The sequence below is a fragment of the Terrabacter sp. NPDC000476 genome, from assembly GCF_040300125.1.
GTDB lineage: Bacteria > Actinomycetota > Actinomycetes > Actinomycetales > Dermatophilaceae > Terrabacter.
The window spans coordinates 354505-467078 of sequence record NZ_JBEPDF010000001.1; the positions used below are offsets into that span (position 1 = coordinate 354505).

General features: G+C 73.1%; 107 protein-coding genes, 2 tRNA genes, 1 pseudogene and 1 riboswitch (1 of these 111 running past the window's edge). Of the genes and pseudogenes, 34 read left to right on the forward strand and 76 right to left on the reverse strand.

The window, feature by feature from the left end:
* Window positions 1–158: 158 nt before the first annotated feature.
* On the reverse strand, window positions 159–1100 hold the full coding sequence (locus tag ABT295_RS01625; protein WP_352392678.1) for a 5'-3' exonuclease: 942 nt from the start codon (window positions 1098–1100) through the stop codon (window positions 159–161).
* Window positions 1101–1203: 103 nt separating this feature from the next.
* On the opposite strand from ABT295_RS01625, the gene ABT295_RS01630 reads away from it, so the two are divergent.
* Window positions 1204–1662: an Lrp/AsnC family transcriptional regulator gene (locus tag ABT295_RS01630; protein WP_352392679.1), complete on the forward strand. Its 459-nt coding sequence runs from the start codon at window positions 1204–1206 to the stop codon at window positions 1660–1662.
* 83 nt (window positions 1663–1745) lie between these two features.
* A complete protein-coding gene (locus ABT295_RS01635) occupies window positions 1746–2597 on the forward strand; it encodes an aminoglycoside phosphotransferase family protein (protein ID WP_352392680.1) in 852 nt (283 codons plus the stop codon).
* Window positions 2598–2638: 41 nt separating this feature from the next.
* On the opposite strand, the gene ABT295_RS01640 is transcribed toward ABT295_RS01635, so the two are convergent.
* Together ABT295_RS01640 and ybaK are read right to left on the reverse strand one after the other, a co-directional pair.
* Complete coding sequence (locus ABT295_RS01640) at window positions 2639–3967, reverse strand: multidrug effflux MFS transporter (RefSeq protein ID WP_352392681.1); 1329 nt, start codon at window positions 3965–3967, stop codon at window positions 2639–2641.
* Complete coding sequence (gene ybaK, locus ABT295_RS01645) at window positions 3964–4485, reverse strand: Cys-tRNA(Pro) deacylase (protein ID WP_352392682.1); 522 nt, start codon at window positions 4483–4485, stop codon at window positions 3964–3966. The genes ABT295_RS01640 and ybaK overlap by 4 nt, the downstream gene beginning before the upstream one ends.
* Window positions 4486–4607: 122 nt before the next feature.
* Between ybaK and ABT295_RS01650 the strand changes: the two genes are divergently transcribed.
* A complete protein-coding gene (locus ABT295_RS01650; protein ID WP_352392683.1) occupies window positions 4608–4829 on the forward strand; it encodes a hypothetical protein in 222 nt (73 codons plus the stop codon).
* A gap of 151 nt (window positions 4830–4980) precedes the next feature.
* Here the strand turns inward: ABT295_RS01650 and ABT295_RS01655 are convergent, their stop codons facing one another.
* Window positions 4981–5703 carry a VOC family protein gene (locus tag ABT295_RS01655; RefSeq protein WP_352392684.1) on the reverse strand — a complete coding sequence of 241 codons (723 nt, stop codon included), beginning with the start codon at window positions 5701–5703 and terminating at the stop codon, window positions 4981–4983.
* A gap of 9 nt (window positions 5704–5712) precedes the next feature.
* Entirely contained in the window at window positions 5713–7158 is a 1446-nt protein-coding gene (locus ABT295_RS01660) for a KamA family radical SAM protein (protein WP_352392685.1), read from the reverse strand.
* Between the two features lie 136 nt (window positions 7159–7294).
* On the opposite strand from ABT295_RS01660, the gene kdd reads away from it, so the two are divergent.
* From kdd to ABT295_RS01695, 7 genes are read left to right on the forward strand one after another with little or no spacing between them, the layout of a single operon-like run.
* Window positions 7295–8434 carry an L-erythro-3,5-diaminohexanoate dehydrogenase gene (gene kdd / locus ABT295_RS01665; RefSeq protein WP_352392686.1) on the forward strand — a complete coding sequence of 380 codons (1140 nt, stop codon included), beginning with the start codon at window positions 7295–7297 and terminating at the stop codon, window positions 8432–8434.
* On the forward strand, window positions 8431–10044 hold the full coding sequence (gene kamD, locus ABT295_RS01670; protein ID WP_352392687.1) for a lysine 5,6-aminomutase subunit alpha: 1614 nt from the start codon (window positions 8431–8433) through the stop codon (window positions 10042–10044). The genes kdd and kamD overlap by 4 nt, the downstream gene beginning before the upstream one ends.
* Window positions 10041–10829 carry a lysine 5,6-aminomutase subunit beta gene (gene kamE / locus ABT295_RS01675; RefSeq protein ID WP_352392688.1) on the forward strand — a complete coding sequence of 263 codons (789 nt, stop codon included), beginning with the start codon at window positions 10041–10043 and terminating at the stop codon, window positions 10827–10829. The genes kamD and kamE overlap by 4 nt, the downstream gene beginning before the upstream one ends.
* Window positions 10826–11308, forward strand: coding sequence for a 3-aminobutyryl-CoA ammonia lyase (kal, locus tag ABT295_RS01680; protein ID WP_352392689.1), 483 nt, complete (start codon window positions 10826–10828; stop codon window positions 11306–11308). Before kamE ends, kal begins: the two co-directional genes overlap by 4 nt.
* A 38-nt stretch (window positions 11309–11346) precedes the next feature.
* On the forward strand, window positions 11347–12915 hold the full coding sequence (gene lnt / locus ABT295_RS01685; protein WP_352392690.1) for an apolipoprotein N-acyltransferase: 1569 nt from the start codon (window positions 11347–11349) through the stop codon (window positions 12913–12915).
* Window positions 12896–13687 (forward strand): polyprenol monophosphomannose synthase, encoded by a 792-nt coding sequence (locus tag ABT295_RS01690; RefSeq protein ID WP_352392691.1) that lies wholly within the window; start codon window positions 12896–12898, stop codon window positions 13685–13687. The genes lnt and ABT295_RS01690 overlap by 20 nt, the downstream gene beginning before the upstream one ends.
* Window positions 13684–14208 (forward strand): FxsA family protein, encoded by a 525-nt coding sequence (locus ABT295_RS01695; protein WP_352392692.1) that lies wholly within the window; start codon window positions 13684–13686, stop codon window positions 14206–14208. Before ABT295_RS01690 ends, ABT295_RS01695 begins: the two co-directional genes overlap by 4 nt.
* Window positions 14209–14310: 102 nt before the next feature.
* Here ABT295_RS01695 and ABT295_RS01700 read toward each other — a convergent pair whose 3' ends face one another.
* The 3 genes from ABT295_RS01700 to ABT295_RS01710 form a co-directional block, all read right to left on the reverse strand.
* Window positions 14311–14673, reverse strand: coding sequence for an RNA polymerase-binding protein RbpA (locus ABT295_RS01700; protein WP_345508829.1), 363 nt, complete (start codon window positions 14671–14673; stop codon window positions 14311–14313).
* A gap of 122 nt (window positions 14674–14795) precedes the next feature.
* Window positions 14796–16172, reverse strand: coding sequence for an MFS transporter (locus ABT295_RS01705; RefSeq protein ID WP_352392693.1), 1377 nt, complete (start codon window positions 16170–16172; stop codon window positions 14796–14798).
* Window positions 16173–16270: 98 nt separating this feature from the next.
* Window positions 16271–17800, reverse strand: coding sequence for an MFS transporter (locus ABT295_RS01710; protein ID WP_352392694.1), 1530 nt, complete (start codon window positions 17798–17800; stop codon window positions 16271–16273).
* Between the two features lie 93 nt (window positions 17801–17893).
* On the opposite strand from ABT295_RS01710, the gene ABT295_RS01715 reads away from it, so the two are divergent.
* The 4 genes from ABT295_RS01715 to ABT295_RS01730 all read left to right on the forward strand — a co-directional run bounded on the left by ABT295_RS01715 (window position 17894) and on the right by ABT295_RS01730 (window position 23377).
* Complete coding sequence (locus ABT295_RS01715; RefSeq protein WP_352392695.1) at window positions 17894–18454, forward strand: MarR family winged helix-turn-helix transcriptional regulator; 561 nt, start codon at window positions 17894–17896, stop codon at window positions 18452–18454.
* 9 nt (window positions 18455–18463) lie between these two features.
* On the forward strand, window positions 18464–20818 hold the full coding sequence (locus tag ABT295_RS01720; protein WP_352392696.1) for an ATP-binding cassette domain-containing protein: 2355 nt from the start codon (window positions 18464–18466) through the stop codon (window positions 20816–20818).
* Window positions 20819–21020: 202 nt separating this feature from the next.
* Window positions 21021–22172, forward strand: coding sequence for a methyltransferase domain-containing protein (locus ABT295_RS01725; protein WP_352392697.1), 1152 nt, complete (start codon window positions 21021–21023; stop codon window positions 22170–22172).
* Window positions 22169–23377 (forward strand): DUF2332 domain-containing protein, encoded by a 1209-nt coding sequence (locus ABT295_RS01730; protein WP_352392698.1) that lies wholly within the window; start codon window positions 22169–22171, stop codon window positions 23375–23377. Before ABT295_RS01725 ends, ABT295_RS01730 begins: the two co-directional genes overlap by 4 nt.
* A 58-nt stretch (window positions 23378–23435) precedes the next feature.
* Here ABT295_RS01730 and ABT295_RS01735 read toward each other — a convergent pair whose 3' ends face one another.
* Genes ABT295_RS01735 through ABT295_RS01745 form a run of 3 tightly spaced genes read right to left on the reverse strand, consistent with a single transcriptional unit; the run spans window position 23436 to window position 27317 of the window.
* A complete protein-coding gene (locus ABT295_RS01735) occupies window positions 23436–24623 on the reverse strand; it encodes a Fic family protein (protein ID WP_352392699.1) in 1188 nt (395 codons plus the stop codon).
* A gap of 59 nt (window positions 24624–24682) precedes the next feature.
* The gene (locus tag ABT295_RS01740; protein WP_352392700.1) at window positions 24683–26641 is read right to left on the reverse strand and encodes an alpha-amylase family protein; all 1959 of its coding nucleotides are present in this window, start codon (window positions 26639–26641) and stop codon (window positions 24683–24685) included.
* A 55-nt stretch (window positions 26642–26696) separates the two neighbouring features.
* Window positions 26697–27317 carry an L-threonylcarbamoyladenylate synthase gene (locus ABT295_RS01745; protein WP_352392701.1) on the reverse strand — a complete coding sequence of 207 codons (621 nt, stop codon included), beginning with the start codon at window positions 27315–27317 and terminating at the stop codon, window positions 26697–26699.
* 186 nt (window positions 27318–27503) lie between these two features.
* Between ABT295_RS01745 and ABT295_RS01750 the strand changes: the two genes are divergently transcribed.
* Window positions 27504–27884, forward strand: a complete 381-nt coding sequence (locus ABT295_RS01750; RefSeq protein WP_352392702.1) for a GNAT family N-acetyltransferase — start codon at window positions 27504–27506, stop codon at window positions 27882–27884.
* A gap of 42 nt (window positions 27885–27926) precedes the next feature.
* Here the strand turns inward: ABT295_RS01750 and ABT295_RS01755 are convergent, their stop codons facing one another.
* The 3 genes from ABT295_RS01755 to ABT295_RS01765 form a co-directional block, all read right to left on the reverse strand.
* Window positions 27927–29114 carry a Tle-like phospholipase domain-containing protein gene (locus tag ABT295_RS01755; RefSeq protein WP_352392703.1) on the reverse strand — a complete coding sequence of 396 codons (1188 nt, stop codon included), beginning with the start codon at window positions 29112–29114 and terminating at the stop codon, window positions 27927–27929.
* A gap of 149 nt (window positions 29115–29263) precedes the next feature.
* On the reverse strand, window positions 29264–29920 hold the full coding sequence (locus tag ABT295_RS01760; RefSeq protein ID WP_352392704.1) for a CE1759 family FMN reductase: 657 nt from the start codon (window positions 29918–29920) through the stop codon (window positions 29264–29266).
* On the reverse strand, window positions 29917–31011 hold the full coding sequence (locus ABT295_RS01765; protein WP_352392705.1) for an LLM class flavin-dependent oxidoreductase: 1095 nt from the start codon (window positions 31009–31011) through the stop codon (window positions 29917–29919). The genes ABT295_RS01760 and ABT295_RS01765 overlap by 4 nt, the downstream gene beginning before the upstream one ends.
* Before the next feature lie 100 nt (window positions 31012–31111).
* Here ABT295_RS01765 and ABT295_RS01770 point away from each other — a divergent pair, with 100 nt between their 5' ends.
* Entirely contained in the window at window positions 31112–31885 is a 774-nt protein-coding gene (locus ABT295_RS01770; protein ID WP_352392706.1) for a TrmH family RNA methyltransferase, read from the forward strand.
* Between the two features lie 166 nt (window positions 31886–32051).
* Here the strand turns inward: ABT295_RS01770 and ABT295_RS01775 are convergent, their stop codons facing one another.
* Window positions 32052–32588, reverse strand: coding sequence for a DUF1697 domain-containing protein (locus ABT295_RS01775; RefSeq protein WP_352392707.1), 537 nt, complete (start codon window positions 32586–32588; stop codon window positions 32052–32054).
* A gap of 2 nt (window positions 32589–32590) precedes the next feature.
* A complete protein-coding gene (locus ABT295_RS01780; RefSeq protein ID WP_352392708.1) occupies window positions 32591–33457 on the reverse strand; it encodes a PhzF family phenazine biosynthesis protein in 867 nt (288 codons plus the stop codon).
* A 72-nt stretch (window positions 33458–33529) separates the two neighbouring features.
* On the opposite strand from ABT295_RS01780, the gene ABT295_RS01785 reads away from it, so the two are divergent.
* Window positions 33530–34159: a histidine phosphatase family protein gene (locus ABT295_RS01785; protein WP_352392709.1), complete on the forward strand. Its 630-nt coding sequence runs from the start codon at window positions 33530–33532 to the stop codon at window positions 34157–34159.
* Window positions 34160–34198: 39 nt separating this feature from the next.
* Here the strand turns inward: ABT295_RS01785 and ABT295_RS01790 are convergent, their stop codons facing one another.
* The 11 genes from ABT295_RS01790 to clsA all read right to left on the reverse strand — a co-directional run bounded on the left by ABT295_RS01790 (window position 34199) and on the right by clsA (window position 45082).
* Complete coding sequence (locus ABT295_RS01790; protein ID WP_352392710.1) at window positions 34199–35686, reverse strand: glutamate-cysteine ligase family protein; 1488 nt, start codon at window positions 35684–35686, stop codon at window positions 34199–34201.
* Window positions 35687–35803: 117 nt separating this feature from the next.
* Window positions 35804–38782, reverse strand: coding sequence for an aminomethyl-transferring glycine dehydrogenase (gene gcvP / locus ABT295_RS01795; protein WP_352392711.1), 2979 nt, complete (start codon window positions 38780–38782; stop codon window positions 35804–35806).
* A gap of 78 nt (window positions 38783–38860) precedes the next feature.
* Window positions 38861–38960, reverse strand: a riboswitch (glycine riboswitch).
* A gap of 77 nt (window positions 38961–39037) precedes the next feature.
* Entirely contained in the window at window positions 39038–39622 is a 585-nt protein-coding gene (locus ABT295_RS01800; protein WP_352392712.1) for a MerR family transcriptional regulator, read from the reverse strand.
* Between the two features lie 168 nt (window positions 39623–39790).
* On the reverse strand, window positions 39791–40333 hold the full coding sequence (locus tag ABT295_RS01805; protein ID WP_352392713.1) for a bifunctional nuclease family protein: 543 nt from the start codon (window positions 40331–40333) through the stop codon (window positions 39791–39793).
* Window positions 40334–40382: 49 nt separating this feature from the next.
* The gene (gene ftsR / locus ABT295_RS01810) at window positions 40383–41120 is read right to left on the reverse strand and encodes a transcriptional regulator FtsR (protein WP_352392714.1); all 738 of its coding nucleotides are present in this window, start codon (window positions 41118–41120) and stop codon (window positions 40383–40385) included.
* On the reverse strand, window positions 41117–41581 hold the full coding sequence (locus tag ABT295_RS01815) for an FHA domain-containing protein (RefSeq protein ID WP_352392715.1): 465 nt from the start codon (window positions 41579–41581) through the stop codon (window positions 41117–41119). Before ABT295_RS01815 ends, ftsR begins: the two co-directional genes overlap by 4 nt.
* A 120-nt stretch (window positions 41582–41701) precedes the next feature.
* Window positions 41702–42091, reverse strand: a complete 390-nt coding sequence (gene gcvH / locus ABT295_RS01820; RefSeq protein WP_352392716.1) for a glycine cleavage system protein GcvH — start codon at window positions 42089–42091, stop codon at window positions 41702–41704.
* 177 nt (window positions 42092–42268) lie between these two features.
* A complete protein-coding gene (locus tag ABT295_RS01825) occupies window positions 42269–43117 on the reverse strand; it encodes a DUF881 domain-containing protein (protein ID WP_352392717.1) in 849 nt (282 codons plus the stop codon).
* A 2-nt stretch (window positions 43118–43119) separates the two neighbouring features.
* Window positions 43120–43452: a small basic family protein gene (locus tag ABT295_RS01830; RefSeq protein WP_345508643.1), complete on the reverse strand. Its 333-nt coding sequence runs from the start codon at window positions 43450–43452 to the stop codon at window positions 43120–43122.
* Window positions 43449–44474, reverse strand: coding sequence for a DUF881 domain-containing protein (locus ABT295_RS01835; RefSeq protein WP_352392718.1), 1026 nt, complete (start codon window positions 44472–44474; stop codon window positions 43449–43451). Before ABT295_RS01835 ends, ABT295_RS01830 begins: the two co-directional genes overlap by 4 nt.
* Complete coding sequence (gene clsA, locus ABT295_RS01840) at window positions 44471–45082, reverse strand: cardiolipin synthase ClsA (RefSeq protein ID WP_352392719.1); 612 nt, start codon at window positions 45080–45082, stop codon at window positions 44471–44473. Before clsA ends, ABT295_RS01835 begins: the two co-directional genes overlap by 4 nt.
* 108 nt (window positions 45083–45190) lie before the next feature.
* On the opposite strand from clsA, the gene ABT295_RS01845 reads away from it, so the two are divergent.
* Window positions 45191–46510 carry a YibE/F family protein gene (locus ABT295_RS01845; protein WP_352392720.1) on the forward strand — a complete coding sequence of 440 codons (1320 nt, stop codon included), beginning with the start codon at window positions 45191–45193 and terminating at the stop codon, window positions 46508–46510.
* Between the two features lie 41 nt (window positions 46511–46551).
* Window positions 46552–47337: an acyltransferase gene (locus ABT295_RS01850; protein WP_352392721.1), complete on the forward strand. Its 786-nt coding sequence runs from the start codon at window positions 46552–46554 to the stop codon at window positions 47335–47337.
* Between the two features lie 72 nt (window positions 47338–47409).
* On the opposite strand, the gene ABT295_RS01855 is transcribed toward ABT295_RS01850, so the two are convergent.
* Both ABT295_RS01855 and argE read right to left on the reverse strand, forming a co-directional pair.
* Window positions 47410–48693, reverse strand: coding sequence for an MFS transporter (locus ABT295_RS01855; protein WP_352392722.1), 1284 nt, complete (start codon window positions 48691–48693; stop codon window positions 47410–47412).
* Window positions 48694–48747: 54 nt separating this feature from the next.
* A complete protein-coding gene (gene argE / locus ABT295_RS01860; RefSeq protein WP_352392723.1) occupies window positions 48748–49968 on the reverse strand; it encodes an acetylornithine deacetylase in 1221 nt (406 codons plus the stop codon).
* A gap of 72 nt (window positions 49969–50040) precedes the next feature.
* Between argE and ABT295_RS01865 the strand changes: the two genes are divergently transcribed.
* The 5 genes from ABT295_RS01865 (at window position 50041) to ABT295_RS01885 (ending at window position 56486) form a co-directional block, all read left to right on the forward strand.
* Window positions 50041–51165, forward strand: a complete 1125-nt coding sequence (locus ABT295_RS01865; RefSeq protein WP_352392724.1) for an Lrp/AsnC family transcriptional regulator — start codon at window positions 50041–50043, stop codon at window positions 51163–51165.
* A gap of 132 nt (window positions 51166–51297) precedes the next feature.
* Complete coding sequence (locus ABT295_RS01870) at window positions 51298–51702, forward strand: hypothetical protein (protein WP_352392725.1); 405 nt, start codon at window positions 51298–51300, stop codon at window positions 51700–51702.
* Between the two features lie 151 nt (window positions 51703–51853).
* Window positions 51854–52876, forward strand: a complete 1023-nt coding sequence (locus tag ABT295_RS01875; RefSeq protein ID WP_352392726.1) for a 3-oxoacyl-ACP synthase III — start codon at window positions 51854–51856, stop codon at window positions 52874–52876.
* A complete protein-coding gene (locus ABT295_RS01880) occupies window positions 52873–55485 on the forward strand; it encodes an alpha/beta fold hydrolase (protein ID WP_352392727.1) in 2613 nt (870 codons plus the stop codon). Before ABT295_RS01875 ends, ABT295_RS01880 begins: the two co-directional genes overlap by 4 nt.
* Window positions 55482–56486, forward strand: coding sequence for an NAD-dependent epimerase/dehydratase family protein (locus tag ABT295_RS01885; protein ID WP_352392728.1), 1005 nt, complete (start codon window positions 55482–55484; stop codon window positions 56484–56486). Before ABT295_RS01880 ends, ABT295_RS01885 begins: the two co-directional genes overlap by 4 nt.
* 302 nt (window positions 56487–56788) lie before the next feature.
* Here ABT295_RS01885 and ABT295_RS01890 read toward each other — a convergent pair whose 3' ends face one another.
* A complete protein-coding gene (locus tag ABT295_RS01890) occupies window positions 56789–57298 on the reverse strand; it encodes a hypothetical protein (RefSeq protein WP_352392729.1) in 510 nt (169 codons plus the stop codon).
* 110 nt (window positions 57299–57408) lie between these two features.
* On the reverse strand, window positions 57409–58026 hold the full coding sequence (locus ABT295_RS01895; protein ID WP_352392730.1) for a DUF6584 family protein: 618 nt from the start codon (window positions 58024–58026) through the stop codon (window positions 57409–57411).
* Window positions 58027–58094: 68 nt separating this feature from the next.
* On the opposite strand from ABT295_RS01895, the gene ABT295_RS01900 reads away from it, so the two are divergent.
* Window positions 58095–59150: a GNAT family N-acetyltransferase gene (locus tag ABT295_RS01900; protein ID WP_352392731.1), complete on the forward strand. Its 1056-nt coding sequence runs from the start codon at window positions 58095–58097 to the stop codon at window positions 59148–59150.
* Between the two features lie 28 nt (window positions 59151–59178).
* On the opposite strand, the gene ABT295_RS01905 is transcribed toward ABT295_RS01900, so the two are convergent.
* The 12 genes from ABT295_RS01905 to ald form a co-directional block, all read right to left on the reverse strand.
* Window positions 59179–59559, reverse strand: a complete 381-nt coding sequence (locus tag ABT295_RS01905) for a hypothetical protein (protein WP_352392732.1) — start codon at window positions 59557–59559, stop codon at window positions 59179–59181.
* 273 nt (window positions 59560–59832) lie between these two features.
* Window positions 59833–59906, reverse strand: a tRNA-Pro gene (locus ABT295_RS01910).
* A 121-nt stretch (window positions 59907–60027) separates the two neighbouring features.
* The gene (der, locus tag ABT295_RS01915; protein WP_502991064.1) at window positions 60028–61542 is read right to left on the reverse strand and encodes a ribosome biogenesis GTPase Der; all 1515 of its coding nucleotides are present in this window, start codon (window positions 61540–61542) and stop codon (window positions 60028–60030) included.
* 12 nt (window positions 61543–61554) lie between these two features.
* The gene (locus tag ABT295_RS01920) at window positions 61555–62229 is read right to left on the reverse strand and encodes a lysophospholipid acyltransferase family protein (protein WP_352392733.1); all 675 of its coding nucleotides are present in this window, start codon (window positions 62227–62229) and stop codon (window positions 61555–61557) included.
* Window positions 62226–62933, reverse strand: a complete 708-nt coding sequence (gene cmk, locus ABT295_RS01925; protein ID WP_352392734.1) for a (d)CMP kinase — start codon at window positions 62931–62933, stop codon at window positions 62226–62228. Before cmk ends, ABT295_RS01920 begins: the two co-directional genes overlap by 4 nt.
* Window positions 62934–62996: 63 nt before the next feature.
* Window positions 62997–64079 carry a prephenate dehydrogenase gene (locus tag ABT295_RS01930; RefSeq protein WP_352392735.1) on the reverse strand — a complete coding sequence of 361 codons (1083 nt, stop codon included), beginning with the start codon at window positions 64077–64079 and terminating at the stop codon, window positions 62997–62999.
* 46 nt (window positions 64080–64125) lie between these two features.
* On the reverse strand, window positions 64126–65103 hold the full coding sequence (locus tag ABT295_RS01935) for a pseudouridine synthase (protein WP_345508788.1): 978 nt from the start codon (window positions 65101–65103) through the stop codon (window positions 64126–64128).
* Window positions 65100–65837 (reverse strand): SMC-Scp complex subunit ScpB, encoded by a 738-nt coding sequence (scpB, locus tag ABT295_RS01940; RefSeq protein WP_352392736.1) that lies wholly within the window; start codon window positions 65835–65837, stop codon window positions 65100–65102. Before scpB ends, ABT295_RS01935 begins: the two co-directional genes overlap by 4 nt.
* Complete coding sequence (locus ABT295_RS01945; RefSeq protein WP_352392737.1) at window positions 65830–66999, reverse strand: segregation and condensation protein A; 1170 nt, start codon at window positions 66997–66999, stop codon at window positions 65830–65832. Before ABT295_RS01945 ends, scpB begins: the two co-directional genes overlap by 8 nt.
* Window positions 67000–67013: 14 nt before the next feature.
* Complete coding sequence (locus ABT295_RS01950) at window positions 67014–67850, reverse strand: ParA family protein (RefSeq protein WP_352394674.1); 837 nt, start codon at window positions 67848–67850, stop codon at window positions 67014–67016.
* A gap of 193 nt (window positions 67851–68043) precedes the next feature.
* Entirely contained in the window at window positions 68044–69057 is a 1014-nt protein-coding gene (locus tag ABT295_RS01955; RefSeq protein ID WP_352394675.1) for a site-specific tyrosine recombinase XerD, read from the reverse strand.
* Window positions 69054–70169, reverse strand: a complete 1116-nt coding sequence (gene ald / locus ABT295_RS01960; protein WP_352392738.1) for an alanine dehydrogenase — start codon at window positions 70167–70169, stop codon at window positions 69054–69056. The genes ABT295_RS01955 and ald overlap by 4 nt, the downstream gene beginning before the upstream one ends.
* 166 nt (window positions 70170–70335) lie before the next feature.
* Here ald and ABT295_RS01965 point away from each other — a divergent pair, with 166 nt between their 5' ends.
* A complete protein-coding gene (locus tag ABT295_RS01965; RefSeq protein ID WP_352392739.1) occupies window positions 70336–70947 on the forward strand; it encodes a hypothetical protein in 612 nt (203 codons plus the stop codon).
* A gap of 92 nt (window positions 70948–71039) precedes the next feature.
* Here ABT295_RS01965 and hisS read toward each other — a convergent pair whose 3' ends face one another.
* Window positions 71040–72365: a histidine--tRNA ligase gene (hisS, locus tag ABT295_RS01970; RefSeq protein WP_352394676.1), complete on the reverse strand. Its 1326-nt coding sequence runs from the start codon at window positions 72363–72365 to the stop codon at window positions 71040–71042.
* A 29-nt stretch (window positions 72366–72394) separates the two neighbouring features.
* Entirely contained in the window at window positions 72395–73096 is a 702-nt protein-coding gene (locus tag ABT295_RS01975; protein ID WP_352392740.1) for an MBL fold metallo-hydrolase, read from the reverse strand.
* Between the two features lie 183 nt (window positions 73097–73279).
* On the opposite strand from ABT295_RS01975, the gene ABT295_RS01980 reads away from it, so the two are divergent.
* Both ABT295_RS01980 and ABT295_RS01985 read left to right on the forward strand, forming a co-directional pair.
* On the forward strand, window positions 73280–74125 hold the full coding sequence (locus ABT295_RS01980) for a peptidylprolyl isomerase (RefSeq protein WP_352392741.1): 846 nt from the start codon (window positions 73280–73282) through the stop codon (window positions 74123–74125).
* On the forward strand, window positions 74122–75870 hold the full coding sequence (locus tag ABT295_RS01985; protein WP_352392742.1) for a DUF349 domain-containing protein: 1749 nt from the start codon (window positions 74122–74124) through the stop codon (window positions 75868–75870). The genes ABT295_RS01980 and ABT295_RS01985 overlap by 4 nt, the downstream gene beginning before the upstream one ends.
* Before the next feature lie 127 nt (window positions 75871–75997).
* Here ABT295_RS01985 and ABT295_RS01990 read toward each other — a convergent pair whose 3' ends face one another.
* The 10 genes from ABT295_RS01990 to pdxT form a co-directional block, all read right to left on the reverse strand.
* Entirely contained in the window at window positions 75998–78283 is a 2286-nt protein-coding gene (locus ABT295_RS01990; RefSeq protein WP_352392743.1) for a RelA/SpoT family protein, read from the reverse strand.
* 28 nt (window positions 78284–78311) lie between these two features.
* Complete coding sequence (locus ABT295_RS01995) at window positions 78312–78836, reverse strand: adenine phosphoribosyltransferase (protein WP_352392744.1); 525 nt, start codon at window positions 78834–78836, stop codon at window positions 78312–78314.
* A gap of 31 nt (window positions 78837–78867) precedes the next feature.
* Window positions 78868–80025: a protein translocase subunit SecF gene (gene secF, locus ABT295_RS02000; protein ID WP_352392745.1), complete on the reverse strand. Its 1158-nt coding sequence runs from the start codon at window positions 80023–80025 to the stop codon at window positions 78868–78870.
* Complete coding sequence (secD, locus tag ABT295_RS02005) at window positions 80022–81965, reverse strand: protein translocase subunit SecD (protein WP_352392746.1); 1944 nt, start codon at window positions 81963–81965, stop codon at window positions 80022–80024. Before secD ends, secF begins: the two co-directional genes overlap by 4 nt.
* Before the next feature lie 7 nt (window positions 81966–81972).
* The gene (yajC, locus tag ABT295_RS02010; protein WP_352392747.1) at window positions 81973–82359 is read right to left on the reverse strand and encodes a preprotein translocase subunit YajC; all 387 of its coding nucleotides are present in this window, start codon (window positions 82357–82359) and stop codon (window positions 81973–81975) included.
* Between the two features lie 233 nt (window positions 82360–82592).
* On the reverse strand, window positions 82593–83723 hold the full coding sequence (ruvB, locus tag ABT295_RS02015; RefSeq protein WP_352392748.1) for a Holliday junction branch migration DNA helicase RuvB: 1131 nt from the start codon (window positions 83721–83723) through the stop codon (window positions 82593–82595).
* A complete protein-coding gene (gene ruvA / locus ABT295_RS02020; RefSeq protein WP_352392749.1) occupies window positions 83720–84322 on the reverse strand; it encodes a Holliday junction branch migration protein RuvA in 603 nt (200 codons plus the stop codon). The genes ruvB and ruvA overlap by 4 nt, the downstream gene beginning before the upstream one ends.
* Complete coding sequence (ruvC, locus tag ABT295_RS02025; RefSeq protein WP_352392750.1) at window positions 84319–85005, reverse strand: crossover junction endodeoxyribonuclease RuvC; 687 nt, start codon at window positions 85003–85005, stop codon at window positions 84319–84321. Before ruvC ends, ruvA begins: the two co-directional genes overlap by 4 nt.
* Window positions 85006–85195: 190 nt before the next feature.
* Entirely contained in the window at window positions 85196–85954 is a 759-nt protein-coding gene (locus ABT295_RS02030; protein ID WP_352392751.1) for a YebC/PmpR family DNA-binding transcriptional regulator, read from the reverse strand.
* Window positions 85951–86613: a pyridoxal 5'-phosphate synthase glutaminase subunit PdxT gene (gene pdxT / locus ABT295_RS02035; RefSeq protein WP_502991119.1), complete on the reverse strand. Its 663-nt coding sequence runs from the start codon at window positions 86611–86613 to the stop codon at window positions 85951–85953. Before pdxT ends, ABT295_RS02030 begins: the two co-directional genes overlap by 4 nt.
* 148 nt (window positions 86614–86761) lie before the next feature.
* Between pdxT and kynU the strand changes: the two genes are divergently transcribed.
* Entirely contained in the window at window positions 86762–88015 is a 1254-nt protein-coding gene (gene kynU, locus ABT295_RS02040; RefSeq protein WP_352392753.1) for a kynureninase, read from the forward strand.
* A 78-nt stretch (window positions 88016–88093) separates the two neighbouring features.
* Here the strand turns inward: kynU and ABT295_RS02045 are convergent, their stop codons facing one another.
* From ABT295_RS02045 to thrS, 8 genes are all read right to left on the reverse strand, one after another.
* Window positions 88094–89128, reverse strand: coding sequence for a DUF4037 domain-containing protein (locus ABT295_RS02045; RefSeq protein WP_352392754.1), 1035 nt, complete (start codon window positions 89126–89128; stop codon window positions 88094–88096).
* A 101-nt stretch (window positions 89129–89229) separates the two neighbouring features.
* Window positions 89230–90177: a pyridoxal 5'-phosphate synthase lyase subunit PdxS gene (gene pdxS, locus ABT295_RS02050; protein ID WP_352392755.1), complete on the reverse strand. Its 948-nt coding sequence runs from the start codon at window positions 90175–90177 to the stop codon at window positions 89230–89232.
* A 98-nt stretch (window positions 90178–90275) separates the two neighbouring features.
* Entirely contained in the window at window positions 90276–90827 is a 552-nt protein-coding gene (locus ABT295_RS02055) for a hypothetical protein (protein WP_352392756.1), read from the reverse strand.
* Complete coding sequence (locus ABT295_RS02060) at window positions 90824–91996, reverse strand: glycosyltransferase family 4 protein (RefSeq protein WP_352392757.1); 1173 nt, start codon at window positions 91994–91996, stop codon at window positions 90824–90826. Before ABT295_RS02060 ends, ABT295_RS02055 begins: the two co-directional genes overlap by 4 nt.
* A complete protein-coding gene (locus ABT295_RS02065) occupies window positions 91993–92970 on the reverse strand; it encodes a phosphatidylinositol mannoside acyltransferase (RefSeq protein ID WP_352392758.1) in 978 nt (325 codons plus the stop codon). Before ABT295_RS02065 ends, ABT295_RS02060 begins: the two co-directional genes overlap by 4 nt.
* Window positions 92967–93590: a phosphatidylinositol phosphate synthase gene (pgsA, locus tag ABT295_RS02070; protein ID WP_352392759.1), complete on the reverse strand. Its 624-nt coding sequence runs from the start codon at window positions 93588–93590 to the stop codon at window positions 92967–92969. The genes ABT295_RS02065 and pgsA overlap by 4 nt, the downstream gene beginning before the upstream one ends.
* Before the next feature lie 94 nt (window positions 93591–93684).
* A complete protein-coding gene (locus ABT295_RS02075; RefSeq protein WP_352392760.1) occupies window positions 93685–94248 on the reverse strand; it encodes an HIT family protein in 564 nt (187 codons plus the stop codon).
* Window positions 94249–94874: 626 nt separating this feature from the next.
* A complete protein-coding gene (gene thrS / locus ABT295_RS02080) occupies window positions 94875–96860 on the reverse strand; it encodes a threonine--tRNA ligase (protein ID WP_352392761.1) in 1986 nt (661 codons plus the stop codon).
* Window positions 96861–97050: 190 nt separating this feature from the next.
* On the opposite strand from thrS, the gene ABT295_RS02085 reads away from it, so the two are divergent.
* Window positions 97051–98052: a GNAT family N-acetyltransferase gene (locus ABT295_RS02085; RefSeq protein ID WP_352392762.1), complete on the forward strand. Its 1002-nt coding sequence runs from the start codon at window positions 97051–97053 to the stop codon at window positions 98050–98052.
* 24 nt (window positions 98053–98076) lie between these two features.
* Here ABT295_RS02085 and ABT295_RS02090 read toward each other — a convergent pair whose 3' ends face one another.
* The 3 genes and pseudogenes from ABT295_RS02090 to ABT295_RS02100 form a co-directional block, all read right to left on the reverse strand.
* Window positions 98077–98934 (reverse strand): MaoC family dehydratase, encoded by an 858-nt coding sequence (locus tag ABT295_RS02090; protein WP_352392763.1) that lies wholly within the window; start codon window positions 98932–98934, stop codon window positions 98077–98079.
* A gap of 7 nt (window positions 98935–98941) precedes the next feature.
* Window positions 98942–100287, reverse strand: a pseudogene (locus tag ABT295_RS02095) (3-oxoacyl-ACP reductase).
* 2 nt (window positions 100288–100289) lie between these two features.
* On the reverse strand, window positions 100290–101585 hold the full coding sequence (locus ABT295_RS02100) for an acetyl-CoA C-acetyltransferase (protein WP_352392765.1): 1296 nt from the start codon (window positions 101583–101585) through the stop codon (window positions 100290–100292).
* A 108-nt stretch (window positions 101586–101693) separates the two neighbouring features.
* Here ABT295_RS02100 and ABT295_RS02105 point away from each other — a divergent pair, with 108 nt between their 5' ends.
* Both ABT295_RS02105 and ABT295_RS02110 read left to right on the forward strand, forming a co-directional pair.
* A complete protein-coding gene (locus tag ABT295_RS02105) occupies window positions 101694–102416 on the forward strand; it encodes a TetR/AcrR family transcriptional regulator (RefSeq protein ID WP_352392766.1) in 723 nt (240 codons plus the stop codon).
* 21 nt (window positions 102417–102437) lie between these two features.
* Complete coding sequence (locus ABT295_RS02110; RefSeq protein ID WP_352392767.1) at window positions 102438–104384, forward strand: acyl-CoA dehydrogenase family protein; 1947 nt, start codon at window positions 102438–102440, stop codon at window positions 104382–104384.
* A 22-nt stretch (window positions 104385–104406) separates the two neighbouring features.
* Here ABT295_RS02110 and ABT295_RS02115 read toward each other — a convergent pair whose 3' ends face one another.
* The 4 genes from ABT295_RS02115 to ABT295_RS02130 form a co-directional block, all read right to left on the reverse strand.
* Window positions 104407–104934 (reverse strand): flavin reductase family protein, encoded by a 528-nt coding sequence (locus tag ABT295_RS02115; protein WP_352392768.1) that lies wholly within the window; start codon window positions 104932–104934, stop codon window positions 104407–104409.
* A complete protein-coding gene (locus ABT295_RS02120) occupies window positions 104931–105278 on the reverse strand; it encodes a hypothetical protein (protein ID WP_352392769.1) in 348 nt (115 codons plus the stop codon). The genes ABT295_RS02115 and ABT295_RS02120 overlap by 4 nt, the downstream gene beginning before the upstream one ends.
* 9 nt (window positions 105279–105287) lie before the next feature.
* Window positions 105288–106715 (reverse strand): phosphoribosyltransferase family protein, encoded by a 1428-nt coding sequence (locus tag ABT295_RS02125; RefSeq protein ID WP_352392770.1) that lies wholly within the window; start codon window positions 106713–106715, stop codon window positions 105288–105290.
* A gap of 143 nt (window positions 106716–106858) precedes the next feature.
* Window positions 106859–107473, reverse strand: a complete 615-nt coding sequence (locus tag ABT295_RS02130) for a flavodoxin family protein (RefSeq protein WP_352392771.1) — start codon at window positions 107471–107473, stop codon at window positions 106859–106861.
* Window positions 107474–107630: 157 nt separating this feature from the next.
* Here ABT295_RS02130 and ABT295_RS02135 point away from each other — a divergent pair, with 157 nt between their 5' ends.
* Window positions 107631–108044, forward strand: a complete 414-nt coding sequence (locus ABT295_RS02135) for a BLUF domain-containing protein (RefSeq protein ID WP_352392772.1) — start codon at window positions 107631–107633, stop codon at window positions 108042–108044.
* A 24-nt stretch (window positions 108045–108068) separates the two neighbouring features.
* Here the strand turns inward: ABT295_RS02135 and ABT295_RS02140 are convergent, their stop codons facing one another.
* Complete coding sequence (locus ABT295_RS02140) at window positions 108069–108965, reverse strand: serine hydrolase (protein ID WP_352392773.1); 897 nt, start codon at window positions 108963–108965, stop codon at window positions 108069–108071.
* On the reverse strand, window positions 108962–109789 hold the full coding sequence (locus ABT295_RS02145; RefSeq protein WP_352392774.1) for a LysR family transcriptional regulator: 828 nt from the start codon (window positions 109787–109789) through the stop codon (window positions 108962–108964). Before ABT295_RS02145 ends, ABT295_RS02140 begins: the two co-directional genes overlap by 4 nt.
* An 86-nt stretch (window positions 109790–109875) precedes the next feature.
* On the opposite strand from ABT295_RS02145, the gene ABT295_RS02150 reads away from it, so the two are divergent.
* Entirely contained in the window at window positions 109876–110901 is a 1026-nt protein-coding gene (locus tag ABT295_RS02150; RefSeq protein ID WP_352392775.1) for an MBL fold metallo-hydrolase, read from the forward strand.
* 49 nt (window positions 110902–110950) lie between these two features.
* On the opposite strand, the gene ABT295_RS02155 is transcribed toward ABT295_RS02150, so the two are convergent.
* The 4 genes from ABT295_RS02155 to ABT295_RS02170 form a co-directional block, all read right to left on the reverse strand.
* Window positions 110951–111027: transfer RNA gene (locus ABT295_RS02155), tRNA-Val, on the reverse strand.
* Window positions 111028–111162: 135 nt separating this feature from the next.
* Window positions 111163–111618 (reverse strand): TIGR02611 family protein, encoded by a 456-nt coding sequence (locus tag ABT295_RS02160; RefSeq protein ID WP_352392776.1) that lies wholly within the window; start codon window positions 111616–111618, stop codon window positions 111163–111165.
* Complete coding sequence (locus tag ABT295_RS02165) at window positions 111615–112460, reverse strand: aminotransferase class IV (RefSeq protein WP_352392777.1); 846 nt, start codon at window positions 112458–112460, stop codon at window positions 111615–111617. Before ABT295_RS02165 ends, ABT295_RS02160 begins: the two co-directional genes overlap by 4 nt.
* A gap of 55 nt (window positions 112461–112515) precedes the next feature.
* Window positions 112516–112574, reverse strand: the 3' portion of a protein-coding gene (locus tag ABT295_RS02170) for a chorismate-binding protein (RefSeq protein WP_352392778.1). The gene runs 985 nt beyond the window's last position; the window shows 59 of its 1044 coding nt (coding positions 986–1044); its start codon lies beyond the right edge, outside the window; its stop codon occupies window positions 112516–112518.

Genomic DNA, 112574 nt, shown 5'->3' on the forward strand with positions numbered 1-112574 from the left:
GCCGGTATGCCGGCCGGAACCGCGCCGTGGCGCAGTTGCAGCCGTTCCTGAGCCGGTATGCCGGCCGGAACCGCGCCGTGGCGCAGTTGCAGCCGTTCCTGAGCCGGTATGCCGGCCGGAACCGCGCCGTGGCGCAGTTGCAGCCGTCTCCCGGGCCCCTACTCGATGCCGAGCGCGCTGATGACGCGGTCGAACGAGGAGGTCAGGCCGTGCTCGACGGCCAGCTTGGACATCAGCGCCGGATCGGCCACGGCGGTCGGCGCGGCGAGCTCGACGTCGGGAACCGCGGCGTCCTTGACGACGGCGACGACGCGGGGCGCGGCGTCGAGGTAGTCCGTGGCCGCCTCGAGGCGGGCCCGCTGGGCACCCTTGAGGGCGGGGTCGCCGCCGTCGACCGCAGCCCGGATCCCCTCGAGGGTGCCGTAGGTCGCGATGAGCTTGGCCGCCGTCTTCTCACCGATGCCGGCCACGCCGGGCAGGCCGTCGCTCGTGTCGCCGCGCAGCACCGCCATGTCGGCGTAGGCAGGGCCGGTCGGCACGCCGTACTTCTCGGCGAGGAAGGCCTCGTCGACGAGGTCGGGGGCGCGGACGCCGCCGCGGGCGGTGTAGAGCACCCGCACCCGGTTGGCGTCGTCCACGAGCTGGAAGAGGTCACGGTCGCCGGTGACGATGTCGACCGGCATCCGGCCGGAGAAGCTCGTGGCGAGCGTGCCGATGACGTCGTCGGCCTCGTAGCCGTCGACGCCGACGCGCGCGATGCCCAGCGCTGCGAGCGCGTCGACGATGATCGGCACCTGCACGTTGAGGGCCTCGGGCGACTGCTCGCCCGCGAGCTCGTCGGGGCCGGGCTCGGCCACCCGGTGCGCCTTGTACGAGGGGATCGCCTCGACGCGGAAGGCCGGGCGCCAGTCGTTGTCCCAGCAGGCCACGAGGTGGGTGGGGCGACCACGCTCGACGAGCGAGGCGATCATGTCGAGCAGGCCGCGCACGGCGTTGGTCGGCACGCCGCTCGGCCCGATGACCTCGGGCACGCCGAAGAAGGCCCGGAAGTAGAGCGAGGCCGAGTCGAGCAGGAGCATCCGGGGAGCACGGGACGACATGGGCGAGAGGCTACCGGGCCCCGGGCGCCTCGCCTCCCCGGCGCGGCGTACCGGGATGAGGAATGCCCGGTCCGGGCGTGTTGCGCTGGTCTACTGTTCGGCCATGGAAGATCTCGACCGCCGCCTCGTCGGCCTCCTGCTCGCCGACGGTCGGATGAGCTACACCGACCTCGGCAAGGCCACGGGCCTGTCGACCTCGGCGGTGCACCAGCGCGTGCGCCGTCTCGAGGAGCGCGGGGTCGTCACGGGCTACACGGCGCAGGTCTCGCCCGAGGCGCTCGGCCTGCCGCTCACCGCGCTCATCTCGGTCACGCCCTTCGACCCGAGCGCGCCCGACGACGTGCCCGAACGGCTGCGGCACATCACCGAGATCGAGGACTGCCACTCCGTCGCGGGGGAGGAGAGCTACGTGCTCAAGGTCCGGGTCTCGACGCCCGGTGACCTCGAGGACCTGCTCGCCCGCATCCGCTCGGCCGGGAGCGTCTCGACGCGCACGACCGTCGTCCTCTCGACGCCGTGGGAGGGCCGCAGCGCCTCCGCCCAGCCGCGCGCGACCGACTGACCGCCCGGAACGGCCCCGCCGACACCCTCGACCCGGCCGCAGGCGACGCCGTTCCACCGAGCGTCACCGCCTACGATCGGCGGATGTCGTTCGACGGGGTACCGGGGCTGTCGCCACGCCAGGTCGACCTGCTCGGTCGCTGGCTGCCGGGCGCCGAGGTCGTCGCCGACCACGGCTGGGGCCTCGTGGCCACGACCGTGCTCGAGGTCGTGCACGAGGGGCGGCGGCTCATCGTCAAGGCCGGCGGTGAGCAGGACGGGCACATCGCCCGCGAGGTGCGTGCCCACCACAGCTGGACGGCGCCGTGGACGACGCGGGGTCGCGCGCCCGAGCTCGTGCACGCGGACGCCGGCGCGAAGGTCCTCGTCACCCGCTACCTGCCGGGTCGCCTCGTGCTCGGTGACCCGGCGGCCGACGACCCGGACACCTACCGGCAGGCGGGAGCCCTGCTCGCGCTCCTCCACGGCCAGCTCTCGCGCGTCGACGCCGAGCACGAGCGCCGCGAGAACGCCAAGGCCCTGGCGTGGCTCGACCGGCCGCACCGCATCGAGGCGCCGGTCGAGGAGCAGCTGAGGGCCGAGATCGCCGGCTGGCCCGACGAGCCGACGACCGTCGTGCCCACGCACGGGGACTGGCAGCCGCGCAACTGGCTCGTCCACGCCGGCACCGTCGCCGTCATCGACCTCGGCCGGGCCGACCTGCGTCCCGCCATGACCGACCTCACCCGGCTCGCCGCCCAGGACTTCCTGCGCGACCCGGCCCTCGAGGCAGCCTTCCTCGAGGGGTACGGGCCCGACCCGCGAGACCCGGCGGCGTGGTTCCGCACGCGGCTGCGCGAGGCGGTCGGCACCGCCTGCTGGTCGTATGCCGTCGGTGACGAGGGCTTCGAGGCGCAGGGCCACCGGATGGTGGCCGCCGCCCTCGCCTCGCGCTGACCGGGGCCCGTCGTCAGAGCTGGTCGGTCAGCGCGGGCAGTTCAGAGCTGGTCGGTCGGTGCGGGCGCCGGCGTCGGCACGACGACGTCGGTCGCGGCGTTGCGGCGGATGAGGCGCCGCCGGTGCCACCACCAGAGCACGAGCGCGCTCAGCGTCATGCTGCCGGCCACGACGGCGAGCGTCGTCAGCGACCCGCTGACGAGCGGCGACACGAGGCCAGCGACGACGGCGTTGACGCACGTGCTGAGGAAGGACTGGAACGACGACACGGCGCCGCGCTCGCGCGGCCGGAGGTCGAGCAGGGCGATCGTGAGGATCGGGAAGACGAGGGAGACGCCGAGCGAGGCCGCGGCCACGGGCACGACCGTCCACGGCAGCGCCGGCGCCGGGGCGAGGGCCTGGTAGGTGACGGCGAAGACACCACCGGCGAGGGCGACGAGGAAGCCGGCGAGCACGAAGACGCCCTGGCGCACCCGGCCTGCGAGCCGCCCGGTGAGGAACGAGCCGACCATCATCGTGACGACGAGCGGCACGAAGAGGACGCCGAAGTCGCGCTCGCCGAGGCCGAGGTGGTCGACGACGATCGCCGGTGCCGACGAGATGTAGAGGAAGAGCGCGCCGAAGTTGAGCGCGATGGCGATGCTGAGCCGCAGCACCGACCCGTCGCCGGCCGCGGCGAAGAACGAGGCGAGCAGCGGGCGCGGGTGGAACGGCACGCGCCGTGACGCCGGGTGGGTCTCGGGCAGCGACGTCAGCGTGAGCACGACGAGCACGAGCCCGTAGCCGGCGAGCACCCAGAAGATGGTCCGCCACGAGCCCCAGCCGAGGATCCAGCCGCCGACGATCGGCGCGAGTGCCGGGGCGACGGCGAAGATCATCGAGATGTGGCTCATGAAGCGTTGCGCGTGGGCGCCGTCGAACAGGTCGCGCACGACGGTGCGGCCGACGATCATGCCGGCACCGGCGACGAGGCCCTGGGCCGCGCGGGCCCCGAGCAGAAGCGGCATGCTCGGCGCGAGGGCGCACAGGGCGCTCGTGACGGCATACAGGAGGCAGCCGGCGAGGATGACGCGGCGCCGGCCGAGCGCGTCGGACATCGAGCCGTGGAAGAGGCTCGCGACCGCGAACGCCGCGAGGTAGACGCTGACCGTCTGCTGCATCGCGACGGCGTCGACGTCGAGCTCGCGGGTCATGACGGCGAACGCCGGGAAGATCGCGTCGATGGTGAACGGGCCGACCATGGTCAGCGCGGCGAGCACGACGACGAGCCGCAGGCGGCCGAGGGCCGTCCGTGGCGCTGCAGCCCGGGCGTCGGCCGGGGCAGCGGCGGAGGCCGTGGGGGCGGTGGTCGGGGTGGTGCGCGGGGTCACGGGCGTCCGATCCGGGCGCGGGTGGCGCCGGTCGCGGTGGCGAGGTCGCCGGGGGCGAGCTCGATGTCGAAGCCGCGCCGTCCGCCCGAGACGAAGACCGTCGCGAAGCCGTATGCCGTCTCGTCGAGCACCGTCGCCAGGGCGCGCTTCTGCCCGACGGGGGAGATGCCGCCCACGACGTAGCCGGTGCTGCGCTCGGCGGCCGCGGGGTCGGCCATCGTGACGCCCTTGACGCCCAGCGCGGCGGCCACGGCCTTGAGGTCGAGCTGGCCGTCGACGGGGACGATGCCGACGGCGAGGCCTGCAGCGCCGCCGCGGCCGGTGTCGACGAGCAGCGTCTTGAAGACCCGGCCCGGGTCGACGCCCAGCGCCGTCGCGGCCTCGAGGCCGTAGCTCGCCGCGGCCGGGTCGTGGTCGTAGGCGTGGCGCGTGTAGGCGATGCCGGCCCGGTCGAGGGCCACGGTGGCCGGGGTGGACGGGCCCTCGCCCGGGCGGGGATGTCGGGCGCGCGCAGTCACCGCGGCAGTCTACGTGCGCGTCGACGATCCCCGAGCCCCGACGGCCACCGATCGGCGCAGGGCGCAAAGCGGCGGGCGAAACCGCGTGGTGCCGACGTGCGTGGGTCGCTAGGGTTCGGCGCGTGCCCTCACCCCACGGATTCGACCACGTCGCGCGCGGCGAGGACGTCGTCATCACGCACCACGGCCGGCCGGCGACGACGCTGCGGGGCCGGCGGGCGGCCGAGTTCCTCGAGGACGTGCAGGGCGAGGACCCGCAGGAGCTGATGGCGCGCCTCACCGGCAACTACCGGCGCGGCAACAAGCGCCGGGAGCGCCGGCACCCGCGCAACTCGGGGCGCTGAGGCCCGCCGACCGCATACGGACGACCGTTGCTCGTCACTCGGGCGGTGGCCGGGCGCCGGCGAACGGGCGGCGGCCGGGGCACCGAGGGAGGCGCGATGACCGACGGTCGTCGGTCGGGGGAGCAGGTGCCGGCTCCACCACGCGACGGGTCTAGCCGGGGACGACGCAGAGCTCGTTGCCGTCGGGGTCGGCGAGCGACACGGCGCCGGCGTCCTCACCGGCACCGAGCCGGACGGCTCCGAGCGCGACGAGACGCGCCACCTCCACCTCGACACCGCCCGGCGCGCCAGCCCCCGGATCCGCCACCGGCGTGAGGTGCAGGTGCATCCGGTTGCGACCGGTCTTCGGGCGCACGGGCGGACCGCCCCACGCCACCTTGGCCCCGCCTGCCGGTGACTGGATCGCCGTCTCGCCGTCCTGGTCCCAGACGAGCTGCCAGCCGAGCGCGGCGCTCCAGAAGTGCCCGACCTCCTCGGTGCCGTCGCAGGCGAGCTCGCCGAGGAACCCGCAGCCGGCGAGGTAGGCGTTGCCCGCCTCGATGACGCACAGCTCGTTGCCCTCGGGATCGGCGAGCACGACGTGCCCCTCGTCGGGACGCTGCCCGACGTCGAGGTGCGTGGCGCCCAGCGCCAGGGCGCGCGCGACGGTGGCCGACTGGTCGTCGGTGTCGCTCGTCAGGTGCAGGTGCACCTGGTTGAGGCCGTCCTTGTCCGCGTCGGAGGGGAGGAACCGCAGCGCGAACTCCGTGTCGTGCGATGGGAGCACGGTGCGCCCGTCCGCCGAGACGTCCCGACGGAGCAGGCCCGCCCAGAACGCGGCGAGGCGCTCGGGGTCACGCGCGTCGATGCACAGCTCGAGCAGACCCAGCGCCACGGCCGGGCCTCAGGGGACGAGCTGCGACTCGGCAGCGGCCCGGCTCGTCGCGGCCTGCGAGGAGGCCTCGGCGAGCACCGACTCGTGGTCGACCGATGCGTGCCACCACTGCTGCCCGGCCTCGGGCAGCGTGTAGATCGGGTCGTAGTAGACGTACTCGCGCGACAGGGCCTCGGTGTCGTCGCCCTCGATGGAGGTGCGGTAGTTCTTCCGCCAGTAGGAGATCCCGCGCTCGGTGTCGTACTCCTCCACCTGGTGCACCCACCGCTTGCCGACGAACGGCACGTCGCAGACGATGCGCGGCGTCGAGAAGCCCGGGAGGTAGCCCATCATCGAGTGCTGGAGGTGCTGCGCCTCGGCGAGCGAGAGCCGCCAGTGCTCCGAGAACGGGATCATGTCGCACATGTAGAAGTAGTACGGCGTGATCGAGGCGCCGTCGGCGAGCGCGAAGCAGAGGTCGAGCAGCTGCTCGGTCGTGTCGTTGACGCCGCGCATGAGCACGCCCTGGTTGCGCACGTCGCGGACACCGGCGTCGAGCATCGCCTTGGCGGCCCGCGCCACCGACGGCGTGACCGACTGGGCGTTGTTGACGTGCGTGTGGATCGCGAGCGACACGCCGCGCGCGCGGGCCTTGGCCGACACCCGCGCCACGCCCTCGACGACGTCCTCGGCGAACCAGTGCTGCGGCAGGCCCATGAGGGCCTTGGTCGCGAGCCGGATGTCGCGGATGTTGTCGATCTCGAGGAGCTGGTCGAGGAAGGCCTCGAGGTTCTTCCACGGCATGTTCGCGACGTCGCCACCAGAGACGACGACGTCGCGCACGACGGGGGAGGTGCGCAGGTAGTCGAGCATGGCGGCATACCGGTCGACGGGCTTGAGGTCGAACTTCAGCTTGGCGACCTGGGGCGTCGAGTTGCCGACGAGGTCCATGCGCGTGCAGTGGCCGCAGTACTGCGGGCACGTCGGCAGCAGCTCGGCGAGCACCTTCGTCGGGTAGCGGTGCGTCAGGCCCTCGGCGACCCACATGTCGTGCTCGTGGAGCGAGTCGCGCGATGCGTGCGGGTGCGACGGCCAGTCGGTGCGGCGGTCGGAGAAGACCGGGAGCATGTAGTGCCGGATCGGGTCGGCGTAGAAGGCCTCGGTGAAGTCGTGCCCCGCCGACGGCATCGCCGTGTCGGTCGAGGGGACCATCGTGTTGAGCATCTGCGGAGGCACGAGCATCGACATCGTCGCGCGCTCGGCCTGGTCGCGGGCGAGGTCGTCGTAGAAGCGGTCGTCGAGCAGGTCGCCCATCAGCGCTCGCAACTGCTTGATGTTCCTGACACAGTTGACCCGCTGCCACTGGGCGTCGTCCCAGTTGGCCTGCGTGACGCCGGCCCAGCCCGGGAAGCGCGTCCAGTCGGGCTCGACGAGCTCGCGTCGACGGTACGCGTAGGGCTGCTCAACCTTGCTCATGCGGGCAACCCTAACCGCGCCGGGGGCACCGCTCAAACACGTCAGTACCACAGATCGATGAAGATGCAGAATCCACTGCCCTATGCTGGCGCAGGATTTCCGGCTCCCTCCCACCCAGACAGAAGGATTTGTGATCGTGTCTGACCCGACGCCGACCGCCGCCCCGGAACGCGACCGCGACGCCCGCGTGTCGTCGCCCGTGGGCCTGCACCGCGTGCTCGAGCCCACGGGCGACGCCGTCACCCTGCCGCAGGCGGCGCAGCGCCTCGACGCGCGCGCCGAGCTGTGGGACGACGAGGTGCGGATCGCCGTCGACACGCTCAACCTCGACGCCGCGTCGTACCGCCAGCTCGCCGGCAAGCACACGCGCGACGGCCGCGTCGACGGGGCCGCGGTGCGTGCGGAGGTGCTCGACATCGTCGCGACGCGCGGGAAGATGCAGAACCCGGTCACCGGTTCGGGCGGGATGCTCATCGGCACCGTCGACGCCGTGGGCCCCGACAGCCCGCTCGGCCTCGCGGTGGGCGACCGGGTCGCGACGCTCGTCTCCCTCTCGCTGACGCCGCTCGCGGTCACCGACGGGCTCGAGCGCTGGGACGGCCTCTCCGAGCAGGTGCCCGCGGCCGGTCACGCGATCCTCTTCGGGCGCAGCATCGCCGCGACGCTGCCCGACGACCTCGACCCGCACCTCGCGCTCATGGTCATGGACGTGTGCGGTGCGCCGGCCCTCGTCGAGCGGGTCGTGGGGGAGTATGCGGCTCGTGGCGTCGCCCCGACCGTGGCCGTCCTCGGCGGGGCCGGCAAGTCCGGCTCGCTCTCGCTCGCCGCCGCGCGGGCCGCCGGCGCCGGGCGCACGATCGGCGTCGTCCCGGTCGAGCGCGAGCGGGACGTGCTCGAGCGCAGCGGTCTCGCCGACGCGGTCGTCCTCGCCGACGCCCGCTCGCCCCTGGGGCTCGCCGCGGCGGTCGAGTCGGCGGGCGGTCCGGCCGACGTGACGGTCGTCTGCGTCGACGTGCCGGGCTGCGAGCAGCCCGCGATCCTCGCCACGGCCCAGGGCGGCACGATCATCTTCTTCAGCATGGCCACGAACTTCGCCGCCGCCGCGCTTGGCGCCGAGGGGCTCGCCGCCGACGTGCGGATGCTCGTCGGCAACGGCTACGTGCCCGGGCACGCCGAGACCGCCCTGCGGCTCGTGCGTGAGGTGCCCGCGGTCCGCGACCTCTTCGAGGGCCGGCTGGCCGCGGAGACCTCCGGGTCGGCAGGATCGGACGCATGAGCCGCACCCAGCCCCTGCTCGAGCTCGACCCCGCCGTCGTCCGCCGCGCCCGCTCGCTCGCGCGCAAGGCCGCCGCGCCGGTCGTGCGGATCGCCCAGAGCCACACGACCGTCTCGGTCGAGCGCGCCACGCTGCGGCTCGCGGGGCTCGCGGGTGCCGACCACGAGCGCGTGCCGTGGGTCAACCACCTCGTGACCGCCGTCCGCGACGAGGTCGGTCTGGAGCACGGCGTCACGACGCCCGTCTACGACGCCCTCCTGCGCGGCGAGGCGCCCGACCTCACGACGCTCGCCCAGAAGGCCGCGAGCGGCAACGTCTCCTTCCGCCTGCCCGCTGGTCGCGAGGCGGCGGCCGCCCGGCGCGCCGCGACGAAGGGCGTCGGCGCCGGCCTGCGCACCATCGACCGCTCGCGCGCCACCCGCGACCGCCTCGTCAAGCGGCACGGCGACCCGAGGACCAAGCCGTGGATCTACCTCATCGTCGCGACGGGCGACATCTACGAGGACATCCCGCAGGCCCAGGCCGCCGCCCGCGAGGGCGCCGACGTCATCGCCGTCATCCGCTCGACGGGGCAGTCGCTGCTCGACTACGTGCCCGAAGGTGCCACCCGCGAGGGCTTCGCCGGCACGTATGCCACGCAGGAGAACTTCCGGCTCATGCGGGCCGCGCTCGACGACGTCAGCAAGGAGCTCGGCCGCTACGTGCGGCTGACGAACTACGCCTCCGGCCTCTGCATGCCCGAGATCGCGGCGCTCGCCGGCATGGAGCGTCTCGACATGATGCTCAACGACTCGATGTACGGCATCCTCTTCCGCGACATCAACCCGATCCGCACCTTCGTCGACCAGCGCTTCTCGCGCCAGGTGCACGCCCGCGCCGGCATCATCATCAACACGGGCGAGGACAACTACCTGACGACGGCCGACGCCGTCGAGGCCGCGCACACCGTGACGGTGAGCCAGCTGCTCAACGAGCGCTTCGCCAAGGAGGCCGGCCTCGAGGACTGGCAGCTCGGCCTCGGCCACGCCTTCGAGATCAACCCCGAGATCCCCGACAGCTTCCGGATGGAGCTCGCCCACGCGCTGCTCGCCCGCCAGCTCTTCCCCGACGCACCGCTGAAGTGGATGCCGCCGACGAAGCACATGACCGGTGACGTCTTCCGCGGCTACCTGCTCGACGGCTTCTTCAACCTCGTCGGGGCGATGACGGGCCAGGGCATCCTGCTCGTCGGGATGATGACCGAGGCCGTCGTGACGCCGTTCCTCTCCGACCGCGACCTCGCCCTGCAGAACGTCCGCTACGTCATGAACGCCGCGAGCGGGCTCACCGAGGACTTCCACCCGCCGCGCGACGGCTACATCCAGACCCGGGCCCGGCAGGTGCTCTCCGAGGCCGTGGACCTGCTCGACCGCATCGTCAGCGACACGGACGCCGACGGCGACGCGCCGCTGCTCGCCGCCATCGCCGACGGCACCTTCGGCCTCATGAAGCGCCCGGCCACGGCCGGCAAGGGCCTCGACGGCGTCGTCCGCCGTGCCGACGACTACGACAACCCTGCGATCACCGCGCTCGACGCGTGGACGCCCCCCGAGCGGAAGGCGACCCGATGACCAGCGCACCGCAGGCACCGCAGGCCCCGCAGGCGAGCTCGCAGGGCACCGTCATCCGCCCCTACGGCGACACGACCGGTGACGGCATGGTGCAGATGTCGTTCACGCTGCCGCTGCCTCACGACAAGTTGGCGGAGGGCGCGGCCCTGCAGCTCGCCCGCAAGATGGGCCTCGACCCGGCCCTGCTCGTGCACGCCAAGCCGATGGGCCCCGACTTCACCTTCTTCGTCGTCTACGGCAGCACGACGCACCTGGTCAACCTCGACGACGTGCACGTCGTCGAGCGCGAGTACCCGCTGCTCTCCGCCAAGGACGCGAACCTGGCGATCCGCAGGCAGCTGCGCCGCAAGCTCGTCGTCGTGGGCGCCTGCATCGGCACCGACGCCCACACCGTCGGCATCGACGCGATCCTCAACATCAAGGGCTTCGCCGGCGAGAAGGGCCTCGAGTACTACCGCGAGATCCGCGTCGTCAACCTCGGCGCCCAGGTGCTCGTTCCCGACCTCGTCGCCCGGGCCCGCGCCGAGAAGGCGGACGCCGTGCTCGTGAGCCAGGTCGTGACGCAGAAGGACGCCCACATCCACAACACGACCCAGATGTCGGCCGCGTTCCGCGAGGCGTACCCGGCAGGGCAGGTGCCCGTCCTCATCGTCGGCGGGCCGCGCTTCGAGGACGGCTCGGAGTCGGCGCTCGGCGTGGACCGCATCTTCGGCCGGGGCACGACACCCGGCGAGGTCGCCAGCTACCTCGTGCACGAGATCGGCCTCCGGAAGGGCAAGAAGTGAGCGCACCGACCCCCGAGACCCCCGAGGGCCCCGACACGCCCCTGACCGCCACCGGCCCGACGATCCCGGCCGACGAGGCGACGACGCCGGCCGCGCTGACGAAGGCGAAGGTCGGACTGCGCATCACGCACCGCCGCTACGTGCCCTACGGCCACGCCCACTACGCGGGCAACCTCGTCGACGGCGCCTACTCGCTCGCGGCCTTCGGCGACGTCGCGACCGAGATGTGCATCGTCACGGACGGCGACGAGGGCCTCTTCGCCTCCTACAGCGACGTCCAGTTCCGCTCCCGGATCACCGCCGGAGACGTCATCGAGATCTCGGCCGAGATCGTGCGCGTCGGCACCCGCTCGCGCGAGATGGACTTCGAGGTGCGCGTCGTCGGGCGGGGCAACTCCGAGCGCGGCGCCTCCGCCGCCGAGATGCTCGACCCGCCGATCGTCGCGACGACCGCGCGCGGCGTCGTCGTCGTGCCCTGAGCGCAGGCCCGCGCGCCGCACCGCATACGGTGAACCCCGTGCGGCGTCTCCTTCTCTCCCTGCTCGGCGGTGGGGTGCTCTGCCTCGCGTTCCCCACGTTCGACGTGTGGGTCGCCGCGCCCGTCGCGCTCGCGCTCTGGGCGTGGGCGTGGGCCGGCGCGGGCCTGCGCCGGGGCGCCGCCCTCGGCCTCGCCAGTGGCCTCGTCTTCTTCGTGCCGACGCTCAGCTGGTCGGGCATCTACGTCGGCTCGCTGCCGTGGATCGCGCTGGCCACGCTCGAGGCCCTCTTCATCGCGGTCGCCGGTGGCCTCTACGGCTGGCTGACCCGCGGCGGCAGCGTGCGCCCGCTCGCCCTCGCGCTCGTCTGGGTCGTCACCGAGGGCTTCCGCGCCCGCGCGCCCTACGGCGGCTTCCCGTGGCTCAAGCTCGCCTTCGGCCAGGCCGACGCACCCTTCGGCCGCCTCGTGGCCGTGGGCGGGGCGCCCTTCGTCGGCTTCGTCATCGCCCTCGGCGGTGGCCTGCTCGCCCTCGGGGTGCAGCGGCTGCTGCGTGACCCGTCCGCCCGCCGAGCAGGGATGCCGGCACGCCGGGTCCTGCTGCCGGTGGCGGGTGCGCTCGTGCTGGGTCTCGTCGGGCTCGCCGTGCTGCTGCCCACCGACGGCCCGAGCGCGCAGTTCCTCGGGGTGCAGGGCAACGTCGCCCGCCCCGGGCTCGACTTCAACGCCGAGCGCCGGCAGGTGCTCGACAACCACGTGGCGGCGACCCTCGCCGCGCAGCAGGACGTCGCGGCCGGCCGTGCGCCCGCCCCCGACCTCGTCGTGTGGCCCGAGAACGCGTCCGACATCGACCCGCTGCGCAACGCCGACGCCAAGGCCGAGATCCTCGACACGGTCGCCACGCTCGGCCGGCCCCTCGTCGTCGGTGGCCTGCTCGAGGAGCCGGTGGGCTTCGTCTCCAACGTCGCCCTGCTCTTCGAGCCGGGGCGCGGCAACACCGCGCGCTACGTCAAGCGCCACCCCGTGCCGTTCGCCGAGTACATCCCGAACCGCGCCTTCTGGCGGCAGTTCAGCGCCGAGGTCGACCTCGTGACCCGCGACTTCGTGCCCGGTCCCGCCCCCGGGGTGTTTCCGGTGACATCGTCCGACGGCACCGAGATCCGCGCCGGCATCGCGATCTGCTTCGAGGTCGCCTACGACGACATCATGCGCGACGTCGTCGAGGCCGGCGCCAACGTGCTCGTCGTGCAGACCAACAACGCCACCTTCGGCTACACGGCCGAGTCGCCGCAGCAGCTCGCCATCAGCCGGCTGCGCGCCATGGAGGCGGGGCGCTCGGTCGTGCACGTCTCGACGGTGGGCCAGAGCGCCCTCATCACGCCCGACGGAACCGCGCACCAGGTGACGTCGTTGTTCACACAGGCGGTCGTGCGTGGCGCCCTACCATTGCGGGACTCCACGACCCTGGCCACCAGGCTGGGGGAGGCCCCGGAGTGGGTGGCCGCCGGCGCCCTGCTGACCCTGCTCCTGCTGAGCACCCGCACCACCCGCACCACCCGCCCGGCCGGGCCGGACGAGACGAAGGACGAGGATGACGACGACGCAGCGTGAGCCGGTGACGAGGGTGGCCGTGCTCATCCCGACGTACGACGAGCGGGAGAACCTGCCCGGCATCGTGGCGCGGGTGCGCGCCAGCGTGCCCACGGCCGACGTCATCGTGCTCGACGACGGCTCGCCCGACGGCACCGGTGAGGTCGCCGACGCCCTCGCCGCGGCCGACCCGCACGTGCGGGTCGTGCACCGCACCGCCAAGGAGGGGCTCGGCAAGGCCTACCTGGCCGGCTTCGCGATCGCCCTCGAGGAAGGCTACGACGCGGCCGTCGAGATGGACGCGGACGGCTCGCACCTGCCCGAGCAGCTGCCCTCGCTCCTCGCCGCGCTCGCCGAGGCCGACGTCGTCATCGGCGCCCGCTGGGTGCGCGGCGGGGAGGTGCGCAACTGGCCGGCCCACCGCAAGGTGCTCTCCGTCGGCGCCAACGTCTACACCAAGGTGCTGCTCGGCATGCACGTCAACGACGCAACGGCCGGCTACCGCGCGTACCGCACCGGCGCCCTGCGGGCCATGGGCCTCGAGGGCGTCGAGTCGCAGGGCTACTGCTTCCAGATCGACCTGACCCTGCGCGCCGTGCGCGCCGGCCTCACCGTCGTCGAGGTGCCGATCACCTTCGTCGAGCGCCAGGTCGGCGTCTCGAAGATGGGGCAGGACATCGTCCGTGAGGCGCTGACGAGCGTCACCCGCTGGGGCGTCGAGCACCGACTCGGCCAGCTGCGCGCAGTCACGAGCCGCGTGCGCGACCGGGTGCCGGCAGGGGAGCGGTCGTGAGCACGCCGTCCGGTCCTCCCTCCGGGCCGCTTCGGGGCCGCCGGCTGCGGCTGACGCGCCTCGCGATCGTCGGCCTGCTCCTGCTGCCCGTCGTCGAGATCGTCGTCATCGTCGCCGTCGGCAACGCCATCGGCGGGTGGCCGACCTTCCTCGTGCTCGTCGGCACCTCGCTCCTCGGCGCCTGGCTCATCCGCCGTGAGGGCGGGCGTGCCTGGCGGGCGCTCGAGCAGGCCGTGCGCAGCGGACGGATGCCGGCCCGCGAGATCGCCGACGGGATCGTCGTGCTCGTGGGCGGGGCGCTGCTGCTCCTGCCGGGCTTCGTCACCGACGTCGTCGGGCTCGTGCTCGTGCTGCCCTTCGTGCGGCCCGTCGCCCGGAACCTGCTCGCCGCCGTCATCTCGCGCCGCCTCGTCGCGCAGGCCGGCCGCTTCGGCGGCCCCACCGTGACGGGAACGCCCGGGCAGGCCCCGCGGAGCCGGGCCGACGAGGTCGTCGAGGGCGAGATCATCGACGAGGACTGAGCCGCCCGCGCCCGACTGGGGCACCCGGCATACGGCCCCGGACACGCAAAGAGCCCGCCTCCACGAACGGGGCGGGCTCCCTGCAGGGGTCTGTGGGTGAGGTCAGGCGGTCTTGCGGCGGCGGGGCTTCTCGCCCCGCGACTCGCGCAGCAGGCTCAGGCGCTCCTCCAGGAGCTCCTCGAGCTCGGGGATCGAGCGGCGCTCGAGCAGCATGTCCCAGTGGCTGCGCTGGTGCTTGACCGGCTTGGCCTCGGGCTCGGGGCCGCCGCCCTGGAGCTTGGCGTCGAGACCGCAGCGGCACTCCCACGTGGGGGGCACGTCGGCCTCGATGGAGAAGGGCAGCTCGGTGCGGTGGCCCTCCCCGCAGACGTACACGGTGAGCTGGCGCTCACTCGGGACGACGTTCTCGTCGGATTCCATGCTCCTCGCGCCGAGGTTGGAACCGCGTAGTGCTCGATCTGCCATGTGGACCCCTCCAGGACTCGTGTCTGTTCGTGGGACACCGCTTGCGGTGTCATACCCTCACAGACGTCTGAACGAGCGAAACGGCCCACTTGTTCCCCGGCGCGCCGGATTGTAGAGGGTTCTCAGACGACGGCCGGGACCGGGTTGCCGGCCTGCTCGATGCCCTCGCGCATGCGCACGCGGGAGAGGAGCACGCCGCCGATGGCGAAGAAGACGATGAGCGCGACGATGGCCCACCGGTAGCTCAGCGTGTACTGGTAGACGAGGCCGAAGATGAGCGTGCCGAACCAGCTCGTGCCGCGCTCCATGGCCTGGTAGAGGCTGAAGTACTCCGCCTCCCGTCCGCGCGGGATGAGCTGGCTGTAGAGCGAGCGCGAGAGCGCCTGCGTGCCGCCGAGCACGATGCCGATGAGCAGCGCGAGGGCGAGGAAGATGACGAGCGAGCGGGACGGCACGAGGAAGGCGAACACGACGACGACCGTCCAGAGCGCGATGCCGTAGAGCACGGTGCGCCACGCGCCGATCCGGGCGGCCGTGCGCCCGAAGATGCGCGCGCCGAAGAAGGCGACGAACTGCACGAAGAGGAAGACCCCGAGCACCGTCGTCTCCGAGAAGCCGAGCTCCTTGGAGCCGTAGACGCTCGAGCTGCCGATGACGGTCTGGATGCCGTCGTTGAAGAAGAGGTAGGCGAGCAGGAAGAGCTTCGTCTGCGGGTAGTTCGCGAGGTCGCGGAAGGTGCTGCGCAGCTGGGTGATGCTGCCGCCGACGACCCCCTGCGTCCGGGCCACCGGCGTCTCGACCGTGCCCGTGAGGTGGCGGAGGCCAAGGTAGGGGATGAGCGTGAACCCGGCCCACCAGAGGCCTGCCGACAGGATGCTGATGCGGGTGCTCAGTGCACGGTCGAGGCCGAGGTCCTCGTGGAAGAAGTCGAGCGCGAAGTTGAGCGCGAGCAGGGTGCCGCCGCCCAGGTAGCCGAACGCCCAGCCCTTCGACGACACGCGGTCGCGCTCGTTCTCGTTGGCGATGCGGCACAGGATCGAGTCGTAGATGACGAGCGAGGCGCCGAGGCAGATGCCGGCGACGACGACGAGCGCCGCCCCGAGCTGCCAGTTCGTGCCGGCGACGAAGAACATCAGGCTGGCCGCGAGCGCGCCCACCCAGGCGAAGGCGCCGAAGAGGCGGGTCGGGCGGGGGCTCCGGTCGGCGATGGCGCCGATGAAGATGAGCACGAGGGCCGAGAGCAGCGTCGTGAACGTCACGGTGAAGAACCACAACGAGCCGGGCGCCACGGGGATGCCGAGCACCGAGAGGTTCGTCGTGCAGTCCTGGCCGTCGGGCAGGCCCGGGCAGGCCGCCTGCTCCGCGACGGTCGTGAGGTAGGGGCTCATGAGCACCGTGGCCGTGGTGGTGACGTAGGCCGAGTTGGCCCAGTCGTACCAGTACCAGGCCCGCTGCTCGCGGGTCTCCGGGCGCGCTGCGTTGACGACGGCGTGCGACATGCGAGGACTGTCCCACACGGCCGAGGCGCGCGTGGGGCGGTGTGCCCGAACACGCCGCGAGGGGTGGTCGGGGTGGCCGGGGTGGCGGGTGCCGGGGGTCAGCCCTCAGCCGGTTCGGCGTCGGCGTGCTCGCGCCGGCGCCGGCCGCGCAGGTCGAGGGCGCTGGCGGCCAGGGCGACGGCGACGAGGCCTGCCGCCACCCGCAGGGCCGTCGAGGCGTCGAGGCCTCCGCCGGCGCCTGACGGGCCGCCCGACCCGGTGCCCGACCCGGCGCTCGCCCCCGAGTAGAAGACAGCGCCGACGAGGGCGATGCCCGCAGCGGTCCCGATCCGCTGGCCGGTCTGGAGCAGCCCGCCGGCCGTGCCGGCCCGTTCGACCGGCACCCGCGCGACCGTGAGCGTGATGTTCGGCGAGATGACGAAGCCGCTGCCGAGGCCCGCGACGAGGAGGGGACCGGCCAGCCACCAGCCGAGCGACGAGCCGTGCACCTCGGCGAGCACGACGTCGACCGCGACGATGCCGACGAGCACGACGACGAGCCCTCCGGTGACGAGCACGCGCTCGAAACGCTCGACGAGGCGGCCGCCGAGGGCCGACGTCAGGGCCGAGCCGGCGGCGAACGGGGTCACGGCGAGCCCGGCGAGCAGCGGTGTGTAGCCGAGCTCCTGCTGGAAGAAGATCGTCAGCACGAAGAAGATGCCGGTGAAGCCGCCGAAGTAGATGGTGCCGACCGCCGCGCCGGAGGCGTAGCCCGGCACGCGGAACAGTGCGAGGTCGACGAGGGGGCTGCGGCCCCGGCGGCCGTAGTGCTGCTCCCAGGCCAGGAAGAGCCCGACGAAGCCGGCGCCCACGAGGGCGATCCAGCCGGGCAGGCCGCCGCTGCCGCCGCGACCCGTCTCGACGACCGGGAGCAGGATGCCCAGCACGCCGGCACCGAGGAGCACGACGCCGACCGGGTCGGCGTCGATGCGGTGCGAGCGGTCGCGCTCGGGCGGGTCGGGCAGCCAGCGCATGGCCAGCACCACGGCCGCGACGGCGATCGGCAGGTTGACGAAGAAGATCCAGCGCCAGCCGGTCTCCTCGCCGAGACCGTCGAGGATGAGGCCGCCGACGACGGGACCGACGGCGGTGGAGATGCCGATCGTCGCGCCGAGCAGGCCGAAGGCGCGACCGCGCTCGGCCCCGCGGAAGAGCTGCTGGATGAGCCCCGACACCTGGGGGTTGAGGATGCCGCCGGCGGCGCCCTGCACGAGGCGCGCCACGACGAGCAGGGCGCTGTTCGGGGCGAGGCCGCAGGCGAGGCTCGCGACGCCGAAGAGCACGACCCCGACGACGAAGACGGTGCGCCGGCCCAGCACGTCCCCGATGCGCCCGGAGGGCACGAGGGTGAGGCCGAAGGCGAGGGCGTAGCCGGAGACGATCCACTGGAGGTCGCTCGGGGTGGCCTCGACGCCCTTCTGGATCGAGGGGAGCGCGACGTTGACGATGCTGACGTCGAGCAGGGTCATGAAGCCCGCGACGAGGCAGACCCACAGGGCCTTCCAGCGGCGCGGGTCCGGCGCCCCCTCCTGCGGCGCACCGTCACGGCGCGCCGAGGACTGGTCGAGCAGGTCGGGGGAGTCGGTCATGCCCATAGACGTACCCGGCTCGCCGTCGCGGCGCGACAGCGTGTCCAACCCTGCCGCGCGACGCCCCTTCTGGTTTAGCGCTAAAGTGTCATCGTGGGCGGAAGTGAGGCGGGGGACCGGGTGGGTCGGCTGATGGCGTCCTGGCGCGCCGAGCGACCCGACCTCGACCTCGGCTCGATCGGCATCCTCACGCCCCTGGCCCGGCTGGCCCAGCTCGCGGCCTCCCGCCGGGCGCCGGTGCTCGCGGCCCACGGCATCGACCAGGGTCACCTCGACGTGCTCGGTGCGCTGCGCGCGAGCGGCGCGCCCTACAGCCTGCCGGCGGGCGAGCTCTCGCGCCGGTGCGGCGTCACGGCGGGCGCCACGACGCAGCGCGTGCAGGCCATGGAGCGCCTCGGGCTCGTCGAGCGCGTGCGCGCGGCGGCCGACCGGCGCACCGTGCACGTGCGCGCGACCGTCCACGGGCTGGCGCGCCTCGACGAGGTGCTCGCCGACGTGCTCGCGACCGACGAGGCCCTGCTCGCCGGGGTGCCGGCGGGGGAGCGGGCCACGCTCGAGCGCCTGCTGCGCGGCTGGCTCGCCGCCACGGAAGCGGGCGTGGACCCCGTCGACGAGTCGGCGCACGACGCGCACGAGCGCGCCCTGCGTCCCTAGCATGTCGGCATGACGCACGCAGCCGACCGCCACGACCTCATTCGCGTGCAGGGTGCACGGGAGAACAACCTCAAGGACGTCAGCGTCGAGCTGCCCAAGCGACGGCTCACCGCGTTCACCGGCGTCTCGGGCTCGGGCAAGAGCTCGCTCGTCTTCGAGACGATCGCCGCCGAGTCGCAGCGGATGATCAACGAGACCTACAGCGCCTTCGTGCAGGGCTTCATGCCGACGCTCGCGCGACCGGAGGTCGACCTGCTCGAGGGACTGACGACGGCGATCATCGTCGACCAGGAGCGGATGGGGGCGAACCCCCGGTCGACGGTGGGCACGGCGACCGACGCCAACGCCATGCTGCGGATCCTCTTCAGCCGCATCGGCTCGCCGCACATCGGTCCGCCGACCGCGTTCTCGTTCAACGTGCCCACGCGGGTGGCGAGCGGCGTCATGAAGACCGAGCGCGGCGGCCGCCAGGAGACGGCCGTCGTGCGCGAGCAGGTCTACCAGGGCGGCATGTGCGCGCGGTGCGAGGGCATGGGCGCGGTCAACGACTTCGACCTGACGGCGATCTACGACGAGACCAAGTCGCTCTCCGACGGTGCGCTGCTCGTGCCGGGCTACAGCATGGACGGGTGGTACGGCCGGATCTTCAGCGGGGCTGGTCTGCCGATGGACAAGCCGGTCGGCTCGTTCACCGCCCGGCAGCTGCAGAAGCTGCTCTACGGCCAGCCGGAGAAGATCAAGGTCGAGGGCGTCAACCTCACCTACGAGGGCGTGCTGACGAAGATCCAGAAGTCGATGCTGACCAAGGACGTCGAGGCGATGCAGCCGCACGTCCGGCGTTTCGTCGAGCGCGCCGTCACCTTCACGACGTGCCCCGACTGCGGCGGCACCCGCCTGTCGGCCGAGGCGCTGTCGGCGAAGATCGGCGGGAAGAACATCGCCGACGTGTGCGGGATGCAGATCAGCGACCTCGCCGTCTGGCTGCGAGGGATCGGCGAGCCTTCGGTCGCGCCGCTGCTGCGCGGGCTCCAGCACCTGCTCGACTCGTTCGCGGAGATCGGCCTCGGCTACCTCTCGCTGGACCGCCCGGCCGGCACCCTGTCGGGCGGAGAAGCCCAGCGCACCAAGATGATCCGCCACCTCGGGTCGTCGCTGACCGACGTCACCTACGTCTTCGACGAACCGACGATCGGCCTGCACCCGCACGACATCGCACGGATGAACGCGTTGCTGCTGCAGCTGCGCGACAAGGGCAACACGGTGCTCGTCGTCGAGCACAAGCCCGAGACGATCGCCATCGCCGACCATGTCGTCGACCTCGGCCCGGGCGCGGGTACCGCCGGGGGAGAGGTGGTCTACGAGGGGAGCGTCGAGGGGCTGCGCAAGAGCGGCACGACGACCGGCCGCCACCTCGACGACCGCGTCAGCCTGCGGGAGTCGCTGCGCGAGCCGACCGGCGTGCTCGAGGTGCGCGGCGCCGCGACGCACAACCTCAAGGACGTCGACGTCGACATCCCGCTCGGCGTGCTCTGCGTCGTCACCGGGGTCGCGGGCTCCGGCAAGAGCTCGCTCATCCACGGCTCGGTGGCGCCGCGTGACGGGGTCGTGGTCGTCGACCAGGGTGCGATCCGCGGGTCGCGGCGCAGCAACCCGGCCACGTACACCGGCCTGCTCGAGCCGATCCGCAAGGCGTTCGCCAAGGCCAACGGCGTCAAGCCGGCGCTCTTCAGCTCGAACTCCGAGGGTGCCTGCCCGGCGTGCAAGGGTGCGGGCGTCATCTACACCGAGCTCGGTGTCATGGCGACCGTGGAGTCGACGTGCGAGGAGTGCGAGGGCCGCCGGTTCCAGGCGGCCGTGCTCGAGTACCGGCTCGGCGGCCGCGACATCGCCGAGGTGCTCGCACTGCCCGTGTCGGAGGCGCTGGAGTTCTTCGGCACCGGTGAGGCCCGCGTGCCGGCAGCCCACACGATCCTCGAGCGGCTCGCCGACGTCGGGCTCGGCTACCTGACGCTCGGGCAGCCGCTGACGACGCTCTCGGGCGGTGAGCGCCAGCGGCTCAAGCTCGCGGCCCAGATGGCCGAGAAGGGCGACGTCTACGTGCTCGACGAGCCGACGACCGGCCTGCACCTGGCCGACGTCGAGAACCTGCTCGGGCTGCTGGACCGGCTCGTCGACTCCGGGCGGTCGGTGATCGTCATCGAGCACCACCAGGCCGTCATGGCGCACGCCGACCGGATCATCGACCTCGGTCCGGGCGCCGGCCACGAGGGTGGTCGCGTCGTGTTCGAGGGAACTCCCGCAGAGCTCGTGCAGGCGCGATCGACCCTGACCGGCGAGCACCTCGCCGCCTACGTCTCCGCCTGAACCGCAACACACCGAGCAGGTCGCAACCCACCGGCATCCGACCCCGGTGTGTTGTGACTTGCTCGGTGTGTTGCCGGGGTCGTGCGTGCGGTCGTTGAATGCCGATAATCGACATTATGTCATTGTGCGATTCAGGAGGGCTCCCCTCCGCGTCTACCGGTGGCGCTAGAACGAGCGATCTCGCCGTAGCCTTGGGCGCGACATGCAGTGCGACTACTTCGACTCCCGCCGGTGCCGTTCGTGCGCCCTCATGAACGTGCCGTATGCCGTGCAGCTCGCCGACAAGCAGGAACGGGTCGAGCAGGCGCTGGCCGTCGTCGCACCCGACGCCGTCTGGCTCGAGCCGTTCGCCGGCGCCGAGTCCGCCTTCCGCAACAAGGCCAAGCTCGTGGCCGGTGGCCGCACCGGCGCCGTGACCCTGGGCATCCTCGACCCCGACGGCCACGGGGTCGACCTGCGCGCCTGCGGACTGCACGAGCCGGAGCTGCAGGCGCTGATCCCCCGGGTCGCCGACGTCGTCGACGCGCTGGGCCTCGAGCCCTACGACGTGCCCTCGCGGCGCGGCGAGCTCAAGCACGTCCTGCTGACGCGCTCCCCCTCCGGCGAGGTGATGCTGCGGCTCGTCCTGCGCTCCCGTCGCCACCTCGCGCTGCTCGAGTCGCGCCAGCAGGTCGTGCTCGAGCAGCTGCCGGAGGTGGCGGTCCTGTCGGTCAACCTCCAGCCCGAGCACAAGGCCGTCCTCGAGGGCGACACCGAGATCGTCCTGACGCCCCGCGACGTGCTGACGGTGCCGGTCAACGGGCTGGCGCTCAACCTCCGGCCCAACAGCTTCTTCCAGACGAACACCGCCGTCGCAGCGGGGCTCTACCGCCAGGCGCAGGACTGGATGCGTGAGTCGACGCCAGATGCCGTGCTCGACCTCTACTGCGGCGTGGGCGGATTCGCGCTCCATGCCGCGCAGGCCGGCGTCGGGCAGGTGCTCGGTGTCGAGCTCTCCCCCGACGCCGTGCGCAGCGCGGAGCGGACGGCCAGCCAGCTGCAGCTCGCACCCGGGGCCCGCGTGCGGTTCCGGGTCGGCGACGCCACCGACGTCTCGACGCTCGAGCCCGACCTGCTCAGCAGCGGCGCCGCCACGGTCGTCGTCAACCCGCCCCGACGCGGCATCGGGCCCCGGCTCGCCGCCTGGCTCGAGGGCTCCGGGGCCCGGCGCGTCGTCTACTCGAGCTGCAACGTCACGAGCCTGGCTCGCGACCTCGCCGCGCTCCCGTCGTTCACGACGCGGCATGCCCGTCTCTTCGACATGTTCCCGCAGACCGCGCACCACGAGGTCATCGTGCTGCTCGAGCGCCGGTGAGCGCCCCCTCCCCCGCGCGCGGCCCCGAGGGTCCGGGCGACCGCCTCAGCCGGATCCGACGTCGCTTCGGCGAGTTCGCGACCGAGTATGCCGACCTCCCCCTCTACGCGGCCCTGTGCCGGAACCTGTCAGAGGACGACGAGGCCGCGTCGCTGCTGCTCGCGGCGCGACCGGGTCAGGCTCGGCCCGTGCTGTGGCTGGCGGCCGTGCACGACCTCGTGCTCAGGAACCCCGATTCGACTGCGGCACAGTGGTATCCGAGCGTCGTCAGGCGCCGGGCGCCTCTGGAGGGCGACCCGTGGCCCGACGTCCGGCAGTTCGCCCTGGCGCACCGCGCCGAGCTGGAGGCGTGCATCGCCACCCACGGCACGCAGACGAACGAGGTCAACCGCTCGGTCTACGTCGCCCTCGGCCTCGCCCTGGCGGCCGCCGACGTACCTGACCTCCCGGTCGCCCTGCTCGAGCTCGGCGCGAGCGCGGGACTGCTGCTCGGCGTGGAGCGCTACGCGGTCGAGCTCACCGCCCCCGCCGGTCGGGAGGGCGAGGCGCCCGTCCGCCTCGGCGACCCCGGCTCGCCCGTGCGCTGCTCGGGGGTCGACCGCCGCGGCGTGGCCCGCCGGCTCGGGGAGCACGGCGTCGGGCTCCCCCGCGTCGCGGCCCGCGTGGGCCTGGACCTGGCACCCGTCGACGTGGCCGACGACGGCGCCGTGCGCTGGCTCGAGGCCTGCCTGTGGCCGGACGTGCCCGGCCGCGTCGAGCGGTTCCGGGCGGCCCGGGCCGTGCTGCGCGACGACCCGCCGGTCCTGGTCGCCGGCGACATGGTCGACGACCTGCCCGCAGCCCTCGCCCGCGCGGCCGACGGAGCCGGCCCCGACGGCCACGTCGTCGTGCTCACCTCGTGGGCGCTGACCTACCTCGACCCCGCCCGACGCGCCGACGTGCTCGACCACCTCGGGGGTCTGGCGGCACGAGGGCGCGCGCTCAGCTGGCTCAGCGCGGAGCCGCCGGGCTGCGTCCCGGGCCTCGTCACCACGGTCGAGGGCGTCGCGGGCGTCGAGGGCAACACCGTGCTCGGGCTGCACCGGTGGCGTGACGGACGCGCGCTCGAGCCCGTCGTGCTCGGGACGTGCCAGGCGCACGGCGCGTGGGTCGACGTGTCTCCCGACCTCGTGGAATCGACTGTCCTGCACCAGTCGTCGCGCTGAGCCAAGGACCCTCGTCGCCCGCGCCCGACGGGCGCCGCCGATTCGCTGGCCCCGAGGGTCACCGGCGCCGGCGACCCAGCCCGGCGGCATACGCGTCGAGGGCCCGGAGCACGTCGGGCGCCCGGTAGACGCGGTTGCGTCGGTGACCCGTCGACTCGAGGAGGATGCCGTCGTCGACGAGCCGACGCAGCGCGGTCTGCGCGGTGGGGGCCGACACCCCGAGCTCGCGCACGACGACGCGGGCGGTGACGACGGGCTGGCGCACGAGCAGGTCGAGCATGGTGCGCGCGGCGGAGCCGGACCGCGCGTGCACCTGCTCGTCCCAGCCGGCGCGCACCGCCCGCAGCTCGCCGACGAGCTCCTGGCCGATGACGGTGCCGTGCCGGGCGGCGGTCGCCACGCAGCGCAGGATCGGCTCCGCGTCGCCGGCCCGGTAGGCGCCGAGGGCCGCGAAGTAGTCGTCGCGCACGGCGAGCAGGCCCGCCGAGATGGGGACGGTGACCCGGTGGATGGCGCCCGTGTGGAGCAGCACGGAGTGCAGCAGGGCCCGCCCGGTGCGCCCGTTCCCGTCGGTGAACGGGTGGATGGTCTCGAACTGCGCGTGGGCGAGGGCCGCCTGCGCGAGCGGCGGCAGGTCGTCCCGGTCGAGGAAGGCGACGAGGTCGGCCATCAGGGCCGGCACGTCGGCGGCGACCGGGGGCACGAAGTCGGCGTCCGCCGGGTGCAGCGGTGACCCTCCGACCCAGACCTGCTCCTCGCGCCAGCGGCCGGGGCGGTGCTGGTTCTGCTGGGCCATGAGCGCGCGGTGCATCGCGAGGACGGCCTGCTCGTCGAGCCGCCCGGCCAGCTCGAGCGCGGCCTGCATGGTGCGCACGTTGGCGAGGATGACGGAGGCGTTGGCCCGCTGGCCCTCGCCGATCTCCGCCTCGGCGAGCGCGCGCGCCGACGAGGTGAGGTTCTCGATCTGCGAGCTGGCCGCGCTCTCGGAGCGCAGCAGCACGGAGGCGAAGGGGGCGATCTCCCCCGCTCCCCCGGCGTCGAAGGCCGCGAGCAGGCGCGTCGCCTCGTCGAGGTCGGCCGCGAGGTCGCCCGAGAGCGTCAGACCGGCCTCGGCGACGGGTTGCACGACGGCGGCCTCGTAGGTGCGCGGCTGGGCCCGGCGGGCCCGACGGGACACCTCGAGGAGCCCCTCGACAGGCCGCCACTCGAGGGTGCGCGCACCGAGGGCCGGCCATGCGGTAGCCATCCGTCCACCACCTCCTTGGTAAAGGTTATCGCACAACCTTCACCAAAGAGGCCGGCGCCTCACGTGTGCGGCACGGCGGACGGGGCCTCGACGACCCACCACGCGGCATACGGGCTCAGGGCCGCGCGGCCGTCGGGACCGCCGAAGACGGGGTGCCCGCCCAGCGCGTCGTGCGCGTGGATGATGCCGGCGTCGTGCACGTGCCGCAGGTCGACGGTCTGCCACGAGGCGGTCACGTTGTAGACGCACACCATGGGCCCGCTCGGGTGGGTGCGCACGACGACGAGCACGCCGTCGTCGCTCTCGCGCACGACGGTCGTCTGGGCCGAGGCGTGCAGCTGGGGCAGGCTCGCGCGCACGGCCGCGAGGTGGCGCAGGCCGCCGAAGACCTTCCCTGCCGTCGTCGTCAGGTCGTGCCGGCGGGCAGCGAGCGACCAGTCGATGCGCTCGCGGTGCGCCCAGCGGTTGTCGTCCTCGTGGCCCGGCTCGTCCTGCCAGTGCGGGTCGTTCGGCAGGCCGAGCTCGTCGCCGCTCCACACGACGGGGATGCCGCCCCACCCGGCCACCACGGCGTGCGCAAGGAAGAGACGGGCCAGGCCCAGACCGACGCCGACCTCGTCATGGCGGGCCTCGGCGTCGGAGAGCCCCGTCAGGGCCGCAGCCGTGCCGCTGATCCGCTTGTCGCCGGTGGCCGGGTTGTGCTGGAAGACGAGCCCGTGCGCCCACGAGCCGGGCTGGTCGCCCGCGTACCAGTCGGAGAGGAAGCGGCGGTGCGCGTGACCGTCGAGCCCGGCGGTCGCCGCGTCGCCGTCGTCGATGGCCCACCCGATGTCGTCGTGGCAGCGGACGTAGCAGATCCACGTGCCGCTCGGCGGGGTCGGCGGCAGGGCCGACAGCGCGACCTTGGTCAGGCCGGTGCTGCCCGTCGCGAGCATCGACCACACCTGCACCATGAGGCTGTTGTGGTACGCGAGGTCGCTGACCCGGCCGGCGTGCTGGCCCTGGCCGAGGTACTGCACGAGGTCCCGAGGACCCACGATCGCCTCGGCCTTGAAGGCGAGCGCCGGGCAGGCGATCCGCGCGACCGCGCGCAGCGCCTGCGTCACGGCGTGGACCTCCGGCTGGTTCTGGCAGTTCGTGCCGAGGCGCTTCCACGTGAAGGCGATCGCGTCGAGGCGCAGCACCTCGACACCGAGGTTCGCGAGGTGCAGCACGATGTCGGCGTACTCGACGAGGACGTCGGGGTTGGACCAGTTGACGTCCCACTGCCACTCGTTGAAGGTCGTCCAGACCCAGCCCTCGAGCTCGTCGTCCCACGTGAAGTTGCCCGGCGCGAAGTCGGGGAACACCTCCGGGAGGGTGCGCTCGTAGGCGTCGGGCATGACGCGGTCGGGGTAGACGTGGAAGTAGTCGCGGTAACGCTCCTCCCCCGCCCTGGCCCGCGCCGCCCAGTCGTGCTCGCGGGCCACGTGGTTCAGCACGAGGTCGAGCACGAGCGAGATGCCTTGTCCCCGAAGGTCGCCCGCGAGGCGCTCGAGGTCGGCGGTGGTGCCGAGGTCGGCGCGCACCGTGCGGTAGTCCTGGACGGCATACCCCCCGTCGTTGTCGCCGTCGCGGGGGCGCAGGAGCGGCATGAGGTGCAGGTAGCTGACGCCCAGCTCGCGCAGGTAGTCGACGCGGGACCGCATCCCGTCGAGGTCACCGGCGAAGCGGTCGGTGTAGCACGCGTAGCCGAACATCCCCGGCTGCTGCAGCCAGTCGGGGCGCAGGAGGCGTCGCTCGTCGAGCCGGCGCAGCTCGGCGGGCCGGGCCGTGAAGCCGGCCACGGCCGAGCCGACGAGGCGCCGCGCGAGCGCCGACACGTCGTGCTCGGGATAGAGCACGCGCAGGGCGGCCACGAGGTCGTCGAGCCATCGTTCGAGCCGGAGCTCGAGCGTCTCGCGGTCGGCGTCGTCGAGGTCCGCCAGCAGCGATCCCATCGACTCGGTCGTCGGTGCGGCGTCCTCGCCTGGGGTCATGGCCCGATTGAACAGCACCGGAGGCCGTCGCGACAGGGTGGCGGGCGACGTGTCGCTACTCGAACGGCGCCGGGTCGCCGGCGCCGACGCGCGTGACGACCGGGTAGCCGTCCGAGAGGTCGACGACGGTCGTCGGCTCGAGACCGCACTCCCCCGAGTCGATGACGGCGTCGACGACGTGGTCGAGCCGGTCCTTGATCTCCCAGCCCTCGGTCATCGGCTCCTCGTCGTCGGGCATGAGCAGCGTGCTCGAGAGGATCGGCTCGCCGAGCGCCCGGAGCAGCTCGCGCACGACGGGGTGCTCGGGGATGCGCACGCCGACGGTCTTCTTCTTGGGGTGCAGCAGCCGCCGCGGCACCTCCTTGGTGGCCGGCAGGATGAAGGTGTACGGCCCCGGAGTGGCGACCTTGATGGCCCGGAAGACCGAGTTGTCGAGGTGCACGAACTGCCCGAGCTGGGCGAAGTCGGCGCAGACGAGCGTGAAGTGATGGCGGTCGTCGAGCTGGCGGATGCGCAAGATCCGCTCCTTGCCCTCCGGGTTGTCGAGCGAGCAGCCGAGCGCGAAGCACGAGTCGGTCGGGTAGGCGATGAGCCCTCCCGAGCGCAGGATCTCCACCGCCTGGCCGATCGCGCGCGGCTGGGGGTCGACCGGGTGCACGTCGAAGTACTTCGCCATGCCCACACCCTGCCACGCGCAGGCCCCGATGATGAACCTGCCGATGACGCTGCCGATGGTGCTGCGCCCGACGGGGTGATAACCCCCTCCATCCGCAGCACCATCCGCAGCACCATCCGCAGCGTCATCGCGACCACCTCCCCAGCGGGGGTTGAGCGGACGCGGGGCGTGCGCGAGGGTGGGGGCATGAGCGAGGACCCGGACGGCATACGCGTGGTCGACGTGCCGGAGCGCGAGCGCTTCGAGCTGCGCGACGGCGAGCACCTCATCGGGCTGGCGAGCTACGTCGTCGTGCCCGCCGGAGCCCCGGACGGCGAGGAGCGGATCGTCTTCTTCCACACCGAGGTGGCCGAGGCGCGCGAGGGGCAGGGCCTCGCCGGCCGCCTCGCTGCCGCCGCGCTCGACACCGCGGTCGCCACAGGAAGGGTCGTCGTGCCGGTGTGCCCGTACATCACCGCCTACCTGAAGCGTCACCCGGAGCATGCCGGCCACGTCTCCGCGCCGACGCCGGCAGACCTGCGCGCCGTCGACGAGGCGGCCCGACGGGCCGGGGCGACGGGCGACTGAGCGCCGACCCGAGGTGCGGGCGAGTCGGCACACGGGCTCGGGTCAGTGCTTGCCGAAGTACTCGCTCGCCTCCATGGCCTCGATGACCGACGGCGCCTGGTGTTGCCCGATGGCGTAGCTGCCGACGTCCCAGACGGTCTCGGCCGCACCGATGACCGGGCTGAGGACCGAGAACTTCGACGGGTGCACCTCGAGCGGCTGGGCGGGGTCGAGCGCGATCTGGGTGCCGAGGGCGTTGGGCAGGACGTTGTCGCCGAGCCCCGGCACGTGGTCGGTGAAGGAGCCGAGCGGGTTCTGCAGCGTCGTCAGCACCTCGCCGCGCACGTGGTAGTTGCGCACCTGGTCCGGCGTGATGCCGGGCGGCTGGTGCCCGACGACGGCTGCGGCGACGACCGTGTTGGGGTGCACCCCGGCCGCGTTGAAGGTGACGGCCGGCACGTCGGTCGCGACCGAGGCGGTGCTCGCGAGGCCGCCCCCGAGGGAGTGGCCGGTCAGCACCATGTTGTCGCTGCCGACGGCCGTGGCGAGGTGCTGCGCGAGCGCGATGGCCTGCACGTGCTGCGAGCTGAGGCCCCCGACACCCTGCTGGGCGTTGGCCGCCCAGTCGTCGATGCTCGACGGGTCGGTGCCGGCGAAGGCGAGCACGTAGTCGCCGTCGGCATCCTTGTAGATGTTGGCGGCGAACCCGCCCGGGCCGTCGAGGGCGGCGGGGTCGATGCCGAGGGCCTCGAGCTCCGAGGCGTCGAGGGGCGAGAAGTCCTCGGTGCCCGTGCCGTCGTAGACGCCCTGTGCCAGCTCGGCCAGCTCGAGGTCGATCTCCTGTGGCTTGGTGCCGCGCAGCCCGTCGGCGAACGGCGGCGGCGCGGCCGCCTCGCCACCCAGCGGGGCGGCGCCGCCGAGACCGAACGGGAAGAGCGTGCCGGGCCCGAGCGGACCACCCGGTGAGCCGGGCACACCGGCGCCGCCGCTCGTCGAGCGCTGACCCCGGGCGTTCTCCGAGAGGCGCGACGACATGCGCTCGAGGGTCGACCCCAGTGCGGTCAGCGCCGCGGAGGTGGTGCGCCAGTCGGCCTGCGCGGCCTCGGCGTCGGCCCCGCCCCAGGAGCGCCCGATGACGGCCAGCGCCCGGGTCCCGGTGGCCCGGATCGTCTCGACCTCCCCGGCGCACGCGGTGAGCTCGCGGGCGACGCGGTCGAGGGCTTCCGGGTCAGCACCCTTGCGGTAGAGCACGAGGTTCCTCCTGTCGACGGTCCGCCCACCGTAGGTGCTCCCGGCAGGCCGGTCCATGGGGAGCACTCCCCCCGGCGCGTCACCGCAGACGCCGACGCCGGGGCGCAGGGCCCCGGCGTCGGCGTGTGGCGCGGCTCGTGGTGCCGCGATCAGGCGCGCAGGTCGCTCAGCATCGAGGCGAAGGGCGTGACGTCGTCGAACGGGTCGACGTGCGCGACCCGAGGTGAACCGTTGACCAGGGCGGCGAACGCCCTTCCCGCGCGGTCGATCCGCTCGCCGAGGCGACCGGCCTCGACGCTGCCCCAGTCCTCGCTCGCCGCGAAGACGGCCACCGGGGCGACGAGCGCCCCGAGGTGGGCGAAGAGCGGTCGGAGGGCGTGGTCGATCGCGAGCGAGTGTCGCGCCGTGCCACCGGTGGCGCCGAGCAGCACCGGGGTGTCGCGGAGGGCGTCCTTCGGCAGCACGTCGACGAGCATCTTGAACAGCCCGCTGTACGAGGCGGCATACACCGGTGTGGCGACGACGACGGCGTCGGCCTCCGTGATCGTGTCGATCCGCACCTGCAGGTCGGGCGAGGCGAAGCCGGTGAGCACGTTGTTGGTCAGGTCGTGCGCGACGTCGCGCACGTCGACGACCTCGACGACGACCTCGACCGGTCCGCCAGCCCCGGCGCCGCTGCCACCCCCGGCGGGGGCGGCGGCGGTCAGCGCGCGCACGGTCGCCTCGGTGAGGCGGTCGGCGAGCAGGCGGGTCGACGACGGCTGGGTGATCCCGGCCGTGACGACCGCGAGGTGGAAGGTGGTCATGGGACGAGCTCCTTCTCGGGAGAGGTGGCGGCGAGCTGGCTCGCGTGGGTCGGGGCGTCCGGCACGTGCGCCGGCTTGAGGGCGGCGAACTCCTTGCGCAGCACGGGCACGACCTCCTCGCCGAGGATGTCGAGCTGCTCGAGCACCGTCTTGAGCGGCAGGCCCGCGTGGTCGAGCAGCCACAGCTGGCGCTGGTAGTCACCGGCGTACTCGCGGAAGCCGAGCGTCTTCTCGATGACCTCCTGCGGGCTGCCGACGGTCAGCGGCGTCTGGCTCGTGAACTCCTCGAGCGACGGGCCGTGGCCGTAGACCGGGGCGTTGTCGAAGTACGGCCGGAACTCGCGCACCGCGTCCTGGCTGTTCTTGCGCATGAAGACCTGGCCGCCGAGCCCGACGATCGCCTGGTCGGCGCTGCCGTGGCCGTAGTGCTCGAAGCGGCGGCGGTAGAGCGCCACCATCTGCTTCGTGTGGCTGGCCGGCCAGAAGATGTGGTTCGAGAAGAAGCCGTCGCCGTAGTACGCCGCCTGCTCGGCGATCTCGGGGCTGCGGATCGAGCCGTGCCACACGAACGGCGCGATGCCGTCGAGCGGGCGCGGCGTGGAGGTGAAGCCCTGCAGGGGCGTGCGGTACCTGCCCTGCCAGTCGACGACGTCCTCGCGCCACAGCCGGTGCAGCAGCGCGTAGTTCTCGATGGCGAGCGCGATGCCGTCGCGGATGTCCTTGCCGAACCACGGGTAGACCGGGCCGGTGTTGCCGCGACCCATCATCAGATCCATGCGGCCGTTGCTCAGGTGCTGCAGCGTGGCGTAGTCCTCGGCGATGCGCACCGGGTCGGTGGTCGTGATGAGTGTCGTCGACGTCGAGAGGATGATCCGCTCGGTCTGCGCGGCGATGTAGGCGAGGGTCGTCGTGGGCGCGGACGGGATGAACGGCGGGTTGTGGTGCTGACCCGTCGCGAAGACGTCGAGCCCGACCTCCTCGGCCTTCCTGGCGATGGCGACCGTGGCCTGGATGCGCTCGTGCTCGGTCGGCGTGCGCCCCGTCGTCGGGTCGGTCGTGACGTCCCCGACGGTGAAGATCCCGAACTGCATGTTCCCCAGCTCCTCATTTGATTGACGATTCAATCATACCGAACGTCGGGGGGTCCTCCCCGATTCCCACGGCCCGGCGCGCCCGTGGGATCCTGTCGCGGTGACCCCCGAGACGACCCCCGGAATCTCGCCCAAAGACCGTTTCATCACGGTCTACGGCCGCAACCCCGTGCACGAGGTGCTCCTCGACGACGACGTCCACGTCGACAAGGTGGTCATCGCCGACGGGGCGCGCGGCAGCGGGCTGCGCGAGATCCAGCAGGCCGCCCGCCGCCGGGGCGTCGAGGTGGCCTACGCGAGCGCCGAGCGGGTCAAGAAGCTCGCGGGCAACGGTCGCCAGGACCAGGGCGTCTTCGCCGACGTCGTGGCGCCCCGGATGCGTCCGCTCGAGGTCGCGCTCGCGGGAGACGTCGCGTCGCTGCGGGCGGTGCTCGTGCTCGACGGGGTGACGACGCCCGCCAACGTCGGCATGATCCTGCGCTCCGCGACCGCCGCCGGGGTGGACGGCATCGTCGTGCCGCGCAAGGGCGTCGCCTCGCTCGACCCGCTCGTCGTCAAGGCGTCGGCCGGGGTCGCGTTCCGGGCGCCGATCCTCAAGGCGTTCACGGCGGCCGAGGCCGTCGCCGACCTCAAGGCCGCCGGCTTCCACGTCGTCGGCCTCGACGCCGGCGGTGACGACGACCTCTTCGCCGCGCACCTGCCCGAGCCGGTGGCCTTCGTCCTCGGCAGCGAGACGGCCGGCCTCACCCCCGAGGTCGCCGACCTCGTCGACACCTGGGTGTCGATCCCCATGGCATCCGGCGTCGAGTCGCTCAACGTGTCCGCCGCCGCCGCGGTCGTCTGCTTCGAGCTCGTCCGCCGCGCGCGCCTCTGACACCGAGCAGGTATGCCGTCCGCCCGCCTCGTGGGTCCGACGGACCGCCACGAGGTATGCCGTCGGCGCCCGCCAGGCGGGTCGGCGCGGTCGCCGGGTGGTTCGTGGCGGTCCGTCGGGGCGCCGGGTGGCGCCAGGGCGCCGGCGCGTGCAGCTGCGGTGGAGGTCAGCCCCACTTCTCGGCGAGCGCCCGCACGACCTTGAGGTCGCGGGCCGTGCCGGTCGCCCCGGTGAGGCGCTCGAGGCGCGCGTTGGTCAGCTTGGCCTGGTGGGCCGGCTTGGTGAGGAGGAGGAGCACGTCGGGGTCGAGCACGACGACGCGCTCGCCGTCCTCGTCCCAGGCCTCGAGCGCCGACCGGCCCGCGGCGGAGAGCCCGCCGGTCGTGAACGTGACGTAGCGCCGCGCGTCGGGGCCGAGCGGGGAGGAGGCCTGCTCGGCCTGTTCCGCGGTGCGGCGCAGCTGCGCCGGGGTGCGCACGACGACCGGCACGTCGAAGCCGAACTCCTCGGAGATGACCTCGCGGAGGCGCGCCTCCACCGTGGCGGCGCTGCGAAGCGTCGTCGTCACGCGCACGTTGCCGCTCTGGATGTGGGTCTCGACGTCGGTGAACCCGCTGCTGCCCAGGTGTTCGCGCAGGTGCGCCATCTTGACCCAGCGCTGCCCGACGTTGACCGCACGCAGGAAGGCGACGAAGGTGGCCACGGTCAGGCCCCCCTGGTGCAGCTGCCGCGGCCCACGCGCTCGACCCGGCCGCCGACGTGCACCCCACCGTCGGCGTCGATCTCGAGCTGGAGGCGTGACGGCCGGCCGACGGCCGTGCCCTGGCTGATCTCGACCGACACGTCCCGGGCGCCCTGCGCGACCATCCACCCGCCGAGGTTGGCGCAGGCGGACCCGGTCGCCGGGTCCTCGAGCACGGCCTGGCCGGAGGTGTAGAAGAGCCGCGCCTCGATCGTCTTCGGACCCGTCCACGCCCAGACGTAGACGTGCGGTGGTCGTCCCGGTGAGGTCATGTGCTCGGCCATCGCGTGGGCGTGCGGGTCGCACGCGCGCACCGCCTCGGCGTGGTCGAGGCGCACGACGAGCTGTTCGACGCCGGCGTCGACCCAGGCCGCGTCGGCGCGCACGAGGGCGCCGCCGTCGATGCCGAGGGCGCCGGCCAGCTCGGCCTTGCTCGCCGTCACCTCGCGCAGCGACGCCGTGGGGGCGGTGAGCTGCCAGCCGCCGTCGGTGCGCACGACGGGGATGCGTCCGGCGGGCAGCTCGAGGTGCACGAGCGCGGCCGCGCCGTGGGAGGCCGCACCGTCGAGGGTCGCGACGACCTCGGCCGTGCCGAGGGTCGGGTGGCCCGCGAAGGGCATCTCGTGGTCGGGCGTGAAGATGCGGACGTCGGCGTCGGCACCCGCCCGGCTCGTGACGAAGGTCGTCTCGCTGAGGTTGAACTGCCGGGCCCACGCCTGCATCTCGGCGTCGGACAGCCCGGCGGCGTCGGGGAAGACGCAGAGCGGGTTGCCCGAGAAGGGGTCGTTGGCGACGGAGAAGACGTTGAGCAGCTCGAAGGGCAGGTCCATGGCCCGAGTCTGCCGGAGCGGCGTACCGGACGGGAGGGACCCGCACGGGTCCGCGCCGCTAGATTGGGCGCCATGGCCTCCCCCGACGGCGTCGTGCCCGGCAACATCTACCTCTTCCGGCACGGCGAGACCGAGTGGTCTCTCTCGGGGCAGCACACCGGGACCACCGACCTGCCCCTGCTGCCCGACGGCGAGGCCGCCGCGCGCGAGCTGGCCGACGTGCTGCGCAAGCACCGCTTCGAGCGCGTCCTCGTCAGCCCCCTGCAGCGCGCCAAGCGGACGGCCGAGCTCGCGGGCCTCGGGGACTTCGAGGTGGAGCCGCTGCTGCGCGAGTGGGACTACGGCGCCTACGAGGGCATCACGACGAAGCAGATCAGCGAGGAGATCGGCCACCCCTGGGAGGTCTTCGTCGACGGGGTGCAGCCGGGTGTCACGCCGGGCGAGACGATCGAGCAGGTCTCGGCCCGCGCGCAGGCCGTCCTCGACAAGGTCTGGCCCGACCTCGAGCACGGAGACGTCGCGCTCTTCGGCCACGGGCACGCGCTGCGGGTGCTCACGGCGACCTACCTGGGGGTCGACCCGCGCTTCGGGCAGCAGCTCGTCCTCGACGCCGGATCGATGAGCGTGCTGACGCACCACCGCTCGACGCGCTGCCTCGGGATGTACAACCTCTCCCCCTGGCGGCTCTACTCCGAGGACTGAGGGCGCCTCGACAGGTCGGCTGCCGGCGTCGGCACCGCCTCAGACGTCGGGCAGCTCCCAGGTGTGCACGGGCTCGTTGGCCTGCATGCCCTCGATGTAGTGGCGCAGCATCTCGCGCAGGGCGGCGTCGCGCGTCAGGCCCCGGGACTCGAGGCGGGCCACGCACTCGGTCTGCCACGAGGCGCCGTTGACGCCGAGCAGGCAGCGCTGCTCGATGATGGTGAGGAACCGGTCGCGCACGGCGGCCGAGACCCCCCAGCGCTCGAGGCCCTCGTGTGCCATCGGCAGCAGGCGGCGCAGCACGAGCTCGCTCGCCGGCACCTCGCCGAGGCCGGGCCAGTAGGTGCGGGCGTCGATGCCGAGCCGGGCACCCTCCTCGAAGTTCGCCTCGGCGGCCGAGAAGCTCATCCGGGTCCAGACCGGGCGGTCCTCCTCGGCGAGCACGCGCATCGTGCCGTAGTAGAACGCGGCGTTGGCCATGACGTCGGCGATGCTCGGGCCGGCCGGCAGGACGCGGTTCTCGACGCGCAGGTGCGGGCGGCCGCCGACGATGTCGTAGATGGGCCGGTTCCACCGGTAGACGGTGCCGTTGTGCAGGCGCAGCTCCTTGAGCTCGGGCACCTCGCCGCGCTCGAAGACCTCCTCCGGCTCCTCGTCGTAGAGCTCGGGCAGCAGGGCCGGGAAGTAGCGGACGTTCTCCTCGAAGAGGTCGAAGATCGAGGTGATCCACCGCTCGCCGAACCAGACGCGGGGGCGCACCCCCTGGTTCTTCAGCTCGACCGAGCGGGTGTCGGTGGCCTGCGTGAAGAGCGGGATGCGCGTCTCGGCCCAGAGCTGCTGGCCGAGGAAGAAGGGCGAGTTGGCCCCGAGCGCGAGCTGCGGCCCGGCGAGCACCTGGGCGGCGTTCCAGTGGTCGGCGAAGGCGTCGGGCTGCACCTGCAGGTGCAGCTGGATCGAGGTGCACGCCGACTCGGGCGCGAGGCTGTCGGAGTAGCGGGCGATCCGCTCCCCCGTCGGCCCCTCGAGCTCGAGCCAGACGTCCTCGCCGCGGGCGTCGAGCACCGCGTTGTTGAGGGCGGCGTACCGGATGTTCTCGCTGATCCAGTCGCCCTCGAAGTGCTCGGGCATGACGGTCGGCAGGATGCCGATGGCGACGATGCCGGCGTGGGCCGCGGCGGCCTTCTCGGACGCCCGGTTGAGCGACTCGCGCAGCAGGCCCTCGAGCTCGATCGCGGAGTCGCCGGGCAGCGGCCGGGGGTGGACGTTGAGCTCGATGTTGTAGCGCGCGAGCTCGGTCTGGTAGTCCTCGTCGGCGATCTGCTCGAGCACCGTCTTGTTGTCGAGCTTCGGGCTCAGGTCCTCGTTGACGAGGTTGAGCTCGATCTCGAGCCCCGTCATGGGGCGGTCGAACTCGAACTCGCTCTTGCCGAGCATGCGTTCGAACACGTCGAGGTCGCGGCGGACCTTCTCGCGGTACTGCTGCCGCTGCTCACGCGTGTACCTGGCCTGCTCGACGTCGGCTCCCACGTGAGGAGACAACCACACTCGCGGGCCGCGCGCGAGGGGCGCGCACACAGTGGGCGGCGGACCGGTCGCCGCGGGGCCCCGAGGGACCCCGCGGACGGCCGTCGCCGGGGCGCCGGCTCAGCTCTCGAAGGCCTCCGGCGGCGGGCAGGAGCAGACGAGGTGACGGTCGCCGTACGCGCCGTCGATGCGGGCGACCGGCGGCCAGTACTTGTCGGCCGCCTGCACGCCGACGGGGAAGGCGGCGTCGGTGCGCTCGTAGGGGTGGTTCCACTCACCCCCGACCGCAAGGGCCGTGTGCGGGGCGTGGCGCAGCATGCTGTCGGCGACCGCGACCTCACCCGCGCGGATGGCCTCGATCTCGCCGCGGATGGCGATCATCGCGTCGCAGAAGCGGTCGAGCTCGTAGAGGTTCTCCGACTCCGTCGGCTCGACCATGAGCGTGCCCGCGACGGGGAAGCTCATCGTCGGGGCGTGGAAGCCGTAGTCGACGAGGCGCTTGGCGATGTCGTCGACGGTGACGCCGGTCTCGGCGGTGATGGCCCGCACGTCGAGGATGCACTCGTGCGCCACCAAGCCGTCGTGGCCGGCGTAGAGCACCGGGTAGTGCTCGCGCAGCCGTGCCGCGATGTAGTTGGCCCCGAGCACGGCCATCTGCGTGGCGTGCCGCAGGCCGGCGCCGCCCATGAGCCGCACGTAGGCCCACGAGATCGGCAGGATGCTCGCCGAGCCGTAGGGCGCGGCGGACACGGGCCCGACGCCGGTCTCGGGGCCGGCCTCCGGGGCGAGGGGGTGGTTCGGCAGGTGCGGCGCGAGGTGCGCGCGCACCGCGACCGGCCCGACGCCGGGGCCGCCGCCGCCGTGCGGGATGCAGAAGGTCTTGTGCAAATTGAGGTGGCTGACGTCTGCGCCGAACGTGCCCGGCTGCGCGAGGCCGACGAGCGCGTTGAGGTTGGCGCCGTCGACGTAGACCTGGCCGCCGGCGTCGTGGACGAGCTCGCACAGCTCGGTGATGGTGTCCTCGTACACGCCGTGGGTCGAGGGGTAGGTCACCATGATCGCGGCGAGGTCGTCGCGGTGCGCCTCGACCTTGGCGCGCAGGTCGTCCATGTCGACCGTGCCGCCGGCCGCCGTCTTGACGACGACCACCTTGAGGCCCGCCATGACGGCCGACGCGGCGTTGGTGCCGTGCGCACTGGCCGGGATGAGGCACACGCGGCGGTGCCCCTCGCCGCGGGCCTGGTGGTAGGCGTGGATCGCGAGCAGGCCCGCGAACTCGCCCTGCGAGCCGGCGTTCGGCTGCAGCGAGACGGCGTCGTAGCCGGTGATCTCGCAGAGCCAGGCGGAGAGCTCGTCGATGAGGCCGCGGATGCCCTCGGTCTGCTCGGCGGGCGCGAACGGGTGCAGGTTCGCGAACTCCGGCCAGGTGACGGCCTCCATCTCGGTCGTCGCGTTGAGCTTCATCGTGCACGAGCCGAGCGGGATCATGCCGCGGTCGAGCGCGAAGTCACGGTCGGAGAGCCGGCGCAGGTAGCGCAGCATCGCCGTCTCGGAGTGGTGCGAGTGGAAGACCGGGTGGGTGAGGAAGTCGGACGTGCGCACCAGCGCCGAGGGGACACCGGGCATCTCGCCGCCATGGCCGGATGCGTCGGCCGCGTCGGCCGCACCCGCTGCGGGGGCGTCGACGCCGAAGGCCGCGAGCACCGCGGCGACGGTCGCCGGGGTGGACGTCTCGTCGAGGCTGAGCGACACGCGGTCGGCGTCCACGCGCCACACGTTGATGCCACGGTCGGCGAACGCCGTCGTGACGTCGCCGGCGCGTCCCGGGACGACGACGGTCAGCGTGTCGATGTACGCCGTCGTCTCCACGTCGAGCCCGCCGTCGACGAGCGCGGCGCGCAGGTCGGCGGTGAGCCCGTGCACGCGCCGCGCGATGGCCACGAGGCCGGCGGGACCGTGCCACACGGCATACATGCTCGCCATCACGGCGAGGAGCACCTGGGCGGTGCAGATGTTCGAGGTCGCCTTCTCGCGGCGGATGTGCTGCTCGCGGGTCTGCAGCGCGAGGCGGTAGGCCTGCTGGCCCTGCGCGTCGACCGAGACGCCGACGAGACGGCCGGGCAGCTGGCGCTCGAGGCCGCGGTGCACGGACATGTAGCCGGCGTGCGGGCCGCCGAAGCCCATCGGCACGCCGAAGCGCTGGGCGCTGCCGACGGCGATGTCGGCGCCCCACTCCCCCGGCGCCGTGACGAGGGTCAGGGCGAGCAGGTCGGCGCAGGCGGTGACGAGGCCACCGGCCTCGTGGACGGCGGCGGTGAGCGCGGTCCAGTCGACGAGCTGGCCCGAGGCGTCGGGGTACTGCACCATCGCGCCGAAGACGGCCCGGCCGTCGGCGGCGGCGGACAGCGAGTCGGCGTCGGTCACCGCGCGCAGGTCGGCGACCGCGAGCGGGAGGCCGAGCGCGTCGGCGCGCGTGCGCATGACGGCGATGGTCTGCGGGAAGAGGCGCTCGTCGACGAGCAGGACGGCGTCCGCGGCGGACTTGCTGGCGCGCCGCATGAGCGACATGGCCTCGGCGGCCGCGGTGGCCTCGTCGAGCAGCGACGAGCCGGCGACGTCGAGACCCGTGAGGTCGGTGACCACCGTCTGGAAGTTGAGCAGGGCCTCGAGCCGCCCCTGCGAGATCTCCGGCTGGTAGGGCGTGTACGCGGTGTACCAGGCCGGGTTCTCGAGCACGTTGCGGCGCACGACGGGCGGGGTCACCGTGCCGTAGTAGCCGAGGCCGATGAGCGAGGTGAGCACGGTGTTGCGCGAGGCGAAGTCGCGCAGCTCGTCGATGACCGCGCTCTCGCTCGCGGCGGCGTCGATGGCGAGCAGCTCCGTCGAGCGGATGGCGCCGGGGATGGCCCGGTCGCACATGGCCTCGAGGCTCGGCTGGCCGACGACCTCGAGCATCCGCGCGACGTCGTCGCCGGCGGGGCCGACGTGGCGCCCGACGAAGTCGGCGAGTCCCGCACCAGGTGCCTGCGGGGCGGCCGACGGCTCCGACGGGGACGGCGTGGTGGCGGTGTCCTCGGTGACGAGGTGGTCGATCGACATACGGGCTCCTGACGGGATACGAGCGGACGACACACGCTCCCCGTCTGTCGACACCCGGACGGGTGTCTCCAGAGGTGCCTCACCCGCGTGGTCCTGGCGCCTGAGAGGTTCCGGGGATGTTGCCCCTTCGGCGCCTCGCAGGTGCGTTGCACCCCGAGGACTCTCCCACGCAGGGTCGATCGGCAGACCTGAATCTACCAGCAGGTGCCACGCTGGGCGGCGCCAGCGTCACCCGGGTCACGTGGGTGGGGTCGGTCAGGCGAGGCGGCGGGCCTGGCGTCGCGCGGTCAGCTCGTCGCCGGGGTGCTCGGTGGAAGCCTCCTCCTCGGCGCGCTCGCTCGGCAGCTGGGCCAGCTCGCCCTCGACCTCGCGCCACACGCGCCCGACGGCGATGCCGAAGACGCCCTGACCGCCCTGCACGAGGTCGATGACCTCGTCGGCGGAGGTGCACTCGTAGACCGAGGCACCGTCGCTCATGAGCGTGATCTGCGCGAGGTCCTCGACGCCGCGCTCACGCAGGTGACCGATGGCCACGCGGATCTGCTGGAGGGACACCCCGGTGTCGAGCAGGCGCTTGACGACCTTGAGCACGAGGATGTCGCGGAAGCCGTAGAGGCGCTGGGTGCCCGACCCGGTGGCGCTGCGTACGGACGGCTCGACGAGGCCGGTGCGGGCCCAGTAGTCGAGCTGGCGGTAGGTGATGCCGGCCGCCTTGCAGGCCGTGGGACCGCGGTAGCCGGAGTCCTCGGCGAGCGCGGGCAGGTCGTCGGTGAACAGCAGGCCCTGCGACGCGACGGGCATGGCCCGACCGGCGTCGCGCGCGTCATCGATGGCGGCCATGCCGTCCTCCTCTGCTCAGGCTGGGCGTCGCGTGGTGCGTCCGCGCAGACGACATGACGATAACTACAGTCACGTCGTTCTCCCGACGGTAGGGCGCGCCGCCCCTCCGGTCAATCACCGGGCCCGGCCCGAGCCGGCGTGTCGCACGCGCGGTCGCCACCTTGAAGCTCAGGTGGAGGGTGAGGGTGGGCGGGGGTCCGTCCCGGGCTCACCGGTCTCTCCCTCGTCCGCGGCGTCGTCCTCCGCGGGTGCCTCGAAGTCCTCCGCCGACACGTGGTCGAGGAACTCCTTGAAGCGCTCGACCTCGTCGTCCTCCTCCGAGGACACGACGATGGCGGCCTCGTCGAGGATGGCCGTCTCGACGAGCACCTTGGCGCCGGTGCGAAGCGCCAGGGCGATGGCGTCGCTCGCCCGGGAGCTGATCTCGGCGCGGCCGTCGATGATGAGGGCGGCGTGGAAGACGGAGTCCTTGAGGGCGACGATGCGCACCTCGGTCAGCTCGTGACCGAGCACCGAGAGGATGTCGCGCATGAGGTCGTGGGTGAGCGGTCGCGGCGGCACGACGCCCTGCTGGGCGTACGTGATCGCGGCGGCCTCGGCCGCACCGATCCAGATCGGCAGGTAGCGACCACCGTCGCGCTCACGCAGCAGCACGATCGGCTGGTTCGTGGGCATCTCGACCCGGACGCCCAGGACATCGACCTCTCTCACTCCTCCACCGTACCCCGGCCCCGGAGCGGGGCTGCACCGAGCGGTGAGGTCAGCGGGTCAGGCCCGCCCGGACGAGCGCGACGTGCAACGCGATGCACGCGGAGGCGATCTCGGCGGCGCGCTCCTCCCGCGTGCCGGTGGCCCGACGCGTGGCGAGCACCTGCTCGACGAGGCCGATCTCGCGGTCGGCGGCCGTGCGGAACGGGCGCAGGTGGCGTGCCTCGAGGCCGTGCTCGCCGAGCTGGTGGGCGGCGGCGGCGATGGCGAGCGACTCGTGGCCGAAGTGGCCGTCGGCGTCGGGCTGGAGCAGCCCGTAGGTCTCGAGCGCGTGCATGGTGTCGCGGTCGATGCCGGTCGCCTCGCGCAGCTCGGGCCCGGTCAGCACGACCTCGCGGCGCGCGAGCAGGTCGGCGGGCGTGGGGACCTCCGGGTCCGGAATCGGGGCCGGCGGCCTGGGGCGGCCGTCACCCGGACCCTCCCCCGGGGCGTCAGCGGGGTCGGAGAGCCCACGGTCGAGGGCGTCGAGCGCCTCACGGATCACCTTGAGCGGCCAGTAGCGGTCACGCTGGGCGGTCAGCACGTAGCGCAGGCGCCGGACGTCGCCCTCGGTGTAGGTGCGGTAGCCGGATGCCGTGCGGTGGGGCAGGACGAGGCCCTCGGTCTCGAGGAAGCGCAGCTTGGAGGCCGACACGTCGGGAAAGTCCTCGGACAGCTGCGCGAGGACCTTCCCGATCGTGAGGCGCTTCTCCGCCGCCGGCGTCGCGGGGTCGGGTGCTGCGGGAGTCATGCGGGGGCGTGCTGCGCGGCTCCGGCCGAGTAGTAGACGAGGCGGAACTTGCCGATCTGCACCTCGTCGCCCTGGTGCAGCGGGGCCTCGTCGATGCGCTCGCGGTTGACGTAGGTGCCGTTCAGCGAGCCGGCGTCACGCACGAGGTAGCCACCGTCCTGCGCGACGAACGTCGCGTGCTTGCGCGACACGGTGACGTCGTCGAGGAAGATGTCGGAGTCGGGGTGGCGGCCGGCGGCCACCTGCTCGTCGTCGAGCAGGAAGCGGGCGCCGGTGTTCGGGCCGCGGAGCACGACGAGCAGCGCGGTGCCGGGCCGCAGGGCCTCGATGGTGGCCTGGTCCTCGGCGCTCAGCCCGCGCGGCGCGGCCGCGTCGACGTGGTCGGCGTCCTGTGCCGGCACGCCCTGGAACCGCATGGTGCGGGGTTCGACGTTCATGTCGTCGGGCTGGTCGCTCGACATGCGGTCCTCCTCTTCGGGGTGGTCGGAACGGGGTCCGTCCACTCTAGTTGACCTGGGTGTGGCGGGACCCGCCACGCAGTGCCCTGCGCCGGTGCGGTGCAGGGCTGGGACGTGACGGTCTCAGGACAGCGAGGCGGTGTACGCCGCGGCGTCCATGAGGGCGTCGACCGAGGAGGCGTCGGCGAGGCGCAGCTCGAACATCCAGCCCTCGCCGTAGGGGTCGGAGTTGATCAGCTCGGGCGAGCCGTCGAGGGCCGCGTTCGTGGCGGTGACCTCACCGGCGAGGGGCGCGTAGACGTCGCTGACCGACTTCGTCGACTCGACCTCGCCGCACGAGTCGCCGGGGGCCAGCGTGTCGCCGACCGCGGGCAGCGAGACGTAGACGACGTCGCCGAGGGCGTCCTGGGCGAAGGACGTGATGCCGATGCGGACCACGCCGTCCTCACCGACGCGGACCCACTCGTGGTCGCTCGTGTAGCGCAGGTCGGAGGGGTAGTCCAGGTCGCTCATGTCGCTCCTTCGTCGGTGGACGACCCGCTCGGGGGGTCGCGGTGGCTGCGGTGGCTTCGCGTCGCCGGTGCCGACGTCGATGCGTCGGCACCCGAGAGCATGCCATGCCCCTGCCGTCCGCGCAGGAAGTGGTGGCCCGTGTCGTGTCGCGTGTCCCGGCACCGTGGCCGGGAGCGCTCACTCGACCGGCTTCGCGTGCGTCATCGGGGCGGGTCGGTGCGTCGAGGTGATCTCGATGCGGTCGAGCTCGGTGACGGTCGCGTTCGCGCCCTTCTGGCGCACCGACTCGACGATGCCGCCGGGGATCGTCATGGCCGAGGCGAGCGTCTTCGAGTCGCCGATGACGCGGATGACGATGGGCCGCGTGATCGGCACGCCGTCGACGAGGATGCCGCCGTCGCGCGCGCCGACGAACGTCGAGGCGACGACCCGCACGCCGCCGACGTCGATCGCCTCGGCCCCGGCGTCGCGCAGCTCCTGGATGATGTCGAGCACGAGCGGGGCGTCGACCTGCTGGTCGGGGTCGCTGATCCGCAGCGTGATGCCCGGCCCGGTCGTCGCGACCGTGCCGGCGAGGATGCCGAGGGTGTCGACGCGCTTCTCGGCCTGCGCGAGCGCCTCGCCGGCGGTGCCCGTGCCGCTCTTGAGCCGGTCGCGCGTCACCTCGAGCTCGCGCACCTGCTGGTCGAGGCGCGAGGACCGGCTGGAGATGTCGTCGAGCACCCGGACGAGGTCGCTCTGGCTCAGCTGGTCGAGGCCGCGCTCGTTCGTCAGCTGCACCTGGGCGGCGATGCCGGCCCCCAGCAGGACCGCGAGCACGCCGCCCAGGACGTTGGCCCGGGTGGCGCGCGGGCTGCTCATCCGGCGCAGGCGGGTCCAGGCGGCCCTGCCCTCGACCGACACGCCGCTCTTCGCGGCGAGCGGCCGCGCACCGGTGCCCGTGGGGTTCGGCGCGCTCGCCGGGACGTCGGTCGGCTCCTGCGGTCGCTGCCGGTCGTGCTGGTCGTGCTGGTCGTCGGCGCCCACGGTCACGCCCTGAAGAGGTGCCGGCGGATCGAGGCCACGTTGGAGAAGATCCGCACGCCGAGCACGACGACGACGCCGGTCGAGAGCTGCGAGCCGACGCCGAGCTGGTCGCCGAGGAAGACGATGAACGCGGCGACGACGACGTTGGACAGGAACGAGACGACGAAGACCTTGTCGTTGAAGATGCCGTCGAGGATCGCGCGGATCGCGCCGAAGACCGCGTCGAGGGCGGCGATGACGGCGATCGGCAGGTAGGGCTGGAGCCAGATCGGCACCGACGGGTCGAGGAAGAGGCCGACGGCGAGCCCGGCCAGGAGCCCGAGCAGGGGGATCACGGCGCGCCCTCCTCGCCGGTGGCCGAGCTGCCCGGTGAGCGGGTGGCGGTGTCCGACGGGCCGGAGACGCCCGACGTGCCGGAGGCCGCTCGACCGGACGGGAGCGGGGCGGTGCTCGTGGCCGACCCGCTCGCTGGCGCGAGCGGGCGCGCCACCTCGAGCCGGGCCGCGGCGTCGCCGGGGACGGTGAGGGTGTCGCTCGAGGCGAAGATCGACCTGATCTTGAACTCCTGGGTCAGCTGGGAGAGGTAGACGCCCGCGAAGGAGGGCTCGAAGAGCTGTTGCATCGTCTGGGGGTCGCCGAGGGCGGTGATGACGTAGGGCCGCGACAGGGGGCGGAAGTCGACGACGATGGCCTGGCCGGCGAAGCGGATGGCGGCGGTCGCGCTGAGCCGGTGCCCGTTGATCGAGATGGCCTCCGCCCCGGCGCCCCAGAGCCCGTTGACGACGATCTGCAGGTCGGCCGAGGTGACGCGCCCCTGCTCGAAGCCGCTGCTCGGCCGGTTGCCGGCATCGGCGTCGGCGACCGCGGAGGCCGCGTCGTCGACCGTCAGCGTCAGGCCCGGCCCGCGCAGCGGCACCGCCGCGGCGTCGACCTCGAGCTGCTTGATCTGCCCGCTGAGGTCGCCGCCCCCGGCCTGCTGCAGCTCGAGGGCCTCGTAGTCGCGCACCTGCCGGCCGAGCACGGCGGCCTTGGCCTCCTGCTCGGTGCTGTGCGCCTGGAGGGCCTCGATGCGGTTGACGAGGGTCTGCTTGGCCGCGGCCGCGGCCGTCGGCTTGGGCCGCAGCGACTGCGCGGCCACGGCGAAGAGGAAGCCGACGAGCACCGCGAGCACGACGACGACGACCGACCGCGTCGAGGTGGCGCGGGGCAGGCCCTGCGCCGCGCGCCGGTCGGCCGCCTCCTGGTAGCCGGGGTCGAGCGGGCGCTCCATCATCGTCGTCAGCAGCGTCATCGACGCGTCGGGTCGACGACCCTCCCGGCCACCGGCGCCACCGCGACCGTCAGCGCCGTCGATCATGTCGTCGCCACCCGCGGTGGACCGCCACGCAGCACGAGGCGGGCGTGGACGGCATACAGGATCGCGGCGAGCCAGTAGAGCGCGACGCCCCACCACGCGAAGCCCCAGCCGACGGGGCGGGCGAGGTGGCCGAGCCAGTCGTCCCGGTGCGCGAGCAGCAGCAGCGGGAAGGCGTAGAGCAGGTTGAAGGTCGCGGCCTTGCCGACGAAGTGCACCGGCAGGCCGAGCTGGCCGCGGGTGCGCAGGAAGGCGAGCATGACGACCATGACCGCCTCGCGGGCGAGCAGCACGACGACGAGCCAGACGGGGATGAGGTCGCGCCAGACGAGGCCGAAGAGCGTCGCCAGGATGTAGAGGCGGTCGGCGATCGGGTCGAGGAACCCGCCGAGGCGGCTCTCCATGTCGAAGGCGCGCGCGATCTTGCCGTCGAGGTAGTCGGTGACCCCCGAGACGAGCAGCAGGAGCAGGGCGAGGCCGTCGCGCTCGGAGAGGATGGCCCAGAGGAACACCGGCATGCCGAGCAGGCGCAGCACCGACAGTGCGTTGGGGATCGTCACCCACCGCTCCGACACGACGTGCTCGCGCTCCCCCACCGTCTGCTCGTCCACGGCGGCCAGCCTAACGGGAGGGCGCGAGGGCGCAGGCGCACGCCGCGCATCGATCCGGACACGGGACCCTGCCGGCCGGCGACGGCTCGCTCTGACACACTCGGGGCCATGCCCGGCGGACACGGACACGGACACGCGCACCCGAGACCCGAGGGGCAGGACCCGGTCCGGGTCGGCGCCGTCGCCCGCACGGCGCTCACCGTGCTGCTCGTGCTCGCGGCGGCCACGACGGTCTTCGGCCTCGTGCGCTACTGGCCCGACGGCTCCGCCGCCACGACGCGCGTGGGCACGACCGACTTCGCGGCTCCCGGTGTCACGTTCCCGCTCGGCCAGGTGCAGGAGGTGCTGCCGGCGTGCGCGGACGGACAGGAGGGGGCCGACGGCTCCGACCCCGACGCGCCCACCTGCGGCGCGCTCGTCGTCCGGCTCGAGGCGTCGCCGGGTGGGGGCGGCGACGCGCCCACCGTGTCGGTCCCCGTGTCGCCCGTCGTCACGGGGTCCGGCCTGCGCGCGGGCGACACCGTGCAGCTGCTGCGCACCCCGCCGGCCGGCGGCCAGGCCGAGACGTATGCCTTCATGCAGGTCGAGCGCGGCGCTCCGCTCGCGTGGATGCTCGCCCTCTTCCTCGTCGTCGTGGCCGTCGTGGCGCGGTGGCGGGGCCTGCTCGCCCTCGTCGGCCTCGGCGTCGGCGGGCTCGTCGTCGTGAAGTTCATGCTGCCGGCGCTCCTCAAGGGGCAGTCCGGCCTGCTCGTCGCCCTCGTCGGCTCGTCGGCGATCATGTTCGTCGTCCTCTACCTCGCCCACGGCCTGTCGGTGCGCACGAGCACCGCGCTCGCGGGCACGCTCCTCGGTGTCGGAGTGACCGCCGTGCTCGGGATCGTCGCCGTCGACGGCGCACGCCTGAGCGGGGTGGGCGACGACGAGGGCGCCGCGCTCGCCTCGGTGGCCACCTCGCTCGACCCGCGCGAGCTGCTCACCTGCGCCATCATCGTGGCCGGCCTCGGCGTGCTCAACGACGTGACCATCACCCAGTCGTCGGCCGTGTGGGAGCTGCGGGCGGCCGCGCCCTCGATGGGCCGGCGGGCGCTCTTCCGTTCGGGCATGCGCATCGGCCGCGACCACATCGCCTCGACGATCTACACCATCGTCTTCGCGTATGCCGGTGCCGCCCTGCCGGTGCTGCTGCTCATCTTCCTCTACGACCGGCCGCTGCTCGACATGCTGCAGACGGAGTCGCTGTCGGAGGAGATCGTGCGCACCCTCGCGAGCGCCATCGGGCTCGTGCTCGCCGTGCCGGCGACGACGGCCGTCGCGGCGCTCACCGTCGGGGCCGCCGACCCCGCGGCGCCGGTCGGGGCGGCCGCTCCGGCGCCGGAGGACGACACCCGAGCGGCTCGTCGGATGCGGCGCGAGGCCGCCGGGTCGTAGGCCCCTTCAACCATCTCCCAGCCGACACTAGGCTCACGCCCATGAACCGTGTGACGACCCTCGAGGCGTACCAGGACGACCGGGGGAACCGCATCGAGTTCGACGGGCACGTGGACAAGCCCGTGCGCATCAAGTTCCGTGGGTCGCGCAACGTGCTGCGCGTCACGGGCCCGGTCAACATCGCCGACCTGGGCATCGACTTCGACTGCGACGACGGCCTCGTCGAGATCGGTCCCAGTCGTGGCGTGCCGGCCCTGCGGGCCGCGATCCGCGTCGGTGACGGCTGCGTGGTCCGCATCGGGCGCAACGTCTCGATGACGACGACGGCGGCGATGTCGACGGCGGAGGGCTCCTCCATCACCATCGGCGACGACGTCATGATCGCCTCGGACATCCAGATCCGCGCAGACGACGGGCACCCCATCTTCGACGTGCGCACGGGCCGTCGCGCCAACCCCGCCCGGTCGATCGTCATCGGCAACCACGTGTGGCTCGGGCTCGGGTCGTGCGTGCTCGGAGGAGCGACGATCGGTGACGGCACGGTCGTCGGCATGCGGGCGATCGTCACCCGGTCGCTCCCCAACAACGTCATCGCCGCCGGGGCCCCGGCCAAGGTCGTCAAGCGCGACGTCGCCTGGGAGCGTCCGCACCTGACCCTCGACCCGCCGTTCCGCAAGCCCACCGCGGCGTCTGTGCGCAAGAGCGAGTACTGGGCGCTGACGGACGACGAGCAGAGCCGGCCGTCACGCGGGCGGCAGCTGTATGCCGGTGCCCGGCGTCGGGTGCGCCGCGGCCTGAAGCGGGTGCGGCGCCGGCTGCGCACCTGACCGCCCGCTCGCCCGCCGGGCCCGCCCGGCGTGGCGGCCCGGCAGGCGCGGTGGGTCGGCGAGCGCGGTGGGTCAGCGCGCCGCGTAGCGGCGGCGCGCGAGGGTGAGCCCGGCGAGCGAGACGACGGCCACCGCCATGTAGTAGACGCTGGGCGCGTTGAGCGAGCCGGTCAGGTCGATGAGCCAGGTGAGCACGAGGGGCGCGATGCCACCCATCACCGTCACGCCGATGTTGTAGGCGGCCGAGACACCCGTCGCGCGCACGTCGCTCGGGAAGAGCGTCGTCAGCAGCGCCGGCAGCGGACCGAAGTAGAACGCCATGATGAGGCCGAGCACGCCGATCGACAGGACGAGCACCGGCACGGTCGGCGAGGCGATGACCACCGCGAAGAGCGGCCACGCGAGCACGAACGCGCCGACGGCGGCCCAGAGCATCACCGTGGCGGGGCCCACCCGGTCGGCGAGACGACCCACGAGCGGCACACCGACCATGGTGACGACGCCGGCGACGACGCCGCCGAGGTACGCGGCGCTCGCGGGCACGCCGAGGTTCTTCACGGCATACGTCGGCATGAAGAGGATGAGGTAGACCGAGATGGTCGCGACGCCCACGCAGGCGGCGCCCGTCAGCACGCGGCCGAGGTGCGTCGTGAAGGTGGCGCGGACGGGCGCCCGGTGCGGGGTGCTCTCGGTGAACTCCTTGGTCTCGGAGAGGCGCGCGCGGATGTAGAGGCCGACCGGGCCGATGAGGCAGCCGAGGGCGAACGGGATGCGCCAGCCCCACGAGTAGAGGTCGGCGCGGGAGAGCTGGGTGAAGAGCACGTAGCCGAACGCCGACGCGAGGAGCATCGAGATGCCCTGGCTCGCGACCTGCCACGAGGCGTAGTAGGCCTTGCGGTGCGGGGCGGTCTCGACGAGGAAGGTCGTGGCCGAGCCGAACTCACCGCCGGCGGAGAAGCCCTGCACGAGCCGGGAGACGACGATGATGATCCCGGCCCACCCGCCGATCATCGCGTGCGTCGGCGCCGCGGCCATGAGCACGGTGCCCACCATCATGAGCAGCAGCGTCAGCGTGAGCGCCTTCTTGCGACCGTGGCGGTCGCCGTAGCCGCCGATGAACATGCCGCCGAGCGGACGCGCGAGGTAGGAGATGGCGAACGTCGCGAAGGTGAGGATGAGGCTCATCGCGCCGTTGCCCTCGGGGAAGAAGTTCTCGGCGATGACGATCGCGAAGGAGGCGTAGACGATGATGTCGAACCACTCGAGGGCGGCGCCGATCGAGCTGCTGAGGACGGCCTTGCGCGCCTCGGCGAGGCGCTCGGGGGTCACCTCGGTGGGGACGTCGGTGAGGGTCATGGTCTTCCTTCGGTGGGCGGTGGTCGGTGGGTGCGGGCGCGGTGGTGGGTGGGTTCAGGCGCCGAGGCGGGCCAGGAGCGAGCCGAGCAGGTCGTCGCATCGGCGGATCTGGTCGAGCTCGACGAACTCGTCGGGCGCGTGGGCCTGGGCGATGTCGCCGGGGCCGCAGACGACGGTGGGGATGCCGGCGCGCTGGAAGAGGCCGGCCTCGGTGCCGTAGGCCACCTTCTCGTCGCTGGCCACGGCCCCGAGGCCCTCGACGAAGGAGATGACGTCCTCGTCGTCGGCCGTCTCGAGGCCCGGGGCCTGGGCGCCGATGGTGACCTCGACGCGGGCGGCGGGGTTCTCCTCGCGCATCGCCGCCTCGATGCGGCGGGCCTCGGCCCGGAACTCCTCGACGGTCGCGTCGACGTCGACGGCGCCGACCGCGCGGAACTCGAAGGTCACGGTGCACTCCGCGGGCACCGTGTTGACGGCGATGCCGCCCTCGATCTGGTTGACGGTGGCGGTCGTGAACGGCACGTCGTAGTGCTCGTCGAACGGGCCCTCGAGACGGAACCGGTCGGCGGCCGCGCGGACGAACGCGACGAGGCGGGACGCATACTCGATCGCGTTGACGCCGTGGGGCGTGCGCGAGGAGTGGGCGGCGACGCCGTGGAACGCGACCCGCACGAGGGTGAGGGCCTTGTGACCGCGGATCACCCGCATGCTCGTCGGTTCCCCCACGATGCAGGCGCGAGGCCGGAGGTCGCGGCGCACGATCTCGTCGACGAGCGACACGGCTCCGACGCAACCGACCTCCTCGTCGTAGGAGAGCGCGAGGTGGACCGGCTCGCGCAGGTCGGTGGCGGCGAGCTGCGGCAGGGCGGTGAGCACCGACCCGATGAACGCCTTCATGTCGCACGTGCCCCGGCCGTAGAGCCGGCCGTCGCGCACCTGCGGGGCGAAGGGCTCGCTCGACCACTCCTGGCCGTCGACGGGCACGACGTCGGTGTGCCCCGACAGCACGATGCCGCCGGTGACCGAGCCGTCCGCGGCGGGGAAGGTCGCGAGCAGGTTGGCCTTGGCGCCGGTCTCGTCGTGCACGAGCACGGGCTCGATGCCGTGGCCGCGCAGCTCGTCCGAGACGAGCTCGATGAGCGGCAGGTTGCTCTCCCTGCTCGTCGTGTCGAGCTCGACGAGCCTGGTGGTCCAGGCGAGCCCGGCGGGATCGGTCGTCCCGGCGAGGTCGGTCGGGGTGGTCTGGTCGGCGTCTCGGGTGCTCGCGAGCGACATGCGTGTCTCCGTGGGTCGGGTCGTGCGCGTCGGCGGTTGTCGTGCCGGCGCCAGGCAGCGAGGATGTCAGCCATGCCACGTCGACACGCACCCACGCAGGATCACGCGACGCGTGGTGAGATCGTGCAGGATTCCGTCACCGGGACCGACGAGCTCGACCTGGCCGTCGTCAACTGCCTCCAGCTCCAGCCCAGGGCGCCGTGGACGCTCGTGGGCGCCGCGCTGGGCGTCGACCCGGTCACCGTGGCGCGGCGCTGGCAGCGCCTGTCCGACGCCGGCATCGCCTGGGTCGCGGGGCGTGCGAGCGGGCAGGGCCGGCCCGAGTCGTGCCTCGCGGTCGTCGAGCTGTCGTGCAGCGCGGGCGAGACGCTCGCCATCGCCGAGCGCGTGACCGAGCTGCCGCACGTGCTCAGCGTGGAGCACACGAGCGGCCCGCGGTCGCTCACGATCCTCGTGGAGGTGCGCGACCTCGCCTTCCTCTCGCGCTTCCTGCTCGAGTCGGTCGGGCCGGTGCCCGGGGTCGTGGCGACGAGCAGCCACGCGGTGACGAAGATCTACTCGATGGGCGACCACTGGCAGCTGCACGTCCTCGACCCGGCGCAGCGCGCGGTGATGCTGCGCGGCACGCCGCCGCGGGTCGACGGCCTCACGTCCGACCAGGCGGACCTCGCCCGCCCGTACGACGAGGTGGACCGCCAGGTCGTGCTCCTGCTCGGTGAGGACGGCCGTATGCCGGTCGCCACCATCGCCGCGCGCGCGGGGCTGAGCGAGAGCACCGTGCGCCGCCGGCTCGCCAACCTCGTCGGCACCGGGCGCGTGGTGCTGCGTTGCGACATGGCCCTGCCCGACTCGGGCTGGCCGATCATCAGCTGGCTGTGGGCGCACGCCGACGCCGGCGACATCGACGCCATCGCCACGACGCTGGGACGCCTGCCGGGGATCAGGGTCTGCTGGCGCATCTCGGGCGGCCACTCCAACCTCATGCTCGCCCTGACCGCCCACTCCCTGCACGAGCTCTCGATCGTCGAGGCGCGCCTCGCCGACGAGGTGCCGCGGATGACGATCAACGACCGGTCCATGGTGCTGCGCTCGATCAAGCGGATGGGCCGGGCCCTCGACCTCGACGGGCGCAGCGTGCGCGCGGTGCCGCTCGACATCTGGGCCGACCCCGTGGCGTGGCGAGCGCCGACGCGCTGACGCGGCGGCGCGGTCATGGCCGAGTCCCCGTCGCCGCTCCCCTGTCGCGGCACCGACGGTCGTGGCACGGACGTCCCGGTCGTGCCTGTGTCAACCTTGTCGAGGACGGACGCGCGAGAGCGAGGGGTGAGCATGGCCCAGTGGGACTTCTCGGCCGACGTCGACCGCCTCCTCCGATCGGTCGAGACCGGGCAGGCGCCGCGGTCGATGTCGCAGATGGTCCATGCGACCCGGGCCGTCGTGCGGTCGGACGGGTCCGACCCGGCCCGGTTGCAGGCGTGGCTGGTCGCCAACGCCGAGGCACTCGTCGGCCAGCAGCTTCTCGCTGCCTCCGTCCATGCCCAGCCGGCGCCGCTCACCGACCTGCCGCGGGTCCTCCACGAGTGGACCGCGCGCGCCGACGACCCCAGTGCTGCGGCCGCGGTCGACTGGCTCAAGGAGGAGCACCCGGCGTTGCTGCGGGCCCGGTTGCTGGCTCGTGTGGAGGACCTCATCGCCGCGGAGATGGCCGCGGACCGCGACGCACGCACCTCGTAGGACCGCCGGCGGGCAGCGAGGCCGGCCACGACAGCGGGCGCCGCAGCACGCACGGTCACATCGTCCCCGGAATTCACCGGGGCGGCTCGCCGTGATCGAATGAGGGACAACGAGACGTGGTCAGCGAGCCACACCTGGAGAGAGGGTCCCGATGAGCGGAAACGCGACGTACCGACACACGCAGGCCGCGGTGCTGTCCATCTGCGCTGTCGATGCCCCCGTGGTGGTGACCTCGGAGGAGATGGACCAGCGGCTGGGCACCACCTACGACCGGGTGGGCCTCAAGCCAGGCATGCTCGCCCGGCTGGCCGGCATCCACGAGCGGCGGTGGTGGCCCGAGGGCGTCAGCTTCACCGAAGGTGCGGCGACCGCCGGTGCCAAGGCCCTCGCGGAGGCCGGCGTCGACCCCTCCCGGGTCGGCCTCATGGTCAACACGAGCGTCTCGCGCGAGCACCTCGAGCCGTCCATGGCGGTGCAGATCCACCACGCGCTCGGCATGCCGACGTCGTGCCTCAACTTCGACCTCGCCAACGCGTGCCTCGGCTTCGTCAACGGCATGCAGCTCGCCGCCACGATGATCGACTCCGGGCAGATCGACTACGCCCTCGTCGTCAACGGCGAGAGCTCGCGGCACACCCAGGAGGTGACCCTCGACCGCCTCGCCGGCGAGGACGCCACGGCCGAGGACGTGCTGTCGCAGTTCGCGACCCTGACCCTCGGCTCCGGCGCCGCCGCCATAGTGCTCGGCCGGGCCGACGCCCACCCGCAGGGCCACCGCATCGTCGGCGGCATCTCCCGCGCGGGCACCGAGCACCACGACCTCTGCGTCGGCGACCTCGAGTGGATGCGCACCGACACGCGAGGTCTGCTCGAGGCCGGCATCGCCCTGTCCCGCGCCGCGTGGGAGGAGGCCCGTGCCGAGTTCGACTGGGCGAGCATGGACCGCTACATCGCGCACCAGATCTCGCAGGTCCACGTGCGGGCCATGTGCGAGGCGCTGGACATCCCGCCGGAGCGCCTCCCCCTGACCTTCCCGACGCGGGGGAACATGGGGCCGGCCGCCGTCGCGTTCACGCTGGCGATGGAGGCGGACTCGCTCGTCGCCGGTGACCGCGTGCTGATGATGGGCGTCGGCTCGGGGCTCAACGTGTCGTGCCTCGAGATCGCCTGGTGACACCTCCGGCAGCGACCCCGGCCGCGGAGTGGCCGGGGGTCGATCCCGCGTGGTCTCGTCGGGTCGTCGCCCCCGACGCCGACGGCACGCCGCGCACCTGGCACCTGCTCGACAACGGCGCGGCCCCGGAGCGCGGCACCCTGCTCTGCGTGCACGGCAACCCCACGTGGAGCTACCTGTGGCGGCGCGTCATCGCGGCGGCGCCTCCCGGCTGGCGGGTCGTCGCCGTCGACCAGCTCGGCATGGGCTTCTCGGAGCGCACCGGTCCGCGCACGCTGGCCCAGCGCGTCGAGGACCTCACCAACCTGACCGAGGTGCTCGGGGTGAGCGGCCCCGTCGTCACGCTCGCCCACGACTGGGGCGGCCCCGTGTCGCTCGGGTGGGCGCTCGCGCACCGGGAGCAGCTCGAGGCCGTCGTGCTGACGAACACGGCCGTGCACCAGCCCCCGACCGCCGCCGCCCCGTCGCTCATCCGGATGGCCCGCACCGAGGGGATCCGTCAGGCCGTCTGCGTCGCGACCCCGGTCTTCGTCCGCGCCACCACCGCCCTGTCCCGCCCGCCGCTCCCCCGTGCGGTGCGCGACGCGTTCGCCGCGCCGTATGCCACCCCGGCCGCCCGGCGCGCCGTCGGCGACTTCGTGGCCGACATCCCGCTCGACCCGGCCCACCCGAGCGCGACGACGCTCGCTGCCGTCGCCGAGGGCGTCACCGGTCTCGACGTGCCGGCGCTGCTGCTGTGGGGTCCGCGAGACCCGGTGTTCTCGGACGTCTACCTCCGTGACCTCCGAGCCCGTATGCCGCACGCCGACGTGCACCAGTACGAGAAGGCGTCGCACCTCGTCATGGAGGACGCGCCCCAGCTTGCCGAGGACGTCTGGAAGTGGCTCGGGGAGACTGTGCCGCAACGGAACTCGTCCGATGAGGGGGTGCGTTCGCTGACGGAGGCGTCCCGGGGTCCGGTCGGTCCCGCCGAGCCCGGTGGTGGGGACGCCGGCGATGCCGCGACGCCGCTGTGGGCCGCGCTGTCCGCGCGACTCGGCGACGACGCCGCAGCGGTCGTCGAGCTCGGGGGCGCCGGTCGCCAGGTGTCCTTCGACCACCTCGAACGCACCGTGCGTGACCTCGCCGGTGGTCTGGTGGCCACCGGTGTGCGTCCCGGTGACCGGGTCGCGATCCTCGTCCCGCCGGGGGCCGACCTCACGGCTGCGGTTTACGCGTGCTGGCGAGCCGGCGCGTCGGTGGTCGTCGCCGATGCCGGGCTGGGGGTGGCCCGGATGGGTCGCGCCCTGCGGGGCGCCGCGCCCGACCACGTCATCGGCATCGCCAAGGGGCTGCTCCTCGCGCGAGCCATGCGGGTGCCCGGACGCCTCGTCGCGGCAGGGCCGCTCGACAGCGCCACCCGGCGCGCGCTCGGTGCTCCGCTCGGCCTCGCCGACCTCGCGCGCCTGGGGCACGGGCGACCGCTCCCCCCGACCCCGTCCGACGACGACGAGTGCGCCGTCCTCTTCACGTCCGGTGCGACGGGTCCGCCGAAGGGTGTCGTCTACCGCTACCGGCAGGTGCGGGCGCAGCTCGACGCGCTGCGCACGGCATACGGGCTCACGGGCGAGGACCGTCTCGTCGCGGCGTTCGCGCCCTTCGCGCTCTACGGCCCGGCGCTCGGGCTCGCGTCGTCGGTCCCCGACATGGACGTCACGGCGCCCGGCACCCTGACCGCGGTCGCCCTCGCGGATGCCGTGTCGGCCGTCGGTGGGACCGTCGTCTTCGCCTCCCCCGCGGCGCTGCGCAACGTCGTCGCGACCGCGCACCAGCTGATACCGCGGCACCGTACGGCGCTCGACGGCGTCCGACTGCTCATCTCGGCCGGCGCGCCGGTCCCCCTCGGGCTGCTCCGTGACGTGCAGGCCCTCGTGCGGCACGCCGAGCTGCACACGCCCTACGGGATGACCGAGGTGCTGCCGGTGACCGACGTGTCGCTGACCGAGCTCGAGGAGGTCGGCGAGGGCGAGGGCGTCTGTGTCGGAAGGCCGCTCCCCACCGTGACCGTCGGCATCAGCGCCTTCGACGACACCGGCGCCGTCGAGGCCGACCCGACCGAGCACGCCGGGACGGGCGGCGAGGTGCTCGTGCGGGCGTCGCACGTCAAGGACCGCTACGACCAGCTGTGGGCCACCGAGCGCGGCAGCAGCCGCACGTCGGGCTGGCACCGCACGGGCGACGTCGGCCACCTCGACGAGAACGGGCGCCTGTGGGTGGAGGGCCGACTCGTGCACGTGGTGCGCACGGCGGCGGGCCCCGTCACGCCGGTCGGGCCCGAGCAGCGGATCGAGCGCCACGACGGGGTGTCGATGGCCGCGGTCGTCGGCGTCGGACCCGTCGGCACGCAGCAGGTCGTCGCCGTCGTCGTGCCCACCACCGCGGTGCGGCCCGGGCTCGCCGGACCCGACCTGGCGGCGGAGGTCAGGGCGGCAGCCGGCGTGCCGGTGGCAGCCGTGCTCGTCGTGGGCGAGCTCCCGGTCGACATCCGCCACGCCTCGAAGATCGACCGGGCACGCGTGTCGCGGTGGGCCGCAAGGGTGCTCGCGGGCGGTCGGGTGGGAAGCCCGTGAAGGTCCTCGTCACCGGGGCGAGCGGCCTGCTCGGGCGCCTGACGGCCGAGGCCCTGGCGGCCCGAGGCGACGACGTGACCGTGCTGCAGCGCCGTCCGTCGGGGCTGCGCCTAAATGAGGTGCTCGGCGACGTCGCGGACCTCTCCGCCGTGGCAGAGGCCGTGCAGGGGCACGACGCCGTCGTGCACCTGGCCGCCAAGGTCGATGTCGTGGGGCGGTGGCGCGACTACGAGCGCGCGAACGTGCAGGGCACGACGAACGTCGTGCAGGCCTGTCGGGCCGCAGGCGTCAGACGGCTCGTGCACGTCTCGTCGCCGTCCGTGGCCCACACCGGGACGGCCATCGTCGGCGCGGGGGCCGACCCCGCTGACCCGCGCCGGGTCCGCGGGCACTACGCCCGCAGCAAGGCGATGGCCGAGCAGGTGGCGCTCGCGGCGAACGGGGGACGCCTGGCGGTCGTCGCCGTGCGCCCGCACCTCGTCTGGGGTCCGGGTGACACCCAGCTCATCGCCCGGATCGTCGAGCGAGCCCGCGACGGAAGGCTGCCCGTCGTCGGCTCCGGTGCGGCCCTGATCGACAGCACCTACGTGACGAACGCCGTCGATGCCCTCGTGGCGGCCCTGGACCGGTGCGAGTCGGCGCGCGGCGAGGCCCATGTCGTGAGCAACGGCGAGCCGCGCCCCGTCGGCGAGCTCATCGGCGACATCTGCCGCGCCTCGGGCGTCGCCGCGCCGACCCGCCACGTCCCCTATCCCGTCGCCGCGCTCGCGGGCGCCGCCGTCGACGGCATCTGGGCGGCGAGGATCGCCCTGCCCGCCCTGCCTCCCCCCAGCACGCCGCCGCTCACCCGCTTCCTCGCCGAGCAGCTCGCGACGGCGCACTGGTTCGACCAGCGCCGCACCCGGGCCGCCCTCGGGTGGACGCCACGCGTGACCCTCGCCGAGGGCCTCCTCGAGCTCGCGCGCGCCGCGGACGGTTCTGGGCGGACGGACGACCGCTGACCGATCGGGTGCTGGGTCGCGGGGCTGGCGGCGCCTCCGAGATGGGGAGGTGAGGCGCTGCCAGCGTCGCGCATCGCGAACGTCTGCCGGCGTCGGGGTGTGGGAGGGACAACCGGCAGCCCCCTGGAGTCCGCGACACGCGCGGACCGTCGCCATTCAATCGCCTCACGCGGTCGCTGTGAGTCGATTCCGTGAATTGCGCGGTCGAAGAATAAAAGTCACACCGCCCGACGCCCTCGCGGCATCGCAGGGTGACCGGCCCCGTCTTCCCTGCCACGGATCGAAGCGGTGCGGGTGACGGCTCAGGCGCGTTCCGGGGAGGGCCACGCGACTGTCAGCGACCGGCCGACGTCGACGCCACGCCACGTGCCGGACAGCGAGTCGAGGCGCTCGAACGCTCGCTGCAGGTCGGGATCGCTGAGGTCGGTCGGTGGAGGGTCCAGGTGGACAAAGTGACTCCCCGGTTCGTGGCCGCCGTGCCGCAGCCAGCGCGGGTACACCTGGGCTGCCAGGTCCTCGGACCGACCCATGTCGGTTCCGGTGGTCCTGTTGCGCCGCTCGACCTGGCGAGCCCAGGCCCTGGTGCGAAGCTCCTCGGTCGGGACGAAGGTCCCGGCGTTGCCGCCGGCAGCGAGCTGGCCGAAGATCCCGTCCCGCAGACCGAACTCGTCCTCGACCACCCAGTGCACCAGGTCATGGGGAATCAGGTCGGAGTAGCCGGGCGCCGGGTCCATGCGGAGGTCACCATGGAGACTGCGTAGGACGGCCACGGCATACCGGCGCTGCCCCGTACGCTCGAATCTCACCTGCATGCTGGTCACGGTAGCCACGCGTGGCGTCCACCTCGACCAGTTTTCGCGCCCGGCACGGGCTGGCTCCGCTCGTCCGACGGAGTCATGCCGGCCCCCGGTGGGCCCGGGCACTAGTCCCAGATCCACCCGAGAGTGGTGATGACGCCGATGCAGATCATCGCCACGAGCCACAGGGCGAACAAGAGCGCGCCGCCGCCGACGACGAGCGGCTGCCACCGTGACCCCGTTCGCTCGGACGAGGACGAGGCGTCCCCGCGCGTTCGCGGCCCCTCCCTGACCTCCGCCTCCAGGGTCCGCAGGTTGCCGGTCACCTGCCCGCGACGGATCGAGGCGGGGATGCTGCGCCAGCGTGCCTCCGCGTTGCCGTGACGTTCGTGCCAGGCCGCGACGGCTGCGCGAGCAGTCGGGTCGTCGCGGCCGGTGACGAACCACAGTGCGCCCGCCGCCGGCAGATCGGACATCGCCTGGTGGACCGTGGCGAGAAGGTCGAGGACCTCGACGTCCTGGCGGTCACGCAACAGGCCGTGCAGACGGTCGCGAGCCTTCCAGGCCCGGCCGCGCGCGAGGTCCCCACGTGCCCTGGAAAGCTGATCTGTCACGCGGCGATGTTGCCAGCAGCGGCGCACCGACTCAACGCGATTCCCGTCGTCCGTGGTGGGAACGTGGATCGCCTCGGCGGTGTCGATCGGCCTTCCGGACGATGCACCCGCGCGCGAATCCCGTCGCACGTCACCCGGCAGTCCCGTGTCGTGCCCGGCTCTGCCGGTGCTGCGCAGAGGGGTGGGAGAGTGGGCGCATGCGTGAGCTGCCGGTGACCCTCGGCCTGCCCCACCCGTGGACCGCGCGGGTCCCGGACGCCGACGACGCGTCGGCGGTGACCGCACTGCTCGCCGCGCACCAGCAGGCCGCCAAGGGGTCCTCGGGCGTCGACCCCGACGCCGTGCTCGGCCAGCTCGCCGGGATCGGGTCGTGGACGCGTCGACAGGCCCTCGTGCACGATCCCACGGGTGCCCTCGTCGCCTGGCTGTCGGTGCACGACCGTGCGGCCGGGCGGACCGTGCTCGAGGTGACGGTCGCGCCGACGCTCCCCCACGCGGATGCGACGGCCCTGGCGGCCGCCCTGTTCGCGTCGGGGCGTCGCTACGCCCTCGACATCGCCGCGATGCGTGGTCTGCGCTCGACGTTGCTCGACTCGGGCGCCTACGCCGACGACCCGCGCCAGCAGGCCTGGCTCACGGCTGCCGGGTACGAGTGCACGCGCACGTGGCTGCAGATGACCCGGCGGGTCGTGCCCGAGGAGGCCACGAGCCTGCCGGGCCCGCGCGAGGGCGTCACGGTGCGCCCGGTCGAGCAGCACGACGACGGACTGCCCGTGGCGGCCGACCTGCAGGCCGTGCACCGGGTGCTCGAGGAGTCGTTCCAGGACCACTTCAGCAGCTACCGCGAGAGCTTCCCCGAGTTCGTCATGCGCCTGCGCGAGGACCCCGGCCACCGCTGGGACCACTGGTGGCTCGCCACGGTGCAGACCGACGACGGCGAGCTGCCCGCGGGCGCGGTCGTGTCCACCGTGCTACCGCCCGACGCCGACGGCATCGAGGGCCAGTACGTCGACTACATCGGGGTGCACCGCCGGGCCCGCGGTCGCGGCGTGGCCAAGGCGCTGCTCCACCGGGTCGTCGCCGAGGCCGCCGGCCAGGGCCGCAACCGCGTCGGGCTCGAGGTGGACGCCGACTCGCCGACCGGTGCGGACGGTCTCTACGCGGCGATGGGGTGGGTCACCGACTACCGCACGCAGTCCTGGCACCAGCACCTCGAGGTGCCGGTGCCAGGACAGGAGACGCGGGGCACCTGACCACGTCGGCCGGGCCGCGCGAGGCCGGTCAGGACGTGAACCAGTCGTTCCTGCAGCCCGTGGTCGTCCGCATCTGCTGCGCCGGTGACCAGACCCAGTCACAGACCGTCATCCTGACGCTCACACCGTCGGCGATCCCACCCTCGGACACGCAGCCGTTGTAGACGATGTTGCCACCCCAGGCCCATCCACCGCCCTGGATCGAGGCATTCGCCCCGTCGCCGTCCCCGGTGGCCATGTCGCAGATGACGATCCGGTTGTTCGAGTCGTCGTACCAGCCGTATGCCTTCCCGGTCGCCGAGAACAAGGTGTGGTCTGCCGCCTGGGCCGGAGCGGCCATCGTCAGCACCGTCACGGACGCCGTGGCCGCGGCGACGGCGACGGAGGCGAGCTTCGAGGCATACTTCATGTGCTTCTCCCTGTGGTTGGTCGCAGGGGCAGGAGCGCCCCCGACGATGGCACGAATCGGTGCGAAACGCCCCTCTCGTTCGCGGGAAGCCGATCCGCTCAGGAAGTCGCGGCGCCGAGGGAGAGGGTGCCCGATCCGGGTTGGGTCCGGTGATCCGGCGCGAGTCCCTCGACAGATCGAGGGATCGAACCCGCATCGGGGGCTGGGAACGCAATGAGCCGGACCCACGTTCCGTGGATCCGGCTCATGCCGATGTCGTGCGACATCACTCGGTCGGGCTGACAGGATTTGAACCTGCGACCCCTTGACCCCCAGTCAAGTGCGCTACCAAGCTGCGCCACAGCCCGAGTGCCCCGCGGGGCGAAAGGAACATTAGCGCACCGGGTGCTGCTGGTCCCAATCGGCCCCCGCGACGGCCCTGCGACGGCCTTGCGACGGCCTTGCGACGGCCCCGGAAAGGCCCGCGCGTCAGCGCCGGCGCTTCTCGCGCACGCGCACCGAGACCTCGATCGGCGTGCCCTCGAAGCCGAACTGCTCGCGCAGGCGGCGCTCGATGAAGCGCCGGTAGCCGGCCTCGATGAAGCCCGACGCGAAGATGACGAAGCGCGGCGGACGGGTCGACGCCTGCGTGGCGAAGAGGATGCGCGGCTGCTTGCCGCCGCGGAGCGGGTGCGGGTGCGCCGCGACGATCTCGCCGAGGAAGGCGTTGAGGCGGGCCGTCGGCACGCGGGTGTCCCACGACTCCAGCGCCGTCTCGATGGCGGGCACGAGGCGGTCCATGTGGCGACCGGTGCGGGCCGAGATGTTCGCCCGGGGCGCCCACGGCACCTGCACGAGCTCCTTGTCGATCTCGCGCTCGAGGTAGTGGCGGCGCTCCTCGTCGAGGGTGTCCCACTTGTTGTAGGCGATGACGAGAGCGCGGCCGGCGTCGATGACCTGCTGCACGACGCGCACGTCCTGCTCGGCGATCGGCTGCTCGGCGTCGATGAGCACGACGGCCACCTCGGCCTTCTCGAGGGCCGTCTGGGTGCGCAGCGAGGCGTAGAAGTCCGCTCCGCGCGCCTGGTGGACCCGACGCCGGATGCCGGCCGTGTCGACGAAGCGCCATGTCTTGCCACCCAGCTCGATGAGCTCGTCGACGGGGTCGCGCGTGGTGCCCGCGACGTTGTCGACGACGACGCGCTCGCTGCCGGCGAGCTTGTTGAGCAGGCTCGACTTGCCGACGTTCGGGCGGCCGATGAGCGCGACGCGGCGCGGGCCGCCCTGGGCGTAGGCGCCGTGGGCGCTGACGTCCGGGAGCACCTCGAGCACGGCGTCGAGCGCGTCGCCGCTGCCGCGGCCGTGCAGCGCCGAGACGGGCCACGGCTGGCCGAGCCCGAGGCTCCACAGGGCGGCCGCGTCGGCCTCGCCGCGCTGGTCGTCGACCTTGTTGGCGACGAGCACGACCGGCTTGCCCGAGCGGCGCAGCAGCTTGACGACCGCCTCGTCGTCGTCCGTGGCCCCGACCGTGGCGTCGACGACGAACATCACGACGTCGGCGAGGTCGATGGCGATCTCGGCCTGCTCGGCCACGCGCAGGTGGATGCCCGTCGCGTCGGCCTCCCAGCCGCCGGTGTCGACGATGGTGAAGCGGCGCCCGCCCCACTCGGCCTCGTAGGACACGCGGTCGCGGGTCACACCGGGCACGTCCTCGACGACGGCCTCACGGCGGCGCAGGATGCGGTTGACCAGGCTCGACTTGCCGACGTTGGGGCGCCCGACCACGGCGAGGACCGGCAGCGGTCCCTGCTCGGTGGCGCCGGCGGCATACGGCCCCTCGGCGTCGAGCAGCGCCTGGTCCTCGGGGCTCAGCTCGAAGTCGTCGAGACCGGCCCGGAGCGCGCGCTCGACCGACACCTCGTCGGGGGCGTCGGCGGCGTCGGTCGGGTCGGCGGTCGAGATCGGAGCGCCCTCGTCGGTGGGGCGGGCGGTCTCGTCAGTCACGGTGTCCTCGAATCAGTGAACGTCTGTTGAAGGACCATTCTCCCACCGCGCGGAGCGTACGTGTGACGCGAGGGCGTCGCGCAGCTGCTCGCTCGCGAGCCGGAGCCGGTCACGGCCCGGCACACCGCTCGGAACGGTCAGCGTGAAGGGCTCACCGAAGACGACGTCGAGGGTGCTGCGGGGGCGCGGCCACGAGTCCGTGGACCCTCCCGGGGGCCGGGTGCCGCTCACGGCGACCGGCACGATGGTCGCGCCGGTGCGCAGGGCGATCCAGGCCGCGCCCTGGTTGACCTGCTCGACCTCGCCGGTGCCCCGGTTGCCCTCGGGGAAGATGCCGACCGCTCCCCCGCGCTCGAGCACGGCGGTCGCCGTGGCGAGGGCCGCCCGGTCGCCGACGGTGCGGTCGATCGGGATCTGTCCGACGGCGCGGATGAGCCAGCCGAAGAAGCCCGTGAAGGCCTCCTGCTTGACGAGGAAGTTGACGGGGCGCGGTGCCATCGAGAAGACGAACGGGCCGTCGAGGAAGGCGGCGTGGTTCGCGACGAGGATGACCGGACCGGTGCGGGGCACGCGCTCGACGTGCTGAGCCCGGCCGCGGTAGAGCGTGTGGAAGATCCCGATGCCGATCCATCGGCCGACGACGGCGCGCCGCGGGTGCGGCGCTCCGGTCTGCCCGGCGACGGTCATGCCCGCGCTGCCTCGACGACCTGGAGCACCGCCTCGACGGAGCCCTCGAAGTCGAGGTGCGAGGTGTCGATGGTCGTGACCCCGTCGGCCGCCACGGTGAACTGCGTCACGGCTGAGTCGGCCTTGTCGCGGTCGACGATCTGCGAGCGGGTGGCCGCCACGGAGTCGGCGTCGGCGGCGCCGTGCAGCTCCTTCGACCGCCGGGCGAGGCGGGCCTCCTCGGAGGCGGTGAGCAGCACGCGCACCGGCGCGTCCGGCGCGACGACGGTCGTGATGTCGCGGCCCTCGGCCACGACCCCACCGCGGGCCGCGCCGGCCTCCGAGATGAGCCGACGCTGCAGCACGCGGAGGATCTCGCGCACGGGGATGACGCCCGCGACGGCCGAGACGTTGGTCGAGATGAGCGTCTCACGGATGTCGGCCGCGACGTCGGTGCCGTCGACCTCCACGGTCGGCGCCTCCGGGTCGGTGCCGATCGTCAACGGGAAGCGCTGTGCGGCAGCGAGAACAGCGTCGGCGTCCGTCAGGTCGACACCCTCGTGGAGGCACCACCACGTGAGGGCGCGGTACATCGCGCCGGTGTCGAGGTAGCCGTAGCCGAGCGTGCTGGCCACGCGCCGGCTCACGCTCGACTTGCCGGAGCCCGAGGGGCCGTCCACTGCGATGACGAATCCGGACAGGTGCTCCTCGGCGGTCTCAGACATGGCGACGAGGATAGTGCCTCCCCCGCCGGCCGCCGGCGGTCGTCCGCCGCGACGCCGGGTGGCTCAGTCGTGGACCCGCCAGCCGAGCCGCGCGAGCTCGGTGAGCAGCGGCTCCACGGACGCCGGCACGACCGAGATCTCCGCGACGCCCACCGCCTGGCCGAGGCCGTGCTCGAGGTGGAGGTCCTCGAGGTTGATGCCGGCGTTGCCCATGTCGGTGAGCAGCCTTGCCAGAGAGCCGGGTTCGTCCGGAACGACGACCGAGACGACGCCGTATGCCGCCGGCGCGGACCCGTGCTTGCCGGGGATGCGGGCGTGGCCGAGGTTGCCCGCCTCGAGCACGCGGCTCAGGGTGCCGAGCGACCCGTGCCCGTCGGCCTCGACGAGCTCGTCGAGCGCCCCGATGACCGCGTCGACGTCCGCCCGCACGTGCATCATCACGTCGCGCACGGCCGGGGCGTTGCCGGCGAGGATCTGCGTCCAGAGCCGCGGGTCGCTCGCCGCGATCCGGGTCACGTCGCGGATGCCCGGGCCGGCGAGCCCGACCGCCGTGTCGGGCAGGTCGCGCAGGCAGGCCGCGACGATGCTCGACGCGAGCTGGGGCACGTGCGAGACCGCCGCCACCGCCTCGTCGTGCTCGTGGGCCGGCATGACGCTGACGGCGGAGCCGACCGCCACCGCGAGGGAGCGCACGAGCCGCACGGCGGCCTCGGTCGAGCCCTCGTGCGGCACGACGACCCACGCACGACCGTCGAAGAGGTCGCCGCGTGCGGCGGCGGCGCCGGAGCGCTCGCGCCCCGCCATCGGGTGCGACCCGACGTAGCGGCTCGCGTCGGCGCCCGAGTCGAGCACGACGCGCAGGATCGACTCCTTGACGGAGGCCGTGTCGGTCATGACGGCGTCGGGCCAGCGGTTCAGCTCCGTGACGACGACGTGGGCCGCGACGTCGGGCGGCGCCGCGACCACGACGACGTCGGGCGCGGGTGTCGCGTCGTCGGCGATCTCACCGGCCAGGAGGTCGCGCGCCAGGCGCACTGCCGTGGGTGACGGGTCGACGAGTGACACACGGAATCCCTTGCTCGACAGAGCGATTCCGAGGCTGGTGCCGATGAGGCCGGCGCCGACGATGCGGACGTGCGTGGTCACCTCGTCAGCGTAGCGAGCGGACGAGGTGACCGGCGCAGCGTCCGGATCACAGACCGGCGGCCTTGTAGAGGGCGCCGATCTCCGCCTTGTTGAGCCGGCGCGTGCGACCCGACTTGAGGTCGGCGAGGCGGATCGGCCCCACCTCGGTGCGCACGAGCTCGACCACCGGGTGCCCGACCGCGTCGAGCATGCGACGCACGACGTGCTTGCGGCCCTCGTGCAGCACGACCTCGACCATGGCCTTGCCGGGCTGGTGGTCGACGATGCGGAACGAGTCGACGCTGACCGGGCCGTCCTCGAGCTCGACGCCCTCGCGCAGACGCTTGCCGACGTCGCGCTGGACCGGCCCGCGGATCGTCGCGACGTACGTCTTGAGCACGCCGTATGCCGGGTGCTGCAGCCGGTGCGCGAGGTCGCCGTCGTTCGTCAGCAGCAGCAGGCCCTCGGTGTCGGCGTCGAGCCGGCCGACGTGGAAGAGACGCTGCTCGCGGTTGCCGACGTAGTCCTCGAGCGAGACCCGGCCGAGCTCGTCGTGCATCGTCGTCACGACGCCCTTGGGCTTGTTGAAGGCGAGGTAGACCCGGTCCTCGTCGAGGTTGACGCGGACGCCGTCGACGTGGACGGTCTGGGTCTGCGGGTTGATGCGCACGCCGAGCTCGGTGACGACCTGGCCGTCGACCTCGACCCGGCCCTGCTCGATGAGGTTCTCGCAGACGCGGCGCGAACCCACGCCGCCCGCCGCCATGAGCTTCTGCAGGCGCACGCCGTCGGGGTCGTGGACGTCGATCTCGGGACGGGCCTGGCGCTCCGGCAGCCGCGTGGGCTGGCTCGCCTTGGTGGACCCGGCGAAGCGGGGACCTGCGCCCTTGGTGCCGCGCGCCGGCTTGGCGTGCTTGCCGCCGGCCACCGGACGACCGGCGCCCTTGCCGCCGGGGCCTCCGCGACGGGCACCGCCCGGGGCGCCGCCCGAGCCTCCCGTCGACTTCTTGCGGGGCTGGCGGGGAGACCTGGAGTACTCGCTCATGCGTGTCCTTCCTCGATGAGCTCGTCGATGACGTCGACGTCCGGTAGGTAGGGCGCGAGGGCCGGCAGGTCGTCGAGACTCGACAGGCCCATGCGCTGGAGGAAGAAGGGCGTCGTGCGGTAGAGCACCGCGCCGCTCTCCCCCACGTCCTCGACCTCCTCGATGAGGCCGCGCGAGGTGAGCGTGCGCACCACCCCGTCGACGTTGACGCCGCGGACGGCGCTGACGCGCGCCCGTGAGACCGGCTGGCGGTACGCGATGACGGCCAGGGTCTCGAGGGAGGCCTGGGTCAGCTTCGCCTGCTGCCCGTCGAGGACGAACTTCTCGACGACCGGCGCATAGTCGGAGCGGCTGTAGACGCGCCACCCGCCGGCGACGCTGCGCAGGGTGAACCCGCGCTGCGCGGCGGCGTACTCGTCCTCGAGCGCCTCGAGGTGGCCGCGGACGTCCTCGACCGGCAGCTCCAGCGCCGACGCGAGGGCGAGCTCGGTCACCGGCTCGTCGACGACCATGAGCACGGCCTCGAGCGCCGAGCGGGCCCCGCCCGGGAAGGCGTTGATGTCGAAGGCGATCTGCTCGTCGGACCCGTCGCCGGTCTCGACGCCGTCGGCGTCCTCTAGGCCGTCGGCGTCCTCGACGAGCTCGGCCGGCACCGTGGCCTCGTCGACCTCGTCGATCTCGGTGGGAGGGGTGGCGTCGGTGGTCGCCTCGGGCGGCGCCGCCTGGTCACTCATCGTCTGCTCCTGTCGCTGCGCGGACGCCGCTGCCGGTCACGGCCTCGTCGGCGTCCGGGTCGTCCTGCGGGTCGTCCTGCGGGTCGTCGGCGGCGGCCTCGTCCCGCGTCTGCGGCTCCCCGTCCGCGTCTTCGTCGAACTCGTCGTCGATTGCGACGTCGCCGTCCTCCGCGCCGGTCCAGCGCACGTCGAGCTCACCGAGCGCCTCGGCCTGCTCGAAGGCGATGGCCGCCTCCTTGAACAGCTCGAGGAGGGCGAGGAAGCGGGCGACGATGACGAGGGTGCTGTCGGCATCCGCGACGAGCGTGCGGAAGGAGACCTGGCCGCGGTGGCGGAGCCGGTCGACGATGATGGCGGCCTGCTCGCGCACGCTCACCTGCGGTGCGTGCAGGTGCTCGAGACCGACCGTCGGCGCGACCTTGGGCGTCATGGCGCGCGCGGCGATGCGGGCGAACTGTTCGGGCGTCACCGCGATGACGAGCTCGGGCAGCAGCCGCTCGAACTCGGGCTCGAGGCCGGCCTGGCGCGCGGTGATGCGTCCCGCCGTGGCCATCCGGTCGCGGAACGTGCCGGCGATCTGCTTGTACGCGCGGTACTGCAGCAGCCGCGCGAAGAGCAGGTCGCGCGCCTCGATGAGCGCGAGGTCCTCGTCGTCCTGCGGGCCCGACTGCGGCAGCAGGCGCGCGGCCTTGAGGTCGAGCAGCGTGGCGGCGACGAGGAGGAACTCCGAGGCCTGCCCGAGGTCCCAGTCGCTGTCGGCCGCCTGGGCGGCCTTGATGTGCGCCACGAACTCGTCGGTGACCTGCGCGAGCGCCACCTCGGTGATGTCGAGCTTGTGCTTGCTGATGAGCCCCAGCAGCAGGTCGAAGGGGCCGGAGAAGACGTCGAGGTGCACCTCGAAGGTCGTGCCGCCGCGGCGCGTGATGACGCCACCCGGTGTCAGCTCCTGCGCCGGCGGGGCCAGCTGCGCGTCGTCGACGAGCCTGTCGCCCTCGACGAGCGTGTCGCCGCCGTCGTCGACGACGTCACCGGGCTCCGTGGGGTCACCGACGGCGGTCGTCCCACCGTCCGCCTCGCGTTCGACCGCCTCGCGTTCGACCGCCTCGCGCTCGACCGCCTCCCGCTCGACCACCTCGCGGTCGACCGTGCCCTGCCCGTTCATCGGGTCACGGCCGGTCAGGCCGCGCCGCCGCGGGCGATGAGCTCGCGCGCGAGCTGGCGGTAGGCGTTGGCGCCCGAGTGGTCGGAGGAGTACGACGTGATCGGCTCGGCCGCGAGCGTGGCGTCGGGGAACTTCACCGTGCGGCTGATGACCGTGTGGAACACCTGGTCGCCGAAGTGGTCGACGACCGAGCGCACGACCTCGCGGCTGTGCAGGGTGCGGCCGTCATACATCGTGGCGAGGATGCCGTCGACCTGCAGACGCGGGTTGAGGCGGTCGGTGATCTTGTCGATCGTGTCGATGAGCAGGGCCACGCCGCGCATCGCGAAGAACTCGCACTCGAGCGGGATGACGACCCCGTGCGCGGCCGTGAGCGCGTTGACCGTGAGCAGCCCGAGCGAGGGCTGGCAGTCGATGAGGATGACGTCGTACTCGTCGGCCACCGGCCGCAGCACGCGCGCGAGGATCTGCTCACGGGCCACCTCGCCGACGAGCTGCACCTCCGCCGCCGACAGGTCGATGTTGGCCGGCACGACGTCGAGGTTGGCGGTGCGCGTGGGCGTGATGACGTCGCGGATGTCGTGCCCGCGCTCGACGAGCAGGTTGTAGATGGTGACGTCGAGCTCCTGCGCGTTGACGCCGAGCCCGACCGACAGGGCGCCCTGCGGGTCGAAGTCGATGACGAGCACGCGCCGCCCGAGCTCGGCGAGCGCCGCCCCGAGGTTGATCGTCGTCGTCGTCTTGCCGACGCCGCCCTTCTGGTTGCACATCGCGATGATGCGCGCCGGCCCGTGGCTCGACAGCGGCGCGGGGTCCGGGAAGTCGGGCACCGGTCGCCCGGTGGGGCCCATGACGGCGCCGTTCGACTCGATGCCGGGCAGGTGGGCCACCGGGGAGGCACCGGCCTGCGCCGGAGGGGCGAGGTCCTCGGACGGCACGGACTGCATGGTCTCGTGTGACTCCTCGTTCACCGGGTGTTCCAACTCCGCTCGGCCTTGCCCTGAGATGCTGCGGTCAGCCTCTCGCTGATCAGGTGAGACCCTATCAGCGGGCTCGGGGGTGGGCGCCCGCGTACACCTCTCGGAGCCGCTGGACCGAGACCATCGTGTAGATCTGCGTCGTCGTCACCGACGCGTGACCGAGCAGCTCCTGCACGACGCGCACGTCGGCGCCGCCGTCGAGCAGGTGCGTGGCGAACGAGTGCCGCAGCGTGTGGGGCGACACGTGCTGGCCGAGGTCGGCCCGCTCGGCCGCCTGCTGGACGACCGCCCACGCCGACTGGCGCGAGAGCCGGGCACCGCGCCGCCCGAGGAAGAGCGCCGGTCCCCCGCGCCCGCCCGCCGCCAGCGTGGGTCGCCCCCGCACGAGGTATGCCGTCACGGCCTCCACCGCGTAGCGCCCCACGGGCACGACACGCTCCTTGCCGCCCTTGCCGAGCAGGCGCACCGAGGCCGCACCCGCACGGGCGGGCTCCCCCGAGTCGCCCGAGTCGCCCGAGCCGCCCGGACCACCCGAGCCGGGGTCACCGAGGTCGAGGTCGTCGACGTCGAGGCCGACGGCCTCGCTGATCCGCGCGCCCGTGCCGTAGAGCACCTCGAGCAGCGCCCGGTCACGCAGCGACTCCGGGGTGTCACCGAGCGCTGCGGCCGCGAGCAGGCGCTCGACGTCCTCGACGGGGATCGCCTTGGGCAGCCGTGCCGGCGGCTTCGGCGGTGCCACCCCCGCCGCGGGGTCGGAGCCCACCTGGCCCTCGAGGGCGAGGAACCGGTGGAAGCCGCGCACGGCCACGAGCGTGCGCGCCGCGGACGAGGCCGCGAGACCGCGTTCGCGGAGCGAGGCGAGGAAGTCGGTGACGTGGGCCTCGGTGACCGCGCCCGCGTCGTCGACGCCCCGCTCGGCCAGGAAGTCGCGGTAGGCGCGCAGGTCACGCGTGTAGGAGCTCAGCGTGTTGTCCGAGGCGCCTTTCTCGACGCGCACGTGGTCGAGCCACCCGCGGACGTCGCGCTCGAGGCGTGAGGCGCGGGCCGCGGGTGGCTCGGTCGGGGCGTGCTCCGTCAGGACAGCGCCGTCTCGAGGCTGACGGACTCCATGCCGTGCGCCTCGGCGACGCCGGCGTACGTGACGTGCCCGGCGTGCGTGTTGAGGCCGAGAGCGAGGGCCTGGTCACCGCGCAGCGCCTCGTGCCACCCCTGGTTGGCGAGCTTGACGGCATACGGCAGCGTCGAGTTCGTCAGCGCGTAGGTCGACGTGTTCGGCACGGCGCCGGGCATGTTGGCGACGCAGTAGAAGACCGAGTCGTGCACGGTGTAGGTGGGGTCCGCGTGCGTCGTGGCGTGGCTGTCCTCGAAGCAGCCGCCCTGGTCGATGGCGATGTCGACGAGCACCGAGCCCGGCTTCATCTGCGAGACGAGCTCGTTCGAGACGAGCTTCGGGGCGGCGGCGCCGGGGATGAGCACCGCGCCGATGACCATGTCGGCCTGCATCACCTGCTCCTGCACGGTGAGCTTCGAGGACGCGAGGCCGTGAACGCGGTTGTCGTAGCGCCAGAAGGACATCCGCAGCTTGTCGAGGTCGGTGTCGAGGAGCGTGACGTCGGCGCCCATGCCCAGCGCGATGTTCGCGGCGTTCTGGCCCGAGACGCCGGCGCCCAGGATGACGACCTTGGCGTTGGCGACGCCGCCGACTCCGCCCATGAGCACGCCGCGGCCGCCCTGCGCGCGCATGAGCGCGTGCGCGCCCACCTGCGGGGCGAGGCAGCCGGCGACCTCCGACATCGGGTAGAGCAGCGGCAGGCCGCCGGAGGGCAGCTGGACCGTCTCGTAGGCGATGCCGGTCACCTTGCGCTTGACGAGCTCCTCGGTGAGCGGCTTGTCGGCGGCGAGGTGGAGGTAGGTGAAGAGGGTGAGCCCCTCGCGCATGCGGTGGTACTCCTCGGCCACGGGCTCCTTGACCTTGAGCACCATGTCCGCGTCGCCCCAGACGTCGTCGGCCGAGTCGAGGATGCGGGCGCCGGCCGCGACGTAGTCCGCGTCGCTGATCTGCGAGCCGACCCCGGCGTCCTTCTCGATAAGCACGTCGTGACCGTGATCGGTGAGCTCGTGCACGCCCGACGGGGTGATGGCCACCCGGTACTCGTGGTTCTTGACCTCGCGAGGGATGCCGACCTTCATGCGCTGACACTTCCTTGTCCGAGTTGCCCTGTCCGGGTTGCCCCGACAGGGGGTGACGACCGGTCGGCTCTGACCGGCGAGCCCACTCTAGCGACGCCGGGGCGCGCCCTCGCGCGGCACCGGCCCCGCTGACCTAGGTTGGGCTCGCAGGACGAGGAGAGGCGCCATGAAGCTCTACGCGGACACCACGGGCCGACGCACCCGACAGCTGCTCTCCGACGTGCTCGTGCTGCTCTGGGTGGCCACGTGGGCGTATGCCGGTCGCCGCGTCCACGACACCGTGGAGCAGCTGCGCGGGCCCGCCGACTCGATCACCTCCGCCGGCCGGTCGGTGAACGGCTCGCTCTCCGGGGCGGGCGAGCAGGCGGCCCAGCTGCCCCTCGTCGGGGACCAGCTCAAGTCGTGGCTCGACAGCGCGGCCGGCTCCGGCACGACGCTGGCGCAGGCGGGCACGTCGATGTCGAGCACGGTCGACCAGCTGGCGCTCGCGCTCGGCTGGGCCGTCGCGCTCGTGCCCTCGCTGCTCGTGGTCGGCGCGTGGCTGTTCGTCCGGGGCCGGTTCGTGCGCAACGCCGTCATCTCCCAGCGCTACCTCGACGCGAGCGAGGACCTCGACCTCTTCGCCCTGCGCGCCATGACGACGCAGCCGGTGCGGGCGCTCGCGGCGGTCTCCGACGACCCGGCGGGCGCGTGGCGCCGCCGGGACCGCGACGTCATCCGCCGCCTCGCCCTGCTCGAGCTGAGGGACGAGGGCCTGCGGCCGCCACCCGGGGCGTGATCCCGGGGCGTGATCCCGGCGTGTGATCCCGGGGTGTGCTCTCGCGTGTGACCCGGGGTGGCGGCTGCGTGGCGGCGTGGTGCGGCCGGCGCTCAGCTGTCGGCGTCGGTGCGGGCGACCCGCGGGGTCAGGTCCTCGGCGGGCGGCATCCACGCGTCGGCGGTGGCGGGCACCTGCTCGCCGCTGCGGATGTCCTTCACCTCGTCGCCCGACTCCCCCGCGCCCGGGAACCAGACGTAGGGGATGCCGCGGCGCTCGGCATACCGGATCTGCTTGCCGAAGCGGGCGGCCGCGGGCGCGACCTCGCAGGCGATGCCCCGACGGCGCAGCGCGGTGGCCACCGAGACGGCCTGCTCGCGCGAGTCGTCGTCGGTGAGGGCGACGAGCACGGCCGCCGGCGTCGAGCGCGAGGCGGTGACGAGCCCACGGCCGACGAGCAGCCCGAGGATGCGCGTGACGCCGATCGAGATGCCGACGCCGGGGTAGGTGGTCCTGCCGTCGCTCGCCAGCGCGTCGTAGCGGCCGCCGGAGCAGAACGAGCCCCACGACTCGTGCCCGACGAACTGCGTCTCGTAGACCGTGCCGGTGTAGTAGTCGAGGCCACGGGCGATGCGCAGGTCGGCCACGAGCCGGCCGGGCGCGTGCGCCATGCCGGTGCGGATGACGTTCGCCAGCGACTCGAGACCTTCCTCGAGGAGGGGGTGCTCGACGCCGAGGGCGCGCACCTGCTCGACGAAGCCGAGGTCGGTCGAGCGGATGGCGGCGAGCGCGAGGCACTGGTCGGCCTGCTCGGGGGTGGTGCCGGACTCGACGAGCAGCGCCCTGACCTTCTCGGGCCCGATCTTGTCGAGCTTGTCGACGATGCGCAGGGTGCCGATGACGTCGGTGATGCCGATGCCCTGGTAGAAGCCGTTGGGGATCTTCCGGTCGTTGACCTGGATGACGAACTCGCCGACGGGGAACCGGCTGAAGACGTCCGCGATGACGAGCGGCATCTCGGCCTCGAAGTGCGGCGAGAGCTGCCCGACGTCGACGACGTCGATGTCGGCCTGGGTGAACTCGCGGTAGCGGCCCTCCTGCGGGCGCTCGCCGCGCCAGGCCTTCTGGATCTGGTAGCGCCGGAACGGGAAGGCGAGCTTGCCGGCGTTCTCGAGCACGTAGCGGGCGAACGGCACCGTCATGTCGAAGTGCAGGCCCCAGCGGGCCTCCTCGTCGCTGCCGCCGGCGAGGCGCGAGACCGCGTAGATCTCCTTGTCGGCGTCCTCGCCCTGGCTGCTGAGGCGCTCGATGGGCTCGATCGAGCGAGTCTCCACGGAGCTGAAGCCGTGCAGCTCGAAGGTCTCGCGGATGACGTCGAGGAAGCGCTGCTCGACGATGCGCTCGGAGGGCAGGTACTCGGGGAAGCCGCTGATCGGCATGACCTTGGCGGCCTTGGGCTGCGGGGAGTTCACGCGGGCAAGTCTTTCAGGTAGGGGTTCGTGGCACGCTCGTGGGCCATCGTCGTGGCGTGGTAGTGCCCGGGGAGCACGAGCGTCGTGTCGGGCAGCGGCAGCACGACGTCGCGCAGGCTGCGCTGCATCGCGGCTGCGTCGCCGCCGGGTAGGTCGGTGCGGCCGATGGAGCCGGCGAAGAGCACGTCGCCGGTGACCATGGTGCGGTCGACGTCGACCTGCTCACGGATGCCGTCGGGCACGCCGTCGATGCCGAACATCACCGAGCCCTCGGTGTGACCGGGCGCGTGCAGCACGTCGACGTCGAGCCCGGCGAGCGACAGGCGGGTGCCGTCGCCGATCTCGACGACGTGGGTCGGCTCGGTCCACGTCGCCGCGCGGCCGAACTGCTGCTCGAGCATCGCGACGAGGCCGGGGTTGCTCTGGCCGAGGAGGTCGTGCAGCCGGTAGCGGTCGTCGCGGTGGATGTAGGCGGCGGTGTCCGAGCCGCACACCGGGGTGACCGAGTAGACGTGGTCGACGTGCCCGTGCGTCAGCAGCACCGCGGCGGGGCGGAGCCGGTGCTCGGCGAGCACCTCGCGCAGCGTCTCCTCGACCCCGATGCCCGGGTCGACGACGAGGCACTCCTCGCCCGCCTGCGTCGCGATGACGTAGCAGTTGGTGTCGAAGGCCTGGGCCGGGAAGGCGATGGTCAGCACGTCTGGAGCCTAGCGACGGCCCCGGAAGAGGGCCCAGCGCATCCGGCCTCGGGGGACGAGACGGAGGACGAACGGCAGATGTCACGCAGTCGTGACCCCTCCCGCTGCGCCGACGGGCGCGTCGTTCCCTAAAATGACCGGACGCCCGGCGACATGCCCTGTGGCCCGTACGAGGAGAGGTTCGTGACCAAAGAGCAGGAACGCGCACGTGCGCGCCGCCGCCATGAGGAACAACAGAAGACCGCCAAGCCCCCGGTGGGTGACGCGACGCGCGACAAGCAGGTCTTCGGTGTGATCCTCGCGGTCATCCTCGTCATCGCCGCCGTCATCGCGGTGCCCAAGATCGTCGGCAGCTCGGACACCCCGTCCGCGGCGTCGACCGCGCCGGCGACCCAGCCGACCGACGGCGCCACGACCTCGTCGGGCGGCCTCGCCGCCGGGCAGAAGCTGGCGGCCGGCTGCACGGCTCCCCCGGCGCTGCAGGCCAAGCCCAAGCAGCAGACCACCGTGCCGTCCAAGGCGACGGCGGCCGGCAAGACGTTCGTCGCGACGGTCAAGACCACCTGCGGCGACCTCGTCCTCGAGCTCGACGGCGCCAAGGCCCCGCAGACGGTGGCGTCGTTCCTCAACCTCGCCAAGACCGGCTACTGGGCGCCGAGCCCGTGCCACCGCCTCACCACCGACGGCATCTACGTGCTCCAGTGCGGCGACCCCACCGGCACCGGCCAGGGCGACCCCGGCTACGGCTTCGGCATCGAGAACGCGCCCAAGGACGGCAAGTACCCCCGCGGCGTGCTCGCGATGGCCCGCACCCAGGACCCCAACAGCAACGGCGGCCAGTTCTTCATCACGTACAAGGAAACCCAGTTGCCCACCGATGGCGGCGGCTACACGATCTTCGGGAAGGTGACCAAGGGCCTCGACATCGTCGACAAGATCGCCGCGGGCGGTCTCGTCGCGGCGGGCGAGCCCACGCCGGTCAACCCGATCAGCATCCTCAGTGTCACTGTGACGGAGAAGAAGGCATGAGCGAGATGAACCAGCCCGAGCCTGACGAGACCACCCCGGTCGCCGAGGCGACGGAGACGTCCGAGACGTCCGAGACGTCTGGGCCCGTGACGCCGGCGGAGGCCGAGACGGCCGACGCCGTCGCGTCGGTGGCCAGCACCGAGGGCGCCGACAGCGCCCAAGGCGCCGACAGCGCCGAGGCCTCCGAGGCAGACGGGGCCGCGGAGACGACCGAGACCGCGCAGACCGGCGACAGCGCCGAGGCCACGACCGAGGCGCCGGAACCCGTTGCGGCAGAAGAGGCCTCGACCGAGGACGCCCCCGGAGCAGAGGCGCCCTCGGCGTCGGAAGCCCCCACCCCGGCCCCGGCCCCGGCCCCCGCCCCCGCCCCGTCGGCCCCGACGCCGGCGAGCGTGCCCAAGCCCTCGGCCATCCCGACGCCGGCTGCCCTCGCCAAGGCGGTGCCGCACCCTCCGGTGGCTGCCGCGCCCGCCCTCATCACGACGGACCACTCGGCCTCGGCGGCCTTCGGTCGCGTCGACGACAACGGCACCGTCTTCGTGCGCACCAAGGAGGGCGAGCAGGAGGTCGGCTCCTACCCCGGTGCGAGCAACGAGCAGGCGCTCACCTACTTCGCGCGCAAGTACGACGAGCTCTTCGCCTCCGCCGTCCTGCTCGAGCAGCGCCTCGCGCAGCCGGAGGTGCCGAGCAAGGACGTCGCCGAGGGGCTCAAGACGCTCACCGCCCAGGTCACCGACGCGACCGTCGTCGGCGACCTCGACGCGCTCGCGGCCAAGCTCGACGAGATCCAGTCGGGCATCGCGAGCAAGCGCAAGGTCGAGCAGCAGCACCGGGCCGAGGCCCGTGCGGCGGCCACCGCCGAGCGCGAGCGGATCGTCGCCGAGGCCGAGGCCATCGCCGGCCAGCCCGAGAACCGCATCCAGTGGAAGACGAGCGGGGCGCGCATGCGTGAGCTGCTCGACGAGTGGAAGGCCCACCAGCGCGCCTCGGTCCGCCTCGAGCGCGAGACCGAGTCGAGCCTGTGGACCCGCTTCAGCTCGGCCCGCAACGGCTTCGACAAGGCCCGCCGCAGTCACTTCGCCGGCCTCGACGCCGCGCACGCGGACGCCAAGTCGGCCAAGGAGCGCCTCGTGGCCGAGGCCGAGGCGCTGGCCTCGAGCACCGACTGGGCGGCCACGGCCGGGGCCTTCAAGCGGCTCATGGACGAGTGGCGCCGCGCCGGCCGGGCGAGCAGGTCCGACGACGACAAGCTGTGGGCCCGGTTCAAGGCCGCGCAGGACAGCTTCTTCGCCGCCAAGGACGAGGTCGTCGCAGCCGAGGAGGAGCAGTACCGCGGCAACCTCGAGGTCAAGGAGGCCCTGCTCGTCGAGGCCGAGGCGATCCTGCCGGTCACCGACCTCGAGAAGGCCAAGAGCCAGCTGCGCACCATCCAGGACAAGTGGGACGCGGCCGGCAAGGTGCCCCGCGCCGACATGGACCGGGTCGAGAAGGCCATGCGCCGCGTCGAGCAGACCGTGCGCGACGCCGAGGACCGCAAGTGGAAGTCGAGCAACCCCGAGGTGGCCGCGCGCGCCAAGGCCATGGTCGACCAGCTCGAGCGGGCGGTCGCCGACCTGCGTGAGGACCTCGCCAAGGCCGAGTCCTCGGGCAACGCGAGCAAGGTGCGCAAGGCGCAGGAGGCCCTCGACGCCCGTCAGGTCTGGCTCGACCAGGCCCGCGCCGGCGTCGCGGAGTTCGGCGGCTGACACAGCGCCCAACCGTCGAGAGGCCACGATTCGCGGCTTCGCACACAACGAGAGGCCAGTTCCTGCCGCAGGAACTGGCCTCTCGTCACGTGCCATCCCGCGAGAAGTGGCCCCTCGACGGTTGCTCTCAGTTGGTGGACTTGCCGCCGTTGACGCGGTAGACGTCGAAGACGCCGTCGATCTTGCGCACGGCCTTGATGACGTGGTCGAGGTGCGCGGGGTCGCCCATCTCGAACGTGAACCGGGAGATCGCCACCCGCGCGCGTGACGTCTGCACCGAGGCCGACAGGATGTTGACGTGCTGGTCGGAGAGCACCCGCGTCACGTCGCTGAGCAGCCGGTTGCGGTCGAGCGCCTCGACCTGCAGCTGCACGAGGAAGACGCTCGCCGAGCTCGGGGCCCACTCGACGTCGATGAGCCGCTCGGGGTTGGCCGTCAGCTGGTCGGCGTTCGTGCAGTCGACGCGGTGCACCGACACACCGCTGCCCCGGGTGACGAACCCGATGATCGGGTCTCCCGGCACCGGCGTGCAGCACTTGGCGAGCTTGACCCAGACGTCGGCCGTGCCGACGACGACCACGCCCGGGTCGCCGGCCCTGCGCCGGCTCGAGGCCCGGGTCGGGACCGTCGCCTCGGCGAGGTCCTCGGTGGCGCCGTCGACGCCGCCCATCGACGCGACGACCTTCCCGACGACGTGCTGGGCCGAGACGTGCCCCTCGCCCACCGCCGCGTAGAGCGCCTCGATGTCCTGGTAGCGCAGGTCGGTCGCGACGGCCGTCATCGACTCGTGGCTCATCAGCCGCTGCAGCGGCAGGTTCTGCTTGCGCAGCGCCTTGGCGATCGAGTCCTTGCCGGCCTCGATGGCCTCCTCGCGACGCTCCTTGGAGAACCACTGCTTGATCTTGTTGCGTGCGCGGGGGCTCTTGACGAACTGCAGCCAGTCGCGCGAGGGCCCCGCGCCGTCGGCCTTGCTCGTCAGCACCTCGACGACGTCGCCGTTCTCGAGCGTCGACTCGAGCGGCACCAGCCGGCCGTTGACGCGCGCACCGATGCAGTGGTGACCGACCTCGGTGTGCACGGCATACGCGAAGTCGACGGGGGTGCCGCCGACGGGCAGCGCCACGACGGAGCCCTTGGGCGTGAAGACGTAGACCTCGCTGCTGCCCATCTCGAAGCGCAGCGAGTCGAGGAACTCGCCCGGGTCCTCGGTCTCGCGCTGCCAGTCGAGCAGCTGGCGCAGCCACGCCATGTCGTTCTGCGGCGTGGTCTCGCCGGGTCGCGCGGGGCCGCCGCCGGCCGCCTGGTCCTTGTACTTCCAGTGCGCGGCGACACCGTACTCCGCGCGCCGGTGCATCGTGTGCGTACGGATCTGGATCTCGACGGGCTTGCCCTGCGGGCCGATGACCGTCGTGTGTAGCGACTGGTACATGTTGAACTTCGGCATCGCGATGTAGTCCTTGAACCGGCCGGGCACCGGGTTCCACCGCGAGTGCAGCGCACCGAGCGCCGCGTAGCAGTCGCGCACCGTGTCGACGAGCACGCGCACCGCGACGAGGTCGTAGATCTCCTCGAAGTCGCGGCCGCGCACGATCATCTTCTGGTACACGCTGTAGTAGTGCTTGGGACGGCCGGTCACGACGGCCTTGATCTTCGCCGCCGTGAGGTCCTCGTTGACCTGGCTACGCACGCTCGCGAGGTACTCCTCACGGGCCGGGGCGCGCTCGGCGACGAGGCGCACGATCTCGTCGTAGACCTTCGGGTAGAGCGTCGCGAACGAGAGGTCCTCGAGCTCCCACTTGATGGTGTTCATGCCGAGCCGGTGGGCCAGCGGCGCGTAGATCTCGAGCGTCTCGTTGGCCTTGCGCTTGGCCGACTCCGCGCTGACGTAGCGCCACGTGCGCGCGTTGTGCAGCCGGTCGGCGAGCTTGATGACGAGCACGCGGATGTCGCGCGCCATCGCGATGACCATCTTGCGCACCGTCTCGGCCTGGGCGGCCTCGCCGTAGGTCACCTTGTCGAGCTTCGTCACGCCGTCGACGAGCATCGCGATCTCGTCGCCGAAGTCGCGCCGCAGCTCGTCGAGGCCGTATGCCGTGTCCTCGACCGTGTCGTGCAGCAGCGCCGCCGCCAGGGTGGGCGGCGTCATGCCGAGCTCGGCGAGGATCGTCGTCACCGCGAGCGGGTGCGTGATGTACGCGTCGCCGCTCTTGCGCATCTGGCCGTCGTGCGCGCGCTCGGCGACGGCATACGCCCGCTCGATGACGGAGAGGTCGGCCTTCGGGTGGTTTTGGCGGACCGCCGTCATGAGCGGCTCGAGGACGGGGTTTCCCGCCGGACGCGTGGCGCCGAAGCGGGCGAAGCGCGCGCGCACCCGCGACGGGGTGGACAGCTCGCTGCGGACGTCCTCGCTCATGGAGAGAGTCTAGGCGCTCGCGCGGAGGTCACACCGTGAGGATGGCGTTGACGGGCCGGTCGCCGAGCCGGCGGCGCCCGTCGAGGAACGCGAGCTCGAGGACGACCTCGATCGCGGCGACCTGCGCGCCGGCGCGCTCGACGAGCTGGGCGGTGGCCTCGGCCGTGCCGCCGGTGGCGAGCACGTCGTCGATGACGAGGACGCGCTGGCCCGGCTCGAAGGCGTCGGAGTGCACCTCGATCTCGGCCGTGCCGTACTCGAGCGCGTAGGACTCCTTGAGCGTCTCCCCCGGCAGCTTGCCGGCCTTGCGCACGGGCACCATGCCGAGGCCGAGCTCGTAGGCCACGGCCGCACCGAGGATGAAGCCGCGGGCCTCGATGCCGACGACGACGTCGACCGACCCGGCGTAGCGCTGCGCGATGTCGCGCACCAGCTCGCGCAGGGCGGGGCCGTCGGCGATGAGCGGCGTGAAGTCCTTGAAGAGGACGCCCGGCTTCGGGAAGTCGGGGATGTCGCGCAGCCTGCTCGCGACGAGGTCACTGATCTGGCTCACGCCGTGTCTCCTGGGGTGGTGCCGACCGCGGTCAGCGGCGCGACTTGGGGGCGCGCTTGGGCTGGTTGCGCGGACCGGCGGCCTGGGCGTACTTGTGCACCGGGCGGGGTGCACCCTCGGGCAGCGATGCGTCGGCGGCGGCCGCGGCGGCTCCCGTGCGGTCGGCACCGACGGCCACCAGCTCCTCGGGGCGGGGCGCCGGGGCCGACCCTGCCTTGGCGGCCAGGCGGGCGACGTGCTTGTCGAGCTCGAGCACGGCCGGCTCGTTGCGGCGCAGGTCGACGAGCAGCGGGGTCGCGATGAAGATCGAGGAGTACGCGCCGACCGCGATGCCGATGAAGAGCGCGAGCGACAGGTCGAGCAGCGTGCCCGGGCCGAGCAGCGTGAAGCCGACGAAGAGCACCGCGGCGATCGGCAGCAGGGCCACGACCGTCGTGTTGATCGAGCGGACGAGCGTCTGGTTGACGGCGAGGTTCGCGGCGGCCGAGTACGTCATGCGACGCGTCCGGAACGCCTCGGCCGTGTTCTCGCGCACCTTGTCGAAGACGACGACGGTGTCGTAGAGCGAGTAGCCGAGGATCGTCAGGAAGCCGATCATCGAGCTCGGCGTGATCTCGAACCCGAAGAGCGCGTAGATGCCGACCGTGATGACGAGGTCGTGCAGCAGTGCGACGAGGCCCGAGACGGCCATCTTCCAGGTGCGGAAGTAGAGCGCCATGACGATCGTGACGAGGATGAGGAAGACGACGAGGCCCTGGATGGCCTGCTTGCTCACCGAGGCGCCCCAGCTGGGGCCGATGAGCGACGCGCTGACCGAGGTCGTCGGGACCCCGAACTCCTTGGCCAGTGCGGCGCTGGCCTCGTCGGTGAGCCCGGCGGCGGCCTCGGTCTGCACGCGGACCGTGTTCTGCCCGACGATCGTCGAGACGACGTTGCCCTCGATGCCGGCGTCGGAGACGGCGGTCTGCGCCTTCTGCTCGTAGCTCTCGCTGTTCGTGACGCCCTGGACGCGGAACTCCGAGCCACCGCTGAACTCGATGCCGAAGTTCAGGCCGCGGGCGAAGATGCCGATCAGGGCGAGGGCGATGAGGACGGCCGAGACGGCATACCAGGTCTTCTGGCGCTTGATGAAGTCGATCGAGCGCTTGCCGGTGTAGAGGTCGTTGCCGACCTGGGCGAAGTTGATCATGCCTGGGCCTTCCCCTCGGCGACGCGGGCCGAGCCCACGGTGGCGGGCGGGCGCTGCGCGCCGGGAGCCCCGAACTGGCCGCGGCCGCGGTAGCGCACCGACTCCTTGGCGCCGAGGCGCTGCGGGTCGAGGCCCGACCACTTGTGACCGTTGCCGAAGAACTCGGTGCGCGCGAGCAGCTGCACCATCGGGTGGGTGAAGAGGACGACGACGATCAGGTCGATGAGCGTCGTCAGGCCGAGCGTGAACGCGAAGCCGCGCACGTTGCTCGAGGCGAGGAAGTAGAGCACACCGGCCGCGATGAAGTTCACGGCGTCGGCCGCGATGATCGTGCGGCGGGCACGCTTCCAGCCCGTCTCGACGGCGGCCACGAGCGGACGGCCGTCGCGCACCTCGTCGCGGATGCGCTCGAAGTAGACGATGAAGCTGTCGGCCGTGACGCCGATGGCGACGATGAGGCCGGTGACGCCCGCCATGGTCAGGCGGAAGCCGTGGGTCGTGCCGAGCACCGTCACCGCGAGGTAGGTGATGACCGACGCGACGACGAGCGAGAGCACCGTGACCATGCCGAGGGCGCGGTACTGGATGAGGGAGTAGACGACGACGAGCAGCAGACCGATGAGGCCGGCGAGCAGGCCGATGCGCAGCTGCTCCTCACCGAGCTGGGGCGTGATGTTGTCCTGCGTCTGCAGCGCGAAGGAGATCGGCAGCGCGCCGAACTTCAGCTGCTCGGCGAGCTGCTTGGCCGAGTCGATGGTGAACGAGCCGGTGATCGAGGCGCGACCGTCGGTGATAACGGCCTGCGACCGCGGGGCGCTGATGACCGACTTGTCGAGCACGATGGCGAACTGGTCGAACGGCGGCTGCGACTGCTGGGCGTAGAGGCGCTTGGTCACGGCGGCGAACTTCGTCTTGCCGGCGTCCTTGAACGACAGCGCGACCTCGACGATCGAGGTGGGCTGGCCGTTGGGGCCGACCTGGTAGCCGCTCGAGGCGTCGGCGATCTCGCTGCCGTCGATCTCGCTCGGGCCGAGGACGTACTTGGTGACGCGGTCCTCTCCACAGGTGGCGAGCGGCAGGGCGGGGTCGTCCTTGATCTTGTCGACGGCGCCGGGCGTGGCGCAGTTGAGCGCGGTGTACTGCTTGGCGACCGTCGCCGCGGCCGCGTCGGCCTTCGCCTTGGTCCAGCCGAGGCCGACGAGCCCGGTGCTGGCCTGCGTCTTGATCGCGGCCTCGGTCTCGGCGGCGGTGGGCGCGGGCGCCGTCGGCGCGGGGGCCGGCGTCGTCGCGGTCGGTGCCGGGGTGGCCGTGGCGGACCCCGTCGAGGTCGCGGCGGGGGTCGGAGCCGTGGTGGCGGCGGCGAAGGCCTGCGGCACGACGCCGTTGGCGGCGGTCGAGGAGCCGGACGGCGTGGCCGTCGCGCTCGGCGTGCCGGTGGCCGGGCTGGTCGCGGTGCCGGTGCCCGTCGGGGTGCCCGTCGAGGTGCCGGACGGCGTCGGGGTGCCACCGGGGTTGACGGTCGAGCCGGCCTGCGCGGCGTTCGGGTCGACGGCCTCGACGAAGACGGCGCGGAAGCGCAGCTGCGAGGGCTTGCTCAGCGCGTCGAGCTGCTCGGGGGTGGGAGCCCCGGGGATCGAGACGACGATGTTCTGGCCGCCCTGCGTCGAGATCTCCGACTCGGAGACGCCGTTGGCGTCGATGCGCTGGCGGATGATGTCGACGGCGCGGTTGACCTGGCCCTCGTTGACGGTCTGGCCGTCGTTCAGCTGCGGCTTGAGCACGAGCTCGGTGCCGCCCTCGAGGTCGAGGCCGAGGCGCGGGACGGCCTGGCCGTCGCCCCACTTGGCGAGGCCCCCGACGAGGGCGCCGAGGCCCAAGATGACGACGATGAGGGCGAGGAGGCTGCGTCTCGCCGACTGCTTGGTGGAACTCTTGGCCACGGAACCCTCACTGACCGTTCTGCGGGGAACCCGGGGTCGTGCCCGGGGCGTCGTCGGCGACAGGCGCGGCGGTGCCGGTGGTGCCGGTGGTGCCGGTGGTGCCGGTGGTGCCGGCGGTGCCCGGAGTCGCGGGGTCGGCCTGCTTCATGGCGATCGCGCGACGGTCGACGCGGATCGTCGTTCCCTCCGCGATCTCGAGCCACGCACTGGTGTCGTCGAGGTGCTTGACCGTGCCGTAGATGCCCGAGGACGTGACGATCGAGTCGCCGACGTTGAGCGAGGAGCTGAAGTCGCGCATCTGCTTCATCCGCTTGTTCTGGGTGTAGAACAGCCAGCCCAGCAGGAGCAGGGGAAGGGCGAAAATCAGCAACGAGAAGGTCCCGTTGGTGCTCATGTCAGCTCAGTCCTTCGTGTCTTCGTCCGGTTGTCGGGGCGCGCGCCACGACCCGGTGTTCGGGGTCGGATGTCGCGTCAACGACCGGGGGCACCGGATGGTGCCGCGGCACCGGCGATGGTGCCCGCAGGAGTCTACGGGCGCCGATGCAGTTTGTCAGACCACGCGGGCCCGCGGACCGTCACGCGCCGGTCACGTTTTGACCTGTTTCGGGGCAGCCGCCGCCGCCCCGCTCACGCGTCGAAGCGCCCGCCGCCCGCCTCGTCGATCGGCAGGGTCGCCGACCACATCGACTGCGCCTCGACCGGCGGGGTCAGGCCGAGGTGCTCCCACGCGAGCGAGGAGGCGGCGCGACCGCGGGGCGTGCGGACCATGAAGCCCTCGCGCACGAGGTAGGGCTCGGCGACCGTCTCCACGGTGTCGGGCTCCTCCCCCACGGCGACGGCCAGGGTGGAGAGGCCGACCGGGCCGCCGTTGAATCGCCGGCACAGCGCCTCGAGCACGGCCCGGTCGAGACGGTCGAGGCCGCGCTCGTCGACGTCGAAGAGCGCCAGCGCCTGGCGGGCCGCGCCGTGCGTGACGCGGTTCTCGCCGTGCACCTGCGCCCAGTCGCGCACCCGCCGCAGCAGCCGGTTGGCGATGCGCGGGGTGCCGCGCGAGCGCAGCGCGATCTCGGCGATGCCCTCGGCGTCGGCGTCGAGGCCGAGCAGCCGGGCCGAGCGGTGCAGGATCGTCTCGAGGTCGGCGGCCGCGTAGTAGTCGAGGTGACCGGTGAAGCCGAACCGGTCGCGCAGGGGGGCCGGCAGCAGGCCGGCCCGGGTCGTCGCGCCGACGACCGTGAAGGGCGGCAGCTCGAGCGGGATCGCGGTCGCGCCCGGGCCCTTGCCGATGACGACGTCGACGCGGAAGTCCTCCATCGCGAGGTAGAGCATCTCCTCGGCCGACCGCGACATCCGGTGGATCTCGTCGAGGAAGAGCACCTCCCCCTCGGCGAGCGACGACAGCACCGAGGCGAGGTCACCGGCGTGCTGGATGGCCGGGCCCGAGGTGATGCGGATCGGCTGCTCGAGCTCGCTCGCGACGATCATCGCGAGGGTCGTCTTGCCGAGGCCGGGGGGACCCGAGAGGAGCACGTGGTCGGGCGGCGTGCCGCGGTGCCGGGCCGCCTTGAGCACGAGTCCGAGCTGGTCGCGCACGCGCGTCTGCCCGGGGAAGTCCTCGAGGCGCTTGGGGCGCAGGGCCGCCTCGACCACCCGCTCGTCGCCGTCGCTGCCGACGTCGACGATGCGGGCCGTGGCGTCGAACGAGCCGTCGTCCCAGGTCTGCGCAGCCTGCTCGAGCTCCCAGCCGCGGTCGACGGTCATCGGCCCAGCTCCTGCAGGGCGGCACGGAGCAGCGCCGACACGCCGGCGCCCTCGGCCGCGCGGGGCGCGACCTTGTCGAGCGCGTCGTCGGCCTGGCGCACGCTCCAGCCGAGGCCGACGAGGGCCTCGCGCACCTGCTCGCGCCAGGCCTCGCCGGTGTCGAGCGGGGCCGGCTCCGTGTGCCCGGCCGAGCCGGGCAGCGCGCCGAGCTTGTCCTTGAGCTCGAGCACGAGCCGCTCGGCGCCCTTCTTGCCGATGCCGGGCACCTTCGTCAGCGCGACCAGGTCGCCGGTGCCGAGGGCCACGCGCACGGCATCCGGCGAGTGCACGGCGAGGACGGCGAGCGCGAGGCGCGGGCCGACGCCCGAAACCGTCTGCACCGTCTCGAAGACGTGCTTCTCGTCCTCGGTGGCGAAGCCGTAGAGCGTCAGCGAGTCCTCGCGCACGACGAGGCTCGTGGCGAGCTCGGCCGGCTGGCCGAGGCGCACCGCGGTGGCCGTGGCCGGGGTCGTGTGCACGAGCATGCCGACCCCGCCCACGCCGACGACGACGGAGTCGAGGCCGACCTTGAGGACGGTGCCGGAGAGCGAGGCGATCATCGGGGCTGGGCTCCAGGGGTCTGGCGGGTGGGGCTGGCGGCTGGCTGTCGGGTGGGGATCGGAGGCGGCTGCCGGGTCACGGCGTCGGAGGCGGCGCGCAGGCGGCGCTGGGCGGGAGCGGCACCCGGGGGCACCCGACGGGGTATGCCGCTCCCCCGGCTGCCGCTGCGCGCGAGCACCTCGAGCCGGGCGTCCTCGAGCCGGCTCTGGGTGCCTCCGCGCCACACGTGGCAGATGGCGAGGGCGAGGGCGTCGGCGGCGTCGGCCGGCTTCGGCGGCGTGGCGAGGCCGAGCAGGCGGGTCACCATCGTCGTCACCTGGGCCTTGTCGGCGCGGCCGCTGCCGCTCACGGCGGCCTTGACCTCGGTGGGCGTGTGGAGCGTCACCGGCAGCCCCAGGCGCTCGGCCATGATCATGACGATGCCGGTCACCTGCGCGGTGCCCATCACCGTCGAGACGTTGGTGTCGGCGAAGACGCGCTCGATGGCGACGGCCTCGGGGCGGTGCCGGGCGAACCACTGGCGCATCTCGTCCTCGACGGCGACGAGGCGCTTCGGGGTCGGGTCGCCGGCCGGGGTGCGGATGACGCCGACCTCGACGAGCGAGAGCTTCCGGCCCGGCACGCCGTCGACGACGCCGACGCCGCACCGCGTGAGGCCGGGGTCGACCGCGAGGACGCGCACGGCATACCTCCTCGGGGTGCGGGTGGTGCGGGTGGGTCGGGACGGTCGGGACGGTCGGGACGAACCGAACAGGTGTTCGGGGCCAACGCTAACGGGCCGGTGCCGGAACGACGGGAGGCACGCCGGTCACCGGCGTGCCTCCTGGTCGGACCTGCGGCCCGGAGCCGTCGTGGGCGCGTGGCCCGCGGGCTCACTCCTCGTCGTCGAGCTGGGCGAGCACGTCGTCGGGGATGTCGCCGTTGGCGAAGACGTTCTGCACGTCGTCGCTGTCCTCGAGGGCCTCGATGACCCGGATCATCTTCTTCGCGCCGTCCAGGTCGAGCGGCACCTGCAGGTTGGGCACGAAGGACGCCTCGGCGGACTCGTAGTCGATGCCGGCGTCCTGGATCGCCTGGCGCACCGCGACGAAGTCGGTGGCCTCGGAGATGATCTCCCAGGTGTCGCCGTTGTCGTTGACCTCCTCGGCGCCCGCCTCGAGCACGACCTCGAGGATGTCGTCCTCGGAGCCGGCCTCCTTGAGCACCGTCACGACGCCCTTGCGGTTGAACACGTAGGACACCGAGCCCGGGTCGGCGAGCTGGCCGCCGTTGCGGGTCAGCGCCGTGCGCACCTCGGCGGCCGCACGGTTGCGGTTGTCGGTGAGGCACTCGATGAGGATCGCGACACCGTTGGGGGCGTAGCCCTCGTACATGATCGTCTGCCAGTCGGCCGCGCCCGCCTCGGCACCCGACGCGCGCTTGACCGCACGGTCGATGTTGTCGTTCGGCACCGACGTCTTCTTCGCCTTCTGGATGGCGTCGTAGAGGGTCGGGTTGCCCGTCGGGTCGGCGCCGCCCTGGCGGGCCGCGACCTCGATGTTCTTGATGAGCTTGGCGAAGAGCTTGCCGCGCTTGGCGTCCTTGGCAGCCTTCTGGTGCTTCGTGGTGGCCCATTTGGAGTGGCCGCTCATGCAGTGTCCTCGCGTTCCGGTGACTGGCGGGCAGCCGACTGCTGGAGTCGGTGCTCTCTGACGATCGAGACGAACTCGGCGTGGATCCGGCGGTCGGCGCCCACCTCGGGGTGGAACGACGTGGCCATCAGGTTGCCCTGCCGGACCGCGACGATCCTACCGGCGGCGGGGCCGTGACCCACGCGGGCGAGCACCTGGACGTCCGGGCCGGCCTGCTCGACCCACGGCGCCCGGATGAAGACGGCGTGCACCGGGCCCGCCGGCGCGAGGGCCTCGGGGTCGCTCCACGCGTAGTCGAGCTCCGTCTCGAAGGAGTCGACCTGCCGGCCGAAGGCGTTGCGCCGCACCGTGATGTCGAGGCCGCCGAGCGTCTGCTGGTCGGGACGGCCGTCGGCGATGCGGTCGGCGAGCATGATCATGCCCGCGCACGAGCCGTAGACGGGCAGGCCCTCGGCGATGCGCCGCACGAGCGGCTCGCGCAGCTCGAAGGCGCGCACCAGCTTGTCCATGACGGTCGACTCCCCGCCGGGGATGACGAGCCCGTCGACGGCCGCCACCTCGGAGGGCCGCCGCACCGGGATCGCCTCGGCGCCGAGCGACGCCAGGGCGGCGAGGTGCTCGCGCACGTCGCCCTGCACGGCGAGGACTCCCACGGTGATCTCCACAAGAGCCAGATCGTATGCCGTGCGCGCGCGGCCTCCCGGACCGGGTCGGTCGGTGGCGTGCAGGTGGACAAGCGTCTGGCATGCGAGACACGGTGGAGCGGGCGTCTGACGACGACCGCCCGTCACCGGATACGTTGCGGCCATGACGACGGTGCACACCTCAGACGACCTCACCGCCCGCGCCCGCGAGGCCGACGACGCCTCGCCCCTGAAGGGCCGGCGTGACCTCTTCACCCTCCCCGACGACGTGGTCTACCTCGACGGCAACTCGCTCGGGGCGCTGCCCTCCGCCGTGCCGGGGGTCGTCGACGACGTCATGCACCGGCAGTGGGGCGAGCGCCTCATCCGCTCCTGGAACGAGGCCGACTGGTGGGGCGCGCAGACCCGGGTCGGCGACCTCGTCGGGCGGCTCGTCGGCGCCGCCCCGGGGCAGGTCGTCGTCACCGACTCGACCTCGGTCAACCTCTTCAAGGCCGTCATCGGCGCGGGACGGCTGCGCCCGGGGCGCCGGGTCGTGCTCACCGACCCCGACTCGTTCCCCACCGACCTCTACGTGACCGAGTCCGCGGCGGCCCTCGCCGGGCTCGAGGTGCGCCGGGTGCACCCGCGCGACGTCGTGGCCGCGATCGCCGAGATCGGCGACGACCTCGCGCTCGCGTCGTACTCGAGCGTCGACTACCGCACCGGCGAGCTGTGGGACCTCGTGGCGATCACTGAGGCCGCCCACGCCGTCGGCGGGCTGGCCTGCTGGGACCTCTGCCACTCGGCCGGCGTCGTCGAGGTCGACCTCGACGCGGGCGGCGCGGACCTCGCCGTCGGCTGCGGCTACAAGTACCTCAACGGCGGTCCCGGCGCGCCGGCGTTCCTCTACGTCGCCACGCGGCACCAGGACGACTTCGACCAGCCGCTCACCGGCTGGCAGGGCCACGCGCACCCGTTCGCCATGCGCCCGGACTACGAGCCGGCCCCCGGCATCACCCGGGCCCGCGTCGGCACCCCGCCCCTGCTGTCGGTGCTGGCGCTCGAGGCGGCCCTGACGGCATACGACGGGCTCTCCCCCGCCGACGTGCGCGCCGCGTCGCTGTCGGTGACGCAGACGTTCATCGACGCGCTCGACGCGCTGGGGGTCGACCTCCCGCTCGCCACGCCGCGAGAGCCGGAGCGGCGGGGCTCGCAGGTCTCGCTGCGGCACCCGCAGGCCTTCGCGGTCGTGCAGGCGCTCATCGCGCGCGGCGTCATCGGCGACTTCCGCGAGCCCGACATCATCCGGCTCGGCTTCGCGCCGCTCTACGTCACGCACGTCGACGCGGTGCGTGCGGCGGAGCACGTCAAGGCGGTGCTCGACGGCCGCGAGTTCGAGCGCCCCGAGTTCAACGAGCGCGGCGCCGTCACCTGACCCGCCCCGCGCCAGGCCCCCGCAACACACCGAGAAAGACGCAACCCACCGGGATCCGATCCCGGTGGGTTGCGTCTTTCACGGTGTGTTGCCGTCGCGGGGGTGACGGCGCAGGTGGGCGTCGGTCAGGACGTCGACGTTGTCGCTCCACTGCTCCACCGAGCCGACGCCGCGTGGCAGCAGGCGCACGGCCGGGTCGGTGATGCTCTCCCCGAGCGCCACGACGACGGCTTCGCGCACACCGCGGTAGGGCCGGTCCCAGAACGGCTCCACCGGATCGCCGACGGTCGGCAGCCCCGCTTGCGCCTGCACCCGGGCCAGGATGCGGAGCGCCTCGACGAGCGCTTGCTCGCGCGAGCTCCAGTCGTCGGCCCGGGCAGCCGCGAGGAGCGGCTCGGCCGCCTCGCGCGCCCGGGGCAGTCGGGCGAAGCTCGTGCCGACCCACTTCGAGTAGGGCGGCCAGCGCCGCTCGAGCAGGTGGCCGAGGTGCAGCGCGACGCCGACGAGGCGCGCCGCAACCACCGCCGAGCCCAGCTCGTCGCCGCGCTCCCCCGTGCGACCCACGAAGGGCAGCTCCTGCGCGAGCCTCGCCCAGTCGCTGGCGACGACGTGGCGCCACACGTCGTCGGGGTACCACGCGAGCCGACGGCGGATGCCGGCCAGCTCGCCCGCGCCGTCGGCGAACACCTCTCCCCCGGTGACCTCGAGGACGGCCTGGCCCGTCAGCGCCAGCCAGTCGTCCACCGCGAGCTCGCCGGTGGGGTCGACCCCGAGGCGCGAGACGGCCAGGTCGCGGGCGGTCTCGACCTGGACCCGGTGGCGCACGACGGGGTCCCACGTCGTCGCGAACGCGGTCGGGTGACCGGCGAACGACTCGGGCAGGTGGTCGGCCAGGTGGGCGTCGACCTCGGTGACCGCGTCGGGCGGGACGAGGAGGTTGAGCCGCAGGCCCCAGTCGTGGTCGCGCGACAGCGCGTCGTCGAGGCCGAGCACGTCCGATCCGCTGCCGAGGCGGCCGGCGGCATACGGGAGCCCGGGCCAGCGTGCCTCGACCAGCGGTCGCACGACCTGCTCGAAGTACGACCGCGACAGCTGCGCTCCGGTGGGGCTCACGCTCCCGATCGTGCCAGCCAGGCGCGGCGATGACGCACGTATGCCGCCGCGCCCGGTGGGGCACGGCGGCATACGTCAGCGAGTGGCGGGTTGGCCGCAGATCACCAACCGCGCTCGGCGAGCCGGTGCGGCTGCGGGATCTCGTCGACGTTGATGCCGACCATCGCCTCGCCGAGCCCACGAGAGACCTTGGCGACGACGTCGGGGTCGTCGTGGAAGGTCGTGGCCTTGACGATGGCCTCCGCGCGCTGGGCGGGGTTGCCGGACTTGAAGATGCCGGAGCCGACGAAGACGCCCTCGGCCCCGAGCTGCATCATCATCGCCGCATCGGCGGGCGTGGCGATGCCGCCGGCCGTGAAGAGCACGACGGGGAGCTTGCCGGCCTCGGCGACCTCGCGCACGAGCTCGTAGGGCGCCTGCAGCTCCTTCGCCGCGACGTAGAGCTCGTCGGGGCTCATCGAGCGGAGGCGGTTGATCTCCGCGCGGAGGGTGCGCATGTGCGTCGTCGCGTTGGAGACGTCGCCCGTGCCGGCCTCGCCCTTGGAGCGGATCATCGCCGCGCCCTCGGTGATGCGGCGCAGGGCCTCGCCGAGGTTCGTCGCGCCACAGACGAAGGGCACCGTGAACTGCCACTTGTCGATGTGGTTGGCGTAGTCGGCGGGCGTGAGCACCTCGGACTCGTCGATGTAGTCGACGCCGAGGCTCTGGAGCACCTGAGCCTCGACGAAGTGGCCGATGCGGGCCTTGGCCATGACGGGGATCGAGACGGCCTCGATGATGCTGTCGATCATGTCGGGGTCGCTCATGCGCGACACGCCGCCCTGGGCGCGGATGTCGGCGGGCACGCGCTCGAGGGCCATGACGGCGACGGCGCCGGCGTCCTCGGCGATCTTCGCCTGCTCGGCGGTGACGACGTCCATGATGACGCCGCCCTTGAGCATCTCGGCCATGCCGCGCTTGACGCGCGTCGTGCCGGTGCTGCTGCCCCCGGCGGGGGCGTTGTGCTGGTCAGCCGCGGGCGTGCTGCCCGTGGTCGGGGTGGTGCTCACGATGTCCTGCTTTCCCGGGGGCCCGGTAGAGGGTGGGGCTGGAATGACACACAGGGTAGGCCCCGCGGCAGGGTGCGCACGACGCGGTCCGGGCTCGCTCAGACGGGCGCGAGGTGCTCCGGCATCTCGTCGTTGAACTCGACGGTGTGCGGCAGGGGCGTGTAGCCGGCGAGGTGGAAGGCGCGGATCGTCCACTTGCGCCGCACCCGGCGCACGTCGGTGACGGCGTCGTTGTGGAAGCGGCGGGCCAGCTGCACGCGGGTGCACGCGGAGCCGACCCGGCCCAGCACGTCCTGGCCCAGCGCCGTCGCCTGCAGGTGGCCGACCGTCTCGGGGCTCAGCGCGAGGTCGAGGGCCTCGGTGAGGTCGTTCTCGGCGAGCTCGCGCGCGCCACCGTGCTCGGTCGGGGCCTCCAGCGACTCGGCCGCGGCGTTGGCGAGGATGAGGGAGGTCGCGCCGTCGAGCAGGCCGCTCGTGGCGAGCTCCATCGCGGCTTCGGCGCGGCGCACGAGGCGGGCGTCGAGCGCGGCGAGCGTGCCGCTCAGCCGCACGTGGAGCCGGTCGAGCCGGGCCGCGGTGTAGGACAGGTACCACGCGATGATGACGAGCACGAAGAGGATCGCGAAGACCCACGAGAGCACCTCGCTCACCGGGCACCCCCTCGCAGGAAGCGGTTCCATCGGTGCGGGGGCTCCCAGCTCGCGGCCGCCCGACCCTCGATGACGGTCTCGTAGACCGCGAGGATCTGGTCGGCGACGACCGACCAGTCGAAGAGGCGCGCCCGGCGCTGCCCCGCCTCGGCGAGCTCGGCCCGGCGCGCCGGTCGGGCCAGCAGGTCGACGAGCACGCGGGCGAGGTCGTCGGGCTTCTCGTTGGCGAACATCGCGCCCGCGGCGCCGCCGTCGAGCACCCGTGAGAAGGCCGAGATGTCGCTCGCGAGCACGCAGGCTCCCGCCGACATCGCCTCGATGAGGATGATGCCGAAGCTCTCGCCGCCGGTGTTCGGGGCGACGTAGACGTCGACGGAGGCGAGCAGCGAGGCCTTGTCGGCGTCGGACACCGAGCCGAGGAAGGTGCATGCGGCCACGACCTCGGGCGGCCAGCCCTCGGTGACCTCATCGGGGTCGCCCGGACCCGCGACGAGCACCCGCAGCCCGGGCACCGCCCGCAGCACGTCCGGCAGGGCGGCCGCGAGCACGGGCAGGCCCTTGCGCGGCTCGCCCATGCGGCCGAGGAAGGCGATCGTCGGTGCGGCAGGGCTGCCCATCCACGCCGCACGGCGCGGCGCCTCGGCGAACCGGTCGACGTAGACGCCGTTGGGGATGACGACGGCGTCGCCGCCGACGTGCGTCGTGACGGTGCGACGGGCGTCCTCGCTGACCGCGATGCGCCCGGCGATCTTCTCCAGGCTCGGCCGGATGATGGGGTAGGCCGTCTGCATCGTGCGCGACCGCAGCATCGAGGTGTGGAAGGTGGCCACGATGGGCCCGTCGGCCGCCATGAGGGCGAGGACGCTGACGCTCGGGGTCACCGGCTCGTGCAGGTGCAGCACGTCGAACTCGCCGGCCTCGAGCCAGCGCCCGACCTTGGAGGCCGTGACCGGCCCGAAGTTGAGGCGCGCGACGGAGCCGTTGTAGCGCACGGCCGTCGCGCGGCCCGCGGACGTCACGTAGTCGGGCAGCTCGGTCTCGCTGTCGGCCGGGGCGAGCACCGACACGTCGTGGCCGAGGCCGATGAGGTGCTCGGCCAGGTCGCGCACGTGGAACTGGACGCCGCCCGGCACGTCGAACGAGTACGGGCAGACGATGCCGACCCTCACGCGGCCGGCCCTGGGGTGGTGGCGGCCGGCTGGGTGCTGCGGGCGGGGTCGAGGTCGTCGACGAAGACGCGCTGGAGCATGTGCCAGCTCGACGTGTGCTCGCGGATGGCGCCGGCGAGGTGGTCGGCGCACTGCTGCACGAGGTCGGCAGCGCGCTCCGGAGTCGGGCCGTGCACGCGAGGGTGCAGCTGCTCGCTGAACTCGATGACGGTGCGGTGGCCGCCGAGCCCGGTGCCGGGTGCGGCGGGCTCGTACCAGATGCGCGCGCAGAAGAGGGGTGCGCCGGTCATCAGCGAGAGCACGGCGGGACCCTTGGCCATGCGGGCCCGGTGGCCGAGCAGGTCGACCTCCACGCCGTGGTGGGTGAGGTCGCGGTCGGCGGCGAGGGCGATGACGCGCCCTCCCGAGCGGGCGGCGTCGAGCAGCCCGTGGAACGGGTCGTCGCCGCCGGTCAGCGGGATGATGTCCATGTCGATGCTGCGCCGGAAAGCCACGAACTCCTGGAACACCTCTTCGGGTTTCAGCCGCTCCGCGACCGTCGTCACGGGCATCAGGTTGCCCGCCGACCACGCCGCAGCGAGGTCGAAGTTGCCGAGGTGGCCGACGAAGACGACGACGGTCCGCTGCTGCGCGCACAGCTCGCGCACCGGGGCGTCCCCGCGTACCTCGACCGCGCCGTCGATCTGCGCGCGCGTCAGCGACGGCAGCCGGAACGCCTCGCAGTAGTAGCGCATGTAGGACCGCATGCCCGCCGAGACGAGCGCGTCGAGCTCGGCCTCGGACAGCTCGGGCCGCGCGCGCCGGTAGTTCGAGCGCAGGCGCTCGATGCCCTTGCCCCCGCGGCGCACGGCCACCGCCGCCACCCGGTCGAAGAGGGCGTATGCCGTGCGCTCCGGCAGCGCGCGAACGACCTTCCAGCCCGCCCGGAAGCCGAGCACGCTGAGCGTGTCGGTCACGCGAGCGGTCGCGCTCACGGCTTGACCTCGCCGGACGCGAGGGCCTGTCGGCGCACGGTGAGCATGCGCTGCAGCACCGTGACGAAGCTCGCGACGGCGAGCAGGCCGAGCACGACGCCGAGCAGGACGGTCGAGTTGAACACGTCGGCGAAGAACGCGGCGACGAGCACCGCCACGAGGCGGTCGGCGCGCTCGGCGATGCCGACGTTCGCGGTGTAGCCGAGCCCCTCCGCCCGGGCCTTCGCGTAGGAGACGACGCTGCCGAGGATGAGGCAGGCGAGCGCGAGCCCGGCCATCAGCTGGTTGTTGCCCCGGCCGGCGTAGAAGAGCACGAGGCCGCCGAAGATCGCGGCGTCGCCCATGCGGTCGAGCGTCGAGTCGAGGTAGGCGCCCCACTTGCTCGAGCGGCCCGACTCGCGGGCCATGATGCCGTCGACGTTGTCGGAGAAGACGAAGGCCGTGATGACGAGCACGCCCACCCAGATCTCCCCGCGGGGGAAGAACGCGAGCGCGCCGACGCACACCCCGGCCGTGCCGACGATCGTGACGATGTCGGGGCTGATGCCGAGCCTGAGGAAGAGGTGGGCGATCGGACCGAGGATCTTGGTCATCGACGCGCGCAGGAGTCTGTTGAGCATGGTGGGGACAGCGTACTGATGACGGCGCCGGCCCCGGGCACACGGACCACGGCTGGCGCGTCAGCCGTGCGTCAGCCGTGGGTCGCGTGCGGCGTCAGGCCGTGGGCCAGGCGGCCACGAGGCGCGACCGGGTGTCCTCGAGCAGCACCGGCAGCGCCTTCGTCTGGCCGATGATCGGCAGGAAGTTGGAGTCGCCGCTCCAGCGGGGCACGACGTGCTGGTGCAGGTGCGCCGCGACGCCGGCGCCCGCGACGGCGCCCTGGTTCATGCCGAGGTTGAAGCCGTGGGGACCGGAGGCGGCCTCGAGGGCACGCACCGCCTGCTTGGTGAGGGCCGTGAACTCGGTCGTCTCCTCGTCGGTGAGGTCGACGTAGAGGGAGACGTGGCGGTACGGGCAGACGAGCAGGTGGCCCGGGTTGTAGGGGAAGAGGTTGAGCACGACGTAGCAGTGCTCGCCGCGGTGGACGACGAGTCCCTCGGCGTCGCTCTTGCCGGGCGCGGCGCAGAACGGGCACCCGGTGCCGGCGTCGTCGCTCGGCTTCTCGCCCTCGATGTAGGCCATCCGGTGCGGGGTCCACAGGCGCTCGAAGCCGTCCTCGACCCGGGCGAAGTGCTCCGCCGGCTCCGGCGTCGTCGGGCCGCTCCCCTGCGTCGTCATGACACGTGATCCTAGGACGAGGACGCCGACGGCCCGCCAGCGGCTCCCGTGCCCCCACGCCGCGTGTCGATTTCCGGTTGCTCCGGCCGTTCGGTTCAATGGGGACGGCCCTGCGGTGTGTGAGACCGCAGGGCCTTCGTCGTCCCCGGTGCTGGGCGAGGCACCGGCCCTGCGGGTGTGAGAGCCGCAGGGCCGAGGTCGTGCCCACCGACTCGTTCTAGACCCGCCCGGGCCCCGGCGCAACCACTTCGCAGAACTTCCCCGCACCGTCGAGAGGCCACTTCGTGTGGGTCTCGAAACGTCGAGAGGCCACCTCTCGCGGGTCCCGCAGTGTCGAGGGGCCAGATCTTGTGGATATGAAAACGTCGAGAGGCCGATTCCGGTGGGTGCCCGCCGGGTCAACCCGCCGCACACGGACGCGCGAACGCCGGCCTGTCGACGGGGACGCACCCGCAAAGAGTGGCCTCTCGACGGGACGCACCCGTCACTACTGGCCTCTCGACGGGGACGCACCCGCAAAGAGTGGCCTTTCGACGGTGGGGAGGCGGGAGCCCCCGCCGACGACGTCGGCGGGGGCTCTCCTTCACCGTCTCCACCCGGCATCCGTGCTCGGTGGCCTGGGGACCTCAGACCTGCGCGCGGCTCTCGATGGCCGCGAGGATCTCGGCGATCGCGTCGTCGACGGGCACCCCGTTCTTCTGCGAGCCGTCGCGGTAGCGGAACGAGACGGCGCCGGCCGCGCGGTCCTCCTCGCCCGCGATGAGCGTGAAGGGCACCTTCGACTTGCTCGCGTTGCGGATCTTCTTCGGGAAGCGGTCGTCGCTCGCGTCGAGCTCGACACGGACTCCCTTGCGCTTCAGCCGGTTCAGCACCTCGGCGAGGTAGTCGGCGTAGTCCTCCGCGACCGGCACGCCGAGCGCCTGCACCGGGGACAGCCACACGGGGAACGCGCCCGCATAGTGCTCGACGAGCACGCCGAGGAACCGCTCGATGGAGCCGAACTTCGCCGAGTGGATCATGACGGGCTGCTGGCGCGAGCCGTCGGCGGCCTGGAACTCGAGGCCGAAGCGCTCGGGCTGGTTGAAGTCGTACTGGATCGTCGACATCTGCCAGGTGCGGCCGATCGCGTCGCGGGCCTGCACCGAGATCTTCGGGCCGTAGAACGCGGCGCCGCCCGGGTCGGGCACGAGCTCGAGCCCGGACGCGGTCGCGACGTCCTCGAGGACCTTCGTCGCGACGGCCCACTGCTCGTCGGAGCCGATGAACTTGTCCTTCTTGTCGCCCTCCTCGTCACGGGTCGACAGCTCGAGGTAGAAGTCGTCGAGGCCGAAGTCGCGCAGCAGGCTCAGCACGAAGTCGAGCAGGTGCTGGATCTCGGCGGGAGCCTGCTCCGGGGTGACGTAGCTGTGCGAGTCGTCCTGCGTCATGCCCCGCACGCGGGTCAGGCCGTGCACGACGCCGGACTTCTCGTAGCGGTAGACCGAGCCGAACTCGAAGAAGCGCAGCGGCAGCTCGCGGTAGGACCGGCCGCGCGAGGCGAAGATGAGGTTGTGCATCGGGCAGTTCATCGCCTTGAGCTGGTACTTCGCGCCCTCGAGCTCCATCGGCGGGAACATCGTGTCGGCGTAGTACGGCAGGTGCCCGGACGTGTGGAAGAGCCCGTCCTTGGTGATGTGCGGGGTGCCGACGTAGTCGAAGCCCTCCTCGATGTGCCGGCGGCGGACGTAGTCCTCCATCTCGCGCTTGATGACGCCGCCCTTGGGGTGGAACACCGGCAGGCCGGAGCCGAGCTCGTCGGGGAAGCTGAACAGGTCGAGCTCGGCGCCGAGCTTGCGGTGGTCGCGGCGCTCGGCCTCGGCGAGGCGGTCGAGGTAGGCCTTGAGCTCGTCCTTCGTCGGCCAGGCGGTGCCGTAGACGCGCTGGAGCTGCGGGTTCTTCTCCGAACCGCGCCAGTACGCGGCGGCGGAGCGCATCAGCTTGAAGGCGTTGCCGATGAGCTTGGTGCTCGGGATGTGCGGGCCCCGGCACAGGTCGCCCCAGGCGCGGGTGCCGTCGCGGCGGATGTTGTCGTAGATCGTCAGCTCGCCCGCGCCGACCTCGACGCCCGCGCCCTCGGCGGCCTCGTCCGCGTTGCCGCCCTTGAGGCCGACGAGCTCGCACTTGTACGGCTCGTCCTTGAGCTCCTCGAGCGCGTCGGCGTCGGTGACGACGCGGCGCTCGAAGGTCTGACCCTCGTTGATGATCTTCTGCATGGCCTTCTCGAGGGCCTTGAGGTCATCGGGGTTGAACGGGGTCTCGACGTCGAAGTCGTAGTAGAACCCGTCGCGGATGGGCGGGCCGATGCCGAGCTTGGCGTCGGCGTGGAGCGACTGCACCGCCTGGGCCAGCACGTGCGCGGTCGAGTGGCGCAGCACGGCGAGGCCGTCCTCGCTGTCGACCGTGACGGGCTCGACGACGTCGCCCTCGGCGAGCACGTGGAAGAGGTCGCGCAGCTGGCCGTTGACGCGCGCGACGACGACGGCACGGTCACCCTCGAAGAGCTCACCCGCCGTCGTCTGCTCCGCGACCGATCGCTCGCTTCCGGCGACGGTGACGGTGATCTGTGCAGACACGGTTGGTGCTCCTCATTCGTGGGGACCCGCCGGAACGGTGGGTCGGGCTGGCTCTGCCGCGGGGAGCGGCACGAGCAAGCGTATCGAGGCCCCGAGTCGCCCAGCGACACGGTTTGGCGGTCGGCGCATACTGGGGCCGGGCGGCGGACCGCGCGGCCCTGCACCGGGGGACCGGAACGGAGGCACGGGCGTGACGGGACCGGACGGCACCGGCGCCCCGGCGTCGCCCGGGACGACCTCGGTGCGGATCAGGGCCCTGGCGGCCGCGCGGCAGGACGCGGCCCTCGACCTCGTGTGCGAGCGGCAGGTGCACGCGAGCCGCACGGACTTCGCGTGGCTCTTCACCTCCCCGCACCTCTACGACGGCCTCGTCGCACTGGAGGCCGTCGACCCCGACGGCCGGATGCTCGGTGTGGGGTTCACGGCGCACCCGCGCTACGCGCCACCGGGGCGCGCCTTCCTGCGCATCACCGTCGCGCGCGCCCAGGAGCGCCGGGGCGTCGGGCGGGCGCTCCGGGCGGAGCTGCTCGACCGGCTCCCGCCGGGCACGACCGACCTCGTGGGTGGTGTCTTCGACGACGACCCGCGCTCGCTCGCGGTGGCCCGGCACTGGGGGTTCGAGGAGGTGGAGCACGCCATCGAGTCGGTGCTCGGGCTCACCGACCTGTCGCAGCCCGAGCCCCCGCCGGGCGTCACGCTGCACGAGGTGCCCGACCTCGTCGTCGACGACCCGGAGGCCGTCGAGCGCATGCTCCTGGCGAGCCAGACGAACCCCGAGGCCGAGCAGGGTTGGGTCTTCGACCTCGCGAAGCTGCGGGCGCTCGTGGCCGAGGGCGAGACCCCGGTCGGCGTGCTCGCCCGGGTCGACGGCGTGCCGGTCGCGATCACCTTCGGCGGCGTCGAGGCGGGCACGCTCTCGATCGCCTACAGCGGCGTCGACCCCGCCTTCCGCGGGCGGGGGCTGATGGCACTCGTCAAGGCGCGGGCGCACCTGGTCGCCCGCGGCGTGGGCGCGAGGTCGAGCCGCGCGAGCAACGCCGAGCACAACGAGGGCATCCGTGAGGTCAACCGACGGCTCGGCTACGTCGTGCGCAGCGGCGTGCACCGGCTCGCGCGGACGGTCGACGCAGCCGCTGCGCCGGCGCCCACGCCGTCGGTGCCGCCGGTGCCGTCGGTGCCGCCGGCGCCCTGACCGCCTGGGCGGGTGGCGGGTGGCTCACCAGGTGTTCTCGACGACGGCGTGCTCCACGTCGCCGGCCGCGCTCCGCAGCACCGACAGGGTGCGGTGCGGCTCGACCGCGGAACGCAGCGTGACCGTCGACGGGAGGCGCACCGGCCTGCGGAACCAGACCCGGCTCGTCAGGCCGTGCAGCGGCAGCCTCGGGCCGAGCGAGGCCAGCACCCGCGCGTAGGTGTACATCCCGTGGGCGATGGCCGACGGTAAGCCGAGCGGGCGGGCGGTCAGGGCGTGCACGTGGATCGGGTTCCAGTCGCCCGACACCGCGGCATACGCCCGTCCCGTGCCCGCACCGAGGCGCCACGTCGGCCCGCCCGCCACGCCCGCGAGCGCCCCGAGGTCCGGAGGGTCGGATGCCGGCGCGTCCGGGTGCTCCGCGCCGCGCGCGAGGTAGGTGCTCACGCCGCGCCAGACGACCTCGCCCGCCACGGCGACCTCCGAGACGAGGTCGACCTGCCGGCCCCGACGGTGGGGACGCAGGTCCTGCGCCCGCACCGTGACGTCGAGCACCTCGTCGGTGCCGACGGGCCGCACGACCTCGATCCGGTTCTCCACGTGGACGGCCCCGAGGAGCGGCAGGGGGAAGCCCTCGCCGGCCATCACCGTCAGCTGCAGCGGGAACGCGAGCAGGTGCGGGTAGGTGACCGGCAGGTCTCCCCCGACGTCGAACCGGCACACCCGGGCATAGGCGACGAGCTCGTCCACGTCGACCCGGACGCCGGTGCGCGAGCAGCGCACGTCGGGCAGGGTGTCGCCCGCAGCCCCGCGGCGGCGCACCGCCGACGCGTAGACGCGTCGCAGGTCGGGCGGGCCGTCGAGCGTGATCTCGCGCGTCATCCCACCCTCACGCCCCCAGCAGGCTCTGGCCGCAGACGCGCACGACCTGCCCGGTCACCCCGGCCGCGCCGGGCTGGGCGAACCAGGCGATCGTCTCGGCGACGTCGCGCGGCTGTCCTCCCTGCTGCAGGGAGTTCATCCGTCGCCCGATCTCCCTCGTGGTGAACGGGATCCGCGCCGTCATCTCGGTCTCGACGAACCCGGGCGCCACGGCGTTGACGGTGACGCCCCGGTCGGCCACCTGCTCGGAGAGCGCCGTGACGAGGCCGATGACACCGGCCTTGCTCGCGCCGTAGTTCGTCTGCCCGCGGTTGCCGGCGATGCCGGCGATGGACGCGACGCACACGATCCGGCCGCCGTCGCTGATGCCCTCCTCCCCGAGGATCGTCTCGTTCATCCGCAGGATCGAGCGCAGGTTGACGTCGACCACGGCGCTCCAGCGGTCCTCGTCCATGTTGACGAAGAGCCTGTCGCGGGTGATGCCGGCGTTGTGCACGACGATGTCGAGCGACCCGTGCCGCGACCTCGCGTGCTCGACGATCCGGCGGCCGGCACCGTCGGCCGTCACGTCGACCTGCAGGGCGGTGCCCTTCACCTCGTTGGCCACGGCCGCGAGCGCGTCGCCCGCGGGTGGCACGTCGACGGCGACGACGGTCGCGCCGTCACGGGCGAGCACGCGGGCGATCTCGGCGCCGATGCCGCGGGCGGCACCCGTGACGACGGCCACCTTGCCGGCGAGCGGGCGCAGCGGGTCGACATGGGTGTCGATGTCGGAGTCGGCACTCGTCGGGGTGCCGACCCGGACGACCTGGCCGTCGACGTAGGCGGAGCGACCGGAGAGGAGGAACTCGACCGCCGACCGCACACCCTCGTGCGCGTCGCCCCGGGCGAGGACGAGGTTCGCGGTGGCCCCGTGGCGCAGCTCCTTGCCCAGCGACCGCACGACGCCCTCGAGCGCGCGCTGGGTGGCGCACGCGGCCACGTCGGTCAGGGTCGTCGGGTCGGTGCCGACGAGCACGACGCGACCGTTGCGCGCCAGGGCCTTGACGGCGGGCGCGCCGAGCACGCGCAGCTGGTCGAGCTCGGCCGGGTCGGTGGCCGCGCTGAGGTCGAGCACGACCGCGCCGACCGTCGTGCCCGTCGGGTCTGGTCGTCGGCGCTCGAGACGGTGGGGATACCGAGGCCGTCGAGCCAGGTGGTGAGGCCCTCGGCGAACCGGCCGCCGCCGGCCACGAGCACGGGCCCATCGCACAGGGGCGCACCGGGCACGTGGCGGCGCAGCCGGGTGGGCTGCGGGACGCCGACGCGCTTCGCGACCGGCGAGCCGACGATGGTGGCGAAGAGGTCGGTCATGCTCACGCCTCCAGGATCGCGACGACGCCCTGGCCGCCGGCGGCGCAGATCGACACGAGACCCCGCCCGCCGCCGGCCTCGGCGAGCTGCTTCGCGAGCGTGGCGACGATCCGCCCGCCCGTGGCGGCGAAGGGGTGGCCGGCGGCGAGGGACGACCCGTTGACGTTGAGGCGGGTCCGGTCGATCGGGCCGAGGGGGGCGTCGAGGCCGAGCCGTTCGCGGCAGAAGTCCGGGTCCTCCCACGCCTGGAGGGTCGCCAGCACCGTGGCCGCGAAGGCCTCGTGCAGTTCGTAGAAGTCGAAGTCCTGCAGCGTCAGGCCGTGGCGCGCGAGGAGGCGCGGCACGGCATACGCCGGCGCCATGAGCAGCCCTTCGTCGCCGTGCACGTAGTCGACGGCCGCGGTCTCGGCGTCGACGAACCACGCGAGCGGCGTGAGGCGGTGCGCCGTGGCCCACTCCTCGCTCGCGAGGAGCACGGCCGAGGCGCCGTCGGTCAGGGGCGTCGAGTTGCCCGCGGTCATCGTGGCGCCCTCCCCCGAACCGAAGACGGGGCGCAGGCCGGCGAGCTTCTCGACGCTCGAGTCGGGTCGCAGGTTCGTGTCGCGGGAGACGCCGAGGTAGGGCGTCACGAGGTCGTCGAAGAAGCCCCGGTCGTAGGCGGCCGCCAGGTTGCGGTGGCTCGCCGCCGCGAGCTCGTCCTGGGCCGCCCGGGTGATCCCCCACTGCGCCGTCGTCAGCGCCATGTGCTCGCCCATGGACAGCCCGGTGCGGGGCTCGACGTTCTCCGGCACGGAGGGCACGAGGTGACCGGGGCGCAGCCCGGCCAGCGCCTTGACGCGCTCCCCCACCGACCGCGCGCGGTTGGCCGCGAGCAGCGTCTGGCGCAGGCCCTCGCTCACCGCGACGGGGGCGTCGCTCGCGCTGTCGACCCCTCCGGCGACGCCGACGTCGATCTGGCCGAGCGCGATCTTGTTGGCCACGAGGACGGCCGCCTCGAGCCCGGTGCCGCAGGCCTGCTGCACGTCGTAGGCGGGCGTGGCGGGGTGCAGGCGCGTGCCGAGCACCGTCTCGCGGGTGAGGTTGAAGTCGCGGCTGTGCTTGAGCACCGCGCCGGCGACGACCTCGCCCAGCCGTTCGCCCGCCAACCCGTGACGGGCCACGAGCCCGTCGACGGCGGCCGTGAGCATGTCCTGGTTCGAGACCTTCGCGTACGGCCCGTTCGACCGGGCGAAGGGGATGCGGTTGCCGCCGAGGACCGCCACGCGCCGAGGCGTGGGCGGGGTGGACTGGGGCGCCATGATGGTCTCCTGGTCTGCGGGGTGCACGCCCGGTCGCGCCCGGGCGTGCGACCAAGATAACCGAAACCGTCAGTAGTCGATACAGCGCGTACCTGTTACTTTCGCTGCATGAGGGACACGCCACCGGAGCCTGACCGCGAGCGGCGTGACGGGCGGGACGCCCGCTGGGAGCGTCATCGCGCCGAGCGCCGGGCCGCCATCGTCGACGCCACCATCCGGGCCATCCGTCGCCACGGGGCCGGGGTCGGGATGGACGACATCGCGGCCGAGGCGGGCACGTCGAAGACGGTCGTCTACCGGCACTTCGACGACAAGGCGGGCCTCTACCGGGCCGTCGCGGCCCGCATCGACGGGCGGGTCGTCGGCCACGTGGGCGCCGCCCTCGCCACGGCGCCGGGGCCCGGCGCAGCCCCACGCCCGGGCGGCGAGCCCGGTGCCACGCCGGAACCGCGCGCGCTCGTCGCGTCGACCGTCGACGCCTACCTCGCGCTCGTCGAGAGCGACACTGAGGTCTACCGCTTCGTCGTCAACCGTCCCCTCGTCGACCTCCCCCTCGCCGACGACCCCGTGGGTGGCACCGTCGAGCGGGTCACCGACCAGCTGACGGGCCTGCTGCTGCCCGCCCTCACGTCCCCCGCGACCTCGTCGGAGCGCGCGCGCACCTGGGCGATCGCCCTCGTCGGCTCGGTACGTGCGGTCGCCGACGACTGGCTCGCCACGCCCGAGGCCGATCGCGCGCCGCGCGCGGAGGTCGTCGACGCGCTCACCGACCTCGCCTGGCACGGACTCGCACCGGTGCTCGCCGCCGACGAGTCCACCCCTGCCTCCTGAATCCTCTCCGAAGGGACCGAGATGACCACTCCTGCAAGCCGGCCCACTCCCACGGCGGAGCACCGCGACGACCTCGCGGCGGCGCTGCGGCGTCACCTCGACGGCCCGTTCGGCGAGGTGCGCGACCACGTCCGCGCGCTGGACGCCGACGCCTTCGGTGCCGCCCCCGAGCGCCTTCCCGTCGCCGAGCACCGCGCTCGGGTGACCCACCTCCTCGCCCGCGTTGCCGAACAGCCCTATGCCGCAGCAGGATTCCCGGAGCGACAGGGTGGAACGGGGCGCTACGGCGACGCCGTGGCCGCCTTCGAGATGCTCGGGCACACGGACCTGTCCCTCTTCGTCAAGGCCGGTGTGCAGTGGGGGCTCTTCGGTGGCGCGGTCTCCCTCCTCGGCACGAGCCGGCACGACCACCTCGTCCCTCGCATCGTGTCCGGCGAGCTGCAGGGCTGCTTCGCCATGACCGAGACGGGTCACGGCAGCGACGTGCAGAGCCTGCGGACGACCGCCACCTACGACGGCAGCACCGACGAGCTCGTCGTGCACACGCCCGACGCCTCGGCCCGCAAGGACTACATCGGCAACGCCGCCCAGGACGGCCGGGTGGCAGCCGTCTTCGCCCAGCTCGTGGTCGACGGCGAGTCCCGTGGCGTGCACTGCGTGCTCGTCCCGATCCGCGACGACGACGGCGCGGCGGCGCACGGGGTGACGATCGAGGACTGTGGCCCCAAGCAGGGGCTCGACGGCGTCGACAACGGCCGGCTCGCGTTCGAGCACGTGCGCGTGCCACGCACCAACCTGCTCGGCCGGCACGGCGACATCACCGACGACGGATCCTACGAGAGCCCGATCGAGAACCCCGGGCGGCGCTTCTTCACCATGCTCGGGACGCTCGTGCGCGGACGCATCTCCGTCGCGGGCGGCGCCGGGGCTGCGGCACGTTCGGCCCTCGCGGTCACCACGACGTATGCCGGGTCGCGCCGTCAGTTCGCCGCCCCCGGCGCCGACCACGAGACGACCGTCCTCGACTACCGCACGTACCAGCGCCGCCTCCTGCCGAGGATCGCGACGGCATACGCCCTGCAGGTCGCCCAGCACGCGCTCGTCTCCGCGATGGACGACGTGCTGGCGGGACGGGCCGGGAGCGAGCAGGACCAGCGCCGGCTCGAGACGCGTGCGGCCGGCATCAAGGTGCTGACGACGCGGCACGCGACCGACACGATCCAGGCCTGTCGCGAGCTGTGCGGCGGCGCCGGCTACCTCTGGGCCAACCGGCTCGCGGCCCTGAAGGCCGACACCGACATCTTCACGACGTTCGAGGGCGACAACACGGTGCTGCTGCAGCTCGTCGCCAAGTCCCTGCTCGCCGACTACACGGCGACGTTCGGTGACCTCGACACCCTCGGCACGGTGCGCTTCGGAGCGCGACAGGCGGCCGGCACCGTCGTCGAGCGGACAGCCGCGCGCGGCATCGCCCAGCGGTTGCTCGACGCGGCCCCCGGGCGCGACGAGGACGTCACCCTCGGCGCGCGCAGCACCCAGCTGCGACTGCTGCGCGAGCGCGAGACGCACCTGCTCGACGGACTCGCGCGCCGGCTCCGGGCGGCCACCGCCCCCGGCGCCGACGCCTACGGGATCGTCAACGCGACGCAGGACCACCTCGTCGACGCCGGGACCGCGCACGTCGAGCGGCTGGTGGCCGAGTCGTTCGCGGCGTCGGTCGAGTCGTGCGCGGACCCCGCTGCGCGCGCACTGCTCGACCGGGTGTGCGACCTGCACCTGCTCTCGACCATCGAGGCGCACAAGGCGTGGTACCTCGAGCACGACCGGCTGAGCCCCGCGCGCACCAAGGCCCTGACGGCCCTCGTCAACGACGTCTGCGCCGAGCTGCGCCCGCACGCCACGACGCTCGTCGACGGTTTCGGCATCCCCGACGGGCTGCTGACGACCGAGATGTCCGGCACCGCCTGACGGGCGTCGGTGCCGCCGCCGGTCAGTCCGCGTCGCTCGGGCGCTGGTAGCGGCCCCGCCGGTGCACGAGCGGGCTCTCGTCGGGCCCGACGGCCACGTGCTCGACGACGGCCTCGACGAGCACCGACCAGCCGACCTCGTGCGTGGCCGCAGGGTCGAGACGCACCCCGAGCCAGGTCGGTGCGCTCGAGAGGCGCGGGCCCCACGCCGTCTGCTCCCACGTGCCGAGCCGGAAGGGGCCACCCGGCGCGGGCATGACGCCGGCGAAGACGTCGGCGAGCTCGCGCTGACGCCAGCCGAGGAGGGCGACGACCGCCGTCCCCGTCTCGTCCAGCCGCTCGAGCAGGTCGGAGTCGGCGTGCAGCAGCCCGACGACGCGCCCCGGGTCCCCGGCGGAGACGAGGTAGGACGAGACCGTGAGCCCCGTGCGCTCGACGCCCTCCCCCGACGTCCACAGGGAGACGGTCGTGCCGAGGCGACCGCGCAGGCGGCGCAGCGGGTCGCGGTCGTCGTCGGGGGTCCCGAAGGGGTGCTCGCTGTGGATCGTCATGCGTCGGCGACGAGCAGGGCGTCCCCGACCGCGACATGGCCGGGCTCGACGACGTCGGCGTAGACGCCCGCGCACTGCTGCGGCTCCCGGGTCACCGTGAGCGTCGCCTCGCCCACGCGGATCACGTTGCCCACCAACGACGCCAGCCGCTCCGGGTCGATGTCGAGCACGATGTTGGCGCGCGGGTGGGAGTCGACGTACTCCGTGGCCGAGACGAGGTGCACGGCGTGCTTCTTCGACCGGTTGCCCTCTGGCCCCGTGGCGGTGATCTCGACGTCGTCGAGGTCCTGACCGGGGCCGCCGGACTCGGCGTAGATGAGCAGGCTGGTGACCGTCGCGTCCATGGCCCCACGCTAGTGCGTGCCACGGACGGGCGGGCCCCCACCCGCTGTCGACACCGTCGACACCGTCGCCATCGGCCGGGACCCGGCGTCGGGATCCGCGCTCGTGCGCCCGAGGTGGGTGACGAACCAGTCGCGGGCGAGGGTGGCCACGGCACCGAGGGCACCGGTCTCCTCGAACAGGTGCGTCGCGCCGGGGACCACCGCCAGCTCGGCGCGGCACCCCCGCAGCCGGGTCAGCGCATGACGGTTGAGCCGGAGCACCACGTGGTCCGCGCCTCCGACGACGAGCAGCGTGGGGGCGCGCACGTCGGCCAGTCGCGGTCCGGCGAGGTCGGGGCGTCCGCCGCGGGAGACGATCGCGGCCACCCGGCATCCGGGCTCGGCGGCTGCGTGGAGCGCTGCCCCCGCCCCGGTGCTCGCCCCGAACCACCCGATCGGGGCGGAGCGGGTCCGCGGGTGGGCCTCGAGCCAACGCGTCACGTCCTGCAGGCGCGAGGCGAGCAGCGGGATGTCGAAGACGTTGGTGCGATCGGCCTCCTCGTCGGCCGTCAGCAGGTCGACGAGGAGGGTGCCGAGCCCCGCCGCGTCCAGCACGTCCGCGACGAACCCGTTGCGCGGGCTGTGCCGGCTGCTGCCGCTGCCGTGCGCGAAGACGACGACACCGGCCGCCTCGGCGGGCACCCGCAGGTGCGCCGCGAGCAGCACGCCACCGGCGGGCACGACGACCTCCTCGTCGACCGGGGGTTGCGGGGCTGTCGTCCTCACTCGCTTCGCCGCCTCGTCGAGGAGCGCGACGACCTCGTCGTCGGTCGTCGGTGAGAAGTCCGCGTAGTGCTCCCCCACCGAGCGGAACGGCGTGGGCGTCGCCACGCACACGACGGCATCCGCCTCGGGCACGGCGGCGGCGAGCCGGGCGGGCGCGACGGGCACGGCGAGCACGACCCGGGCTGCGCCGAGACGACGCGCGACACGGCATGCCACCCGCGCCGTGGAGCCCGTCGCGATGCCGTCGTCGACGACGAGCGCCACCCGACCCCCGAGCTCGAGCGGGGCACGGCCGCGCCGCAGGCGCTCCAGCCGTGTCGCGAGCACCTCGCGCTCGCGTCGCTCGACCGTCGCGAGCTCCTTCGCGGTGACGCGTGCCCGGGCCACGACCGTCGGGTCGAGCACCCTCGTGCCCCCCTCGCCGATGGCGCCCATGGCGAGCTCCGGCTGGGCCGGCACCCCCAGCTTGCGCACGACGAGGACGTCGAGGGGGGCGTGCAACGCCGCCGCCACCACCGCGGCCACGGGGACCCCACCGCGGGGCAGGCCGAGGACGACGACGTCCGCGCCGCCGCGTGCTCCGCCGCCACCCCGAGCCCCCGCGCCCCCACGGACGCCCAGCTCGCGGGCCAGCGCCCGCCCTGCGTCGACCCGGTCCTCGAACAGCGCCATGACTGCCTCCCTCGACACCGACACCGACACCGACACGGACGCCGGACGTGAGGTCGGAGTGCGCCGTCCGGCGTCTCCCCGCATCGTGGCGAACCGACGGCAGTGTCGGCAGGGGCCTTGGTCCCGGGTCGGGCAGGACGTCCTCAGTCGGTCGTCGACGGCGGGTAGGTGGAGTCGGCGAGCAGCCGGGCCAGGTGAGCCGCGTTGGCCGCCAGCGTCGCGGTCGTGCCCGCCACGGACTCGGGCGTGGAGGTCAGGTCCTTGTAGTCGGTGCCGCTCATGGCCTCGCCGTTCCAGTAGGTGACGCCGCCCGCCGGGATCGTGAAGCCGACGTCGTTGAGGCTCTGGAAGGCGACGGCACTGATGTGGTGGGCGCCGTCCTCGTTGCCGACGACGGCGACGGCGGCGACCTTGCCGTAGGTGAGCGGCCGCCCGGACTCGTCCTTCTCGGACAGCTCGGCGTCGAGGCGCTCCAGCACCCGCTGACAGACGCTGCTGTGCTGGCCCATCCACGTGGGAGTCGCGAGGACGAGGATGTCGGCGGCCAGCACCTGCTCCCGGATGCCGGGCCACTCGTCCCCGTCGCCCATGTCGAGCTCGACGCCGGGGCGCACGTCGTGGTCGACGACCCGCACCATGGACCCGGACACGTGGTGCGTGGCGAGGGCGTCCAGCAGCTGCTGGGCCAGCAGCTCGGTGCTGGACTCGGCCGGCGACGGGCTGAGCGTGCAGTTGAGGGCGAGTGCGGTGAGTGTCATGTCGGCCTTCCGGTGCGGTGCGGTCGCGGGTGTCGTACCCAACCGGCGCCTCGACCCGTGCCGTGGCCCCTAGGATGGCGCCCGGGCATCAAGACGCGGCGCCCGACGGCGGCACCGCCCGGGGACGGCCCGTGGTGGCCGGATCGGGAGGACCAGGGTGCTATCCCTCACCTACTTCAGCACGTCGACGACACCGCTCGACGAGGACGACCTGCACGAGCTGCTGGCGAGGTCGCGGGACCGCAACACCGACCTCGGCCTGACCGGTCTGCTGCTCTACGCCGACGGCAGCTTCGTGCAGACGCTCGAGGGCCCCGACGAGGCCGTCGAGGCGACCTTCGAGCGGATCTCGCGCGACCGCCGGCACCGCTCGGTCTCCATCGCGTTGCGCGAGCACGTCGACGAGCGCTTCTTCCCCGACTGGTCGATGGGCTTCCGCGAGCTCACTCCCCAGGAGAGGGGCGACGTGCCCGGCTTCAGCGACTACCTCGACGGCCACGGCGAGCCGCGTCGCGAGGGCGGCAGCCGGGCCGAGGCCTTCCACCGGGCCTTCCGCGCGTTCGCGCCCTGACCGTCGCCCGCGGACGGACGGCCGTCACGCAGCGGGCAGTCGCAGCGGCGTGACCGCCGACCGGGCGAGCTCGCCGATCGCGGCGTCGACCCGCGGCTGGTGCCGCTCGGGACGCACGGCACGGGTGAGCACGGTGACCGCGACGGGGTGCTCGTGCGGGAACTGCACGACGGACACCTCGTGGCGCAGTCGACCGAGGGACCCCGTCTTGCCGAGGACCAGCACGTCGTCGTGGGGGAAGCCCGACCCGATCCGGTGCCGCCATGCCTGGTGGGCCATCGCGTCACGGACGAGGTCGTGGGCGGGCCCGGTCCGCGCCCAGAGCAGCTGCACGACGCGCGTCAGCTCGGCCGCCGAGGCGGCGCTGGCGTATGCCGGGTCGTACTGGGAGGTGCCCACCGCACGATCCGGGTCGGCGAGGGCCTGCTGCGACCCGGCCCAGCTCGACGCGCCGGTCTCGCGCATCACCGCGCGGGTCTCCTCCGCGGACCCCTGACGGACGGACGCGGCCGGGAGCCCGAGCCGCTCGAGGTCGCGGTGCACGCGGTCGACCCCGAGCAGGGCGAGGACGGCGTCACCGGCCGCGTTGTCGGAGACGGCCAGCATGAGGCGCACGACGTCGCGCTGGCTCATCGTCACGTCGTCGAGGAGCATGGCGGTCCCCGTCGGGCCGGGAACGCGGTCGAGCGCGTGAAGGCGCACCGGGCTCGTCGGGTCGAGGTCTCCGCGCTCGACGCGGTCCGCCCAGACCAGGGCGAGGGGCAGCTTGTAGACCGAGGCGATCGCCACGGTCTCGTGCTCGGCCAGACCGACGTCTCCGGGCGGGCCGGTGAGCCGCGCGGCGTGCACACAGGCGATCACGCCGGCATCTCGGGCGATCCCGGCCAGCGCGTCGGCGTGGTCGGTTCGTCTGCTGGTCACGGTGTCAGCGCCTGCCCGAGCTCGTCGGCGACGACTGCGTGCTCGATCTCCGGGCGCCGGTGGGCGTCGTGCGGCATGACGATCCGCAGGCGCAGGGGCGGAAGTCCCTGTCCGCCAGAGGTTCCCGCCTGGACCGGAGTCAGTCGCGTCGTGACGCCCGCCGCGGTGAGGGCGCGGCGCTGGCCACCGTCGGCGGCCTCCACGACCCGGCCGTCGTGCCCCGCCCGGCGCAGCGCGTCGACGAGCTGGTCGTGGGCCGGTGGCTGGTGGTGTCGTGGGGGCACCGCCACCGGGAGGTCACCGAACGTCGTCGCAGGGTGCTGAACCCGGGACTCGAGCCGGGTGGGCAGGACGAGCACGGGACCTGCGGTGAGTCCGTCGATCACCCCGGGATGGCGCACGACGGCGAGGTCCAGCAGTCCGTCGCGGAGCAGGTCGACGAGCTCCACGCTGCCCGCGACGGTGGGCGCCACCGCGTGCCCCCGAGCCGCCAGCGCCCCCACGACGTCGTCGATCCGCTCGTCCAGATCGCCGGCCACCCCGAGACGCACCTGGATCGGCACCACGAGATCGGTGGCCAGGTCGAGGAAGTCCGCCTCGAGGCGGAGCAGCTCGCGGGCTGCGGGCAGGAGGAGCTGCCCCGCTGCCGTGATGCGCACTCCCCGCGGGTCCCGGTCGAAGAGGCGGACCCCGAGGCGCTCCTCGAGCCGTCGGATCCCTTGGGACAGCGGCGGCTGGGTCATGCCGAGCTCACGCGCCGCGTCCCCGAAGTGCCGGGTGTCGGCGACCGCGGTGAAGAAGCGGAGGTGACGGGTCAGGTCCATGGTGTGCCTCACCATATCGAAGCCCTATCGAGAGGGGTTCCTCAGAGTCTTTGACACTCGCGGTCGCCACGGCGACGCTCGTGGCCATGGACCAGCACGAGATGACCTCGACCACTCCGACGGGCCCTCGCCCACGCCGCCGGGCGGTGCTGACCGGCGCCGGTGGGGTGGCCCTCACCGGCGCCGTCGGTGCCGCGGTACCGGCCGGCACGGCTGCCGCCGCCCCGGTCTCAGCCGGCCGTCCGAGGCACCACGGCTTCGCCCGGTTCGAGTGGCTCGGCACCGCGGGCTGGCGCGTCACCACGCCCACGACCACGGTCCTCGTCGACCCGTACCTCAGCCGCTTCGAGACCGGGCTGGGTGCCGGCCGGCTGGACCCCGAGACCCGTCTCCTCGTCGACACGACGGCGGTCGACGCCGCGCTCGGCGTCCCGGGGCGTCCGGGGGCGGCGGTCGACGCCGTCCTCGTGACGCACACCCACTGGGACCACTTCGCCGACGTCCCGCACATCGCCGCCACCCGGGGCGCGATGGTCTACACGACCCTCACCGGCTACCACCTCGGGCAGTCGATGGGGCTGCCGTCCCGCCGGCTCGCCGTCGTCAAGGGCAGCGAGGAGCTCGTGGTCGGCGACCTGGTCGTGCGCGTCGTCAGCGCGCGGCACAGTCGCAGCGAGAGCGGTGGCCTGCTCTTCCCCGGGGTCAGGACGCAGCTGCCCCCTCCGCCGGAGACGATCACGGACCTGCCCGAGGGCGACACCCTGGGCTTCGTGCTCCGGCGCCCCGGCAGGCGCGGCGGCGTGCTGCTGCTCGGCGCCAGCGACTACGACGACCACGAGCTGCGCGGCCTGGACGTCGACACGGTGGCGCTGCCGGTGCCGAGCAACGACGTGACCGCCGACTACGTCGGCCGCCTGCTCCGGGCGCTGGACCGGCCCCGGACCGTGGTGCTCGTGCACTGGGACGAGTTCGAGAGCCCCCTGCACAACCCGCCTGCCACCGACGACCGCACCCGCACCCGGATGCGGGAGATCACCGCGCAGATCAGGCGCGTCTCACCCCGGAGCCGGGTGGTGCAGCCGGCCTACCTCACGCCGTTGAGCCTGCTCTGACGCGCGTGGCGGCCGGCGCGCCGCGCGTCGGCTCGGTCCTGCGATGTGCTGGTGGACGTGAAGGGACTCGAACCCCTGACCTCTCGCGTGTGAAGCGAGCGCTCTAACCAGCTGAGCTACACGTCCGGGCACCCCTGCACCGACGTGTCGGGGTGACGCTGGGAAACAATAGCCGGTCGTGGCACGCGGGTGGAAATCGCCCCTCCGACAGCCCCGCCCGCAGCCCGACCCGAGCCCGACCCGAGCCTCCGCCCGGGTCGCTCAGTCGATGCCGGGCACCTGGTCGAGCAGGCGCTCGGCCCACTCCGGCACGAACTGCGGGATGCCCATCCACGCGAGGTAGCCCCAGACGACGACCCACACGACGAGCAGGGTGCCGAGGGCGACGACGCCCCGCACCCAGAGCGCCTGGTCCATGATCCAGTCGTTCCAGCGGCTCACGTGCCGCTTCGCGAAGTCGAGCCAGCGCTGGGCGAACTCGAACTCGCTGGCGAGGATGAGCAGCCCGAAGAAGACGACGAGCCAGCCCGGGCCGGGCGCGGGCACCATGACGAGGCCGGCCACGGTGACGACGCCGCCGACGACGCCGACGGCGATGCGCCACACGAGGTGGGTGGCGCGGTTCTGGCGGAGGCGCGCGCGCCAGGCCCAGCGGTCCTCGTCGGCGTCGAGGGTCTGGTTGCGGTCGGAGTAGTCGACCTCGTCACCGGGTGTCACGGGTCGGCGTCCCGCTCGGCGTTGCGGCGGAAGATGCGGAGCAGCTCGTCGGTCACGGGGTGCTCCGGCGGCAGGGTGCGCCCGTCGACCGCGTGGATCGGCAGCACGTCCTTCGTCGAGCTCGTGATGAAGACCTCGTCGGCCGTCCCGAGCACCTCGAGCGGCAGCGGCTCCTCGCGCAGCTCGATACCGGCTGCCCGGCCCCACTCGAGCACGAGCTCGCGCGTGATGCCCGGGAGCAGGCCCGAGTCGGTGGGCGGCGTCAGCACCACGCCGTCGACGACGACGAAGACGTTGCTCCCCGTGCACTCGCACAGCTCGCCGCGGGTGTTCGCGAAGACGGCCTCGACGGCGCCCGACTCCTTGGCCCGGGCCAGGGCCACGACGTTCTCCGCGTACGACGTCGTCTTGAGCCCGGCGACCGCCGAGCGCTCGTTGCGCGTCCACGGCACCACCGCGAGGGCGCCGGAGACCGGCGGCCGCGGCTGCGGGGCGGCGAGCACGATCGTGGTGAGGTCCGCGTCGTCCCGGTCGGAGCCGAGCGGGCCGACGCCGCCCGTCACGCTGTAGCGGAGCCGACCGAACTCGAGGGGCTCCCCGTCGAGCACCGCCGCGATGCCCTTCTCGATGAGGGCGAGGTCGGGCGACGGCAGCCCGAGGCCGGCGGCGGACCGCTCGAGCCGGCGGTGGTGGCGGGTCAGGGCGAACGGCTGACCGTCGACGACCTTGGCCGTCTCGAAGACGCCGTCGCCGACCGTGACCGCGTGGTCGAGGGCCGAGACGGAGGGGCCGGTCGGGTCGACGACCTCACCGTCGACCCAGACGCGCGTGGTGGTGCTCATGGTCCCTTCCTTGGTGGGCGCGGCAGGCGCCCGCTGGGCGCCCGACGGGTGGTTCTCATGGTGTCACAGTGCCGGCGGCGAGGCCGATGAGCCGGGCGGCCTTGAGCTCGGTCT

Bases quoted from the DNA above. Each gene is read 5' to 3' on its own strand.
- ABT295_RS01625 (WP_352392678.1), bottom strand. From the start codon at position 1,100: ATGTCGTCCCGTGCTCCCCGGATGCTCCTGCTCGACTCGGCCTCGCTC.
- ABT295_RS01630 (WP_352392679.1), top strand. From the start codon at position 1,204: ATGGAAGATCTCGACCGCCGCCTCGTCGGCCTCCTGCTCGCCGACGGT.
- ABT295_RS01635 (WP_352392680.1), top strand. From the start codon at position 1,746: ATGTCGTTCGACGGGGTACCGGGGCTGTCGCCACGCCAGGTCGACCTG.
- ABT295_RS01660 (WP_352392685.1), bottom strand. From the start codon at position 7,158: ATGAGCAAGGTTGAGCAGCCCTACGCGTACCGTCGACGCGAGCTCGTC.
- kamD (WP_352392687.1), top strand. From the start codon at position 8,431: ATGAGCCGCACCCAGCCCCTGCTCGAGCTCGACCCCGCCGTCGTCCGC.
- kamE (WP_352392688.1), top strand. From the start codon at position 10,041: ATGACCAGCGCACCGCAGGCACCGCAGGCCCCGCAGGCGAGCTCGCAG.
- ABT295_RS01690 (WP_352392691.1), top strand. From the start codon at position 12,896: ATGACGACGACGCAGCGTGAGCCGGTGACGAGGGTGGCCGTGCTCATC.
- ABT295_RS01700 (WP_345508829.1), bottom strand. From the start codon at position 14,673: ATGGCAGATCGAGCACTACGCGGTTCCAACCTCGGCGCGAGGAGCATG.
- ABT295_RS01705 (WP_352392693.1), bottom strand. From the start codon at position 16,172: ATGTCGCACGCCGTCGTCAACGCAGCGCGCCCGGAGACCCGCGAGCAG.
- ABT295_RS01710 (WP_352392694.1), bottom strand. From the start codon at position 17,800: ATGACCGACTCCCCCGACCTGCTCGACCAGTCCTCGGCGCGCCGTGAC.
- ABT295_RS01720 (WP_352392696.1), top strand. From the start codon at position 18,464: ATGACGCACGCAGCCGACCGCCACGACCTCATTCGCGTGCAGGGTGCA.
- ABT295_RS01725 (WP_352392697.1), top strand. From the start codon at position 21,021: ATGCAGTGCGACTACTTCGACTCCCGCCGGTGCCGTTCGTGCGCCCTC.
- ABT295_RS01735 (WP_352392699.1), bottom strand. From the start codon at position 24,623: ATGGCTACCGCATGGCCGGCCCTCGGTGCGCGCACCCTCGAGTGGCGG.
- ABT295_RS01740 (WP_352392700.1), bottom strand. From the start codon at position 26,641: ATGACCCCAGGCGAGGACGCCGCACCGACGACCGAGTCGATGGGATCG.
- ABT295_RS01745 (WP_352392701.1), bottom strand. From the start codon at position 27,317: ATGGCGAAGTACTTCGACGTGCACCCGGTCGACCCCCAGCCGCGCGCG.
- ABT295_RS01750 (WP_352392702.1), top strand. From the start codon at position 27,504: ATGAGCGAGGACCCGGACGGCATACGCGTGGTCGACGTGCCGGAGCGC.
- ABT295_RS01760 (WP_352392704.1), bottom strand. From the start codon at position 29,920: ATGACCACCTTCCACCTCGCGGTCGTCACGGCCGGGATCACCCAGCCG.
- ABT295_RS01765 (WP_352392705.1), bottom strand. From the start codon at position 31,011: ATGCAGTTCGGGATCTTCACCGTCGGGGACGTCACGACCGACCCGACG.
- ABT295_RS01780 (WP_352392708.1), bottom strand. From the start codon at position 33,457: ATGGACCTGCCCTTCGAGCTGCTCAACGTCTTCTCCGTCGCCAACGAC.
- ABT295_RS01785 (WP_352392709.1), top strand. From the start codon at position 33,530: ATGGCCTCCCCCGACGGCGTCGTGCCCGGCAACATCTACCTCTTCCGG.
- gcvP (WP_352392711.1), bottom strand. From the start codon at position 38,782: ATGTCGATCGACCACCTCGTCACCGAGGACACCGCCACCACGCCGTCC.
- ABT295_RS01800 (WP_352392712.1), bottom strand. From the start codon at position 39,622: ATGGCCGCCATCGATGACGCGCGCGACGCCGGTCGGGCCATGCCCGTC.
- ftsR (WP_352392714.1), bottom strand. From the start codon at position 41,120: ATGACTCCCGCAGCACCCGACCCCGCGACGCCGGCGGCGGAGAAGCGC.
- ABT295_RS01815 (WP_352392715.1), bottom strand. From the start codon at position 41,581: ATGTCGAGCGACCAGCCCGACGACATGAACGTCGAACCCCGCACCATG.
- gcvH (WP_352392716.1), bottom strand. From the start codon at position 42,091: ATGAGCGACCTGGACTACCCCTCCGACCTGCGCTACACGAGCGACCAC.
- ABT295_RS01835 (WP_352392718.1), bottom strand. From the start codon at position 44,474: ATGATCGACGGCGCTGACGGTCGCGGTGGCGCCGGTGGCCGGGAGGGT.
- ABT295_RS01845 (WP_352392720.1), top strand. From the start codon at position 45,191: ATGCCCGGCGGACACGGACACGGACACGCGCACCCGAGACCCGAGGGG.
- ABT295_RS01850 (WP_352392721.1), top strand. From the start codon at position 46,552: ATGAACCGTGTGACGACCCTCGAGGCGTACCAGGACGACCGGGGGAAC.
- ABT295_RS01855 (WP_352392722.1), bottom strand. From the start codon at position 48,693: ATGACCCTCACCGACGTCCCCACCGAGGTGACCCCCGAGCGCCTCGCC.
- argE (WP_352392723.1), bottom strand. From the start codon at position 49,968: ATGTCGCTCGCGAGCACCCGAGACGCCGACCAGACCACCCCGACCGAC.
- ABT295_RS01865 (WP_352392724.1), top strand. From the start codon at position 50,041: ATGCCACGTCGACACGCACCCACGCAGGATCACGCGACGCGTGGTGAG.
- ABT295_RS01870 (WP_352392725.1), top strand. From the start codon at position 51,298: ATGGCCCAGTGGGACTTCTCGGCCGACGTCGACCGCCTCCTCCGATCG.
- ABT295_RS01875 (WP_352392726.1), top strand. From the start codon at position 51,854: ATGAGCGGAAACGCGACGTACCGACACACGCAGGCCGCGGTGCTGTCC.
- ABT295_RS01890 (WP_352392729.1), bottom strand. From the start codon at position 57,298: ATGCAGGTGAGATTCGAGCGTACGGGGCAGCGCCGGTATGCCGTGGCC.
- ABT295_RS01900 (WP_352392731.1), top strand. From the start codon at position 58,095: ATGCGTGAGCTGCCGGTGACCCTCGGCCTGCCCCACCCGTGGACCGCG.
- ABT295_RS01905 (WP_352392732.1), bottom strand. From the start codon at position 59,559: ATGAAGTATGCCTCGAAGCTCGCCTCCGTCGCCGTCGCCGCGGCCACG.
- ABT295_RS01920 (WP_352392733.1), bottom strand. From the start codon at position 62,229: ATGACCGTCGCCGGGCAGACCGGAGCGCCGCACCCGCGGCGCGCCGTC.
- cmk (WP_352392734.1), bottom strand. From the start codon at position 62,933: ATGTCTGAGACCGCCGAGGAGCACCTGTCCGGATTCGTCATCGCAGTG.
- ABT295_RS01935 (WP_345508788.1), bottom strand. From the start codon at position 65,103: ATGAGCGAGTACTCCAGGTCTCCCCGCCAGCCCCGCAAGAAGTCGACG.
- scpB (WP_352392736.1), bottom strand. From the start codon at position 65,837: ATGAGTGACCAGGCGGCGCCGCCCGAGGCGACCACCGACGCCACCCCT.
- ABT295_RS01945 (WP_352392737.1), bottom strand. From the start codon at position 66,999: ATGAACGGGCAGGGCACGGTCGACCGCGAGGTGGTCGAGCGGGAGGCG.
- ABT295_RS01950 (WP_352394674.1), bottom strand. From the start codon at position 67,850: ATGGGCCCCACCGGGCGACCGGTGCCCGACTTCCCGGACCCCGCGCCG.
- ald (WP_352392738.1), bottom strand. From the start codon at position 70,169: ATGAAGGTCGGCATCCCTCGCGAGGTCAAGAACCACGAGTACCGGGTG.
- ABT295_RS01965 (WP_352392739.1), top strand. From the start codon at position 70,336: ATGAAGCTCTACGCGGACACCACGGGCCGACGCACCCGACAGCTGCTC.
- hisS (WP_352394676.1), bottom strand. From the start codon at position 72,365: ATGCCGATCAGCGGCTTCCCCGAGTACCTGCCCTCCGAGCGCATCGTC.
- ABT295_RS01985 (WP_352392742.1), top strand. From the start codon at position 74,122: ATGAGCGAGATGAACCAGCCCGAGCCTGACGAGACCACCCCGGTCGCC.
- ABT295_RS01990 (WP_352392743.1), bottom strand. From the start codon at position 78,283: ATGAGCGAGGACGTCCGCAGCGAGCTGTCCACCCCGTCGCGGGTGCGC.
- secF (WP_352392745.1), bottom strand. From the start codon at position 80,025: ATGATCAACTTCGCCCAGGTCGGCAACGACCTCTACACCGGCAAGCGC.
- yajC (WP_352392747.1), bottom strand. From the start codon at position 82,359: ATGAGCACCAACGGGACCTTCTCGTTGCTGATTTTCGCCCTTCCCCTG.
- ruvB (WP_352392748.1), bottom strand. From the start codon at position 83,723: ATGACCGTCGACCGCGGCTGGGAGCTCGAGCAGGCTGCGCAGACCTGG.
- ruvA (WP_352392749.1), bottom strand. From the start codon at position 84,322: ATGATCGCCTCGCTCTCCGGCACCGTCCTCAAGGTCGGCCTCGACTCC.
- ABT295_RS02030 (WP_352392751.1), bottom strand. From the start codon at position 85,954: ATGAGCGGCCACTCCAAATGGGCCACCACGAAGCACCAGAAGGCTGCC.
- kynU (WP_352392753.1), top strand. From the start codon at position 86,762: ATGACGACGGTGCACACCTCAGACGACCTCACCGCCCGCGCCCGCGAG.
- pgsA (WP_352392759.1), bottom strand. From the start codon at position 93,590: ATGCTCAACAGACTCCTGCGCGCGTCGATGACCAAGATCCTCGGTCCG.
- ABT295_RS02075 (WP_352392760.1), bottom strand. From the start codon at position 94,248: ATGACGACGCAGGGGAGCGGCCCGACGACGCCGGAGCCGGCGGAGCAC.
- ABT295_RS02090 (WP_352392763.1), bottom strand. From the start codon at position 98,934: ATGACGCGCGAGATCACGCTCGACGGCCCGCCCGACCTGCGACGCGTC.
- ABT295_RS02100 (WP_352392765.1), bottom strand. From the start codon at position 101,585: ATGGCGCCCCAGTCCACCCCGCCCACGCCTCGGCGCGTGGCGGTCCTC.
- ABT295_RS02105 (WP_352392766.1), top strand. From the start codon at position 101,694: ATGAGGGACACGCCACCGGAGCCTGACCGCGAGCGGCGTGACGGGCGG.
- ABT295_RS02110 (WP_352392767.1), top strand. From the start codon at position 102,438: ATGACCACTCCTGCAAGCCGGCCCACTCCCACGGCGGAGCACCGCGAC.
- ABT295_RS02115 (WP_352392768.1), bottom strand. From the start codon at position 104,934: ATGACGATCCACAGCGAGCACCCCTTCGGGACCCCCGACGACGACCGC.
- ABT295_RS02120 (WP_352392769.1), bottom strand. From the start codon at position 105,278: ATGGACGCGACGGTCACCAGCCTGCTCATCTACGCCGAGTCCGGCGGC.
- ABT295_RS02125 (WP_352392770.1), bottom strand. From the start codon at position 106,715: ATGGCGCTGTTCGAGGACCGGGTCGACGCAGGGCGGGCGCTGGCCCGC.
- ABT295_RS02130 (WP_352392771.1), bottom strand. From the start codon at position 107,473: ATGACACTCACCGCACTCGCCCTCAACTGCACGCTCAGCCCGTCGCCG.
- ABT295_RS02145 (WP_352392774.1), bottom strand. From the start codon at position 109,789: ATGGACCTGACCCGTCACCTCCGCTTCTTCACCGCGGTCGCCGACACC.
- ABT295_RS02150 (WP_352392775.1), top strand. From the start codon at position 109,876: ATGGACCAGCACGAGATGACCTCGACCACTCCGACGGGCCCTCGCCCA.
- ABT295_RS02165 (WP_352392777.1), bottom strand. From the start codon at position 112,460: ATGAGCACCACCACGCGCGTCTGGGTCGACGGTGAGGTCGTCGACCCG.